Genomic DNA, 114,958 nt, shown 5'->3' with positions numbered 1-114,958 from the left:
ACGGTCGGGAACTGCCAGAAGTCAGGCATCAGCCATGGGTGCGGGTACGAAGACAGGCCGTTGCCGTCCACTTCCTGGCGGAAGTTGTTCATCTGGTCTTCGCTGATACGGCCTTCCATGAAGGCACGGGCGTAGACGCCTGGCGATGCGTGGCCCTGGAAGAAGATCAGGTCGCCGCCGTGTTCTTCGGTAGGGGCCTGGAAGAAGTAGTTGAAGCCGATGTCGTACAGGGTGGCACTGGAGGCGAAGCTAGAGATGTGTCCGCCCAGGTCCGAGTCTTTCAGGTTGGTACGCATGACCATGGCCAGCGCGTTCCAACGCACCATCGAGCGAATGCGGCGTTCCATGAACAGGTCGCCAGGCATGCGTGCTTCGTGGGTGACAGGGATGGTGTTGCGGTATGGCGTGGTGATCGCATATGGCAGCTGGGAGCCACTACGGGTGGCCAGCTCGCCCATACGGGTCATCAGGTAATGAGCGCGGTCTTCGCCTTCTTTGTCGAGGACCGACTCCAGGGCATCCAGCCATTCCTGGGTTTCGATTGGATCGAGGTCTTGCATGGCTTGCTCCAGGGCGGAAAGGCAACCAGAATCGATTGCCTGAGATTGCGACTGGCCTTATGGGCAGACGTCGTGAATTCTTGGATTACCGGGGTGTCTTCCGGCGCGTTGTAGTTTTACTACATTTGCTTTCGCATTTCATGCTTTTACACGACACGAGTAGTAGTAAAACTACATTTGTGCGACGTTTGGTCGCACCTTGGCTTGTGAGGAAAAACGTTCATGTTGGTTGGCATTGTGTCGCGAACGGGTGGTTCTTGATGTTTGTTGCCAATTTTTCGTTTTTTTTAGCTATTTCCAACTTTTGTACGACAGTCCAACCGTGGTCCGGCTTCCCCTTGGCCGCTTTTTCCCCTCTATTTCACGCCGATCAAGGATAGACCATGCGCCTACCTTTGCCCTCCGATCTGCCTGCCACCTTGCAGCCGCTGGTCACTCGCAACCAGCAGTTCATCAGCGATGCCGTGGCCGGCCACCCCGAACTCGACCTGCAGGCCTGGAGCCCGCTGCACCGGCAGCAGTTCGATCAGGTGGCTGCTGCCAGTGAATTCGTGCTCAGTTTGGCCCAGCGCGAGCCCGCCATGCTGTTCGCCCTGCTGGCCAGCGGCGAGCTGGAGCGGCGTTACGCCCCGGGTGAGCTGCGCGGGCAAATCGCCGCAACAGCCCAGGCGGCACAGAGCGAGGACGAGCTGGCGCGCAATCTGCGCCGCGCGCGCAACCGCCAGCAGCTGCGCATTATCTGGCGCGACATTACCCGTCAGGCGGAACTTGGCGAAACCTGCCGTGACCTGTCGGACCTTGCCGATGCGGCCATCGACGAAGCCTACCAATGGCTGTACCCGCGCCATTGCCAGCAATTCGGCACGCCCATCGGCAACCGCAGCGGCCAGCCGCAGCACATGGTGGTGCTGGGCATGGGCAAGCTGGGAGCGGTAGAGCTTAACCTGTCGTCGGACATCGACCTGATCTTCGGTTTCCCCGAGGGCGGTGAAACCGAAGGGGTGAAGCGCTCGCTGGACAACCAGGAGTTCTTCACGCGCCTGGGCCAAAGGCTGATCAAGGCACTGGACCCGGTTACCGTCGACGGCTTTGTGTTCCGCGTTGACATGCGCCTGCGTCCCTATGGTTCGGCGGGTGCCCTGGTGCTCAGCTTCAATGCACTGGAGCAGTACTACCAGGACCAGGGCCGTGACTGGGAACGTTACGCGATGATCAAGGCGCGGGTGGTGGCCGGCGACCAGGCGGCCGGCGCGCAGTTGCAGGAGATGCTGCGCCCGTTCGTGTACCGCCGCTACCTGGACTTTTCCGCAATCGAAGCGCTGCGCACCATGAAGCAGCTGATCCAGCAGGAAGTGCGGCGCAAGGGCATGGCCGAGAACATCAAGCTGGGTGCCGGTGGTATTCGCGAAGTAGAGTTCATCGCCCAAGCCTTCCAGCTGATCCACGGCGGGCGTGACCTCAGCCTGCAGCAGCGGCCGTTGCTCAAGGTGCTGGCCACCCTGGAAGGCCAAGGCTACCTGCCGCCAGCAGTGGTGGCCGAGTTGCGCGAGGGTTATGAGTTCCTGCGGTACACCGAGCACGCGATCCAGGCCATTGCCGACCGCCAGACGCAAATGTTGCCGGAAGGTGAGACCGATCAGGCACGCGTGGCCTACGTGCTCGGTTTTGCCGACTGGCAGAGCTTCCACGACCAGTTGATGTACTGGCGTGGCCGTATCGACTGGCATTTCCGCCAGGTCATTGCCGACCCGGATGATGAAGACGGCGAAGGCGAACTGGTGGTGGGTGGCGAGTGGTCGCCGTTGTGGGAGCAGGCGCAGGATGAAGAAGCCGCTGGCCGGCAATTGCAAGAGGCTGGCTTCAAGCAACCCGCCGAAGCCTTGAGGCGCCTGGCCGGGCTGCGTTCCAGCCCGCAGTTGCGCTCGATGCAGCGCATCGGCCGTGAGCGACTTGACGCATTCATCCCACGGCTGCTGGCCCAGGCGGTGGAGCATGACAACCCCGACCTGGTGCTGGAGCGGGTGTTGCCATTGGTCGAGGCTGTGGCAAGGCGTTCTGCCTACCTGGTACTGCTGACCGAAAACCCCGGTGCCTTGCGCCGTTTGCTGACGCTGTGCGCCGCCAGCCCGTGGATTGCCGAGCAGATTGCCCTTTACCCGCTGCTGCTCGACGAACTGCTCAATGAGGGCCGCTTGTTCAGCCCGCCCTTGGCGCCAGAACTGGCCAGCGAGCTGCGCGAGCGCCTGACGCGCATCCCCGAGGACGACCTGGAGCAGCAGATGGAGGCGCTGCGCCATTTCAAGCTGGCCCACAGCCTGCGCGTGGCCGCCTCGGAAATCAGCGGCAACCTGCCGTTGATGAAAGTCAGCGACTACCTGACCTGGCTGGCTGAAGCCATCCTCGACCAGGTGCTGGCCCTGGCCTGGCGCCAGACCGTGGCCCGCCACGGCCAACCCAAGCGCAGCGACGGCAGCCTGTGCGACCCGGGTTTCATCATCATCGGTTACGGCAAGATGGGCGGCCTGGAGCTAGGCCACGGTTCGGACCTGGACCTGGTCTTCATCCATGACGGCGATCCGCAGGCGGAAACCGACGGTGCGAAGCCTATCGACAGCGCGCAGTTCTTCACGCGTCTGGGGCAGCGCATCATCCACCTGCTGACCACCCAGACCAACTCGGGCCAACTGTACGACGTGGATATGCGCCTGCGCCCGTCCGGCGCCTCGGGCCTGCTGGTAAGCTCGCTGGGCGCCTTCGAGCGCTACCAGCAGAACGAAGCCTGGACCTGGGAACACCAGGCGCTGGTGCGGGCCCGTGTGCTGGTGGGTTGCAAGCAGGTGGGGGCGGCATTCGAAGGTGTGCGCGCCAAGGTACTGGGCCAGGCCCGCGACCTGGAAAAGCTGCGCGGCGAGGTGAGTGAAATGCGCGCCAAGATGCGTGACAACCTCGGTACCAAGGCGACGGCTGCCGGTACCGCGGCGAACGCCTTCGACGCCGGTGTACCCTTCGATATCAAGCAGGATGCCGGCGGTATCGTCGATATCGAATTTATGGTGCAATACGCCGCTTTGGCCTGGTCCCATGACCATCCGGCCATACTTCGATGGACCGATAACATCCGCATTCTGGAAGAGCTGGAGCAGGCGAACTTGATGCCGGCCAGTGACGCGGTGCTGTTGCGTGAAGTGTACAAAGCGTTCCGCTCGGCCTCCCACCGCCAGGCCCTGCAGAAGGAGGCCGGGGTGATCGATGCGGCACAGTTTGCCGATGAACGCCGTGAAGTGCGGCGGATCTGGGGTGAACTGGGGCTGACTTGAGATCGATGGGCTGCAAAGCAGCCCCAAAGGCTCATGCCTCACCACCGGTGTTACACTGTCGGCCACATAGCCTGAATATAAAGAGGGGAGGCCAGGCTGTACCGCAGCCTGTAGCCTCCCCGAGCGTTTCTGGACTAAGCATGAGAATACTGATCATTGGCCCCAGCTGGGTCGGCGACATGGTGATGGCGCAGACCCTGTTCCAGTGCCTGAAACAGCAGCACCCCGACTGCGTGATCGACGTGCTGGCCCCTGAATGGAGCCGGCCGATCCTCGAGCGCATGCCTGAAGTGCGCCAGGCCTTGAGCTTCCCGCTCGGCCACGGCGCGCTGGAGCTGGCCACGCGGCGGCGCATCGGCAAGTCCCTGGCCGGCCAGTACGACCAGGCCATCCTGCTGCCCAACTCGCTCAAGTCGGCGCTGGTGCCCTTTTTTGCCGGCATTCCCAAACGCACCGGCTGGCGCGGTGAAATGCGCTTCGGCCTGCTGAACGATGTGCGCAAGCTGGACAAGGCCCGCTACCCGCTGATGATCGAGCGCTTCATGGCCCTGGCTTACGCACCCGGCGCCGAGCTGCCGCAGCCATACCCGCGCCCCAACCTGCAGATCGAAGCGCAAAGCCGTGACGCCGCCCTGGCCAAGTTCGGCCTGGAACTGGACCGTCCGGTGCTGGCGCTGTGCCCTGGCGCCGAGTTTGGCGAAGCCAAGCGCTGGCCGGCAGAGCACTATGCCGCTGTGGCCGATGCGATGATTCGCCAAGGCTGGCAAGTGTGGCTGTTTGGCTCGAAGAACGATCATCCGGTCGGTGAGCAGATCCGCGACCGGCTGATCCCGGGGCTCCGTGAAGAATCGTCCAATCTGGCCGGTGAGACCTCGCTGGCCGAGGCCATCGACCTGATGTCCTGCGCCCATGCCGTGGTGTCCAACGACTCCGGCCTGATGCACGTGGCCGCTGCGCTGAACCGTCCGTTGGTGGCGGTGTACGGCTCGACTTCACCCGGCTTCACCCCGCCGCTGGCCGAACAGGTGGAAGTGGTGCGCACCGGTATCGAGTGCAGCCCGTGCTTTGACCGCACCTGTCGCTTCGGCCATTACAATTGCCTGCGTCTGCTGGAACCGGGCAAAGTGATCGCCGCCCTGCACAGCCTCAGCGGGCCGGACCTGATCGATACCGTGGCCGAGGTCGACTAAGTGCGGGTACTGATCATCAAGACCTCGTCGCTGGGGGATGTAATCCACACCCTGCCGGCGCTTACCGATGCCGCCCATGCCATTCCCGGCATCCGTTTCGATTGGGTGGTGGAAGAAGGCTTCGCCGAAATCCCCAGTTGGCACCCCGCGGTCGACCAGGTCATCCCGGTGGCGATCCGTCGCTGGCGCAAGAACCTTTGGCAAACCATCAAGAGTGGCGAGTGGAAGGCGTTCAAGCAGCGCGTGCGCGAGCGCAAGTACGACCTTGTGATCGACGCCCAGGGCCTGGTCAAGTCGGCCTGGTTGACCCGTTACGTGAAGGCACCCGTAGCCGGCCTGGACCGCTACTCGGCGCGCGAAGGCTGGGCCAGCCGCTTCTACGACCGGCCTCTGTCGGTTGCCACCGGCCAGCACGCGGTGGAGCGGGTACGCCAACTGTTTGCCATGGCCCTGGCCTATGACCTGCCAGAAGGCATCGGCAACTACGGCCTGGACCTCGACCGCCTGCAACTGCCGCCGGCTGCGCCCTATGTGGTGTTCCTGCATGGCACCACCTGGGCGACCAAGCATTGGCCCGAAGCCTACTGGCGCGAACTGGCCGAGCGCATGGGCCGGCGCAAGCTGGAAGTGCGCCTGCCTTGGGGTAATCCGGCTGAGAAGGCGCGGGCCGAGCGAATTGCCCAAGGCTTGAACAACTGTCAGGTACTCCCCAAATTGAACCTTGCCGGCGTCGCTCGTGTTCTGGCGGCGGCAAAGGCCTGCGTGGCGGTCGATACCGGCCTTGGCCACCTGGCGGCGGCACTCGATGTGCCCACCCTTTCGCTGTTTGGCCCTACCAACCCGGGCCTGACTGGCGCCTACGGACGGACCCAGATTCACCAGGCCAGTGACTGGCCTTGCGCTCCCTGCCTGCAGAAGAAGTGCACCTACAAACCGAGCGCCGATGACCTGGCCCGGTTCGATCTGAAACGCGAGTGGCCGCTGTGCTTCACTCGCCTGAATCCCGAGCATGTGGCGAGCCGCTTGAGCGCGTTGCTGCTGGCTGAGGATGTCCGTTGATGCAACTGGCTTTCGTGCTTTACAAATATTTCCCCTTCGGCGGGCTGCAGCGCGATTTCATGCGCATTGCCCTGGAATGCCAGAAGCGGGGCCACCAGATCCGTGTGTATACGCTGATCTGGGAGGGTGACATTCCGCCGGGCTTCGAAGTGCTGGTGGCGCCGGTGAAGGCGATTTTCAACCACCGCCGCAACGAGAAGCTCAGCGCCTGGATGGCCGCCGACCTGGCCAAGCGCCCGGTCGACCGCCTGATCGGCTTCAACAAGATGCCAGGGCTGGACGTGTACTACGCCGCCGACGGCTGCTTCGAAGACAAGGCGCAGACCCTGCGCGGTGGGCTGTACCGCCGCTGGGGCCGCTACCGGCACTTTGCCGAGTACGAGCGTGCGGTGTTTGCCAAGGACGCCCATACCGAAGTGCTGATGATTTCCGAAGTGCAGCAGCCGCTGTTCATCAAGCATTACGGCACCCCGGTAGAACGTTTCCACCTCCTGCCGCCAGGCATTTCCCAGGATCGCCGTGCGCCGGCCAATGCCGCCGAGATCCGCGCTGAGTTCCGCAAGGAATTCAACCTGGGGGATGACGACCTGCTGCTGGTGCAGATTGGCTCAGGCTTCAAGACCAAAGGCGTGGACCGCAGCCTCAAGGCACTGGCTGCGCTGCCGTCAGCCCTGCGCAAACGCACCAGGCTGATGGTGATCGGCCAGGACGACCCCAAGGTATTCCAGCTGCAAAGCGCTACCCTGGGCTTGGGCGACCAGGTGCAGTTTCTCAAGGGCCGCAGCGATATCCCGCGCTTCCTGCTGGGCGCCGACCTGCTGATTCACCCGGCGTACAACGAGAATACCGGTACGGTGCTGCTCGAAGCGTTGGTCGCCGGCTTGCCGGTGCTGGTGTCCAAGGTGTGCGGTTATGCCCACTACATTGCCGAGGCCGACAGCGGCCTGGTGCTGGACGAGCCGTTCGAACAAGAGCAGCTCAACGGCTATCTGCAGCGCATGCTCGAAGACCCGCAGGCGCGTGCCAGCTGGTCGCGCAATGGCCTGGCATTTGCTGATAGCGCCGATCTGTACAGCATGCCGCAGCATGCTGCTGACGTGATCCTGGGGCAAAAAACCGCATGAAGCTGATATTGGCCGAACCCTTCAAACGCCTGTGGGCCGGGCGTGATGCCTTCGACGCCGTGGAGGCGCTGCAAGGCGAGGTCTATCGCGAGCTGGAAGGGCGCCGCACGCTGCGCACCGAAGTGGCTGGCGAGGGCTTTTTCGTCAAGATCCACCGTGGCATCGGCTGGGGCGAGATCTTCAAGAACCTGTTCACCGCCAAGTTGCCGGTGCTCGGGGCTGGCCAGGAATGGCGGGCGATCCAACGCCTGCATGAAGTGGGTGTGCCGACCATGACCGCAGTCGCCTACGGCGAGCGTGGCAGCAACCCGGCCGCGCAGCACTCGTTCATCATCACCGAAGAGCTGGCGCCGACCATCAGCCTGGAAGACTTCAGCATCGACTGGGTCAAACAGCCGCCCGAGCCGCGCCTGAAGCGTGCACTTATCGCCGAGGTGGCGAAGATGACCGGCGGCATGCACCGCGCCGGGGTCAACCACCGCGATTGCTACATCTGCCATTTCCTGTTGCACACCGACCGACCGGTGACGGCGGATGACTTCAAGCTGTCGGTGATCGACCTGCACCGCGCGCAAACCCGTGCCAGAATCAGCCGCCGCTGGCGCGACAAGGACCTGGCTGCGCTGTACTTTTCGGCCCTGGACATCGGCCTGACCCAACGCGACAAGCTGCGCTTCCTGCGTGGTTACTTCCAGCGTCCGCTGCGGCAGGTGCTGAAGGACGAAGCCGCGCTGCTCGCCTGGCTGGAGCGCAAGGCCCAGAAACTCTACGATCGCAAGCAACGCTATGGGGATGCACTCTGATGGCGAGTTGGACACTGGCGCCGGGGTACGAACACCTGGCGGCGGACTTCGGCAGCCTCGACGCGGTGTTCGCCCTCCAGGGCGAACGGCTGACCCGCGACCCGCTCAGTGAAGTGGTACGCATCGAGCGTGACGGGATCAACTACTACGTCAAGCGCTACACCGGGGCCGGCAAGCACATGCGCCGGTACCTGGGGCGGCCACGCATCAAGGCCGAATGGCAAAACCTCAAGCAGTTCGCCAAATGGGGTATCCCCACTGCCGAAGTCGTGGCCTGGGGCCTGGAGCGCAACGGCCTGGCCTTTGGCCGTGGCGCGATGATCACCCGTGAACTGCCGCACACCGAAGACCTGTCGGCCCTGGCCGAACACAACGATGCGCGCTTGGCCGACCGCGCCTGGGTCGACCATGTCAGTCGTCAGCTGGCGCGCCATACCCGGGTCATGCACGAACACCGCTTTGCCCATAACGACCTGAAGTGGCGCAACCTGCTGGTCGATGACCAAGGCACGCTATTCTTCATTGACTGCCCCACCGGCGACTTCTGGCGCGGTTTCATGTGGCGCCATCGGATGATCAAGGACCTGGCATGCCTGGACAAAGTGGCCAAATACCACCTGTCAGCTACCCAGCGCTTGCGCTTCTACCTGCAATACCGTGGCCGCGACCGGCTGAATGTGCGTGACAAGAAGCGCATTCATCGGGTACTGGGCTTTTTCGAGGGAAGGGAATGACCGATTACCTGGCCAGCGCGGACCTCGCGCTGCTCAAGCGCCATGGCCTGGACAACTTCGAGGCGCTGTGGGCGCTGCAACTTGATGCTGTGGACGAGCCCAACACCGGCCGTGGTGGCTGGAGCAGCGTCTTCCGTCTGGAACTCGAAGGCAAGGGCTACTACCTCAAGCGCCAGAGCGACTACCTGACCCGTACCTTGCACCGGCCGTTCGGCGAGCCCACCTTCGCCCGCGAATTCCGCAACATCAGTCGCTACCAGAAGCTGCGCATTCCGGCATTGCAGGCGGTGTTCTACGGCGAGCGCAAGCAGGGCGGCAAGCACCGGGCCATCCTGATGACCCGCGCTCTGGACGAGTGGGCCGACCTCGACAGCCTGCTGGCGCAGTGGCCGCGGTTGGGTGAAGCCGAGCGCACTGGCATCCTGCAGGCCTGCGGTCAGCTGGCGCGTACCCTGCACAGCGCCGGCCAGGTGCATGGCTGCTTCTACCCCAAGCACATTTTCCTGCGTCAACGCCGCGAGGGTTGGGACGCGCAATTGATCGACCTGGAAAAGACCCGGCCGCTGCTGTTCGGCATGCGTGACCGCCTCAAGGACCTGGAACCGCTGCTGCGCCGCGCGCAGGCCTGGCGCGTGCAGGATGTACGTACTTTGCTGGCTACCTACCTGGGGCAGCCGGCTGACGGCGCGCTGGTCGACACCTGGCTGCAACGGCTGACGCAACGCCGTCGTGAAAAAGAGGCCCGCTGATGCGTTTGTCTGAACTGAAGGATGCCGGGCGCAGCCCGGCGCTGCCCCTGAGTATCACGTTGGTTGATGCCGCCGGCAGCGCCGACTTGCAATTGCTCAGCCTGCTGCGCGTGCTGCCGGGCCAGCGTTATGTGGGCGCTGGTGTCTGGCGTGGCACACCGGTGCTGGCGAAGTTGCTGGTCGGGGGTAACGCCGCGCGGCATTTCCAGCGCGAACTGCAGGGTGTGAAGTTGCTGGCCGAACAAGGCCTGACCACACCGACGCTATTGGCCGACGGCCTCAAGGAAGGCGAGGGCGGCTGGCTGCTGTTCGAGTTCCTTGACGGTGCCCAAAGCCTGGCCGATGCCTGGGCCGCAGTGGAAAACCTGCCAGTGTTGGCGGACGAGCAGCACCTGGTACTGGGCGAAGCGCTCACGGCTGTGGCGCACATGCACGCCCGAGGCCTTTGGCAGGAAGACCTGCACCTGGACAACCTGCTGCGCCATGCCGGCAAGCTGTACCTGATCGACGGTGCGGGCATAAAGGCGGAAACACCTGGTCAGCAGTTGTCGCGTCCACGCGTGCTGGAAAACCTCGGGGTGTTCTTCGCCCAGTTGCCCAAGCGCCTGGAGCCGTTCATCGAAGAGCTGCTGGTGCATTACCTGCTGGCCAATGCCGAGCATGCCTTGCCGCTGGAAGCGCTGCAGAAACAGGTGGACAAGGTGCGCAACTGGCGCCAGAGGGACTATCTGGACAAGGCTGGCCGCGAGTGCAGCCTGTTCAGCGTCCAGCGCACCCTCTCGGGCTTGCAGGCGATCCGCCGCAGTGAGGTCGAGGCCATGCAGCCTGTACTGGAGCAGGCCGATGCGCTGATCGACAAGGGCCATTTGTACAAGACCGGTGGCGCTGCCAGCGTGGCGCGCATCGAGGTCAATGGTCGCCAGTTGGTGATCAAGCGCTACAACATCAAGAACACCGCACATTGGTTCAAGCGCTTCTGGCGCCCGAGCCGGGCCTGGCATTCCTGGATTGAAGGCCACCGCCTGGAATTCCTCGACATCGCCACCCCACGCCCCCTCGCGGTGCTGGAACAGCGAGTGCTGGGCCTGCGCAGCCGTGCTTACCTGGTCACCGAGTATGTCGACGGCCCGGACCTGACGGCATGCTTCGCGCCCCACGTCGAAAGCGGCGATGCGCCCGAGGAGCAGGTGGATGCCTTGGTGCACGTGATGCAGCAGCTGATTCGCGAACGCATCAGCCACGGCGACTTCAAAGGCCATAACCTGTTCTGGCACAACGGCCAGTGGTCGCTGATCGACCTCGATGCCATGTGCCAGCACGCCACCCAGCTCAGCTTCGCCCCGGCCTATGCCCGTGACCGGGCACGGCTGCTGCGCAACTGGCCCACTGGCAGTGCCTTGCATCAGCGGCTGGACCGGCTGTTGCCAAAACTGGTCGACTGAGGCCGCCGGCTCCGCTGTCAGTGGGCCGGCGGTGGTTGATCTGGCAGTGTCAGCCAGTCACTGCTGCGCCCTGCCTGGCGAACGCGTATCAGCCACTGGCCGTTTTCGTGGCGCAGCACCGCCCACGGCACCACCCCGGCGTTGCTGGCAACGGCAATCTCCAAGTGGTAATGATCCGGTAGCAGGTGGCGGCGCACAGGCAACTGCCCGTTCTCGAGTGCCAGGTACAGCTGATCGTCAGCCTGAAAAAGCCCTTGTTCGATGTTTACCGGCAGGCCGGCCACAGGCGTTTGTAGATAGCAGTCCTGCAGTAATTGCTTCAGGTCGGGCAGCCCGTCGTACCAGAGCACCGGTGAGTCGATGACCCACTGCCCGTCGGCTTTGCGCTTGAGCGGTTGCTGCAGATAGGCATCTGGCTGGTCAGGGTCAATGGCTCGCCAGCGGTAGCCGTCGAAGCTGACCTGGTAGTAGCGGTTGTCGCTGTCCTTGACGAAATACAGCGACAGCCCACCAAACGCCGAGCTTTGCTCGTATACACCCTCACCGTAGATACCGTCTATGCGATACCGGAGGCTGCTGCTGTCCGGTTGCGCCTGGAAGCGTGCGGGCAGTGGCAGTGGCGGTTGTTTGGGTATTCCGCGCAGGGACCGGCGTAGCAATCTGGAACCGAGAAAACTGGTACCTGCATCGTTGAGGTGGCTAAGCGCCTGATAGGAATGCCGCATCACCCCTTCGACATCCTCTTGGTTGAAGGCCTCGATGCCGTCCAGGATATCGATTGCCATGCGGCCAATCGACAGCACCAGCAACGCGCGGTTGGGCAGCAGCAGGCTGATGAAATCCAGCAAACGCCAGCTCAGCGCCATGACCGACTCCGCATTCACTTCCCTGGTCGTCATGCTGTCGGCGTCGGCCTGGGCGATCAGCGCCCGGGCCTCGGCCATGTAGTAGTCGAAGAAAAGGTCGTCTTTGACCTCGGGCGTGGTCAAATGCGTGCTCAGGCGCCCCTTGTCCAGCAACCGCTGCACCGTGGCGACAGGCAGCAATGGCAGGCGCTGGGCTACGTACGCTCTCAACGTGGGCTGTTGGCGCAATGTGCGAAGCAGTTCGCGGGTTGTTCGAAAACGGCGCCAGGCCCTGCGGTCCGGGGCATCCGGGGTGTATAGCACGCATGCCGGAGACTTGTAGGGGAGGCTGTTGAGCAGAAGCACGCCCTGCAGGGTATGGCCCATGATGTTCAACTGCCGAACAGTGACCGGGTAGCCTGCTACTGGCGCACGCAAGGCATTGTGTGGTTGGTCCAACACTGCGCGCACCCAGTTGTAGCCATGTTCGAAAGGGTCTTCGCCAAAGTGTCCGGCGTAGCGCGCCTTGACTGCTTCAGCGTGCATGCGTGCACGGTTGACCTTGCTGTGCGCAGTCAGGCGCCATTTGCCTGCTCTGGAACTGATGAGTTGGGTGTGCAGGTACTTTGCGTAGCTGTCACCCACGTTCAGTTCCCGGACCATGTGCTTGACATACTGCGGCGTGAGCCCGGCGGGCATGGCTTTGCCGTGGGCATGGATCACCCGGGCAGTCAGCCAGTAGTCGGTATCGAACCACGGCAAGTTCTTGAGGGCGATCTCTTCGAGGGTGTTGATTTCCTCGACCATCTCCACCATCTCGTGGCCCACGCGTCGCATGCCTGCATAGGTGACATAGGATGAGAGGGCGAAGGGATGCATGATGGCGCCCGTGCGGCGGGCGCGTACGACCACGATCTTGATCTCGCGAGGATCTGTTTCGTACCCCAGGTCATGGCTCAGGCGCTCGCGAAGGCGTGCGTTGGCCCAGGCCAGCAGGCTATTGCGTTGCTTGAAGTCGTCAAGGCTCAGCACTCCCGGGGCAGCAGCCTGCTCGGCGATTGCCACCAGCGTTTGCATGGCCTGCATCATATGGCTCAGGCCTTGCGCAGATGTATTGCGCAGCCAGTTGGGCAGGTGCTTCTCAAGCAATTGGGAGTAGCGTGTTTGCAGGATGGGTTTGGCGCCGACTTCGTGCCATAGCGCCAGGGCTTTATGTATTTGGATGTGCTGGTCGGGTGAGGCGTTGCTCCACAAGCCGGTGTCACTCAAGCGTTGGCGTTGGGCTTCTATCGCACTGTCGATCTGGGCCTCCAGCAGGTTATCGGCGTACCAGTCATAGCGCAGACGCTTTGACCGGCGAGCGCGGTCCGCCTGCGTGTCAGTGTACAGATGCAGCAGCGGTCTGCTCTGGAGTGGGTCTTCCAGGCGTTCGCAAAGCTCCTGGTGCAGTGCGCCCAGTGAGTCGAAAGCCTCGATGCCTTGTGACAGGCTGCACAGCAAGGCAGCGCCTGCGGCATCCTGAGGCGTGAGCATAGGGCCTTCGGCGGTACCGGCAACGATGATCAGTGTGCCTGGCAGGTAGCTTCGCCAGTTGGGCCGTAGGCCTTCCAGCAGAACGCGGTAGACCTGTGGCCTTTTGGCCAGGGGCATATGCCTGCGCTGGGAGGGTAGTGGCAGGTGCAGGCAGGCCCATAGTTGATCGGCTGAGCGGTAGCCCAAGGTCTCGTCGCCCAGGCGCAGTTCAACCTCGGCCAGCATCAGCGCCTTGCGCAGTGCCAGCAGCTTTTGTCTGGGGGTTTCACCATGCTCATCGGCCGTGGTCCAGAAGCTGGCCAGTTCACCGTGCAGCCAGGTGCGTGTGTCGGGGTTGATGGGTTGTTGAAGGTCGAGGGTCGGAAGGCCGTCGAGCAGGTCACCGATCTGTCGGTCGATCTGTTCCAGTTGTTCGAGGGGGCGCATTGGGCGGGTCCTTGGTTGAGGAAAACCCCATGCTTGGCAATACCTGCGGTTGCGGGGTGGTAGCGGGCTAGCGCCCCCGACGCCAGAGCAGCCCGCGCAGGCTCAGCAGGGCCGGCAGGCCCAGGCCGGCCCAGGCCAGAACGTCCCAGCCACCGTCGCCGAGCAGCGCAGCGAACAGGCCCAGGAAGCCAAGCAGGGCAATCAACACTGGCCAGGCGAAGAGGCGCGCAGTGGGTTGCGACCTGTGGCTCATGCGCGTGCCTCCCTGGGTTTGCGCTGTTTGCTCCACCACAGGTAGAGGCCGCTGCCGAGCACGATGATTGTCAGCACGTCCAGTAACGCCCAGAGGATCTGCATCGGTCGCCCGCCGTAATCGCCGAAATGCAGTGGCTGCGACAGGCCCATGGCATCCATGTACCAGGGACGGTCGCCTACGGCAGTCACTTCAAGGGTGCGAGCATCGATCAGTACCGGCGTGAACAGGTGCGAACTCAGGTGTGTGGCACCGTTCATGAATACCGCATAGTGGTGCTCACTGGAGAAACGCGTGCCTGGAAACGCGATGAAGTCCGGGCGCATGCCCGGCGCGGCCTGTTCGGCAATGTCCAGCAGGCGAGTGGCTGGAGCGCGCTCGACGAGCGGCGGGGCGTCGCGGTAGGGGGCAACCATCGCAGCCAGGCTGTCGTTGCGCCAGGCCGCAATGACCAGGTCGGACAGGGCGCTGATTACCCCGGTCACGCTCACCGTCAATGCCCAGGCCAGGGTGACCACGCCGATCAGGTTGTGCAGGTCGAGCCAGCGCAGGCGGCGGGATTTCTTGTGGCGTACGGTGCCGAATTCCAGGCGGCGCATGAACGGCGCATAGAGCACGGTGCCGGAGACAATCGCGACAATGAACAATACGCCCATGAAGGCCAGCAGCAGCTTGCCCGGCAGGCCTGCGAACATGTCCACATGCAGGCGCAGCATCACCATCATGAATCCACCATTGGCGGCCGGCATGGCCACCGCCTCGCCGGTGCGTGCATCGAGCATGAAGGTGTGCGACAGGTTGGGGTCGGTGCCGGCGGTGGCGGCGGTAATGGCGACCACGCCGTTGGGGTCGTCTTCATCGTAGCCGAAGTACTGCATGACCTCGCCGGGGCGATGTTGTTCGGCCTTGAGCACCAGTTGCTGCAGGTCGAGGTGCGGGGTGCCTGCCGGCATTTCACGCAGTTCAGGGGCGTCGCCTAGCAGGTGTTCGAGTTCGTGGTGGAAGATAAGGGGCAGGCCGGTGACTGCCAGCAACAGCAGGAACAGGGTACAGACCAGGCTGCTCCAGGTGTGGATCAAGGACCAGCGGCGGATGGTGGGGCTCTTCATCACGGTACCGATTGTTGTCGGTTGGAACCCGGGGCCGCAAGGCGGCCCCAGCTCACTCAGAACTTGTAAGTGGCGCTGGCGACAACGCTGCGCTCATCGCCGTAGTAGCAGTAGTAGGAGTCACAAGTAGAGAGGTAATCCTTGTTCAGCAGGTTGGTGGCGGTGACCGCGACCGACGCGCCCTCCAGGCTGCCGTTCAGGCGACCCAGGTCGTAATGCACCGACCCATCGAAGACGGTGTAGGCCTTGGCCTTGCCCAGGTAGGTATTGCCTTGGTCGCCGTAGGTATTGCCGGTATAACGCGCGCCCAGGCCGATGCCGAAGCCGTCGAGTACGCCCGAGTGCCAGGTGTAGTCGCCCCAGATGGACGCTTGCTGGTTAGGCATCAGTTGCAGGCGGTTACCTTTGAAATCGCCGTCCTGCACCTCGGACTTGGCCAGGGTGTAGGCGGCAATCACCTTCAGGTTGTCGGTCACATCGGAAACCGCTTCCAGCTCTAGGCCGCGGACTTTCACTTCGCCGGTCTGGCTGGTGATGGTCACACCACCGACCGTGTTGGTGACCGAGACGTTTTTCTGAGTCAGGTCGTACACGGCTGCCGACAACAGGGTGTTGGACCCCGGCGGCTGATACTTCACGCCCAGCTCCCACTGTTTGCCTTCGGTGGGCTTGAACGAGTCCGAGGCCGACACACTGGCATTGCTGGACGGCTGGAACGACTCGGCATAGGACAGGTACGGCACGAAGCCCGAGTCGAACACGTAGCTGATGGCTGCGTTGCCGCTGAACTTCTTGTCCCGCTGGGTATTGGTGGCATCGCCCTGGTTGAAGAACTTGGTGCCGGTGTGCACCCAGTCTTCACGACCGCCCAGGGTCAGGCGCCAGTTACCAAGCGCCATCTGGTCCTGCACATACAGGCCGGTCTGACGGGTTTTCTGGTTGTAGTCGTAAAACGCGGTCGACCGATCAGGGCGAGTGATCGGCAGCCCGTAGACCGGGTTGTTGACGTTGCTGTCCGGCACGTTGAAGTCGAAGATCGACAGGTAGTTGGTGTTGATGCGCTGGTGGTCCAGGCCGATCAACAGCGTGTGGTCGATGTCCCCGGTAGCGAAGTCCGCCTGGAAGTTGTTGTCCACCGCGAACTGGCTGATGTCTTCATCGGTGTTGGTGGACATGCGGCTGACAGTGCCATCGTCCTGCACCGGCGGCGAGCTCTTGTTGTAGCTGCCAGGGGTGATGGTCTGGAACGACAGGTCCGACTTGGTGTAGCGCAGGTTCTGGCGGAACTGCCAGACGTCATTGATGCGGTGTTCGAAGGCGTAACCCAGCGCGTAGTAAGTGCGGTCGTAGAACTCGTAATCCGGGTCACCCAGGTTCTTGTGGTGCGAGATCTTGCCGAACGGCATGTCGATCTTGGTGCCCTGGATGGGCCGGAACTGGCTGGTGGCACCGGTATCGTCACGGGTGAACTGGGTGAGGAAGGTCAGCGTCGTGTCTTCGTCAATGTTCCAGGTCAGGCTTGGGGCAATGTTGTAGCGCTTGTTGTCGATGTGGTCGATTTGGGTGCCACTGTCACGAATAACGCCACTGACGCCATAGAGAAAGCGACCTTCATCGTCGATCTTGCCGGTGCTGGCGAAGTTGATCTGGCGATGGTTGTCGCTGCCGTATTGAAGCTCGATTTCGTGAGCGCTTTCGGCTTGCGGACGGCGGCTGACCATGTCCAGCAGGCCGCCAGGTGGAGTCTGGCCGTAAATCGAAGAGGCCGGGCCGCGCAGCAGGGCGAGGCGGTCGAGGTTCCAGGTTTCGGCTTTCGGGTTGGCATACACGCCGCGGGGCAGGGGTAGGCCATCGAGGAACTGCGTTGGCTCGAAGCCGCGCACGCGCATCCAGTCATACCGCGTATCGCTGCCGAAGCTGGCAGAGACGATGCCCGGCATATAGCGCACTGCATCATCCAGGCTGTGTACACCGCGGTCTTTCATTTGCTCGCGGGTGGCGACAGAGACGGAGCGGGGGACTTCCACAAGTGCCGTGTCAGTCTTGGTGCCAGCAGCGGTGCGCTTGGCCACGTAGCCTTCAACCGGGCCCCAGGCGCTTTCGCTGGCGCTGGTGGCATTCACGGTGGTTTCCGGCAAGGCCAGTGTGCCATCCGGCACGGCCACCAGGCTGTAGCTGCCCGCACTGCTCTGCTGCAACTGCAGGCCGGTACCGCTCAGGGCGGCTTGCAGGGCGCCCAGGCCGTCGTATTGGCCGCTGACCGGGGCCGAGGTGCGGCCGCTGACCAGTGCCGGGTCGATGGCCAAGGCAATGCCGGCCTGGCTGGCGATCTGGTTGAGGGTGGTGGCCAGTGGCGCGCTGGGCAGGTTGTAGGCGCGCGACGTGGATTGCTCGGCGGCGAACAAGGCAGGGCTGGTCAGCGGGGCAGCCAGGCCGATGGCCAGGGCCATCAGGCTGGGGCGCAGGATATGATCAACGGCACGGGACATGCGGCGGTTCCTCGACGGGTAAGTGCTTGCTGCTTCCTTGCCGAGCGAGATCTGAAAAGTGACAGGGTGAATCTGAAAAATATTGAGAATTATTTAATGGGATTTTGCCAGCACCGGCCTCTTCGCGGGTGAACCCGCTCCTACGACGACCCCGATGTGTGTCCACCACCGTGGTAGGAGCGGGTTTACCCGCGAATACGGTGGCGGCGGCAACGCTGAACGACTGGTGGAGATTGGCCAGCAAGCCCGGCCTATTTGGAAGTGACGTTCACCCACCACTGCGTATGCCGCTCGATCTTGACCGGCAACGCCGGCACCAGTGAGGCCAGCGCCAGGTCGGTGTTGGTCAGCGGGAAGCTGCCGGTCACGCGCAGGTCGGCGACCTTGGCATCCACCCCGAGGTAGCCGCTGCGGTACTGGCCCAATGTGGCGAGCAGGTCGCCCAAGCGTACGTTGTCGACCACCAGCATGCCGCGGGTCCAGGCATCGGCACCGGCAGGCACCGTGCCAACCTCGCCGAGGCCGTTGGCGTTCATCAACACCTGCTGGCCTTCGCGCAGCACCTGTTCGTCGCCGCTGTCATGCGGCATGGCGGCGACCGAGGCTTGCAGCACTTCCAGGCGCGTACCGCCGGCTTCGCGGCGCACCAGGAAGCGCGTGCCTAGTGGCCGCAAGCGACCGTCCTCAGTGCGTACCAGCAGCGGGCGCGGGTCCTGGTGGCCGGTTTCGACCGAGATTTCGCCCTGGTGCAGCACGATCACCCGTTGCGCGCCGGCGTAGTCGATGTCCACGGCGGTGTGGGTGTTCAGGCTCAGCAGTGTGCCGTCTTCCAGGCGCAAGGTGCGTAATTCACCCGTGGCGGTGCGCTGGTCGGCCAGCCAGTAGCTGGGTGCCAGCGACGGGGCGCCGACCCATGCCAGCAGCGCGCCGAGCAGAAACGTGCCGGCCAGCCCGCCGCCAACCTTGCCAATGCGTCGCCGCAGGCTGGCGCGCGATTGCAGCAGCGCCTGGCGTGCCGGGCCAGCTGCCGCGCTAACGCGTTGGTCCATGGCGCCGAGCTGGCGCCAGGCACGTGCGTGCTCTTCGCTGGCGGCATGCCAGCGCATGAATTCGTTGCGTTCATCAGGCGTGCCGCTGCTCTCGCCAAGGCTGAGTTTCCAGGCAATCGCGGCTTCCAGGACCCGGGACGAAACCGGGAGGTTGCTCACGTCGGCTCCCCGTACAAGGCCACGTAGCACTGGCGCATGCCTTGGGCGATGTACTGGCGCACCCGCGATACCGAAACGCCAAGGCGCTCGGCAATTTCGGCATGGCCCATGCCGTCCAGACGGCTGTGCAGAAACGCCGCGCGAGCCTTGCTCGACGGCTTGCCGAGCAGGCGGTCGATGGCTTTGAGGTCTTCAAGGATCAGGTGCTGTATTTCTGGCGAGGGCTGTTCGGCTTCAGGGATCAATGCCAGCTCGGCCAGGTAGGCCTGTTCCAGCGCGGCGCGGCGGAAGTGGTCGAACATCAGCCCCTTGGCCACGGCGGCCAGAAACGCGCGGGGTTCGCGGGGGGTGTCCAGTTGCTCACGACCAAGCAGGCGCACGAAGGTGTCCTGGCTCAGGTCTTCAGCACGCTGGCGACAGGCCATGCTGCGTTGCAGCCAGGCGAGCAGCCAGCCGCGGTGGTCGCGGTACAGCGCACCGACCAGATCGGCGTGTGGGCTTTGTGCAGAAGACAAGCAGCGTCCCCCCGGAACGAATGCATTAACTAACGATAATTATTCGCGATTGTTGCAGAGGGGAGGGGGTGGGTGCAATGGACGCTTATCGGATTGCCATCATGGGGCTTGGGTTGAGTTGTGTGGCGCCGGTGAGATCGAGCGCCGCCCGCGCGGCGCATCGCGAGCAAGCTCGCTCCTACATTTGTTTCGGGCCAGTTATGCCTGTGACAGGCGCGCGCGACCGCCTTGTTCGTACGACGCGGTATCGCGCCATGCGCCAAGGGGACGCACAACTCCCCCCAGGAATAATTGGCCCGAAACAAATGTAGGAGCGAGCTTGCTCGCGATGCGCCGCGCGGGCGGCGCTCGATCTCACCGACGCTGCAAATCCCACGCCCTACAAACCGTGGCTCTGCATCTTGCGCCGTCGCCACCCGCGCAACCGTTGCTCCAGCTGCAGCGGGCTGTCCAGCTGCTGGCGCCGGGCCTGGCTGAACAGGATCAGCGCCAGTTCTGCGGTCACCTGGGCATCGGCACTGGCATGATGGCGTTCTTCAACCTGCAAGCCAAACCGCGCTACCCAGTCATCCAGCCCGGCCTCGCGCAGCACGGTGTCGGGGTTGAGCATCGGCGCCAGCTCGGCGATATCGAGGAATGGCGACTGCAAGCGGTAACCCAGGCTCTCTTTCAGCGCACGCGCCAGCATGCGCTGGTCGAATGGCGCGTGAAACGCCAGCACCGGGCTGTTGCCAATGAAATCGAGCAAATCCAGCAGGGCCTCGGCCGGGTCGCAACCGGCAGCCAGGGCGCTGGGGCCCAAACCGTGGATCAGTACGCTGGCGTTGGTCTTCTGCAAAGGCCGGTGCAGTGTGCGTTCGAACTGCTGGGCAAAGTCGATGGCACCGTCTTCGATGGCCACCGCCCCGATCGACAGTACCTGATCACGGTTGGGGTTGAGCCCGCTGGTTTCCAGGTCCAGCACCACCCAGCGCTGCTCACGCAGGGTACATACCCCCAGCGGCACGGGCTTGGGCAACCGGGCCAGGCGCTGGCGTGTGGTGTGGTCCAGCTCGGGCGCGCTGGGGCGCAGCCAGGCGAACAGGCTCATAGCTGATACCGCAAGGCCAGGCTGCTTTGCAGGCGCTGAGCCTGGCGCAGGGATTCGCGCAGGATACGCCGGTCCAGGTGGTTGAGGCTGTCCGGGTCGAGCCGGTTGGAGTAAGGCAGGTTGTCGCGTATCTGGCGCTGGTGCTGCTGCATGCGGGTTTGCTGGATGAAGTGGTAGGCCTCTTCATAGGCGGCGCCGTCCAACGGTTCGATCACGCCCTTGGCTACCAGTTGGCGCAGGCGCTCCAGGGTATTGCAGGCAGCTATGCCATTGGCCAGGGCCAGCAAACGGGCACCATCCACGAAGGGCGTCAGGCCCTGGACCTTGAGGTCGAGGGTCGCCGCCTTGTCGTTGCCTTGGCGTGTCAGCACGAACTCGCGCAACCGGCCCACCGGCGGGCGTTGGCGCAGGGCGTTGTCAGCCATCATGCGCTGGAAGATGCGGTTGTCGGCTACCTGTGCCAGCAGGCCCTGGCGCAGCTGCTCGCAGCCTTGCTCGTCGCCCCACACCACACGCAGGTCGAAGTAGATGCTCGAGCCCAGCAGGTTCTCCGGGCTGGCTTCGCGGACAAACCCGGCAAAGCGCCGCGCCCACTCGCTGCGCGACAGGCACAGTTCGGGGTTGCCGGCCATGACGTTACCCATGCACAGGGTGAAACCGCACTGGGCCAGGCATTGGTTGATGTATTGCGCCAGCGGCAGCAGGCGAGCGCGGATGGCGTCGGCCTCGGCGCTGTCGACTGCTTCGAAGAGGATGCCGTTGTCCTGGTCGGTGTGCAGGGTCTGCTCACGTCGCCCTTCGCTGCCAAAGCACAGCCAGCTGAACGGCACGCCCGGGTCGCCACGTTCGGCCAGGGCCAGTTCGATGACCCGGCACACGGTATGGTCGTTGAGCAAGGTAATGATCTGGGTGATCTGCGTCGACGATGCGCCATGGGCCAGCATGCGTTCCACAAGCTGGCTGATTTCGCCGCGCAGCGAAACCAGCGTATCCAGGCGTGGTGCATGGCGTATGGTGCGCGCCAGGTGAACCAGATCGACCCGTTGCAGGGAGAACAGGTCGCGCTCGGAAACCACGCCGCACAAGCGTCCGTTTTCCACCAGGCAGACATGGGCAATATGCCGCTCGGTCATGGCCATGGCGGCATCGAAGGCGCTGGCCTGGGGTGGTAGGTAGAACGGTTTGGCGGTCATGTGCCGGTCGATGGCGGCGCCCAGGTCGGCATCTACTGTCGCCACCACCTGGCGCAGGTCGCGCAAGGTGAAGATACCGATGGGGTAGCGCTGCGGGTCGACCACCACGATGCTGCCCACCTGTTGCTCGTGCATCAGCCGCACGGCTTCGCGCAGGGGCGTATGGGCGCTGCACACCACCGGGTGACGCATGGCCAGTTCACCCAGGGGGGTGTTCAGCGAGTATTGGGTGCCGAGGGTTTCCACCGCGCGCTGGCGTACTTGCTGATTGACCTGATCAAGCAGGCTGCTGACACCGCGCAGGGCAAAATCCCGAAACACTTCAGACATCGAGAACACGCGGATGAATGCGGCCTTGTTCAGTTGCAGGCAGAAGGTGTCTTCCCCGGCCAGGTGCTCGGTGCGGGTTGCCCGCTCACCCAGCAGGGCTGCCAGCGGGAAGCACTCCCCGCTGGTGATCTCGAACGTGGTTTCGACACCCGGTTTGGCCAGGTGCTGGCGCTCGCCAACCACGCGGCCCTGCTTGACGATGTAGAAGTGCTCGACCGGCCCGTCGGCAGGTTTGACGATGCTTTCACCGCAGGCGTAGAAGCGCAGCTGGCACTGCTCGACCAAGAAGGCCAGGTGGCTGTGCTCCATCTGATTGAACGGCGGAAAGCGCTGCAGGAACTGCAATGTGCCTTGGATGTTTTGCAGTACCGCTGTCTTGCCCGCCTGGCTGTAGGCGTCCTTTTTGCTCATGAAACTGACCGTATCGCTATGCCGAACTATATATATCTATATATAGGTACCGGCCATGTTGTTCTCTGCCTCCATGGTCGGCTTGCGGCGGGGTGGTGCCCATTGGACGTAAGTCTATGAGCGCTATTGTCAAAGACCCGACGAAAGGCGAAACGGGTTACGCAAGTAATGCGGTCCTAATGCTGAAGCGGAATTTTTTTGACGAGATGAGTATGCCTGAGCACACCGATATCCTGAGCGACGCCGAGCGCGAGGCCTTGGCCGGGGTAAGTGCGCCTGTGGCGCCCAGGCCGTTGGTGTTGATCGTTGATGACAATCCAGTGAACAGCGAGGCTCTGGGCTATTTTCTGAAAAGCAGGGGTATCGACAGCATGCTCGCCGACGGTGCCCAAGAGGCATTATGGAAGCTGCACTGGGAGCCCAGGATCGCACTGATGATCACGGATCTGCGTATGGAGCCCTGGGACGGGATGGACTTGATCCGCCAGGTACGTGAGTCGAAGTGGGCGGCGTTGTCGATCATCGTGGTGTCGGGCGACACCGATGTGAAAGAGGCGGTGGACGTGATGCACCTGGGGGTGGTGGATTTTCTCCTCAAGCCAGTGGATTTGGACAAGTTGCTGGAGCTGGTGAAGAGAGAATTGAAAATGGGTTGATGCGTAAGGGGGCCGCAAAACGGCCCCCTGGCGCAGATGTTACTTACAACCCGTTACGCGCCTTGAACTCGCGGCGACGGCGGTGCAGTACCGGTTCGGTATAACCGTTCGGTTGCTTGCCACCTTCCACTACCAGTTCCACAGCCGCCTGGAACGCCACGTTGTCGTCGAAGTTCGGCGCCATCGGGCGGTACAGGGCGTCGCCAGCGTTCTGCTGATCGACCACCACGGCCATGCGCTTGAGGCTTTCCAGCACCTGCTCCTGGCTGACCACGCCGTGGCGCAGCCAGTTGGCCAGCAGCTGGGCAGAGATGCGCAGGGTGGCACGGTCTTCCATCAGGCCGACGTTGTTGATGTCCGGTACCTTCGAGCAACCCACGCCCTGGTCGATCCAACGCACCACGTAGCCGAGAATGCCCTGGGCGTTGTTGTCCAGCTCGTTGCGGATCTCTTCGGCCGACCAGTTGGTGTCGGCAGCCAGCGGAATGGCCAGAATGTCGTCCACCGACGCCGGGGTACGTGAAGCCAGTTCACGCTGGCGCGCCTGTACGTCCACCTTGTGGTAGTGCAGGGCGTGCAGGGTGGCGGCAGTTGGCGACGGTACCCAAGCGGTGTTGGCACCGGCCAGCGGGTGGGCGATCTTCTGCTCGAGCATGGCGGCCATCAGGTCAGGCATGGCCCACATGCCTTTGCCGATCTGCGCACGGCCTTGCAGGCCGGTGGCCAGGCCAACGTCGACGTTGTTGTTTTCGTAGGCGCCGATCCACTTCTCGTTCTTCATGGCACCTTTGCGCACCACGGCGCCGGCTTCCATCGAGGTGTGGATTTCATCGCCAGTGCGGTCAAGGAAGCCGGTGTTGATGAACGCCACGCGCTCGGCGGCTGCCTTGATGCAGGATTTGAGGTTGACCGTGGTACGGCGTTCCTCGTCCATGATGCCGACCTTGACGGTGTTGCGCGGCATGCCCAGCAGGTCTTCGACCTGGCTGAAGATCTCGGCGGCGAAGGCCACTTCCTCAGGGCCGTGCATCTTCGGCTTGACGATGTACACGCTGCCGCTGCGGGTATTCTTGCGGCTGGTGTTGCCGTTGAGGTTGTGCAGGGCGATCAGGTTGGTGAACAGCCCGTCCTGGATACCTTCGGGGATTTCGTTGCCTTGGGCATCGAGGATCGCCGGGTTGGTCATCAGGTGGCCAACGTTGCGCACGAACAGCAACGAACGACCGTGCAGGGTCACGCTGCCGCCGTTGGGCGCCGCGTACTCGCGGTCCGGGTTCATGGTGCGGGTGAAGGTTTTGCCACCCTTGCTCACGCTTTCGGCCAGGTCGCCTTTCATCAAGCCCAGCCAGTTGCGGTAGACGATGACTTTGTCGTCAGCGTCTACGGCTGCAACCGAGTCTTCGCAGTCCATGATGGTGGTCAGTGCCGACTCCATCAGGATGTCTTTGACGCCAGCGGCGTCGGTGCTGCCGACGGGGGTGCTGGCATCGACCTGGATTTCGAAGTGCAGGCCGTTGTGCTTGAGCAGCACGGCAGTCGGCGCGGCGGCGTCGCCGTGGAAGCCGATCAGTTGCGCATCGTCGCGCAGGCCGCTGTTGCTGCCGCCTTTCAAGGCAACAACCAGCTTGCCGCCTTCGATGCGGTAGCCCGTGGAGTCGACGTGCGAGCCGGCGGCCAGTGGCGCGGCTTCGTCGAGGAAGGCGCGGGCGAAGGCGATGACCTTGTCGCCGCGTACCTTGTTGTAACCCTGGCCTTTTTCGGCGCCGCCTTCATCGCTGATGGCGTCGGTGCCGTAAAGGGCGTCGTACAGCGAACCCCAGCGGGCGTTGGCGGCGTTCAGGGCGAAGCGGGCGTTCATCACCGGAACGACCAGCTGTGGGCCGGCCATGTGGGCGATTTCTTCGTCCACGTTCTGGGTGGTGGCCTGGAAATCGTCGGCTTGTGGCAGCAGGTAGCCGATTTCCTGGAGGAATGCTTTGTAGGCTGCGGCGTCGTGGGCCTGGCCTTTGCGTGCCTGGTGCCAGGCGTCGATCTTGGCTTGCAGCTCGTCGCGCTTGGCGAGCAGGGCTTTGTTCTTTGGAGCGAGGTCATTGATGATCTTCTCTGCACCCGCCCAGAACTGCTCGGCGACGATGCCGGTCCCGGGGATGGCTTCGTTGTTCACGAAGTCGTACAGGACCTTGGCGACCTGAAGGCCACCGACTTGAACGTATCCAGTCATTGCTTGCCTCACTCTGCTCAGCTATTTCGCTCTTCTGTATTAAGCCTGTAGCGCTTCTCTAAACACGGCACCAGTGCATGCCACCGGTTATGCTCGGGGGCGGCTGGGTGCGGCCTACCAGACAGGCTGGTGGGCAGTGTGCGTATTTTCACAGGCGCCTTGGCAGACATCCAAACGACGTTTTGTAGTCCGCGCCACGGGATACTACATGAAGCAGTAGGCGGGGCAAAATCAGACTAAAAGCGCCGTTATGCGACCCGATGGTCGCGTATGGTCACGCTGGGAGTAGGTATGTTCGCAAAAAACAGGTGGATTGTTCCAGATAAATCTTGAAACAGTACACGATTGGCTGTGCAGATTGCCCTGCGGCAGGTTGCCGCGCCTTGCCTATACTGACTCGATCCCCCGATTTTCTGCCGCCCGGCGCGGTCCGACACGAGGAAGGGCTTGTGGATCATCTTGTACTGACTGTAATTGCCCCTGACAAGGCCGGCCAGGTCGAACGTATTGCCCAGTGCATCGCCGACCACAGTGGTAACTGGTTGGAAAGCCGCATGTCGCGTATGGCCGGGCAGTTTGCTGGCATTCTGCGGGTGGCGGTGCCGGCAGAGAATTACGCCGAGCTTGTGGCCTCGCTGGAGGGGCTGGCCAGGTATGACATTCGCGTGCTGATTGCCGAGAGCGGGATCGAGCCGTCGTGCACCTGGAAGCCAATTGCCATGGAGCTGGTGGGTAACGACCGGCCGGGGATCGTGCGGGACATTACCCGCTTGCTGGCCGAGTTGCAGGTAAACGTCGAGCGGTTTTCCACAGACGTGCAGCCGGCGCCGATGAGCAGTGAGCCGTTGTTCCACGCCGACGCATTGCTGGCGTTGCCGTTGACCTTGCCGCTGGATGAACTGCAGCAGAAGCTAGAGAGCTTGGCGGATGACTTGATGGTGGAGTTGAAGCTGCGGGCAGAGAATTGATCAGCAAGCGGCCATCTGCGGTTATCCCGATATCACGGGGAAGGCCCTGTGGATAACCTGGGGGTGTACCTCTCCAGCCCAGGTATCACGTGCCTTGTACTGTTTTGCTCAAAAAATGCCCAATTATCAGCAGCTTGTGCACAAAGCGCGGGGACGAGGGTGTGGATAACCTATGGAGATGTCTCTGCAGGCCAGGCGCTACATGGCCTGCAGAGTTTTGATCGTTTTCTGATCAGCTACGTTTGCGCAAGTTCAGCCATGCATCGACGCTGTAAATCGCCAAACCTGCCCAGATGAACATGAAGGCCGCCAGGGTGCTCGACGACAAATGCTCATCGAACAGCACTACGGCCTGCAACAGCACCAAGGTCGGTGCCAGGTACTGCAGGAAGCCCAGCGTGGTGTACGGCAGGTGCCGTGCGGCGGCGTTGAAGCATACCAGCGGCACCAGCGTTACCGGCCCGGCCGCCATCAGCCACAGCGCTTCGCTGCTGGTATAGAACGCGCCCTGGGCACTCATCGCGGCCGGGTGCAGCAGCAGCCAGCCAAGGGCCAGCGGTACCAGCATCCAGGTTTCCACCACCAGGCCGGGCAGTGCCGCCACCGGCGCCTGCTTGCGGATCAGCCCATAGAAGCCAAAGCTCAACGCCAGCACCAGTGACACCCACGGCAGGCTGCCCACTTGCCACACCTGCTGCGCCACACCCACGGCCGCCATGCCCACCGCCAGCCATTGCAGGCGGCGCAGGCGCTCGCCAAGAATCAGCATGCCCAGCAGTACGTTGATTAGCGGGTTGATGTAATAGCCCAGGCTGGCCTCGAGCATACGGCCGTTGTTCACCGACCACACGTAGGTCAGCCAGTTACCGGCGATCAGTGCCCCGCTCAGTGCCAGGATGCCCAGCCGGCGCGGGTTGTTGCGCAGTTCCCGCCACCAGCCGGGGTGTTTCCACACCAGTAGCAGCAGCGAGCCGAACAGTGCTGACCAGAGCACCCGGTGGACAATGATCTCCACCGCCGGGACGCTCTGGATTGCCTTGAAGTAGAGGGGGAAAAGGCCCCAGATGATGTAGGCGCTCAAGCCCAGTATGTACCCGCGACGCGGGTTTGCGGCGTGCATGCAGAATCCTTGCTTAGGTTGCTAAATAAAGCGACGCCTATTGTAGACAGAGGCGGGCGTGCTTCTAGAACAATTTCAGCGGTGCTTCATCCAGCGCCGCCATCTGTTCGCGCAAGGCGAGAATCTGGTCGCCCCAGTAGCGTGGCTGGCCAAACCAAGGGAAGCTGGGCGGGAACGCGGGGTCGTCCCAGCGCCTTGCCAGCCAGGCGCTATAGTGCAACTGGCGCAGGGCGCGCAGGGGCTCGATCAGGGCCAGTTCGCGCGGGTCGAAGTCGTGGAACTCGTTGTAGCCGTCGATCAGCTCGGCCAGTTGTCCCAGGCGCTCCTCGCGGTTGCCGGCCAGCATCATCCACAAGTCTTGCACCGCTGGGCCCATGCGGCAATCGTCGAGGTCGACCACGTGGTACACGTCGTCACGGTGCATCAGGTTGCCCGGGTGCAGGTCGCCGTGCAGGCGAATGAGCTGGTGTGGTGTGCGAGCGTAGATGTCCTCCACCCGCTTGAGCAGATCGCGGGCCACGGACTCGAACGCCGGCAGCAGTTCACGCGGGACAAAATTACCCTCCAGCAAGGTGTTCAGCGAGGCGTGGCCAAAGTTGTCCACAGCCAGTGCCTCGCGGTGCTTGAACGGCTTGCTGGCGCCCACGGCATGCAGGCGGCCAAGTAACTGACCCAGGCGATACAACTGGTCGAGGTTGCCAGGCTCGGGGGCGTGGCCGCCGCGACGGGGGAACAGCGTGAAGCGGAAGCCCTTGTGTTCGAACAAGGTGCGGTCATCGTGCCGCAGGGGCACAACCACCGGGACTTCGCAGTCGGCGAGTTCGGCCGTGAAGGCGTGTTCTTCGAGGATGGCTGCATCGCTCCAGCGGCCTGGGCGGTAGAACTTGGCAATCAGCGGCTGCGCGTCTTCGATGCCCACCTGGTACACGCGGTTCTCGTAGCTGTTCAGCGCCAGCACCCGAGCGTCGCTGAGAAAGCCCAGGCTTTCCACTGCGTCCAGGACCAGGTCGGGGGTGAGGGTGTCGAAGGGGTGGGACATGGTGGCTCCGGAGGGTAAGCGGCGTGAGGACATGGTACCGCTTTATACCGGTGCCGGCCCCTTCGCGGGCGTGCCCGCACATTACGGCCCAGATGCATCGGGTGGTGCGTCCCTGTGGGAGCGGGCGAGCCCGCGAACCGCGCACCGCGCGGCCAGACTATGCGGGAACCCCGATCAACACATAAGACGGGTGAAACTGCACCCGCACCACACTGCCATCCACGACCTGCTGGGCAGCCAACCAGTGCGCATCAGCCATTGCACACAGGGTCTGCCCGTTGCCTAACGCCAGCCTGACTTCACTGGGCCCATCGACCTCTGCCAGCACTTCCTCCACCTTCGTGCAAAGGCAATTGCTCCCCGCTTGGGCTTCTTCCCCCTCCGCCAACAACCGCACCCACCCGGCCTTGAGCAGCGCCACCACCGTTGTTCCCACTGTCAGCTCCAGACGCGCCGTGCTGTCGTGGGTGATCAGCGCATCGATCTCCAACCCGCCGCTCAATGCCAGGCTGACGCGGTCATACCGGCCTTCAGGGCGCAGGGCGCTGACCTGGCCCTGCAACTGGTTGCGCGCACTGGTGCGCAGCATCAGGCGCCCGAGCAGGTCGAGGTCGCCGGATTCTTCGGCGGCTTCAAGGATTTGTGCCTGCAGGGCCTGCAGCCGTTGGTACAGGCGCAATACCCGCTCGCCTTCCGCCGACAAGTGCGCACCGCCACCGCCGCGGCCACCGGTGCTGCGCTTGACCAAGGGCTGGCTGGCCAGGTTGTTGAGCTCGTCGATGGCATCCCAGGCCGCCTTGTAGCTGATACCCGCGGCCTTGGCGGCGCGGGTGATCGAGCCTTGTTCGGCAATGTGCTGCAGCAGCGCGATGCGCTGTGGGCGGCGGGCGATGTGCTGGGTGAGAACGGGGGGTAGGGACATGGGTATTCCGTATACAAAGGTGCTTTACAAATGGGCAGGTCGCGCCTGGTCATACATACCCCGGTTTGGGCGTACGTGCCAGGCAATACACATCCACCCGCCGCGCACCTGCCTTGCGCAGTGCCTGGGCGATAGCCTGCGCAGTGGCACCGGTGGTCAACACATCATCGACGATGGCGACATGCTTGCCTTCCAGTTCGCCCTGTACCGCGAACGCCTGGCGCAAATTGCGCCGCCGTGCCTTGGCGCCCAGATGTTGCTGTGCCGGTGTCTCGCGGGTGCGGGCCAGCAAACGCTCGTTGCAGGTTACCCCGACGTGCGACGACAACCACCGCCCAAGCATCCCCGCCTGGTTGAACCCCCGCTCGCGCAGTCGACGCCTGGCCAGAGGCACAGGCAACAGCAGGTCAGGGCGAGGCAACCCTTCGGCATAGCGATACTGCAGCCCCTGCCCCAGCAGCTCAGCCATCAGGCGCCCCAAAGGCCATTGGCGATTGTGCTTGAAACGGCTGATCAACGTGTCCACCGGAAAGCCGAAATGCCACAGGGCAATGACCTGATCGAAGGCCGGCAAGCCGCGGCCACACGGGGCGCAGGTCAAGCCGGCCATGGGCAAGGGCAGGGCGCAATGCCGGCACTGATCACCCAGCCAGGGCAGCGCCTGTTCGCAGGTAACGCACAGCGGGTAATGCTGCTCGGCAGGCTCATCGCATAACAAGCACTTCTGGTTAATAAGTGAGCACTTGTAAACCAATCGCTTCCAGTACAGTTGACAGTTCATAGGCCTTCCATGACTATGCGAGCTATCCGTGATGCGCTGGCGGGCTTTCCTGTCCCGGCGCCAGCTACAGCCTAAACAAGGAAACGCCGATGAGCGCCAGCACAACTGCAACAACACGTCACGACTGGTCCCTGGCCGAGGTCAAGGCGCTGTTCCAGCAACCGTTCAATGACTTGCTGTTCCAGGCGCAGACCGTGCACCGCGCGCATTTCGACCCCAACCGCGTGCAGGTTTCGACCTTGCTGTCGATCAAGACCGGCGCCTGCCCGGAAGATTGCAAATATTGTCCGCAGTCCGGCCACTACAACACCGGGCTGGAGAAACAGAAGCTGATGGAAGTGCAGAAGGTGCTGGAAGAAGCTGCCCGCGCCAAAGCCATCGGTTCTACCCGTTTCTGCATGGGGGCGGCGTGGAAGCACCCGTCGGCCAAAGACATGCCCTACGTGCTGGAGATGGTCAAAGGCGTCAAGGCCATGGGCCTGGAAACCTGCATGACCCTCGGCAAACTCGATCAGGAGCAGACCAAGGCCCTGGCTCACGCGGGTCTGGACTACTACAACCACAACCTCGACACCTCGCCGGAGTTCTACGGCAGCATCATCACCACACGTACCTACAGCGAGCGCCTGCAGACCCTGGCCTACGTGCGCGATGCCGGGATGAAAATCTGCTCTGGTGGCATTCTGGGCATGGGTGAATCGCTGGATGACCGCGCCGGCCTGCTGATCCAGCTGGCCAACCTGCCGGAACACCCGGAGTCGGTGCCGATCAACATGCTGGTCAAGGTGGCCGGCACGCCGTTGGCTGAGGAAGAGGACGTCGACCCGTTCGACTTTATCCGTATGCTGGCCGTGGCCCGTATCCTCATGCCCAAGTCTCACGTGCGCCTGTCCGCCGGCCGCGAGCAGATGAACGAGCAGATGCAGGCCCTGGCCTTCATGGCGGGCGCCAACTCGATCTTCTACGGCGAAAAGCTGCTGACCACTGCCAACCCCCAGGCCGACAAGGACATGCAGCTGTTCGCACGCCTGGGCATCAAGCCCGAAGCGCGTGAAGAGCACGCCGACGAAGTGCACCAGGCAGCCATCGAGCAAGCGCTGGTCGAGCAGCGCAGCAGCGAGATGTTCTACGACGCCGCGACAGCCTGATATGGCTTTCGACCTGGCAGCGCGCCTGGCCGAACGGCGCGCCGCAGACCTGTATCGGCAGCGGCCATTGCTGGAAAGCCCGCAAGGGCCGGAAGTGGTGGTCGACGGCCAGCGGTTGCTGGCCTTCTGCAGCAATGACTACCTGGGCCTGGCCAACCACCCCGAGGTGATCGCCGCCTGGCAGGCCGGCGCCGAGCGCTGGGGTGTGGGGGGTGGTGCCTCGCACCTGGTGGTTGGCCACAGCACTCCGCACCATCAGGTTGAAGAGGCACTGGCTGAACTTACCGGCCGCCCGCGCGCACTGTTGTTCTCCACCGGTTATATGGCCAATCTGGGCGCCATCACGGCGCTGGTGGGGCAGGGCGACACGGTGCTGCAAGACCGCCTCAACCATGCCTCGCTGCTGGATGGCGGGCTGCTCAGTGGTGCCCGCTTCAACCGTTACCTGCATAACGACCCGGTCAGCCTGGCCAGCCGCCTGGACAAGGCAGTCGGCAATACCCTGGTGGTGACCGATGGCGTATTCAGCATGGACGGTGACCTCGCCAACCTGCCGGCGCTGGCCGATGTCGCCCGTGCCCGCGGAGCCTGGCTGATGGTTGACGATGCCCATGGCCTGGGTACCTTGGGCGCACAGGGCGGCGGCATCGTCGAGCACTTTGGCCTGGGCGTGGATGATGTACCGGTGCTGATCGGCACGCTGGGCAAGGCTTGCGGCACCGCGGGTGCCTTTGTTGCTGGCAGCGAAGCGCTGATCGAGGCGTTGGTACAGTTCGCCCGCCCCTACATCTACACCACCAGCCAGCCACCGGCGCTGGCCTGCGCCACACTCAAGAGCCTGGAGCTGCTGCGCCGCGAAACCTGGCGTCGTGAGCACCTGGCAGCCTTGATTCGCCAGTTCCGAGAAGGCGCGCAGCAGATGGGGCTGCAGTTGATGGACAGCCCGACGCCGATCCAGCCCATCGTCATCGGCGACAGTGCGCAGGCGTTGCGCCTGTCACGCCTGCTGCGTGAGCGCGGCTTGCTGGTGACGGCCATCCGCCCACCCACCGTGCCGGCTGGCAGCGCACGCCTGCGGGTAACCCTGAGCGCCGCACACAGCGAGGCGCAGGTGCAGCTATTGTTGAATGCATTGGCCGAGTGTTATCCACAGTTGGAGAACGCCGATGCGTAATCGACTTGTTCTATTGCCCGGCTGGGGCTTGGGAACTGCTGCGCTGGAGCCGCTGGCCGCTAGCCTGCGGGCCCAGGACGCCCGCCTGCAGGTAGAGCTGATGCCCCTGCCAGAACTGGCCCACAGCGATGTGCAGGCCTGGATCGACCATCTGGACCGCAAGCTGCCCAACAATGTCTGGCTGGGTGGCTGGTCACTGGGTGGCATGTTGGCCAGCGCGCTGGCGCACAAGCGTGGTGACCACTGCTGCGGGCTGCTGACCTTGGCCAGCAACCCCAGCTTCCTGGCCCGGCCAGATTGGCCCCATGGCATGGCCGAAGACACCTTCGGCACCTTCCTCGACGGCTGCCGCAACCATACCCAGGTCACCCTCAAGCGCTTCCGTACCTTGTGCAGCGACGGCGCCCTGCAGCCGCGCACCTTGTTGCGCCAGCTGGGTGTCGGCGTGCCGGATACCGACCCGTTGTACCTGGCCACTGGCCTTGAAGTGCTGGCCAAGCTGGACACCCGTGAAGCCTTGCAGGCCTATGGTGGCCCGCAACTGCACCTGTTCGCCGGCAGCGATGCGCTAGTGCCGGCAGAGGCGGCAAAGGCGTTGAGCGAGCTGTTGCCCGATGTAGAAGTGGGCCTGGTCGAAGACAGTTCCCACGCGTTCCTGCTGGAGTATCCGCAGGAGCTGGCGGCGGGCATCAAGAGTTTTCTGCATGAGAGTGGCGATGACTGACCTTTCCCGTCCGACCCTGCCCGGCGCATTGCCCGACAAGCGCCAGGTGGCGGCCTCGTTCTCCCGCGCCGCGGCCAGTTACGACAGCGTGGCGGCCCTTCAGCGCGCTGTAGGCCTGAGCCTGCTGGAGCAGTTGCCGGCAGGCCTGCAGCCGTCACACTGGCTGGACCTGGGCAGCGGCACCGGCCATTTCAGCCGCATGCTGGCCGAGCGTTTCGCCCAGGCCAGCGGCGTGGCGGTGGATATAGCCGAGGGCATGTTGCTTCATGCGCGTCATGTCAAGGGTGGGGCGCAGTATCACGTGGTTGGCGACGCCGAGCGTCTGCCGCTGCGCGATGGCAGTGTCGACCTGGTGTTTTCCAGCCTGGCGGTGCAGTGGTGCGATCAGTTCGCCAGTGTGCTGGCCGAGGCGCAGCGGGTGCTGCGCCCAGGCGGTGTACTGGCCTTCAGCAGCCTGTGCGTGGGCACTCTCGACGAACTGCGCGCCAGCTGGCAGGCGGTGGATGGCCTGGTGCATGTAAACCGCTTCCGCCGTTTCGAAGACTATCAGCGCCTGTGCGCAGCCAGCGGTTTTGAACAGCTTGAGCTGCAGCGGTGCCCGCATGTGCTGCACTACCCGGATGTGCGCAGCCTGACCCACGAATTGAAGGCGTTGGGGGCGCACAATCTGAACCCTGGGCGACCTTCCGGCCTCACCGGCCGGGCGCGAATGCAGGGCCTGTTGCAGGCCTATGAGGCATTTCGCCAGCCTGCGGGGCTGCCAGCCACCTATCAAGTGGTCTATGGTGTGTTGCGCAAGACACAGGCGTAAGGGGAGCACGATGAGCCAGGCCTTTTTCATTGCGGGTACCGATACCGATGTCGGTAAGACCACCATCGCCGCCGGCCTGTTGCATGCGGCGCGTTTGCAGGGCATGAGCACGCTGGGTGCCAAGCCGGTGGCCTCGGGCTGCACCATGACGGCGAAAGGTTTGCGCAATAGCGATGCCCTGGCGCTGATCGACGAAAGCACGGTCAAGCTGCCCTATGAGCAGGTCAATCCGTTTGCCTTCGAGCCTGCTATAGCCCCGCATGTGGCGGCGCGCGAGGCAGGGGTGACGCTGGCTGTGCCAGAACTGCTCGCGGCGATGCGCAATGTGCTGCAACAAAATGCCGACTTCACCTTGATAGAGGGGGCCGGCGGCTGGCGCGTACCGCTGTCGGGCCTGGAGAACCTGTCCGACCTTGCCATTGCCCTGCGGTTACCGGTGATTCTGGTGGTCGGCGTGCGGTTGGGTTGCATCAGCCATGCCTTGCTCAGCGCCGAAGCGATCGAGCGTGATGGGCTGCAGTTGGCGGGTTGGGTGGCAAACATCATCGAGCCGCGCACTTCACGCCTGGAAGAGAACCTGGCCAGCCTTGCAGAGCGCCTGCCGGCGCCTTGCCTGGGGCGGGTGCCCAAGCTCAAGCAGGCCAGTGCCGACATGGTGGCTGAGCATCTGCAGCTGGATTTGCTGGATTAGTGTGTTGCAGGCCAGTGCAGAAATACCCAAGGCCTATCAACTGGCATTGAGCCATTAGGGATTTAAACGGGCCTTTTCGCGCCCAGCCTGCTTTAATTGGGGCTGTTCGTCATCCAGCGTCAATGGAGTCCTGACATGGAAATCACCGGTAGCTCCGCCTACTACGCGGGCCTGAGCGCAATCCAGACCGGCCAGAACCGCGTCGATCAGGCCGCCAGCCAGATCGCCAACACCACTGCCGAACGTACCGCCACTAGCCAGTCCAGCGATTTTCAGGCAGAACGCCTGCGCGCGGTCGACCGCAGCCAGCAGATGGACATGGCCACCAGTGTCGTGCAACAGGCGGTGGGCAAGACCGAAGTCGAGCTCGGCGCAAAGGTCGTCAAGGCATCCGACGAAATGCTTGGCCGGATCATCGACACCTACGCCTGAATACTTGCGTCATCCCCTATTTCAGCGCCTGCCCTTGTAGGAGCGGGCTTGCCCGCGAATGCGTCCGATCAGACAACAATTTTGTCTGGTCGGGCCTCTTCGCGGGCAAGCCCGCTCCTACAAGGGTTTGTGGCATGGCATGACTGATTTGCCATTTTTCGTGGCGTAAATGGCACCATAGTCCATCCTTGACAGAAAGCTGAGCTAAACGTAAGTTTCAAACAACTGTTTGATCGGCTTCCGCCAAGCGCGGGTCACCCCACAGAACTCACCTAGAGGTTCATCGCAATGCCTGACTACAAAGCCCCCTTGCGTGATATCCGCTTCGTTCGCGACGAGCTGCTTGGCTATGAGGCGCACTATCAGAGCCTGCCGGGCTGCCAGGACGCCACGCCCGACATGGTCGACGCGATCCTTGAAGAAGGCGCGAAGTTCTGTGAGCAGGTGTTGTCGCCGCTGAACCGCGTGGGTGACCAGGAAGGCTGCACCTGGAGCGAATCGGGGGTGAAAACCCCAACCGGCTTTAAAGAAGCCTACCAGCAGTTCGTCGAAGGCGGCTGGCCGAGCCTGGCACATGACGTCGAACATGGCGGCCAAGGCCTGCCAGAGTCGCTGGGCCTGGCGCTGAGCGAAATGGTCGGTGGCTCGAACTGGTCGTGGGGTATGTACCCAGGCCTGTCGCATGGCGCGATGAACACTATTTCTGCGCATGGTACTGCCGAGCAGCAGCACACCTACCTGACCAAGCTGGTGTCCGGCGAGTGGACCGGCACCATGTGCCTGACCGAACCGCACTGCGGCACCGACCTGGGCATGCTGCGCACCAAGGCCGAGCCACAGGCCGACGGCAGCTACAAAGTGTCGGGCACCAAGATCTTCATTTCGGCCGGTGAGCACGACATGGCCGACAACATCGTCCATATCGTCCTGGCCCGCCTGCCGGACGCACCGGCCGGTACCAAGGGGATTTCGCTGTTCATCGTGCCGAAGTTCCTGCCCAACGCCGAGGGCGGCGTGGGCGAGCGCAACGGCGTGAGCTGCGGCTCGATCGAACACAAGATGGGCATCCACGGTAACGCTACCTGCGTCATGAACTTCGATGCTGCCACCGGCTACCTGATCGGCCCAGCCAACAAAGGCCTGAACTGCATGTTCACCTTCATGAACACTGCTCGTCTGGGGACCGCGCTGCAAGGCCTGGCCCACGCCGAGGTGGCGTTCCAGGGTGGCCTGAAGTACGCCCGTGAGCGCCTGCAGATGCGTTCCCTGACCGGCCCGAAAGCACCGGACAAGGCCGCTGACCCGATCATCGTCCACCCGGACGTGCGTCGCATGCTGCTGACCATGAAGGCCTTCGCCGAAGGCAACCGCGCGATGGTTTACTTCACCGCCAAGCAGGTGGACATCGTCAAGTACAGCCAGGACGAAGAAGAGCGCAAGAAGGCTGACGCCCTGCTGGCGTTCCTGACCCCGATCGCCAAGGCATTCATGACCGAAGTCGGTTTCGAAGCCGCCAACCACGGCGTACAGATCTACGGCGGCCATGGCTTCATCGCCGAATGGGGCATGGAGCAGAACGTGCGCGACAGCCGTATCTCCATGCTGTACGAAGGCACTACCGGTATTCAGGCCCTCGACCTGCTCGGTCGTAAAGTGCTGATGACTCAGGGCGAAGCACTGAAGGGCTTCACCAAGATCGTGCACAAGTTCTGCCAGGCGCAGGAAGGTAACGAAGCGGTCAAGGAGTTCGTCGAACCGCTGGCGGCCATCAACAAGGAGTGGGGCGAGCTGACCATGAAAGTGGGCATGGCTGCCATGAAGGACCGTGAAGAAGTGGGTGCGGCTTCGGTCGATTACCTGATGTACTCCGGCTATGCCTGCCTGGCCTACTTCTGGGCCGACATCGCCCGCCTGGCCGCCGAGAAACTGGCAGCCGGCACCAGCGAGGAGGCGTTCTACACCGCCAAGCTGCAGACTGCGCGCTTCTACTTCCAGCGCATCCTGCCACGTACCCGTACCCATGTGGCGACCATGCTGTCGGGCGCCAACAACCTGATGGCGATGGACGAAGAGCACTTCGGCCTGTCGTACTGATACTGGCGCTGTAGCCAAAACCCGCCTGCCCTGACCGGGAGGCGGGTTTTTTACGTCTTCAGGTTCAGCGTGGTCCCTCGTAGGAGCGGGTTTACCCGCGAAGTGGCCGGGGCTGCTGGCCAATCTCCATCAGCCGTTCACCGTTGCCAGCGCTACCGTATTCGCGGGTAAACCCGCTCCTACAAGGCTCGCGTGGCGGCCGGAAGTTCGTTCATCCAACCGCAAATTCAACTGTTCCAGTGCACTGCCGATGAAGTGAGGGCACAATGCCATTATTGATCTGCCGGGTTGGAGATTACCCTTGTTTCGTCTTAACGCTGTTCGCGCAAGCCACTTCCTGCCGTCGCTGTTCTTGTTGCTGGCAGGGCTCGCCGCAGCCTATGTGAGAGACCTCAGCGTCTTTTTCACATCGCTGTTCAATGTCCTGCCTACCTTGGTTCTGCTGCTGGGTGGCGCCTACTGCGCGGTATACCGCCGTCAGCGTGAGCTGTTCCTGATGCTGACGGTGTACATCGCCTACTTTCTGCTCGATACCCAGACCGACTTCTACCGTGACCATGGCCGCGTGCGTGAGGACGCCGCGGTGATCTTCCACCTTGTCTGCCTGTTGCTGCCGGCGCTGTTCGGGCTGTATGGCGCCTGGCAGGAGCGTACGCACCTGCTGCAGGACCTGGTCGCCCGCGGTGCGGTGCTGTTTGCCGTGGGCAGTGTGGCGGTGGCCCTCCAGCAAAGCTACCCCGAGGCGTTGCTGACCTGGTTGGCGGAGATCCGCTGGCCGGCTTTGCATGGCCACTGGATGAGCCTGATCCAGATGGTCTACCCACTGTTCCTGGGTGTGTTCATTCTGCTGGTGGTGCAGTACCTGCGTGCACCCCGGCCGCTGCACGCCGCGCAGTTGATCGGCCTGCTGGGCATTTTCTGGATGCTGCCGCAAACCTTCATCCTGCCGTTCACCTTGAACATCATGTGCAGCCAGGTGATGTTGATGATCGCCGCAGCAGTGGCGCACGAGGCTTATCAGATGGCCTTCCGTGACGAGCTGACTGGCCTGCCGGGGCGCCGTGCGCTGAACGAGCGCATGCAGCGCCTGGGGCGTAACTATGTGATCGCCATGACCGATGTCGACCACTTCAAGAAATTCAATGACACCCACGGCCACGATGTCGGTGACCAGGTGCTGCGGTTAGTCGCCAGCCGCTTGTCCAAGGTCACCGGCGGTGGCCGTGCCTACCGTTATGGCGGGGAGGAGTTCGCCCTGGTGTTCGCCGGCAAGACCGCCGCGGAATGCGTGCCGCATGTGGAAGCCGTGCGTGAAGTGATCGCCAATTACGTGATGCACCTGCGCGATCAGCACAACCGCCCGCAGGACGATACCGCCGGGCGCCAGCGCCGCGCTGGCAGCGGCGGCGGCACGGTTTCGGTCACCATCAGCATTGGTGTGGCCGAGCGCCAGGCGGATCATCGCAACCCCGAGGCGGTACTGAAATCCGCCGACCAGGCGCTTTACAGCGCCAAAGGTGCGGGGCGCAATTGTGTCATGGTGCATGGGCGACAATCACCGCGTGGGGCAGTGCGTACGGCGTGACCGAGTGAGACTATGCAGTCGATTGATGACCCTATGTCTCGCAAAAGTTGTTCGGTTACACTGCCAGTAACCCCAGTGTCGCGGTTCCCCGAGACCGCCCCGACCCGACTAGCGAGAGGTTGTCATGGCTGACTATAAAGCGCCGCTGCGCGACATGCGCTTCGTACTGAATGAAGTCTTCAACGTGGCCGAGCAGTGGACGCAGTTGCCCGGGCTGGCCGAGGTTGTCGATGCCGACACGGCCATGGCCGTGCTGGAAGAAGCCGGCAAGGTCACCGCCAGGACCATTGCGCCGCTCAGCCGCGCCGCCGACGAAGAGGGCTGCCACTGGGACAACGGCGCGGTGCGGACCCCAGCCGGTTTCATTGAAGCCTACAACACCTACGCCGAAGGCGGCTGGGTGGGCGTGGGCGGCGACCCGCTGTTCGGCGGTATGGGTATGCCCAAGGCCATCTCGGCCCAGGTCGAGGAAATGGTCAACGCGTCCAGCCTGGCCTTCGGCCTGTACCCGATGCTGACGGCCGGCGCCTGCCTGTCGATCAACGCCCACGCCAGCGAGGCCTTGAAGGAAAAATACCTTCCGAACATGTATGCCGGCGTTTGGGCCGGCTCCATGTGCCTGACCGAGCCGCATGCCGGCACCGACCTGGGCATCATCCGCACCAAGGCCGAGCCCCAGGCTGATGGCAGCTACAAGGTCAGCGGTACCAAGATTTTCATCACGGGTGGCGAACACGACCTGACCGAGAACATCATCCATCTGGTGCTGGCCAAGTTGCCGGATGCACCGGCGGGGCCGAAAGGGATTTCGCTGTTCCTGGTGCCGAAGTTCCTGGTCAATGAAGACGGCAGCCTCGGTGCGCGGAACCCGGCCACTTGCGGCTCGATCGAGCACAAAATGGGCATCCAGGCTTCGGCTACCTGTGTGATGAACTTCGACGAGGCTGTCGGCTACATCGTCGGTGAGCCGAACAAAGGCTTGGCGGCCATGTTCACCATGATGAACTACGAGCGCCTGGGCGTCGGCATTCAAGGTCTGGCGTCGGCCGAGCGCTCCTATCAGAACGCCGTGGAGTACGCCCGCGATCGCCTGCAAAGCCGTGCCCCGGCCGGCCCACAAGCCAAGGACAAGGCTGCCGACCCGATCATCGTCCACCCGGACGTGCGTCGCATGCTGTTGACCATGAAGGCGCTGATCGAAGGTGGCCGCGCATTCTCCACTTATGTGGCCATGCAACTGGACAGTGCCAAGTACAGCGAAGACGCCAGCGTGCGCAAACGCAGCGAAGAGCTGGTGGCACTGCTGACGCCGGTGGCCAAGGCCTTCCTCACCGACCTGGGCCTGGAGTGCGCAGTGCATGGCCAGCAGGTATTCGGCGGGCATGGTTACATTCGTGAGTGGGGGCAGGAGCAGTTGGTGCGCGATGTGCGCATTACCCAGATCTACGAAGGTACCAATGGCATCCAGGCCCTCGACCTGATGGGGCGTAAAGTGGTGGCCAGCGGCGGGGCATACTACAAGCTGTTCTCTGACGAGATTCGCCAGTTCATTACCGGTGCAGGCAGCGAACTGGACGAATTCGCCAAGCCACTGGGCGCTTCGCTCGATCAGCTCGACGGTTTGACCGAGTGGGTATTGCAGCAGGCCAAGGGCAACCCGAATGAAATTGGCGCGGCTTCGGTCGAGTACTTGCATGCCTTTGGCTATGTTGCCTATGGCTACATGTGGGCACTGATGGCGCGGGCGGCCCAGGCGGGCGAGGGGGATGCGCCGTTCTATTCGGGCAAGCTGGGTACGGCGCGGTTCTACTTTGCGCGGTTGCTGCCACGGGTGGATTCGCTGGTGGCTTCGGTGAAGGCGGGGAGTGAGTCGCTTTACCTGCTGGATGCCGAGCAGTTCTGATCGATTATTGGGGCTGCTGCGCAGCCCAATCGCGACGCAAGGCCGCTCCCACAGGTATCGCCTAAGTTTAGATAGGTGGAAGCGGCCTCAGCCATCGCATATCTGTGAATGAATCTCCTGTGTAAGCTTTTTCCTACACGACGTGGTGACTTTTCACCACTGTTCTAAGATTGGATCCACTGTTAATCTTTACCACATGGACGTTGCGCAGGAAGCGCAAAGGACAGATCAAGGACGACGACGAAGGACCACCTGCCAGGATGGCGGGGCGATACGGATGTCACAGGGAAACAGTCTGGAAAACCCCGCTTCGGCGGGGTTTTCTTTGCGTGCGTGTTTTTCAGGCCAGCACATCCAGCGGTGATGCTCCCATCAGGCGAGCGTCCGTCTCTTCCTCCAGCAACGTGCGCAGCAGCTCCACAGAGGCCTGCTGGCGCTGGGCATCGCGAAATACCAGTCCGACCTTCAACGGCACGCGCGGCTCGCTCAACGGCTTCCACAGCAGCCCTTGATCATCTTCGGCGGCCTCCTTGGCACGCCCCGGCAGAATGGTCGCCAGCGCCGTGTGCGCGAGGCTATCGAGAATCCCTGCCATATTGTTCATCTCTGCCTGCACCTGCGGCCGTCGGCCCTGACTGGCCAGCTGTGCCTGCCAGATCTGGCGGATCTGGAACTCTTCGCCCAGCATCAGCATGGGCAACTCGGCGGCCTGACGGATGGACACCTTCTTGAAGTCCTTCAGCGGGTGGGTATCGGGTATGACCAGTTGCAGCTCATCTTCGTACAACAGCAGGCCATGCAGCCCTGGCTGGCGCGGCGGCAAGTAGCTGATGCCGATGTCCAGGTTGCCATTGAGCAGGCGCCGTTCGATCTCTAACCCTGACAACTCGTAAATCTGCACGACCAGGTGAGGTTGAGCCTTGCGCAGCCGTTCAAGCAGCTGCGGTATCAGGCTTGGCCGCACCGTCTGCAGTACACCGATAGCCAAGGTGCGTAGCGACTGGCCCTTGAAGTTGCGCATGGCCTCGTGGGCCCGCTGCAGGCCGTCGAGCAACGGCAGGGCATGGTTGTACAAGGTGTGGGCGGCCAGGGTCGGCAGCAAGCGTTTGTTGCTGCGCTCGAACAGGCTCAGGTCGAGGCTGTGCTCCAACTGGCGGATCTGCTGGGAAAGCGCCGGCTGTGACAGCGACAGGCGTTCGGCGGCACGGCCTACGTGGCCTTCTTCGTACACCGCGACGAAATAACGCAGTTGGCGGAAATCCATAAGCAACACTTATCGAAAATGCTGGAAAAACGAAATGGTCGAAAACCCTGCTGAAGCCTAGTCTATCGCCGTATTCCAAAGGGTTACAGCGATGATTCGGTCGATTGTTACCCCGGATGAAAAACACTTTTGATAGGCAAGGCAAAATATCGAGTGCAGGCACCAAGACCGCACCGTGGCTGCCCTTTACCGTGATTGGTTGGAGCCCTGATGAACCTGTTCAACCTGCGCCGCTCGGCTCCTGCCGCCGCCGCCGAGCCCAAGCGTGCGCCGGTGATCGTGCCGCACGCGTCTGAGCTGTCGCCTGAGCGCCTGATGCCCGGCACCGAACGTGCAGCGCAGGTATTCGTGCGTGGCCAGGGCTCGTGGTTGTGGGACAACGAAGGGCATGCCTACCTGGACTTCACTCAGGGCGGTGCGGTCAACAGCTTGGGCCACAGCCCCAGCGTGCTGGTCAAAGCGTTGGGCAACCAGGCTCAGGCGTTGATCAACCCGGGCTCGGGCTTCCACAACCGTGGCCTGCTGGGGCTGGTCAACCGGCTGTGTCAGAGTACCGGCAGTGACCAGGCCTACCTGCTCAACAGCGGTGCCGAGGCCTGTGAAGGGGCGATCAAGCTGGCGCGTAAGTGGGGCCAGCTGCACCGCAATGGCGCCTATCACATCATTACTGCCAGCCAAGCCTGCCATGGCCGTAGCCTCGGCGCGCTGTCCGCGTCCGACCCGTTGCCGTGCAATCGCTGCGAACCTGGTCTGCCGGGTTTCAGCAAGGTGCCGTTCAATGACCTCGCGGCGCTGCACGCCGAGGTGGATTCACGCACCGTGGCAATCATGCTCGAGCCGATACAGGGTGAGGCGGGCGTTATTCCCGCTACTCAGGAATACCTCAAGGGCGTGGAAACGCTCTGCCGCGAACTGGGCATCCTGCTGATCCTTGATGAGGTGCAGACCGGTATTGGTCGCTGTGGTGCGCTGCTGGCCGAGGAGCTCTATGGCGTGCGTGCCGACATCATCACCTTGGGCAAGGGCCTGGGGGGCGGCGTGCCGCTGGCCGCCTTGTTGGCGAGGGGCAAGGCATGCTGCGCCGAGCCTGGTGAGCTGGAAGGCAGCCATCACGGCAACGCGCTGATGTGCGCCGCCGGCCTGGCGGTGCTGGACAGCGTGCTGGAACCTGGCTTTCTGGCCCAGGTACAGGACAACGGTCGTCACCTGCGTGAAGGCCTTAGCCGCCTGACCGGGCGCTATGGTCAGGGTGAGGTGCGCGGTCACGGGCTGCTATGGGCCCTGCAACTGAAAGAAAACCTGGCCCGCGAACTGGTGGCTGCGGCCCTGCACGAAGGCCTGCTGCTCAACGCGCCGCAAGCGGATGTAGTGCGCTTTTCACCGGCGCTGACTGTGAGCAAAGGCAACATCGACGAAATGCTGCTGCGCCTGGCGCGCGCTTTCGCCCGCCTGCATGCCCAGCAGCAGGCCCGTCGCGAAATGCCGGCGTAGCGGCCTGGCAAAGAATTCAACGAACCGTCTGGCGTTCCTGCGCATCGCCCCTGGCCTGTTTCATTCGGCCCGGGGCGTTTTTTTTTGCCTGTGGAACCTCTACGGCTGGGAGCTAGTCTTTGATGTAACCCTTCAGGAGAGACTCGCATGGACTTTATTCGCATCATCATCGCCATTCTTCTGCCACCGCTGGGCGTGTTTCTGCAGGTGGGGTTTGGCGGGGCGTTCTGGCTGAATATTCTGCTGACCTTGCTGGGATACATTCCGGGGATAGTGCATGCGGTGTATATCATCGCCAAGCGGTGAGGTGCCGGGGGGGAAGACATGCCAGTCTCCCACCCCCGCAATAGCCCTCAGTTTTGAAGCTCGCTATGCAATGCGTTTTACCATGAGTTTGTCGACGTAGTGTTTCAGCGCGTTCAGTGGGAACCCGGTATTGTAAACGCCCCATTTCAAGTAATGCCGGGCAGGGGAGAACGTCTGGCATACGAGGGTAAAAGGATCCCTTTCATCGGGTTCCCTAGGTTTTCCTTCCCGGTCGGCCGTGAATTTCTGGGGGGCATTATCCAGAAAGAGTTGAACAGTACCGATATCTTGGTCACTGGAGAGCAGAACCCGAATCCGGATGTCGTACCACTTGTCCGCTTCAATTCGCGTCCACCAGACCACCTTGTGTTTTTCACCATCAAGCCGGGTGTTGTAGTGCGTCATTTCAAACCGGCCGGCCTGCACCTTCATGAAGAAAGGGTAGACATTGCTGCCCTCGGACTTCCACTGAAAGATCACATAGTCGCCATACGGGTCGTTGTCGACTTCAGGGAATTTGCTGCTCCAGCAAAAGTCGTAAATCTGGTTTTCCTTCCAGCCTTCATAGACTTCGTAGGGTGCCACATTAACTTTGATGGAGTTTGACTCGCACCGGTAATTACTCGTGTGCGCAGGCTTATCAAACAACCAGACTTTGCCTCGTTCCGTATCTCGCACCACCTTGAGGCTCGCACCCGTTTCCGGCCCGCCTGTTTCTACCATTCTGAAGAGCTCATGGGTGGCTTTCTGTTCATCTTCCTGGTTGCGGTCGAGGGGTGTGGTTGACCCGACCCACATCAGAAAGTTTTCAGGGGCATTGGGTGGGCAGCTCTCCTCGTCATCATCTGGCAGGTTTTTCCCAAGGATTGCACTCTGAGTTTTATCCGGCGATAACCATTGAAGTAATAGCGCCCATACCCGCATGACGAAATGCGTATGGCCATTTTGTCGATCTTTGATTGGTGCTCCGTGCGCGTCTTTTTTCATCATGGCGGCCCGTTGTCAATTTACAATAGCCGCCGCCCTGATAGCGCATCCATACAGGTTCAAGGGCGGCGCGAATACCGCGACGTTAGGGCCAGAACCAAGACACGTCTACTGACAGAATTGCCAGGTAATTGTGGTTTTCCGAATGCAAAGCACACTTAGTTTTTATTGTGTTGATGGTTGATCACGTTGCAAAAGAACAGCCACTCCTGTTCCAGCGCATGCGCCAGGTTATTTGCCTGTCGGAAACCGTGCCGTTCGAGAGCATAGAAATGCGCCTCTGCTTGAACACCCTTGGCCTTGAGCGCTGCGAGCATTTTTCGGGTCTGCTCCGGTACCACTACAGCATCCAGTTCACCCTGGAAAAAAATCACTGGCGCCCTGATGCTATCTGCATGCAGCAGCGGCGTGCGCTGGCGATAGCGTTCAGCGTCCCGCTGCGGGTCGCCGATCAGCCAGTCCAGGTAATCCCCTTCGAACTTGTGCGTGGCACGGCCCAGGGCTAGCGGGTCGCTGACCCCATAGAGGCTGGCGCCGGCGCGGAACACGTCATGGAACGCCAAGGCGCACAAGGTGGTGTAGCCACCGGCGCTACCACCGCGGATAAACGCCTTGTGCTTGTCGACCAGGCCTTGAGCAGCCAGGTATTCGACCGCCGCGCAGGCATCGGCCACGTCACTTTCGCCCCAGCGCAGGTGCAGTGCCTGGCGGTATTCCCGACCATAGCCGGTGCTGCCCCGGTAGTTGAGGTCGGCCACGGCAAAGCCGCGCTGGGTCCAATACTGGATACGCGGGTCGAGCACGGGATAGCAGGCTGAGGTTGGCCCACCGTGGATGAACACCACCAGCGGTGCGGCGCCCTGCGAATGCACTGGCGGGTAGAAGAAACCATGGGCCTGCTCGCCGCCACTGTCGTAATGGATCGGCTGCGGCAGGCTGATTTGCCCTGCTGGCAGTATTTCGGCACCACCGGCCAGTACGCGTACTTCATGGTTGCCGCGGTCAATGGCAATGACTGCCGGGGGGCTGATGGGCGACGCGGCGATGGCATACAGCTGTTCGCTGTCCAAGGCCAGGCTGCGAAAGCGTGTGTAGGCACTGGCGAAACGCTCCATACGGCCATCTTCACCACGCAGCCCCAATTGCCCGAAGCCGTCTTCGAGCCAGCTGGCCACGTAGCTTTGCGGGCCCAGTGCCAACCAGGTACAGGTGCCCAATTGCCAAGGCGCAGCAGCATGGTCTGCCGGGGCGGCAGGCAACGCCTGCCATTGGCCATCGACCTCACCCCAGGGTTGCCAGAAACCATTGCGGTCGGACAGGCAGTAGAGCCGACCTTCGGCATCGAAGCGTGGTTGTTGCAGCGATTCTTCTGCGGCGGCTACACATTGCGCCGGCCCCCAGTGGCCGCTGGCATCGCGCGCGCGATACATCAGCCGGGTGACGGTCCAGGGCTGCGCCGGGCGGTCCCATTCGATCCACGCCAGGCGCTGGCCATCGGCACTGACAGCAGGCGAGGCATAGAAGTCGGCGCCCTCGGCGAGCACCTCGCGGCTGCTGTCACCCAAAGCGACCAGGCGGTGCTCTACCTGCTCGGCATGGCGCTCTTCGACGGCCAGCACCTGGCCGTCGTGCCACTGCACATCGCCATAGCGGCAGTGGGCATCCTGGGTCAGTGCACGTGGTAACAGATCGTCCAGCGGCTGGGTGTAGACCTGCTGGTCCTTTTCGTTGACGAACACCAGCCCGTCGCCCCCCAGGCAGAAGCTGCCACCGCCGTACTCATAGACCCGGCTGCGTACGCTGAAGCCGTCCGGGGTCAGGCAGCGGGCTTGGTGGTACAGCCAGTGCCAGATACGGCAAGCACCGTCAGCGGGGCGAAATTCGACCCAGAACAGCCCGTCGGCACTGACCTTGAGTTCGGCGAAGTCGGTGCCGGCGGCAACTGCCTGGGCCGCGCTGAATTCAGCCGCGGGCGATGACACGGGAGTTTCGATCATTGCGGAAGGTCATCTGTTCAATGGCGAGCTGGGCGGTTTCTGCCTCCTCGCGGGCCTTGAGGATGATGCCGTGCTCGGTCGATTTGGCGCACACCGGGTCTGCGTTGCTGGCATCGCCGGTCAGCATGAAGGCCTGGCAGCGACAGCCGCCGAAGTCCTTTTCTTTCTCGTCGCAGGAGCGGCAAGGTTCGCGCATCCACTCATAGCCACGGAAGCGGTTGAAACCGAACGACTCATACCAGATATGGTGCAAGTCGTGGTCGCGTACATTCGGAAACTGCACGGGCAGCTGGCGGGCGCCGTGGCAGGGCAAGGCGGTACCGTCCGGGGTGATGGTGAGGAACAGGTTGCCCCAGCCGTTCATGCAGGCCTTGGGGCGCTCTTCGTAGTAGTCAGGGGTAACGAAAATCAGCTTGCACGGGTTGCCCTCGGCCTTGAGCTTGTCCCGGTATTCGTTGGTGATACGTTCGGCCCGCTCGAGCTGCGCGCGGGTTGGCAGCAACCCCAGGCGGTTGAGGTGCGCCCAGCCATAGAACTGGCACGTGGCGAGCTCGACAAAGTCGGCCTCAAGGGCCATGCACAACTCGATGATGCGGTCGATCTTGTCGATGTTGTGCCGATGGGTGACGAAGTTGAGCACCATCGGGTAGCCATGGGCTTTTACCGCGCGGGCCATTTCCAGCTTCTGTGCAAAAGCCTTTTTCGAGCCGGCCAGCAGGTTGTTCACCTGCTCGTCGCTGGCCTGGAAGCTGATCTGGATATGGTCCAGGCCAGCCTTTTTGAAGTCGGCGATGCGCGCCTCGGTCAGGCCGATGCCCGAAGTGATCAGGTTGGTGTAGTAACCCAGGCGGCGGGCCTCTGCGATCAGCTGGGCAAGGTCCTGGCGTACCAGCGGTTCACCACCGGAAAAGCCGATTTGTGCGGCACCCATTTCCCGCGCTTCAGCCATGACCTTGAACCACTGTTCGGTGCTCAGCTCCTGGCCCTGGGCGGCGAAGTCCAGCGGGTTGGAGCAATACGGGCACTGCAGCGGGCAGCGGTAGGTCAGCTCGGCCAGCAGCCACAGCGGCAGGCCGACCTCGGGCGTAGGTGGCAACTCAGGCGAGGACGATCCAGTGTTCGGCACGGGCCACCTCCATGAACTGCTCGATGTCATCGGCCACTTCCGGGACATCGGGGAATTGCTGTTCGAGTTCGCTGATGATGGCTGCCACGTCACGCTGGCCGTCGATCAGGCCACCGATCAGGCTCGCGCTGTCGTTGAGCTTGATCATGCCTTCGGGGTACAGCAACACATGGCCCTTTTGCGCCGGCTCGTACTGGAAGCGGTAGCCGGGGCGCCAGTTCGGCACTTGGTTACGGTCGAAACTCATAGGGTGATTCCCTTGTGCCACACCCGTTCCTGGGTGACGGAGTGATAGGGTGGGCGGTTCAGTTCGTAGGCCATGCTCATGGCATCGAGCATACTCCAGAGGATATCCAGCTTGAACTGCAGTATCTCCAGCATACGCTCCTGGCCCGCACGGGTGGTGTAGTGCTGCAGGGTAATCGCCAGGCCGTGTTCCACATCGCGTCGAGCCTGGCCCAGGCGGGTACGGAAATACTCATAGCCGGCGGGGTCGATCCACGGGTAGTGCTGCGGCCAGCTGTCCAGGCGTGACTGGTGGATTTGCGGGGCGAACAGCTCGGTCAGCGAACTGCTGGCGGCTTCCTGCCAGCTGGCGCGGCGGGCAAAGTTGACGTAGGCGTCCACGGCAAAGCGCACGCCAGGCAATACCAGTTCTTGCGAGCGCAATTGGTCCGGGTCCAGCCCGACAGCCTGGCCCAGGCGCAGCCAGGCTTCGATGCCGCCATCCTCGCCGGGCGCACCATCGTGGTCGAGCAGGCGCTGGATCCACTCGCGGCGCACTTCGCGGTCCGGGCAGTTGGCCAGGATCGCGGCATCCTTCATCGGGATGTTGACCTGGTAGTAGAAGCGGTTGGCTACCCAGCCCTGGATCTGCTCGCGGGTGGCGCGCCCCTGGTACATCGCCACGTGGTACGGGTGATGGATGTGGTAATAGGCGCCCTTGGCGCGCAGGGCCTGCTCGAATTCGGCAGGGGACATTGGCAGTGCGTCGCTCATTCGGCTGGCTCCTGTAGAACGATTATCTGGCCTGGCACATCCCTCTCCCTTGTGGGAGCGGGCGTGCCCGCGAACACCGGCGAAGCCGGTGCCATGGACCGTGTTGGCTTTTTCGCGGGCATGCCCGCTCCCACAGGGTCTGGTGTCGCCTCACAGACTGTTTTACAACGCGATGCTCATGCCATCGAAGGCAACTTCGACGCCCCGGCGCAGGACTTCGGCGCGCTCGGGTGAGTCTTCGTCAAGAATCGGGTTGGTGTTGTTGATGTGGATAAGTACCTTGCGCTGGCGCGGGAAGCCGTCGAGCACTTCCAGCATGCCGCCAGGGCCGTTCTGGGCCAGGTGACCCATCTCGCGGCCGTTGCGGGTGCCCACGCCACGGCGTTGCATTTCGTCGTCTTCCCACAGGGTGCCGTCGACCAGCAGGCAGTCGGCACCGTGCATCATCGCCAGCAGCTTTTCGTCTACCTGGCCCAGGCCTGGGGCGTAGAACAGCTTGCCGCCGGTGCGGGTGTCTTCGACCATCAAACCCAGGTTATCGCCCGGGTGCGGGTCGAAGCGGTGCGGGGAGTAGGGCGGCGCGGCGCTGCGCAGGGGGAAGGGGGTAAACTTGAGGTTGGGGCAGGCGTCGATCACGAAGCTGCCTTCCAGCTCGATACGGTTCCACTGTAAGCCACCGTTCCAGTGGCTGAGCATGTTGAACAGCGGGAAACCGGTGGTCAGGTCCTGGTGGACCATGTCCGTGCACCACACCTGATGTGGGCAGCCTTCGCGCAGGCTGAGCAGGCCGGTGGTGTGGTCGATCTGGCTGTCCAGCAGGACGATGGCGTTGATACCAGTGTCGCGCAGTGCCCGTGCCGGCTGCATCGGCGCAAAGGCCTGCAGTTGAGCGCGGATGTCGGGCGAGGCATTGCACAATATCCAGTGCACACCGTCGTCGGACAGGGCGATGGATGACTGGGTGCGCGCGGTGGCTTTCAGGGTGCCATCACGGTAGCCCTTGCAGTTGACGCAGTTGCAGTTCCACTGCGGGAACCCGCCACCGGCGGCGGAGCCGAGAACCTGGATGTACATGGCCACTCTCTATGCAGAAACCGGATCTGAAAAACGAAAACGCCCCGGCAGGCCGAGGCGTGAAACCCTAAGCCCGGCTTAGCGGTTAGCGAAGTACATGGTGACTTCGAAGCCGATACGCAGGTCAGTGTATGCAGGTTTGGTCCACATGGAATTACTCCTTCCGAATGAGGGTTGGGTTGTTCAGCTACTACTTGGGTACCGCCATGCGTTGGCAGTTCCGTGAAAACGGGATTGCGCTATCTTACAAGAAAAATTTGAACCGGAAGGTTAATTATTCGAGAAGCGCCGTTGCAGTTCGCGTAATAATCATCGATTTTCAACCTGCCAGGAAGTGTCTGGCGCGGCAGCGTTGGCCAAACATAGCCAAGCGGAACCTGGGTCGAGCAGGTCGCTCAGCAGGTGGTCCAGATCCGTCTGCCGCGTAGTCAGGATAGACCTGCGCAGCACATCCAGCCGATCGGCTTGTGTGCCCAAGTGTGTCTGCCACGCCCATTCGGCGACATCGGCATTGGCCATGGCGGGTTCGTCGAATTGCCCGGCCAACGCCTGACGAGCGGCCGGGTCAAGGGTGACGCCATGGCGCAGCAGGCTGAGCAGGTGGTCGAGCACCTGTGCCTGACCGGTGTGGGGGGACTGCACACCGAACAGCAGCCCACCGACCCCCTCGACCTGACGAAAGGCGCTGAACACCGCGTAGCCGAGTTGCAAGTCTACCCGCAGGCGCTGGTAAACCGGCCCTTGCAGCAATTGGGCTAACAGGCGGCCTGCGGCCTCTTTTGCCGCCGGCAACGGGCAGAACAGCAGCAGGGCATGTTCGCTGCCTGGCACGTGGGCATGCTGCCAGCGGTGGTTGGCCCATGATGGCAGGGGCCCCGGCCGCGAGCCTTGCCCAGGGCACTGCAACAGCGCGGCGCCCAAGGCGTTTAGCGCGGTATCCTCGAAACCTGCAGCCATGCCATGCCACTCGGTGTGCAGCCACAGGCTGTCGAGCTGCTGCTGGGTCAGCGTGCAGGCAGGCACCGCTGCGGGCAGGCTACCCCGTACCGCGTCTGGCAGTTGCTTGAGCAGGGCCCTGATGGGGATCAGGGCCGGGGGCTGCGCCGTGTCGGGCAGCCAGCAACTGGCAGGTGGCTTGAGCATCAAGGCCAAGGCTTGTTCCACTGCCCGCAGCACTGCTGCTGGCAGGCCGGCGCAGCGCAACTGCCAGTATTCTCCGGCGCTGCTGTACTGCAGTTGCACGGAGGCGCGGTCACAGCGTTCCTGCAGTGGTGCCAGGGCCAGTTCCAGCACACGTTGTAGCTGCTGGCGCAACGGAGAAGGTACATGCCAGCGCAGGTACAGCGCAGCGTATTGGCGCGCCGGCGGGAGCTGGTCACTGATCTTCAGCGCTGCCGGCAGCGGCTGCGCCTTGGCATGGGGCAGGTCAGCCTTCAGCAATGGGTCGACTGGCAAAAGCTGCCAATCGCCATGGTCGCCACCTGGCAGGCTTTCCAGCAGGGCGCCAAGCGCCTGCAACCCTTGGGCATCCAGCTTGGCGAACGGCTGGCCTGTGCTGTCCCGGCGTGCCAGCTCGAGCGCGCTGGCACTGTGCGCACGGCTGTGCTGCAACAGGCCGAATTGGTGGTTCAACTGTTCGCGGTCGGCCTGGCGGATGAACCTGAACCAACCTTGCAGCAGGGCGCTGGCTTCGTCCGGGCAAGCGTCGGCACTGAGCTTCAGGTCAAGGTGCCACAGCAGCTGACCGGCGAACGCATACAACCTTTCGGCCGTGAAACGTTGTAACCAGCCACGCTCGCGAAGCGCGCCCAGCCAGGTACCTGGGCGGCTGTCCTCCAGGTAAGCGATCAGCAGTTCCAGGGCGTGCTCGGCACCGCTGGGGAGGCTTTGGTGCGTGAAGGTCAAAGCGCTAGCCATTGCTGGCAGTGGCGGCGGCAGTATTTGCGGCACGCGCTCACCTGCAGCGAACAGTTCGGCCTGCTGCCGGGCAAGGCGTTCAAGTTCATCCAGCGGCTGCGGACCGCAAAGGCTCAGGCAGATCTGGCCGCCTTGGTAGAAGCGTTGATGAAAGCCCGCAAGCGCTTGCTGGAAGGCCGCATCGTGCAAGGCCAGGGTGTATCGATTGCCAGCATGAAAAGCGCCCAGTGGATGCCTGGCTGACACTGACTGCAGCAAGGCGAACTGCTGTTGGGCCGTTGGATTGCGCGACCAGGCGATGAATTCGGCATGGATCACTTCGCGTTCACGGCGTTGGCGTTCGATGCCCAGATCCGGTTCTGCCAGCATTTGGCACAGGCGCTCGAGACCGCCACCGAGCGCGTTGGGTGGCACCTCGAAGAAAAAGTCGGTGGCGCGTTCGCGCGTGCTGGCGTTGACCTGGCCGCCCAGGGCTTGCACGTAGCGCATCAGGCCGTCTTCCAGCGGGAAGCGCGGGGTACCGAGGAAGAACAGGTGTTCGAGGAAGTGCGCCAGACCGGGCCATTTGGCAGGTGCGTCGTGGCTGCCCGCGTGCACCCGCAGTGCGGCGGCCGAGCGCTTGAGGCGCGGGGCGTGGCGCAGGGTCAGTTGCAAGCCGTTGGCGAGGGTGAGTTGGCGGATGGCGTCAGGCATGGGGGCTCCGGTGGCTGCTCTCCATGCTAACCGATTTGTTTGCAGGCCCGGCCTTTTCGCGGGTATGGCGCCGGTATGAAAGGCAGCGCAAATCCCGTGGGAGCGGGCGTGCCCGCGAATGGGCCGCATAGCGGCCCTTGTCAGCCTTTACGCAGGTGCAGCTCCTGGCGCAAATCGGTCAGGTAGGGAAACGCCCTGCGCCCCTGCACCACCCGCTCATGTTCAAGCTCTGCCAACAACTGGCACTCATCCCGCCCGGCCATGGCCAGCAAGCTGCCATCCGGGCCGATGATGCTGCTCTGCCCGCAATACTCGATCTCGTCTTCCGCGCCGCAGTAGTTGGCATATACCAGGTAGCACTGGTTTTCCTGCGCCCGTGCCCTCACGGTCACCTGGCAGGTAAAGTCGTACGGCGTCATGTTCGCCGTCGGCACCAGGATCAGCTCGGCGCCGTCCAGCGCCAGGCGTCGGGCGTTCTCCGGGAACTCGATGTCGTAGCAGATCAGCAGGCCAACCTTCCAGCCTTCCAGTTCCACCACCGGGAAGTGGTCCGCACCAGGGCTGAACATCGAGCGGTCCAGTTCACCGAACAGGTGGGTTTTGCGGTAATTGCTCAGGCTGCGGCCATGCGCATCGATCAGTTGCACGCTGTTGTAGATCGCCCCGTCATCGCCGCGCTCTGGGTAGCCATAGACAATGGCGATGCGGTGCGCCTGGGCGATCTCCACCACGGTCATGGCTGCCGGGCCATCGGCGGCCTCGGCCAGGCGCTCGACCTGGGCCAGGCCGATGTTGTAGCCGGACAGGAACATCTCCGGGCACACCAGCAACTGTGCGCCGCGGTCGGCTGCCAACTGCGCCTGGTGGCGCAGCCGTTGCAGGTTGCCGGGCACATCCAGTGGCTTGGGTGCGCCCTGGTACAGAGCGATGCGCATGGTGCCTCCTTGTCTCAATCCGCCAGGGCGATCGGGCCGATTTCGTTGAACACATCGCCCGGGCCGGGGTTGTCGGGGTGGGTGTGGCCACCAAAGTGGTTCATGATACCCCACACCGCATTCAGCGACGTCTGCACCGCGCCTTCAACCCAGGCGGGGGTCCATGACACGTCGTCACCGGCAATGAAGATGCCGCGCTGCTCCGCCGGCATGTCCTGCTGCATGAAGTGCGCGTACATGCGCTGGTTGTAGCGGTAATGGCCCGGAAGCGCGCCTTTGAAGGCGCCGAGGAAGTACGGGTCGGCCTCCCAGGAAACCGTGATCGGGTCGCCGATGATGTGCCCGGCGATATCGGTCTTCGGGTAGATCTTCTTCAGCGCATCCAGGGCCAGTTGTACGCGCTTTTCCACCGGGTGCGGCAGCATCTTCAGCGCGTCGCTCATCCACGAGTACGACAGGCAGATCACCCCGGGCTTGTCGTTGCCGTTGTCGAACAGGTAAGTGCCGCGGGTGAGGCGGTCGGTGAGGGTCATGCTCAGCAGGTCACGGCCGGTTTCCAGGTCCTTGTCCTTCCAGAACGGGCGGTCGACCATGACGAAGGTTTTCGACGACTGCATGTAGCGGGTACGGTCCAGGGCCATCCACATCTTTTGCGAGAACAGCGATTCCTCGCAGTCGATCTGGGTGGTCAGCAACCAGGTCTGGCAGGTGGCGAGTACTGCGCTGTAGTGGCGGGTATCGCCCCAGTTGTCGGTGACCGCCAGGCGGCCATCGGCGGCGCGGGCAATGCGCTTGACCCCGGTACGCGGTGCGCCGCCATGCAGCGTGCTCAGGCTGGTGCCCTCTGGCCAATGCACGCAGCGTTCCGGTACGTGGCGCCAGATGCCTTGTGGCACTTGTTCCACGCCCCCGACCACCAGGTGCTGGTGGTCGTCGCAGTTGGTCATCACCACGCGGAAGATTTCCAGCATCGAGTTGGGGAAGTCCGAGTCCCAACCGCCGGTGCCGAAACCGACCTGGCCGAACACTTCGCGGTGCTGGAAGCTCAGCTTGGCAAAAGAGCGCGAGGTGGCGACGAAGTCGTAGAAGGTGCGGTCGTCCCACAGTGGCACCAGCTTGTTCCAAAGTTCCTTCAGGCGCGGTACATCACGGTCGCGGATGGCCTGCTGGATATCGGCGAACTGCGCACCGCTCTCCAGAGCATCGGCCCAAGCGTCGGCTACCTCATGAAACAGTTGCGGCAGGTCGGTGGGCTTCTCGGCGTAGTAGGTCTGGCCTTCCAGGTCGATCACCGTGCTGCCCGAAGCCGGGGTCAGCGGGTTGGGGAAGGGCTTGGTTTCCAGGCCCAGCTTGTCGACGTAGTGGTAGAAGGCGGTGGACGACACCGGGAAGCGCATGCCACCCAGCTCGGCAACGATCCCGTCAGTGCCATTGAAGGCTTGCGAGCGCAGCCGGCCGCCCAGCTTGGAAGCCTCGTACACCACCGGCTTGAGGCCCAGCTTCATCAGCTCGTAGGCCGCTACCAGGCCGGCGATACCGGCACCGACAATGGCCACCTCTTCCCCATGGCGCTCAGCCGGAATGCTGCCCAGGCCTGCCGGGTGTTCCAGCCAGTCGTCGAAAGCAAAAGGGAAGTCCGGGCCGAAAATGGTGATCGGCTTCTTGCCGTCGGCGGGGTGGCGGTTCTTCTTGTTCATGAAATGACCTTGCCAGAGAGGCTGCGCGAGGAGCGGAGCCTGAGTATAGGAGATGCCCGGCTGTCATTTTAGGGAGTGGGGTGTTCGTAATTAAGGTGCAGAGTGTTGTCTGAATGTAGTTAGTTTCGTCGTAATGATTAAAATCATGCTCATTAAGACGAGGAGGCGGTCGAGGTAGTTCAAAAACCGCCCTGGCCCTTTGTAGGAGCGGGTTCACCCGCGAATGCGTCGGTAGATTCTCTGCCCCATTCGCGGGTAAACCCGCTCCTACAACAGGCCTCATCGATAACCCACCCGAGCGCCAGCCCGTTCAAAGCGGCTGTCCACGGTCCACCTTGCTGCTGAGAATGATCGACGTGGTGGTTTTCTCCACCCCGTCGACACTGCCAATCTGGTCGAGCAACTGATCCAGCTGCTCGGGCGAGTCCGTACGCAGCCAGGCGACATAGTCGAATTCGCCGCTTACCGCACACAGCTGCTGCACCTGGCCCATGGCACTCAGGCGCCGCACCACGTCCTTGCCGGAGCGTGGCTGCACCTTGATCCCGACATACGCTTGCAACCCGCCGCCTATCACACTCTGGCCCAGGCGTACGCCATAGCCAGAGATAACCTTGTTTTTCTCCAGCCGCTCCAGGCGCGAATTGACGGTGGTGCGGGCGATGCCCAACTGGCGGGCGAGGGTGGCGACGCTTTCGCGGGCGTTGATCTGCAGCAGGGCGATCAGCTGGCGATCGATTTCATCCAGCGTGATGGAGCGGGAATCCGACATGGCGAGTCTCTACGGTTGGCCCGCTAGCCTAGCCAGCCTGTGCCAATCAGGGCAAGGCCAGGTACAGTCGATCACCGTTGACGGCGTCGGCTTGGCACTTTGGGTTAGAACGGCCGTGCATGTCCGAAGGCTGCGTCTTCGGCACTAATTCGGCATGATGAAGCGCTAGTCCAACGGGAACCTCAGCGTGAACCTTGACCACCTGCTCGAATGCTGGCGACTGGAAGTCTCCAACAAGAAAAGGCCCGGACGCCCTATCAGCCTGCTGTTCAACGTGCTGCGCCGCGCACGCAAGGACAACAAACTGCGTTTCCTCTTCGCCTATCGCCTGGCCCAGTACCTCGACGCCCGCGGCGGCCTTGCCCGGCGTCACGCCCGGCGCATGCAACAGCGGCTCAACCTCAAGTATGGGGTGGACATCGACATCGGCGCCCAGATTGCCCCTGGCCTGCGCATCGCGCACCTGCCGGGGGTGGTGATTACCCGGTACGTCAGCATCGGGCGCAACTTCTTCATCCGGCAGAACTGCTCGATCGGCATCAAGACCCTGGGGATGCAGGAGTACGCACTGCGCATTGGTGACAACGTGAGCATGGGCGCCAACAGTTGCATCGTTGCTGATCGCATCGACATTGGCGATGACGTAGTGATCGGCGCGATGTCGTTGGTTACGCGGGATATTCCGCCTGGCATGACCTTCTACAACCCACGGCAGGTCGAGATGCGTCCGGGAGGGGATTAACCAACAGCGGTACATTTGCGGACGTTGGCAGAGGGGATGGTGGAGCAGGCTGGGAGGGTTCTTATGGGTTTGCCCATGGTTGATGGCCATCGCCCGATGGACTGGAACGTGCAGTGGTGCGGCCTCCTTCGTTTAGCCCAGGCGCCGCGTTAGTGATGAGCGCACCGAACGAATACGCAAAGGCTTGAGGCAGTTGGCTCTGTAGCCAGCTTCCTGGCGTCCGTTGTCACGGGGCAGGCCCAGGTTCATTCATGGGGCTTGCTCATCTGTGAGCCGATTAGCGAGCATATTCGGCTCATTTTGTGAGCTGATAATGGCGGCTATTCGGCTCATTGTCCGATCCTCAAGCTAGGGTGTTTGGCTTGAAGTATCGATAGGGCACCTTTCCGCGATTATCGGCGCGCTGGGTGACCGGCTTCTTGGTGGGGCTGATTTCGCTGAGATACCGTTTTAGCGCTACTTCCAAGGTCATGCGCTCGGCGCCGCTGCGCTGGATGTACGCGCCCCTGACCATTTATTTCTTGCGGGCATGAAAAAGCCGCGCAATCGCGCGGCTTTGTCGTATCTGGTGGGCCCACACGGACTCGAACCGTGGACCAAAGGATTATGAGTCCTCTGCTCTAACCAACTGAGCTATAGGCCCTCAGTAAGTGGGCGGATTATAACGAGGGTTTCGCACCTGTGCCATCTGAAAGATCCGATAGTGCTATGCGAAGAAACGCGGCCGCGAATTCCTCTGGTGGTAGCGGGAGGCTGACGATGTAGCCCTGGATCTGCTCGCAGCCCTCGGCCGCCAGAAAACGTTGCTGGGCCTGGTTCTCCACGCCTTCGGCAATGATGGTCAGCTGCATGCTGCGGCCCAGGGCAATGATCGCCCGGGCAATGGCGGCGTCATGTGGATCGTCGGGCAGGCCGCGGATGAACGACTTGTCGATCTTGAGGATGTCCAGCGGCAGGCGCTTGAGGTAGCTGAGCGAGGAATAGCCGGTGCCGAAGTCATCGATGGCCAGCTGTACGCCGAGTTTCTTCAGTTGGTACAGCACGGCCAGGGCCTCTTCTGCCTGGCTCATGATGAAGTTTTCGGTGATTTCCAACTGCAGGTCACCGGCCTTCAGCTGATGGTGCTTGAGCAGTTGTTCGATGCGCCGTGCCAGGTGCGGGTGGCGCAGCTGGGCGCCGGCAAGGTTGATCGACAGCGGGCCGAAGGGTTGGTAGTGCTGCTTCCAGGCCTGCATCTGCCGGCAGGCTTGCTCCAGTACCCAGTCGCCGAGCTGCAGGATGGTGCCGTTCTCTTCCGCCAAGTGGATGAAGTGTTCCGGCGGTACCTCGCCAAAGGTCGGGTGGCTCCAGCGGATCAGCGCTTCGGCACCCACCAGGCTCTGGGTCTTCAGGCTGAGCTTGGGCTGGAAGCACAGGCTCATTTCGTTGCGTTCGACGGCCCGGCGCAGCTCATGCTCCAGGGCGATGCGCTCGCTGGCCTGGGCGGTGAGGTCGCGGGTGTAGGCTTCGACGCGGTTGCGGCCTTTGGCTTTGGAGCGGTACATGGCGGCGTCGGCGTTGCGGATCAGTGTGGAGACGTCAGTGCCATCCTGTGGGTAAAGACTGATGCCGATGCTGGCGCTGGTGAAAAACTCATGCTCGCCGGCCTGGAACGGTGCGTTGAAGCAGGCCAGTAGTTTGTTGGCGATAGTGCTGGCGTCACTGGGCTTGTGCAAGCCGGGCAGCAGAATGATGAATTCGTCGCCACCCAGGCGGGCTACGGTGTCAACGTCGCGTACCTGCTCTTTCAGGCGCTGGGCGATGCCCTTGAGCAGCAGGTCGCCGACCGGGTGGCCAAGGCTGTCGTTGATGTGCTTGAAGCGGTCGAGGTCCAGGAACAGCACTGCGCCTTGGCGGTTGGACACCTGCGCGCAGGTGAGTACGCCCTGCAGCCGGTTTTCGAACAAGGTGCGATTGGGCAGGCCGGTCAGCGGGTCGTGGTGGGCCTGATAGTCGAGTTTGGCCTGGGCGTGCTTGATGCTGGAGATGTCTGCAAAAACCGCCACGAAGTGGGTGATCTCGCGGTCGCTGTTGCGCACGGCGCTGATGGTCAGCCAGCTTGGGTAAAGTTCGCCGTTCTTGCGCTTGTTGTAGATTTCGCCCTGCCAGTGGCCCTCGGCGGTAAGCTGGTGCCACATGGCCAGATAGAAAGCGCTGTCGTGCTGGCCAGAGGCGAGCAGGCGCGGGGTCTGGCCGAGGGCCTCGATCTCGCTGTAGCCGGTGATTTCGCTGAAGGCGCGGTTGACGGCACTGATGCGCTGGTCAATGTCGGTAATCAGCACCCCTTCGGCAGTGTTCTCGAACACAGTGGCGGCCAGCTGCAGTTTTTCTTGCATCAGGTGACGCTCGGTGATGTCGCGGGCGATGGTCAGCATGCAGTCGACGCCGGTAATCGGCAGGGGTCGGGCGGACAGCTCGCACAGTCGGATCTGCCCGTCGCTGCGGCGGATATGGCAGGTGAAGTCGCGCACGAAGCCGTCACGGTTGAGCTGGTCGACCAGGCGTTTGCGCTCGTTGAGGTCGACCCAGATACCCAGGTCCAGCGAGGTCTGGTCGATGGTTGGGTTGAGGTCGTAGCCGGTGAGGCGGCAGAAGCCTTCGTTCACCTCCAGCAGCAAACCGTCGCTCTGGCGCGACAGCAGCAGGCCGTCGGGCGAAGCGTGGAAGGCCTTTGCAAACTTTTCTTCAGAAGTTTGCAGCTGCTGCTGGGTCTCCTTGAGCTGGCTGATGTCACGTACCGCCACTACCAGTGCGGGTGTGCCGTCCAGTTCGAAGGTTTCAGCCGAAGTCAGGCCGGTGAACAGTTGGCCGTTGCTGCGGCGGAAGCTCATTTCCAGGTTACGGATACCCCCTTGGTGCAACCTTTGAAGCAGGAGCGGGCCACTGCCCTCTACGCCCCACAGGTCAAGGTCGGTGGCAGTGCGGCCTATGACCTGGTCTGGGGGCAGTCCGATCTGCTCTTCGAAAGCCTCGTTCACCTCCAGCAGGCAGCCATCGCTGTGGCGAGCGATCAGCAAGATATCGGGGCACTGCTGGAATACCGAGGCAAACTTCTGTTCGGACAGGCGCAGGGCATCCTCCGTGCGCTTGGTTTCGCTGATGTCGATCATCAGCCCGCGCATCACTGGCTGGTGGCCGTGCTCGATCATACTGACGATGTTGCGTACCCAGAGGGGCTGACCGTCAGCCCGGATCACCCGGTAGTCCAGGCTGTGGTCGCGCCCCGCTGCGGTCTCGCTGTCGCAGTAGGCCTGGGCCCAGAGCGCGTCCTCCGGGTGCAGGATACTGCGCCAGAAACCGGGCCTGAGCCAGTCACTCAATGGATAGCCGAGCAGATCTTCGGCATGGGGTGAAACGTAGCTGTAGGTGAAGTCGTTGGCATCGGCTTCCCAGGCGATGGCTGACAGGCTCTCGACCAGGCCGCGGTAGTGGTACTCGCTGCTGCGCAGTTCTTGCTCAAGGGCGATGCGCCGGGAAATTTCCGAGCTGAGCCGGCGGTTGATGCGAATGACCACTGCCAGCACAGCCATCAGCAACAGCACCGTTGGCAGGCCATACACCAGCAGGTCGGACCAGAACATCCGCTGGTCGACCACATTGCCCACCCAGTGCTGCTGGATCTGGCTGATTTCGCTGCTGCTCATGTCGGCCATCACTTTGTCGAGGATGCCGACCAGCACGCTCTTGTCGCGGGGAACGGCCATCGCCAACTGGTAGCGGTAGGGCGTTTCGCCGCTGACGTAGAGGCCGTCGAGCTTGAGTTGGCGCAGGCTCCAGATACTGGAAGCGAGGTCGCCGACCACGGCATCCACCTGGTCGGTGGCCAGGGCTTGCAGCGTGGAGCTGACGTTTGGCAGGGCAACCAGGTTGAGGTCCGGGTGGTGGGTACGCAGCAACTCGTGCGGGGCGTAGTTCTCGACCACGGCAATTTTCAGGCCGTACAGGTCAGCCAGCTTGCGCGGTTGTGCGCCGCCTTTGTGCGCGAGGATGACAATGGGGAAGTCGAGGTACGGGCGAGTGAAGGCCAGGAAGCCCTGGCGTTCGGGGGTGGACATGATGCCGGGCAGCAGGTCGATACGGCTTTCCCGCGCTTGCGCCAGCACCTCGGTCCAGCTGCTGGGTTCGACCGGTTTGAACGTCACGCCCAGGCGCTGCTGGATCATGGCGATGTAGTCGGCGGCCAATCCCTGGTACCGGCCCTCCTGGTCGCGAAACTCGAACGGTGGCCAAGAGGCGTCTACACCCAGCTTCAGCTGCGGGTGGGCAGCCAGCCAGGCGTTCTCCTCATCTGTCAGGGTCAGGGCGCCGGCCGTTGTGTTCCACAAAATCAGGATCAGCAACAGAATGGCCGGCTTCAAGGACATGGCAGCCTCGCACTCAGGTGGTCTGAAGTCGAGTGTAGACGGGCATTGCTGCAGGTGTGCAACGGAAGGCGGGCTTTATGTCTCGGGCCACTAAAGAAAAACCCCGGCCTGGGCCGGGGTTTTGTCATCACTCGTCGAGGAAGGAGCGCAGGTGCTCGCTGCGAGTCGGGTGGCGCAGCTTGCGCAACGCCTTCGCTTCGATCTGACGGATCCGCTCACGCGTTACGTCAAACTGCTTGCCCACCTCTTCGAGGGTGTGGTCGGTGTTCATGTCGATACCGAAACGCATGCGCAGCACCTTGGCTTCACGTGCGGTCAGGCCCGAGAGCACGTCACGGGTGGCTTCCTTGAGGCTTTCGACCGTGGCTACGTCGATCGGGGACTGCATGGTCGAGTCCTCGATGAAGTCGCCCAGGTGCGAATCTTCGTCGTCACCGATCGGGGTTTCCATGGAGATCGGCTCTTTGGCGATCTTCAGTACCTTGCGGATTTTGTCCTCAGGCATTTCCATGCGCTCGCCCAGCTCTTCCGGAGTCGGTTCGCGACCCATTTCCTGCAGCATTTGGCGGGAAATACGGTTGAGCTTGTTGATCGTCTCGATCATGTGCACCGGAATCCGGATGGTGCGTGCCTGGTCGGCGATCGAACGGGTGATCGCCTGACGGATCCACCAGGTGGCATAGGTCGAGAACTTGTAGCCGCGACGGTATTCGAACTTGTCCACCGCTTTCATCAGACCGATGTTGCCTTCCTGGATCAGGTCGAGGAACTGCAGGCCACGGTTGGTGTACTTCTTGGCGATGGAAATCACCAGACGCAGGTTCGCCTCGACCATTTCTTTCTTGGCGCGGCGGGCCTTGGCTTCACCGATCGACATGCGACGGTTGATTTCCTTGATCTCGGCAACGGTCAGGCCGGTTTCGGTCTCAAGGTCGATCAGCTTCTGTTGGCAAGCGACGATGGCAGCGTTCTTTTCACCCAGGGCGGCAGCCCACTTGGTGTTGCGCTTGGCCAGGTCACCGCTCCAGGTCTGGTCGGTTTCGTTGCTTGGGAACATGCGCAGGAAGTCGGCTCGCGGCATGCGGGCGTCACGTACGCAGAGCTGCATGATGGCGCGCTCTTGCTGCCGCAGACGGTTCAGGGCGTCACGGACACGCTCGACCAGTACCTCGAACTGCTTCGGTACCAGCTTGATCGGCATGAACAGGTCAGCCAGGGCCTGCAGGGCCTCGATGCTTTCCTTGTGGTTACGACCATTTTTCTTCAGGACCTTAGAGGTCGCCTGAAGCTGATCGGATACCGCACCGAAGCGTTGGGCTGCGACTACCGGGTCCGGGCCGCTCTCGGCCTCTTCCTCGTCGTCACCGCTTTCGGATTCTTCTTCGTCGTCGTCGGACTCTTCCTTCGCCGCTGCAGCCTTGGCGCCTGGGATCGGCACTTCTTCGGTTGGCGCGGCAATGTTGTCGTCAGGGTCGATGTAACCGCTGAGGACGTCCGACAGGCGGCCACCCTCGGTGGTGACGCGATCATATTCGCCGAGAATGTAGTCGACAGTGCCCGGGAAGTGGGCGATAGCGCCCATGACTTCACGAATGCCTTCCTCGATACGCTTGGCGATTTCGATCTCGCCTTCGCGGGTCAGCAGCTCGACAGTACCCATTTCGCGCATGTACATGCGCACCGGGTCGGTCGTGCGGCCGATATCGGTTTCAACTGCCGCCAATGCAGCAGCGGCTTCTTCGGCCGCGGCTTCATCGGTGTCGGCTTCCGCCAACAGAAGGGCATCCGCATCCGGAGCACTCTCGAATACGTTGATCCCCATGTCGTTGATCATGCGGATGATGTCTTCCACCTGTTCCGGATCTGAAATATCCTCAGGCAGGTGGTCGTTGACCTCCGCGTAAGTCAGGTAGCCCTGCTCACGACCGCGGGTGATCAACTCTTTGATACGAGACTGCTGTTGCGCTTTTCCGGACATAACACCCTATCCACTGAAGGTCTTGGCGGGCAAAAAACAAGCCGAGGATTATACCCGAGCATGGGCCTCACGCGCCAGATGAGGTCGGCGTTTGTGCGGGAACATTTCGGCTCAGCAGGGCGAGGAGCTGGGTTTTTTCCTCGCTGGTCAATTCGCTTTGACGTGATTTCCTGAGCAGTTGTTCCAGGCTGCGCTCGCGTTGGCGGGCGGACAAGCTAGTTATAGTGTCGAAAAACTGTTGTTCAAGGTTGTCGGCCACGATAAGCCATTCCTTTTCCGCCAGGGCGCGTAGCAGGCGGCCCTGTTCGGTGCCATGCCAACGTGCGATCAACTGCATTGAGCTTAGCCCAGGATTTTTCTGCGCGGCTTCGATCAATGCCACCAGCAGCTGGCTGTACAGGTGTTCTTCGTCGGCGAAGTGGCTGGCATCTTCCACCTTGCCGGCCAGCAGTGGGTGGTGCAGCAGGGTGCGCAGGGCGGCCAGCGTGGGCGGCTCGACCGGCGCTGGCACGCGGGGAGGCGCTTCGTCGCGTTGCTGCCAGGGCTTGCCGCCCTTGCGGTTCTTGTCCCAGGGTTTGTCGCTCCACGGCTTCTTGCTGCCCCCCTTGTTGGGTTTCCATGCCTGCTCCTGATGAACGGGGGCATAGTCGTGCTGCGGCATGTCGCCGTAGTCGGGGGTGTAGCTGGCCATGGCGTCGTAATCGTAGCCAGGGTCGTAGTCCGGCATGCTGCTGGTCGCCGGCGCTTGTTGCGCCAGCTGCTCGACCTGCTGCGGGTCGAGGCCGGTGATTTCCTTCAGGCGGTTGCGCATCAGCTGACGCAGGTTGGCGCCGGGGATCTTTTCGATCAACGGTGCGGCCAAGGTCGCCATATGCGCCTTGCCTTCCAGCGAGCGCGGGTCGGCTTCTACGCCAAGTTGCTCGAAGAAGTAGTCGGCCAGCGGTTGGGAATGCTGGTTGATACGGGCCATGAAGGCGTCGGTACCTTCGGCGCGCACCAGGCTGTCCGGGTCTTCGCCTTCGGGCAGGAACAGGAAGCGCGCGCGACGGCCGTCCTGCAGGTTCGACAATGTCGATTCCAGTGCGCGCCAGGCGGCCTTGCGCCCGGCCTGGTCGCCGTCAAAACAGAACAGCACGCTGGGCACCACGCGGAACAGGCGCTTGAGGTGCTCTTCGCTGGTGGCGGTGCCAAGGGTGGCCACGGCATTGCGCAGGCCTTGCTGGGCCAGGGCAATGACGTCCATGTAGCCCTCGACGACGATGATCTCGTCGAGGTTGCGGTTGTGCTTGCGCGCCTCGTACAGCCCGTACAGCTCCTGCCCCTTGTGGAAAACCGGGGTTTCCGGGGAGTTCAGGTACTTGGGCTTGTCGTCGCCGAGCACCCGGCCACCGAAGGCGATGATGCGCCCGCGGCTGTCACGTATCGGGAACATCACCCGGTCGCGGAAGCGGTCGTAGCGCTTGCCGCTCTCGGCGTTTTCGATCAGCAGGCCGGCATCGATCATCACCTTCTGCTGCAGGGTGTCGGCACCCAGGTGCTTGAGCAGGTTGTCCCAGCCGGGCGGGGCAAAGCCCAGGCCGAAGTCGCGGGCAATTTCCCCGGACAGGCCGCGGCCCTTGAGGTAGTCCACCGCTGCCTTGCGGGACGGGTGGCTGCGCAGGGCCTGGCGGTAGAACTCCGAGGCGGCGTCCAGTAGCGGGTAAAGTGGCGAGTCAGTGGGCTGGCGCGGCTTCTGGTCGCGGCGGCCTTGCTCGCGGGGCACTTCCATGCCGGCGGCGCGGGCCAGTTCCTCGACGGCCTGGGGGAAGTCCAGGTTGTCGTGGTCCATGACAAAGCCCAAGGCGTTGCCACCGGCGCCACAGCCGAAGCAGTAGTAGAACTGCTTGTCGGGGCTGACCGTGAAGGACGGGGTTTTTTCTTTGTGGAACGGGCAGCAGGCGGAGTAGTTCTTGCCGGTTTTTTTCAGCTGGACGCGCGAACTCACCACGTCGACGATGTCGAGGCGGTTGATCAGGTCGTCAATGAAACTCTGGGGAATCAGCCCGGCCATGGCAGTCTCGTTATCTGGCAACTGGCAAGTCTAATCGCTCACGCGCCGAAGGGGGCGAGTGCTGCTTGGGGAAGTGCGAGGGAATGTGTGCTCGTCGCCAGCCCCTAAGGGCTCGTCAGTCGGACGTGCACGTCTGGTCATACAGCAAGGAGGACCAGCTCTGACGTTTCAGGCAGGTTGCCCATGATGCAGTTCGCATGAAGCTTGTGCAGGGCCTTGAGCTAGCTGCTCAAGTTTGAAACGACCACTGCCATCGCCCGGGGGTTAGCCGGGCAGGGCAGAAGCTTTGCGTTGAACGCCTGTATTAGTACAGACGAACGGCGCGGCGCTGTTCGCGCTGAACTTTCTTGGCGTGACGCTTAACAGCAGCAGCTGCTTTGCGCTTACGCTCTGCGGTCGGCTTCTCGTAAAACTCGCGGCTACGAACTTCAGCCAGTACACCGGCTTTTTCGCAGGAGCGCTTGAAACGACGCAGAGCTACGTCGAAGGGTTCGTTCTCTTTAACTTTGACGGCTGGCATCCAGGGCTACCTTAATTCATTACCGGGGTAGACGTGCTCCTGGCAAAACAAAGGTGTGCTGGAGAACGTCGGTTTTCAAGGGTTGCGGATGTTAACCCTTAGCAAGCCGGAATGCAAAGCCTCTGATCGAAAACCGCTGGTCGGCACCCGACACGGGGACTATCATGCGCGGCTTCGAATTCAGCCCCCACAAGGGACGAGCCCATGCTAGTACTGGGATTGGAAACATCCTGCGACGAAACCGGCGTCGCATTATACGACAGTGAACGCGGTTTGTTGGCCGACGCACTGTTCAGCCAGATCGACCTGCACCGCGTCTTCGGCGGCGTGGTGCCCGAGCTTGCCTCGCGTGATCACGTCAAGCGCATGCTGCCGCTCATCCGCCAGGTGCTGGACGAGGCAGGTTGCGTTGCCACCGAAATCGACGCCATCGCCTACACCGCAGGCCCCGGCCTGGTCGGCGCCTTGCTGGTGGGCGCTTCCTGCGCCCAGGCGCTGGCCTTTGCCTGGGACATCCCGGCGATCGGTGTGCACCACATGGAGGGTCACCTGCTGGCACCCATGCTGGAAGAAAACCCGCCAGAGTTTCCGTTCGTCGCTTTGTTGGTTTCCGGTGGCCATACCCAGCTGGTTCGGGTCGATGGCATCGGTCAGTACGAACTGTTGGGCGAAAGCCTGGACGATGCTGCCGGTGAGGCGTTCGACAAGACCGCCAAGCTGATCGGCCTCAATTATCCTGGTGGTCCGGAAATCGCGCGTCTGGCCGAGCAAGGTGTGCCTGGGCGCTTCGTGTTCCCGCGGCCAATGACCGATCGGCCAGGCCTGGAATTCAGCTTCAGTGGCCTCAAGACCTTCGCCCTGAACACCTGGCAGCAATGCAAGAATGCTGGCGACGACAGTGAGCAAACCCGTTGCGACCTGTCCCTGGCATTCCAGCAGGCGGTGGTGGAGACTTTGACCATCAAGTGCAAGCGGGCGCTCAAGCAGACCGGCCTCAAGCGGCTGGTCATCGCGGGTGGCGTGAGTGCCAACAAGGCCCTGCGCGCGTCCCTGGAGGACATGCTCGGTAGCATCAAGGGCAACGTGTACTACGCGCGTCCGCAATTCTGTACCGACAATGGTGCGATGATCGCCTACGCCGGTTGCCAGCGCCTGCTGGCCGGGCAGCAGCAAGACCTGGCGATCAGCGTGCAGGCACGCTGGCCGATGGAACAGTTGCCGCCGCTGTAAGGTAGCGCGTCGAAGGTTCAGAAGTGCCGTTCGCGCCCTGCAAACAAGTCGCGCAGGTTGTTGCGGTGGCGCCACACGATCATCACTGTCAGTACGCTGATCGGTAGCAGGGCTTCGGGCTCGCGCCAGGCCAGCAATGGCAAGGTGAGTGGCGTGGCAATCAGCGCGGCCAGTGAGCTGGTGCGCGTGAGGTAGAAGGTCAGCAGCCAGGCGCCGATGGCCAGCAGCGCGGCCGGAAAGTACAGGGCCATGAGCATGCCGGCAGCCGTCGCCACGCCCTTGCCGCCCTTGAAACGGAAGTACAGGGGGAACAGGTGGCCCAGCACTGCGCATATGCCCACCCAGGCCTGCGCGTGCAGGTCCAGCCCGGCAGCGCGGGCGAGCAATACAGGCAAAAGGCCCTTGCACAGGTCGCCTAGCAGGGTCAGGATCGCCAGTTTACGGCCTGCCAGGCGTAGCATGTTGGTGGCGCCGGCATTGCCTGAGCCGCTGGAACGCGGGTCCGGGCTGCCCGAGAGGCGGCTGAGAACAATGGCGAAGGACAGCGAGCCGAGCAGGTAGGCGAGCAACGCCAGTAACCAAAACATGCTAACTATTCCGGGCGAGGACGCCCTGATTCTAACGGCGCCAGTCGCCCTTGTCGTGCTGTGGAGAGAAGTGCTTGGACAGAGTGTTCATCGAAGGCCTGGAAGTCGATACCGTCATCGGTGCCTATGACTGGGAGCGGGATATTCGCCAGTGCTTGCGCCTGGACCTGAGCTTTGCCTGGGACAACCGCCCGGCCGCCGCCGGAGACGACCTGAACCTGGCGCTGGATTACGCCAGTGTGTCGGCGCGCATCCAGGCGTTTGCCGAACAGGCCCGTTTCGAGCTGGTTGAGACATTTGCCGAGCGCCTGGTGGCAACCCTGATGGACGAGTTCCACATCCCCTGGGTGCGCTTGAAGCTGACCAAGCCGGGCGCGGTGCCGGCGGCCCGTGGTGGTGTTGGCGTGGAGATCGAGCGCGGATGTCTCTGAGCACGGTTTACCTGGGCCTGGGCAGCAACATCGACCGTGAGGCGCATTTGTGCGCCGGGCTCGATGCGTTGGCTGGCATCCTGACTGACATGCGCTGTTCGCCGGCCTTCGAAAGCCAGGCGGTGGGCATCAAGAGCGGGCCGTTCATCAACTTCGTGGTGACGGGGCAAACCGCGTTGCCGTTGATCGAGCTGGACCGCCGGCTGAAGTTCATCGAGGCCGACAATGGCCGCTATGCACCGGACCGCAAAGGGTTGCCGCTGGATATCGACGTGCTGATGTATGACGATTTGCACGGTACCTTCGATGGGCTGGTATTGCCCCGGGCCGAGATTCTGAAGAACGCTTTTGTGCTGTGGCCGCTGTCGTTGCTGGCGCCCGACCTGGTGCATCCGGGTGTGGGCAAGTGCATGGCGCAGCTGTGGCAGGAAGCGCAGATCGATCAGGTACTGGCCCCCGTGGCCTTTGAGTGGCGCGGGTTGCAGTTGACGCCCGCTTGAGCCTGTATCGGCCTCTTCGCGGGTAAACCCGCTCCTACGACGGGCTGAGCCCAACCTCTGATGTGTGCCCCCTGTAGGAGCGGGTTTACCCGCGAAGAGGCCGGTAGGTCTAACCGCGCTGGTAAGCCTCGAGCGCTTTCAGCCGTTCACCTTTGAGTGCTTCGCCCAGTGCCTGACCGGTCAGCCCGGCTTGCACCAACGGCTTCACATCCACCGCTCGCGCCGCCGCTGCTGCGCCTCGCAGGTAATCGGCCTGTGGGTAACCCTGCTCGCCATCGCCCCGCGCCGCCATCTCGCAAACGGTCAAAAAATCCTCAAATCGCTGCGGCCGTCGGTAAACATCGAACTTCTGCAACAGCTCCAGCAGTGCCGTGGCAGGCAGTTCGAGCGCCTGATTACCCTGCGCCAGGCATTCCCCGGTCAGCATGGCCAGTTCCTGGCACTCTCGCGGTGCCTTCAGGCGCTGGTTGACGGCTTTGATCGATGTCGGTGGCAACCCCCGCAACAGGCAGGCCCAGCGCACGTGCAGCGGTTGTTCGTGCGCCGCCGCCTGCTCCAGCGCCGCCAAAGTCCGGGAGCCGTCATCGAGCTCAGGCAGCAGCTCCTGCAGGGCCCCACACGCGCTCAGCACCTTGAAGAATACCTGCGGTTGCACTTCCATCAGCGCGCGCTCGATTTCCTTCCAGCTGCGCTCGGCAGTGAGTGCCTGCAGTTCGCCTGAGGCGCTGATCTGGCGCATCAGCGCCAAGGTTTCATCGGCAACCCGGAACCCCAGTGGTGCGTAACGGGCAGCAAAGCGTGCAACGCGCAGCACCCGCAAAGGATCTTCGGCGAATGCCGGGGAAACATGGCGTAGCAGGCGTTGATCCAGATCGTTCTTGCCTTGGTAGGGGTCGTAGACTGTGCCCGCCTCATCCTCGGCCATCGCATTGATGGTGAGGTCGCGGCGGATCAGGTCTTCTTCCAGGGTTACGTCGGGGCTGGCGTGAAAAGTGAACCCGCCGTAGCCTCGCCCACTCTTGCGCTCGGTGCGCGCCAGGGCGTATTCCTCACCGGTTTTCGGGTGCAGGAACACCGGGAAATCGGCTCCCACCGGCCGATAGCCATTTGCTAGCATTTCTTCGACGGTGGCGCCCACCACCAGCCAGTCGATATCGCTGACAGGGCGGCCGAGCAAACGGTCGCGCACGGCGCCGCCAACTTTGTAGATGTGCATGTGCAGCTCTCCATAACTGCCGACAGGATAACCCGTCGGCGGTCATGGGGTTGCATCAGAGGTGGTGGATAACAGCCAGGTCCATGCGGCCATAGTCGGCGCTTTCGCTATGCTCGCCGCGCGGCGGCATGTGGTGAGTACTCATCACTTGCTCGCCTTGCACGGTCTCCAGGTGGATATCGAAGCCCCACAGGCGATGCAGGTGCTTTAGCACTTCGTCGGTCGAGTCGCCCAGCGGTTTGCGGTTGTGTTGCTGGTGTCGCAGGGTCAGCGAGCGGTCTCCGCGGCGGTCGACGCTCCAGATCTGAACGTTCGGTTCACGGTTGCCCAGGTTGTACTGCGCTGCCAGCTGCTCCCGAATCACCCGGTAGCCGGCCTCATCATGGATGGCGGGCACCAGCAGGTCGTCGCGCTGGTCGTCATCGAGGATGCTGAACAGCTTGAGGTCGCGCATCACCTTGGGTGACAGGTACTGCAGGATGAAGCTCTCGTCCTTGAAGCTGCTCATGGCGAACTTGATGGTAGAAAGCCAGTCGCTGCCGGCAATTTCGGGGAACCAGTGGCGATCTTCCTCGGTGGGGTTTTCGCACATGCGGCGGATGTCGGTGTACATCGCAAAGCCCAGTGCGTAGGGGTTGATGCCGCTGTAGTACGGGCTGTCGAAGCCGGGCTGGAACACCACGCTGGTGTGCGACTGCAAGAACTCCATCATGAAGCCTTCGGTAATCAGCCCTTCGTCGTACAGGTCGTTCATCAGGGTGTAGTGCCAGAAGGTTGCCCAACCCTCGTTCATGACCTGGGTCTGGCGCTGCGGGTAGAAGTACTGGGCGATCTTGCGCACGATGCGCACTACTTCACGCTGCCAGGGTTCGAGCAGTGGGGCGTTCTTCTCGATGAAATACAGGATGTTTTCCTGCGGTTCGGCGGGGAAGCGCCCCTCATCGCGGTCGTTACCCTTTTCGGCGTTTTTCGGAATTGTCCGCCAAAGGTCGTTGATCTGACGCTGAAGATGCTCTTCGCGCTCCTGTTGCCGGCGCCGCTCTTCTTCCGCAGAAATAGGGTAAGGCCGCTTGTAGCGGTCGACACCGTAGTTCATCAGGGCATGGCAGGAGTCGATCAAGTCCTCCACAGCATCGATGCCGTGGCGCTCTTCGCACTGGGCGATGTACTGCTTGGCGAACACCAGGTAGTCGATGATCGAACTGGCGTCAGTCCAGGTACGGAACAGGTAATTGCCTTTGAAAAAACTGTTATGGCCGTAGCAGGCGTGCGCAATCACCAGTGCCTGCATGCACATGGTGTTTTCTTCCATCAGGTAGGCGATACAAGGGTCGGAGTTGATTACGATCTCGTAGGCCAGGCCCATCTGGCCGCGGCTGTAGGACTTTTCCGTACTGAGGAACTGCTTGCCGTAGGACCAGTGGTGGTAGCCCAGCGGCATGCCGACCGAGGCGTAGGCGTCCATCATCTGTTCGGCAGTGATGACCTCGATCTGGTTGGGGTAGGTGTCCAGGGCGTAACGCTCGGCCAAGCGGCTGATTTCCCGGTCGTAGGTCTGGATCAGCTCGAACGTCCACTCGGACCCAGTGGAAATGGGTTGGCGTCTCTGTGCTCTGGCGGTCATGTGGCTAACCTGCGCTGGAAGAGTTCACGGAAGACCGGGTAGATATCGCCGGCCGATACCAACTGCTGCTGGGCGAACGTGTCGGGGAAAGCATCTCCGATACGCTCGTATTCATACCACAGCGCCTGGTGTTCACGGGGGGTGATCTCAACGTAAGTGTAGTACTGCACATGCGGCATGATCTGTTTGGAGAGGATGTCGCGGCAGATGGGTGAGTCGTCGTTCCAGTTGTCGCCATCAGAAGCCTGCGCGGCATAGATGTTCCAGTCGCTGGCCGGGTAACGCTCGGCCATGATCTCCTGCATCAGCTTTAGGGCACTGGAGACGATGGTGCCGCCGGTTTCCCGCGAGTAGAAGAACTCTTCTTCATCGACTTCCCGGGCACTGGTGTGGTGGCGAATGAACACGACTTCGATGCGCTCGTAGTTACGCTTGAGGAACAGGTACAGCAGGATGAAGAAGCGCTTTGCGATGTCCTTGGTGGCTTGGGTCATCGAACCGGATACGTCCATCAGGCAGAACATCACTGCCTTCGAGCTGGGGTTGGGTTGCTTGACCAGCAGGTTGTACTTGAGGTCGAAGGTGTCGAGGAAGGGCAGGCGGTTGATACGTGCCTTCAGGCGCTCGATTTCCTGTTCGACTTCCTGGATATCGGTGAAATTGTCCGGCTCTTCGACCCGCAGGCGATCGAGTTCCTTTTGTGCTTCGCGCAGCAGGGCGCGGCTGCTGCCGGTCAGGGCGATACGCCGGGCATGGGCCGAGCGCAGGGTGCGCACGATATTGATGCGTGACGGGTTGCCTTCGTTGGCGATGCCGGCGCGAACAGTCTTGAAGGTGTCGGCGCCAGTCAGGTGACGTTTGACCAGGTTGGGTAGCTCAAGGTCTTCGAACATGAATTCGAGAAATTCTTCCTGGGTGATCTGGAAGACGAACTCGTCCATGCCCTCGCCGGAATTGCCGGCCTTGCCGCGACCGCCGCCACCTCCACCGCCTTGTGGCCGTGGGATGTGTTCACCGGCAGTGAATTCTTTGTTGCCAGGATGCACGATGGTCTGTTTGCCCCCACGACCATGATGCAAGACCGGTTCGTCGATGTCGCGCCCGGGAATACTGATCTGCTCGCCATGTTCCATATCCATGATGGAACGGCGGCTCACCGCCTCTTCGACGGCCTTCTTGATATGTTCGCGGTACCGCCGCAGGAAGCGCTGGCGGTTGACCGTGCTCTTGTTCTTGCCGTTCAGGCGTCGGTCTATAACGTAGCTCATGGTCCCTCCGGTGACTGGATGCAGCTGCAACCCACAAGCTGCAAGCCACAAGCTTCAAGCTGCAAGAAAGAGCAGCCACCGCCGCTGCAAGCTGTGACGCGGGCAGCAATGCCAACGCCAGGCAGCTTGCAGCTTTCGGCTCGTAGCTTGCCGCTTTATTGCGATTTCCTGACCCGCAGGTACCATTCCGACAGCAGGCGCACCTGTTTGTCGGTATAGCCACGCTCCACCATCCGGGTGACGAAGTCGTTGTGTTTCTTCTGGTCCTCTTTGCTGGCCTTGGCGTTGAAGCTGATGACCGGCAGCAGGTCTTCGGTGTTGGAGAACATTTTCTTCTCGATCACGACCCGCAGCTTTTCATAGCTCAGCCAGCTTGGATTCTTGCCATTGTTGTTGGCGCGTGCGCGCAGTACGAAGTTGACGATCTCGTTGCGGAAGTCTTTCGGGTTGCTGATGCCAGCCGGTTTCTCGATCTTCTCCAGTTCCTCGTTGAGCGCAATGCGGTTGAGAATTTCGCCGGTTTCCGGGTCGCGGTATTCCTGATCCTGGATCCAGAAATCTGCATACAGCACGTAGCGGTCGAAGATGTTCTGGCCGTATTCGCTGTAGGACTCCAGGTAGGCAGTCTGGATTTCCTTGCCGATAAACTCGATGTAGCGAGGTGCCAGGTATTCCTTCAGGTAGCGCAGATAGCGTTCGCGCACTTCAGCCGGGAATTGCTCCTGTTCGATCTGCTGTTCGAGGACATAGAGCAGGTGCACCGGGTTGGCGGCAATTTCGTGTGGGTCGAAGTTGAACACCTTGGACAGGATCTTGAAGGCGAAGCGAGTCGACAGGCCGTTCATGCCTTCGTCGACACCCGCAGAGTCCCGGTATTCCTGGATCGACTTGGCCTTTGGATCGGTGTCCTTGAGGTTTTCCCCGTCGTAAACGCGCATCTTGGAATAGATATTGGAGTTCTCGGGCTCTTTCAGGCGCGAAAGCACTGTGAACTGAGCCAGCATCTTGAGCGTATCTGGCGCACAGTGGGCCTTGGACAGCGAGCTGTTGACCAGCAGTTTGTCGTAGATCTTGATTTCATCGCTGACCCGCAGGCAGTACGGCACCTTGACGATATAGATCCTGTCGATGAACGCTTCGTTGTTCTTGTTGTTACGGAAGGTGTGCCACTCCGATTCGTTGGAGTGCGCCAGCAGAATGCCGGTATAGGGGATCGCCCCAAGGCCTTCGGTACTGTTGTAGTTGCCTTCCTGGGTGGCGGTGAGCAAGGGGTGCAGGACCTTGATCGGCGCCTTGAACATTTCGACGAATTCCATCAGGCCCTGGTTGGCCCGGCAAAGCGCGCCCGAGTAGCTATAGGCGTCGGCGTCGTTCTGTGGGTATTCCTCAAGTTTGCGGATATCGACCTTGCCGACCAGGGCCGAGATGTCCTGGTTGTTTTCATCGCCGGGTTCGGTCTTGGCAATGGCGATCTGGTTAAGAATCGACGGGTACAGCTTCACCACCTTGAACTTGGAGATGTCACCGCCAAACTCCTGCAGGCGCTTGGTGGCCCAAGGCGACATGATGGTGTTGAGGTAGCGCCGTGGGATGCCGAACTCTTCCTCGAGAATGGCCCCATCTTCGGTGGCATTGAACAAGCCCAGAGGTGACTCGAATACCGGCGAGCCCTTGATCGCGTAGAAGGGCACCTTTTCCATCAGCTGCTTGAGTTTTTCCGCCAGCGAGGACTTGCCGCCGCCTACCGGGCCCAGCAGATAGAGGATCTGTTTCTTCTCTTCCAGGCCTTGGGCGGCGTGGCGGAAGTACGACACGATCTGGTCGATGCACTCTTCCATGCCATGGAAGTCGGCAAAGGCCGGATAGCGGCGGATAACCTTGTTGGAGAAGATGCGCGACAGCCTGGAGTTGGTAGAGGTGTCGATCAGCTCTGGCTCACCGATGGCCAGCAACAGCCGTTCGGCCGCCGATGCGTAGGCACTGCGATCCTCTTTGCACAGCTCGAGGTACTCCTGCAGCGAGAGTTCTTCCTGGCGCGTAGACTCGAAACGTTGTTGGAAGTGGCTAAAAATACTCATGACGTCACCTCGCTCGATACGTGGAGACGACGCCGGATCAGTCAGCTGATGCTGGCATGCAACCGGGTTGGCCGATTGCTGTATACCCCCCAGAACACCCTGTAACGCTACCGATGACCCGCACGCCGGTGTACCGGCTCTCCCCTTTTTGGATGGCCTGAGCTTAAGCGTAGTTGGTTATCTGCAAGGTAAAGGGGTGAGAAAGGCAGAAGTTACGAACGACCGTTCGTCAGATAAGCCGCAAGCCCGCGCGGCGCACGGGCTGCAGGGGAAAATAAAAAATTATTCAGCGTTGCCCTGGGCGGTCTCGGCCGGGTAGGTCGCGCGCCACAGTTCGAAGCCGCCGTCCACGCTGTACACGTCGGAGAAACCCTGGCCTACCAGGTAGGCGGCGGCACTTTGGCTGGAATTGCCGTGATAGCAGACCACCAGGGTTGGCGCGTCGAGGTCGGCGTTGCGGATGAAATCAGCGACCGAGTGGTTATCCAGGTGCCGGGCGCCGGTGATGTGGCCGGCGGCGAAGGCCTGCGGGTCGCGAATGTCGACGACGACCGCACCTTCTTTCTTGCGAAGCTCCAAGGCCTGCTCAGGAGGGATGCGCTTGAATTCGCTCATGGGTACTACTTCCTTCAGGTGTGGTCGTTGAGTGTAGTGGGTTGTGCCGGCTGGCGCAGGGTGCCGTCGTCGGCGCAATCGCAGCGGTGGTATTCGCCGCTGTCGACGTTGTACAGGGTCATGGCGCCACCCCATACGCAGCCAGTGTCCAGGGCGATGACGTCGGGCTCGGTGACCTCACCCTGCAGAGCGGCCCAATGGCCAAAGATGATCTTCACGTGGCGTGAGCGGCGGTCCTTGTGCGCGTACCAGGCTTTGTAGCCTTTGGGCGCGCTACCCAGGCCTTCCTTGCTCTTGAGGTCGAGTTTGCCATCGGCCGTGCAGAAGCGCATGCGGGTGAAGTAGTTGGTGATGACCCGCAGGCGTTCGACGCCGGCGAGGTTCTTGCTCCACTTGTTCGGCTCGTTGCCATACATGCCGTCGAGGTACAGCTGCAGGCGGGTGTCGTCACGCAGCACTTCCTCGACCTCGGCGGCGAGTTCCAGGGCTTTGCCAAGGGTCCATTGTGGCGGTATGCCGGCGTGAACCAGGGCGATGCCGCGGGGCTCGTCGTAATGCAGCAGCTTTTGCTGGCGCAGCCAGTCGAACAGTTGGTCGGCGTCCGGCGCTTCGATGATCTCGCGCAGTGTGTCGCTTTTCTTGAGGCGCTCGACGTTGTGCCAGGCGGCCAGCAGGTGCAGGTCATGGTTGCCCAGCACGCAGACCAGTGAATGACGAATCGAGTACAGGAAGCGCAGGGTTTCCAGTGACTCGGGGCCGCGGTTGACCAGGTCGCCGACCAGCCACAGGCGGTCGACGGCGGGGTTGAAACTGACGCGATCGAGCAGGCATTTGAGCGGCTGCAGGCAGCCCTGCAGGTCACCGACGGCGTAGGTGGCCATCAGTGCAGCGCTCCGGGCACTGCCAGCCGGAAGGGGGCAATCTCGGCGTCGAAGCGCTTACCGTCCTCGGCGAACATCTGGTAGCTGCCCTGCATGGTGCCAACGCGGGTGCTGATGACGGCACCACTGCTGTAAGTGTGGCTCTGGCCAGGGTCGATGTTGGGTTGCTGGCCGACCACGCCGGCGCCGCGTACTTCCTCTACCTCGCCGTCACCGTTGGTGATCAGCCAGTGGCGCGACAGCAACTTGGCACTGAGCGAGCCGTTGTTCTGCACGGTAATGGTGTAGGCGAAAGCGAAGCGACTGTTTTCGGGGTCGGATTGTTCTTTCAGGTAGCGGGTCACGACGCTGACGTCGATTTGATAGCGGGGGTCGGACATGCAAGGGCCTTGGGCGAACTGACGCAATAATGCAGTCTAGGCCATTGGGAGGGGGGAGGGCCAGCGGTGATCGGGCTTGGGGGTGTGTTGTCTGTGCCGGCCTCTTCGCGGGTAAACCCGCTCCTACAAGGGGTCGCACAGGATTTGAGGGTTGTGCGATCCCTTGTGGCCCGCGAAGAGGCCGGTACGGGCTAAATCAGGCTTGTTGCTGATCCGCCAGTTGGTCAGCCAGGCGCACGAAGGCTGCCAGGTCGAGCTGTTCAGGGCGCAGGCTGCCATCAACGCCAGCAGCCTCGATGGCGGCGCTGTCCAGCAGGCCTTTCATGGTGTTGCGCAGGGTCTTGCGGCGCTGGTTGAACGCTTCGCGAACGACACGCTCCAGCAGCAGGTGGTCCTTGGCCGGGAACGGCAGCACTTCGTGCGGCACCAGGCGGACGATTGCCGAATCCACTTTCGGAGGTGGGTTGAAGGCACCAGGGCCGACATTGAACAGGTGCTCCACGCGGCAGTGGTACTGCACCATGATCGACAAGCGCCCCCAGTCACCGCCGCCAGGGCCGGCGGCCATGCGCTCGACCACTTCCTTCTGCAGCATGAAATGCATGTCGCGGATCAGCCCGGCGTGGCTGAGCAGGTGGAAGATCAGCGGGGTGGAGATGTTGTAGGGCAGGTTGCCAACCACCTTGAGGCTGCGTGGCGGCACACCCAACTGGTTGAAGTCGAACTTGAGGGCGTCACCCTGGTGCAGGCGGAAGTTGCTGCGATCGGCGAACTTGTGCTGCAGGATCGGCACCAGGTCTTTGTCCAGCTCCACCACGTCCAGCTGTGCGCCACTGCCCAGCAGGCCTTCGGTCAGGGCGCCCTGGCCCGGGCCGATTTCCAGCAGGTGTTCGCCGGCCTTGGCGTTGATGGCACGCAGGATGCGGTCGATGATACCGGCGTCGTGCAGGAAGTTCTGGCCGAAGCGCTTGCGCGCCCGGTGTTGGTATTGCTCGTTCATGGTCGGTTCTCGGCCATCTGGTAGGCGGTTTCCAGTGCGACGCGCAGGCTGCCGGTGTCGACTTTGCCAGTGCCGGCCAGGTCCAGGGCGGTGCCGTGGTCAACCGACGTGCGGATGATCGGCAGGCCCAGGGTCACGTTCACTGCTGCGCCGAAGCCTTTGTACTTGAGTACGGGAAGGCCCTGGTCGTGGTACATCGCCAGCACCGCATCGCAGTGCTCCAGATATTTGGGGGTAAACAGGGTATCGGCCGGCAGCGGCCCGCGCAGGTCCATGCCTTCGGTGCGCAGGCGGGCCAGGGTCGGCTCGATGATGTCGATTTCTTCGCGGCCCAGGTGGCCGCCTTCGCCCGCATGCGGGTTGAGGCCGCACACGAGGATACGCGGGTTGGCAATGCCAAACTTGTCGCGCATGTCGGCATGCAGGATACGGGTTACACGTTCGACGCGCTCTGCAGTGATAGCGTCGGCAACATCACGCAGTGGCAGGTGCGTGGTCACCAGGGCCACGCGCAGGCCGCGGGTGGCCAGCATCATTACCACTTGTGCGGTGCGGGTCAGTTCGGCAAGGAATTCGGTATGCCCGGAAAAGGCGATACCGCTTTCGTTGATCACACCCTTGTGCACCGGGGCCGTGATCATCCCGGCGAAGTGCCCGTCCAGGCAGCCTTGCCCGGCGCGGGTCAGGGTTTCCAGCACGAACGCTGCGTTGGCCTTGTCGAGCTGGCCTGGCACCACCGGGGCCGCCAAGGGGGTATCCCAGACGTACAGGCTACCTGCGGGTGCCGGGAGGTCAGGCCATTGGCCCGGGGCTACCGGCAGCAGGCTGACGGCCAGCCCCAGCTGCGTGGCCCGCTCGGCGAGCAGGTCACGGCTGGTGATGGCGATCAGGGGGTGGGGCTGGGCGTCTGCGGCGAGCAGCAGGCACAGGTCGGGGCCTATGCCGGCCGGCTCGCCGGGGGTGACGGCGAAGCGCAGGGGCTTCACTGGGCGGCCTGGTCAGCGCCAGGCAGCTTGATTTCAACGTAGGCTTCGTCGCGGATCTGGCGCAGCCAGGTTTGCAGCTCTTCGTCATACTTGCGGTTGCGCAGTACGCTCAGGGCCTGCTGTTCGCGAGCTTGCTCGGTGCTGTCGGTGGCGCGGCGGCCCAGCACTTCCAGAACGTGCCAGCCGTACTGGGTCTTGAACGGTTTGGTCACTACGCCTTGCTGGGCATTGGCCATCTGTTCACGGAACTCCGGTACCAGGCTGTTCGGATCGACCCAGTTGAGGTCGCCGCCGTTGAGTGCCGAACCCGGGTCTTCCGAGAAGCTCTTGGCCAGTTCGCCGAAGTCTTCGCCGTTCTTGATCCGATCATAAAGGCGCTCGGCCAGCTGCTCGGTGGCCGCCTCGCTGCGGATCTCGCTTGGCTTGATCAGGATGTGGCGTACATGCACTTCGTCGCGCAGCACGTTCTCGCTGCCGCCGCGCTTCTCCTCGAGCTTGAGGATGATGAAGCCGTTGGGGATGCGAATAGGCTGGGTAATTTCGCCCACTGGCATGCTGCTGAGCATCTTGGCGAAGTCGGGTGGCAGCTGACCGGCTTTACGCCAGCCCATCTCGCCGCCTTCCAGGGCGTTTTCGCTGGCCGAGTTGGCAATCGCCATCTGGCCGAAGTCGGCACCCTGGCGCAGTTGCTGGTACACGTCACCGACCTTGCGCGCAGCCTTCTGGATATCGTCCGAGTTGGCGGCTTCCGGGGTCGGGATGAGGATGTTGGCCAGGCGGTACTCTTCCGACATCTGCATCTTGCCCAGGTCCGAGGCCAGGAAGTTCTTCACTTCCTGCTCGGACACCTGAATGCGCTCGGCAACGCGGCGTTGGCGCACGCGGCTGATGATCATCTCGCGCTTGACCTGCTCGCGAGCGTCGTCGAACGACAGGCCGTCACGGGCCAGCGCCGCGCGGAACTGGTCCAGCGACATGCCATTGCGCTGGGCAATGGTGCCAATGGCCTGGTTCAGCTCTTCGTCGGTGATGCGGATACCAGAGCGCTCGCCGATCTGCAGCTGCAGGTTCTCGACGATCAGGCGTTCCAGGACCTGCTGTTCCAGGGCGCTGGTCGGCGGCACGCCGCCGCCGCGCTTGGCGATGGTTTGCTGGACCTCATGGACACGCTGGTCCAGCTGGCTTTGCATGACCACGTCGTTGTCGACGATAGCCACCACGCGATCAAGAGGTTGCACCGCGGCATGCACCGCGCCACTCAGCAAAGCGACGCCCAGCAACACTGGGCGCAGACGATCAATAAGCTTGGTCTTCACGTTCACGGTAACCTTGAATGCCTTGGTCGAGGAAAGACTCGACCTTGTTGCCAACTACGCCGCCGAGGCCTTTCAGGACGATCTGAAGGAAGACACCGTGGTCGCCTTTTTCGTTCTGTGGAAGGGCCTGGCTGAAATCGTCGTAGTCGATCCAGTAACGGTTGATCAGGCGCAGCTTCCAGCAGCAGTTGTCGTATTCGAAACCACCCATGGCTTCCAGGGTACGGTTGCGGTTGTAGTCATGCTGCCAGCGGGCGATTACGTTCCACTGCGGCACGATCGGCCAGATGACCGAGAAGTCGTGCTGCTGGATCTTGTAGTAATCCTTGATGTAGTTCGGATCGCCCGGGGTGCCATAGTCACCGCCGCCCACTTTCCAGGTACCCGTGGTCGAGTCGTAGGCAATGGTGTCGTTACGGTAGCGATAGCCGAGGTTGACGATCTTGTTCGGGTTGTCTTCAGGCTGGTAGTGGAACATCGCGCTGCCCGAGCGGGTGCTGCGGCTGTCCGGGTCCCAGTTGAAGTCCGAATTGAAGCGCCAGTCGCGGTTGAAGTAGTAGTTGTACACCAGAGCGTATGGCGATACATCGGACTGCGCGTCCTTGCGGGTGCGGTAGTCGATGCCTGGCAGCTGGACCTTGCGGTCCTTGAAGTAGTAAGCCTGGCCGATGCTGAAGTTCTGACGCTCGAAGCCGTTCTCCTCGATCCAGCGGGTGGTCACGCCCAGCGACAGCTTGTTCTCGTCGCCGATGCGGTCGGTACCGCTGAAACGGTTGTCACGGAACAGCGAGTCGTAGCTGAACAGGGTTTCACCCGTGTCGAACAGCGGGATGTCCATCTGGTCCTTGTACGGGACATAGAGGTAGAACATGCGCGGTTCGAGGGTCTGGCGGTAGTTGGTGCCGAACAACGAGGTGTTGCGGTCGAAATACAGGCCGCTGTCGACGCTGAAAATCGGGATATCGCGGTTCAGGTTGCTTTTGTAGTCGCCGAACACGTCCAGTGTGTCTGCGTTCGCGCCTGCAATGTCGCTCTTGCCCTTGCTATCCAGGTCAAGGTCGTAATGGGTATACATGTACTTCAGCTTCGGCGTGATGTAGCCGTAGCTGGCCTCCATCGGCAGGCTGATGGACGGGGCGACGTTCAGGCGGGTACCGTTGGCACGCGCTACACCGAAGATGTTTTCGTCAAGACGACGACCGGGTACGCCGGCGCTGGCGTCTGGATTGCCATCTTCGTCCAGAACGAAATCGTCCTTCAGGTCACGATCAAAGCGAACAGCTTCAGTCTCGTACCCAAGGTTCAAACCGCCAGGCTGGAACGGCAGCGTACCGTTCAGGGTCAGCTGCGGCAGGCGATCATACGGCGTGATCTGCGAGATGGTCGCCATCTCGTAGGCATGCACATTCAACCGCGCGGTGTAGCTGTCGCCTCGGTAGGTCAACGCACCCTGCTGGTTCAGCAGGTCGCGGCTTTCCACGCCAATCTGGTCGGATTCCAGGTCCTGGAAGTAGAACGGGTCGCTGATGTCGGTGTAGTCCACCTCGGTCATCAGGCGTTCATCCAGGCCACCCTTGTGCTGCCAGTTGACCATCCAGCGCTGATCTTTGTAATCAGTCTGATCTTTGCGGTCGTCGTTCTTGTCGTTCAAGTAGGCGCCGCCGAACTGGCCTTCGCTGGAAGGTGTCAGGTAGCGGAACTCGCCTTCCATCAGCAGGCCGCGCTTGGCCATGTAACGCGGGTACAACGTGGCGTCGTAGTTAGGCGCCAGGTTGAAGTAGTACGGCGTGACCAGCATGAAGCCGGTGTCGCTGCTGGTGCTGAACGAGGGCGGCAGGAAACCGGACTGGCGACGGTCGTCAATCGGGAAGTAGATGTACGGTGTATAGAACACCGGGAAATCCTTGACCCGAAGCGTAACGTTGGTCGCAGTACCGAAACCGGTGGCCGGGTTCAGGGTGATGTTGTTGCCCTTCAGCTGCCAGGCGTTGCTGCCCGGTTCGCAGGTGGTGTACGTACCGTCCTTGAGGCGGATGATGGCGTTTTCGCCACGCTTGGCGTAAAGGGCACTGCCGCGGATGTGCGACTTGTGCATCACGTATTCGGCGTTGTCGACCTGGGCTTCGCCAGTGTCGAGCTGGATCTGGGCCTCGTCACCGACCACCAGGGAACCGTTGTCACGGATCTTGACGTTGCCCTTGAGCTCGCCACGGTTTTCGGCCTGGTAGAGGTTGGCCTCGTCGGCTTCGGCCTGCATGCTGCCCTGGCGCATCACCACGTCACCGGCGAGGGTGGCGATCTGCTGCTCCTGCTGGTACTTGGATACCTTGGCATTGATGTAGGTCGGCGACTCGTCCTTCGGCGTGGTGTCGGCCATGCCCGGGCGGGTTGGCTCGATATACGCGCCACCGCAGTACGGGCCGGTTTCAGCCAGCTGCGCGGCGGTGAGCTTTTCACGCGGCACCCAGTCCAGGTGGCTGTAGTCTTCGCTGCGCGACTTCAGACCACGGCCCTTGGCCTCGGTAACCAGCACGGGCCGGTCCGCAGTTTCGGCTTCGCCCGCCGCTTCGGTGCCGGAGCTGACGGCTGCACCTTCGTGCACCGGGCGCGGTGGCAAGTTGTTGACTGGGGTTTTGGGCTTGCAGTCCCAACCACCGGCGGCGGACACTTGGCAGTCGAACTGTTCGGCTGCCACTACGTATGAGGTGGCCAGAGGTTGCAGGGCCAGCAGACCGCCGGTTACCAGCAACGGAAACTTTCTACGAAACGCGGGGGATTTCAATGCCATCTTATTAGTCCGGGCTTCCTGCGTGCCATCTGCCCGCGTGTGGGGCCGCACGCCTCTCGATGGTCTGAAAAAGATGCTGGATAATAAAGCATGACCCGCTTGACGGCTAGGGCCGTCGGAGACCCTTGCAATGCCTGAACACGATGTACGCCTGCAACAACTGACGGTCTGGCTCGATGAGCAGCTCAATGATCTTTTCCGTGACAACGCCTGGGGCGAGGTGCCTGCAGGCAGCCTGACCGCTGCCAGCAGCGACGCCAGCTTCCGCCGCTATTTCCGCTGGCAGGGCGCTGGCCACAGTTTCGTGATCATGGATGCGCCCCCCCCGCAGGAGAACTGCCGACCGTTCGTCGCCATCGACCACCTGCTGGCCAGCGCTGACGTACATGTGCCGCTGATCCACGGCCAGGACCTGGAACGCGGCTTTTTGCTGCTTGGGGATCTGGGCACTCAGACATACCTTGACATCATCAATGCCGACAACGCCGATGGCCTGTTCGCCGACGCCATCGATGCCCTTCTGAAGTTCCAGCGTTTGCCAATGGACGCGCCGCTGCCCAGCTACGACGACGCCCTGCTGCGCCGTGAAGTGGAACTGTTCCCCGAATGGTACGTGGGGCGTGAGCTGGGCCTGACCTTCACCGATGCACAGAAGGCCACCTGGCAGCGCGTCAGCCAGTTGCTGATCGACAGCGCCCTGGCGCAGCCCAAGGTGCTGGTACACCGTGACTACATGCCGCGCAACCTGATGCAGAGCACCCCCAACCCTGGTGTGCTGGACTTTCAGGATGCGGTATACGGCCCGGTCACCTACGACATTACCTGCCTGTTCAAGGACGCCTTTGTCAGCTGGCCGCAGGCGCGGGTCGAAGGTTGGCTGGGCGACTACTGGCAGCAGGCGCAGGCGGCTGGCATCCCGGTGCACGCCGAGTTCGAAGCCTTCCACCGCGCCAGTGACCTGATGGGCGTGCAGCGGCACCTGAAGGTGATCGGCATCTTTGCCCGCATCTGCCACCGCGACGGCAAGCCGCGTTACCTGGGCGACGTGCCGCGTTTCTTCGCCTATATAAATGAAGTGATCGGTCGCCGGCCCGAATTGGCGGAGCTGGGTGAACTGATTGCCGAGTTGCAGGCCGGAGCGCGTGCATGAAGGCCATGATCCTGGCTGCGGGGAAGGGCGAGCGCATGCGCCCGCTGACCCTGCACACCCCAAAACCGTTGGTCCCGGTCGCCGGCCAGCCGCTGATCGAGTACCACTTGCGCGCCCTGGCGGCAGCGGGCGTGACCGAAGTGGTGATCAACCATGCCTGGCTTGGCCAGCAGATCGAAGACCATCTGGGCGACGGTAGCCGCTTCGGCCTGAGCATTCGCTATTCACCTGAAGGTGAACCGCTGGAAACCGGCGGCGGCATCTTCAAGGCCCTGCCTTTGTTGGGTGATGCGCCGTTCCTGCTGGTGAATGGCGATGTGTGGACCGACTACGACTTCGCGCGTTTGCAGGCTCCCCTGCAAGGCCTGGCTCACCTGGTACTGGTCGACAACCCTGGCCATCACGGCCGTGGTGACTTCCGCCTGGTGGGCGAGCAGGTCGTTGACGGCGATGACGCGCCCGGCACGCTGACCTTCAGCGGCATTTCCGTGCTGCACCCGGCGCTGTTCGAAGGTTGCCAGGCGGGTGCCTTCAAACTGGCACCGTTGCTGCGCCAGGCGATGGCGGCCGGCAAGGTATCTGGCGAACACTACCGTGGGCACTGGGTGGATGTTGGCACGCTTGAACGCCTGGCCGAGGCTGAGTCTCTGATTGGCGAGCGCGCCTGACATGTGGTGGCCAGGCACGGTGATAGGCGTGGGTGCCGGCTTTGCCGTTGCGAGCATACCGGGTGCCTTGCTCGGTGCGTTGCTTGGGCAGGCCATCGACCGCCGGCTGCGCTTGCAAGGCTGGGAAGACATGCGCGAACGCCTGGGTGGGCGCCCTGCATTACGCGACGACGAGTTGTTGTTCGTGATGCTCGGGCGCCTGGCCAAGTGCGATGGCCGGGTAGCCGAGCAGCATATCCAGCAGGCGCGTCAGGAGATGGTGCGCCTGGACCTGGCCGAGGCAGCCCGGTTGCGCGCCATCAATGCGTTCAACCGTGGCAAGGCGGGCAAGGACCGGCTTGGCGGGCACCTGCGGCGCATCAGTCAGCAGCCCCACGCGGCGGAAGGTACCTTGCGGGCCTGTTGGCGCATGGTCTGGGCTGACGGCAAGATGGGCAACAAGGAGCGTGAGTTGCTGCTGGACTGGGGGCAGAAGCTGGGCATGAGCCGGCGCCAGGTGCAGGCCATGTCCCTGGAGTACGAGCCGCGCAAGGCCACGGGAGCAGAAAGCGTGCCCATGACCTACGCGGCAGCGTTGCGCTTGCTGGCGGTGGACGCAGACACCGACACCGATAAGGTCAAGCAGGCGTATCGTCGGCTTGTCAGCCGGCATCACCCGGACAAGCTGGCAGGTACCGGTGCCAGCGAGGCGCAGGTGCGTGAAGCAACCGCGCGTACCCGTGAGTTGCACCAGGCCTATGCCATGATCCGCAAGCGGCGCGGCCTTTGACGCCCCGCCACAGGGATCAAGCCTGACTCAGCCCTGAGGGCTCATCCACCCCCGCACCCGGCGGAACAATTGCTCTTGTTCCGCCGCTTTGTTTGCTGGCATGGCAATCAATGACAATTGTCGGTACTGGCTATCCTTCTGCCGTTTGCTGGCCTGCAGCCGTTGCTGGGCTGCGTTGCGGTCAGCGCTGCGGGTGGCGTAGTAGATATCGGCCGTGGGTACCTTCAAGGTTGGGGCCAGGCTTTCCAGGTCCTGCTCCACCCGTGCAGGGGTCTGTGCAGCGACCATCACCAGTTTTTGTACCTGTGGTGGCTGCTTCTCGCTCAGGTAGCGCGCCGCCCAATACGCACCGCTACCATGGCCGATCAGTACGATGCTGCGGGCGTTGTGTTGCTGGGCGAACGCCACGGCGGCATCCAGGCGGGCGAAGATGCGTTCGGCATCTGCCGGGTCGGCCTGCTCGCTGGCTTGTTCGGCATCGGTGCTTTCTGCTGTGTCGGCATCGGCTGCGGTGGCTTGGGCCACGTTGGCGTTGGCGTCGGCCGGCACGTCCTTGGCCGGTGCGCTTTCGCCTTTGTCTGGCGCAGGCGCTGCCGGTGGTGTGGCTTCGACCCGCGCTTGCGGGCTGTCTGCGAGCAGGTCGGGCAGGCTGACGCTCAGGCTGTGCCAGCCGATATCAGGGAATTTTTGCCGCAGTGGGCCGACTGCATTTGGCCAGTCGGCCGTTTCGCCTGCACCAGGGACAATGATCACCGCCCCTTGCGGATCGTTGTCGTTGGCCGGCTTCCACAGGGCCAGGAAGCTGTCGGCACCGGTCTGCAGGGTCTGCTGCTCAGCCTTGGGCAGCAGCCGTTCCAGCGCCAGTGCATCCTCCTGGCTGCGTTCCAGCAAGGGTGGGCGTGGGGCCTCGGCAGCCGGTGCCATGGCATTTGCAGGTGGTTTTTCGACATCGGCGGCCAGGGCGCCGAGTGGAAGGACCGAGGCCAGGCAGCACATTGCCAGCGTCGTGCGATAAAGTGTGGACATGAGTCAACCCAAGGCCAGAATGAAACCGGCAGCCTAATAGTATTTGCCCGTGACGGCCATGCTGCATGGCCGTCTTTGCCAAGTCGAGCGTATAGATGAAGCGAGTGCGTCGCCTGTTGGTTATCGGCTGCTTGTGGCTGCCCTTGATTGCCTGGGCCAAGCCCGAGGCGCTGCCCTCTGTGGTGCTGGAGCCTGACCAGCAGCAGTGGCTGGACACCCACCGCAGCCTGCGTGTCGGCCTGGTGTTGCAGGCGCCCTACGCCCAGTTCGACCGGCGTCTGCAGCAACTGTATGGGGCCAATGTGGAGCTGGTGAACAGCCTGGCGCAGGCGCTGCGGCTGGACCTCACCTGGCGTAACTTCACTGACCAGGCCAGTTTGGAACATGCCCTGCAGAGCGGCGAAATCGACTTCGCCCCTGGCCTTACCCAGACGCCGGCCAGCCTGCGCCTGTGGCTATTCAGCGACCCGTACATGCGCGTGCCACAGCTGGTGGTGGGGCCGCGCACCGGGGCCATGGCCGTGGAACTGGAAAAGCTTGAAGCCGAGCAACGCGTCGCGGTGCGCATGCCCAGCCCGCTGGCGGATTACCTGCGCGGCAACTACGGCAACCTCAACCTGCAGGGGGTGCCCGACGATCGTGAGGCCTTGCAACTGGTGGTAGGTGGCCAGGCCAGTTTCGCCGTGCTGGATGAAGCGCAGCTCAGCCGCCTGTCGCGCGAGAGCGAGTTCGGTGAGCTGGCGGTGGTCGGCGATATTGGCCTGCCGCAACTGTTGCGTATCGGTTCGCGGCGCGACTGGCCGATGCTGGCCGATGTACTTGAACGTGGCTTGCAGGCCGTGCCGGCCAAGGAGCTGGAGCAACTGCATCAGCGCTGGTTGCAGCCGAAATACCCGCGCCTGAGCGAGTCGCCGGGCTTCTGGCAGAACATGGCCTTGTTGTTCGGTCTGTTGCTGTTGTGTGCCTTGGCCACGCTGGTGTGGCAACGCCGTCAGCAGCGCCAGCTGGAGCGCAGCCTGCTGGCCGCGCGAGAAAGCCTTGTTGAACGCCAGGTGCGCGAAGAGGCGTTGCGTCTGAGCCAGTTCGCCATCGACCAGAGCACCGTGGGTATCCTCTGGGTCAACTGGGACAGCCATGTGCGTTACGCCAACCATGCCGCCGAGCGCATGTTGGGCTACAGCGAAGGGGCGTTGCTGGAGCGGCCGCTGAGCGACTTCGAGCCAAGCCTGAACATGGACCGTTGGCTAGAGCTGTGGAAGGGTGCGCGGACAGGGGCGGGGGGTGTCGGTCAGTTTGAGACGCAATGCCGGCGGGCTGATCAAAGCTTGCTACCCGTGGAGCTGTCGCTGAGCTTTCTGCGCTTTCGTGATTCCGAATATCTGGTGGTCTACCTCGCCGATGTCACCGAGCGCCACCGTGCCTTGGCGGCCCTTCGCGAAAGCGAGGCGCGGCTTAAGGGCATTGCTGGCAACGTACCAGGGTTGGTGTTTCGCCTGGAGCGTGACCCGGCCGAGGGCGATCTGGAGTTCCCCTATATCAGTGAGGGTAGCGAGGCTTTGGTGGGTTATGCACCCAGCGAGATCCAGCACCCGCAGATGGGCCTGCGCAACCTGGTGCACCCCGAGGACCGTGCTGATTATCACAGGGTGCAGGACCTGGCCCTGGCCAGCGACCAGGACTGGTCCTGGCAGGGGCGCATCCTCACCCGGCAGGGCGAACAGCGCTGGGCCGATATCAAGGCCAGCGCCCGGCATCTGGGCAACGGCCAGGTAGTGTGGGACGGTGTAGTCTGGGACATCACACAGGGCAAGCGGGCCGAGCTGGCGCTGGCGAAGTCCCAGGAGCAGCTGCGCGAACTCTCGGCCCACCTGGAGAGCGTGCGTGAAGAGGAAAAAGCCCGTATCGCCCGGGAAGTGCATGATGAACTGGGGCAGATGCTGACCGTGCTCAAGCTGGAAGTGTCGATGTGCGAGCTGGCCTATGCCGAGCTGGACCCTGGCCTGAATGATCGCCTGGCGAGCATGAAACGCCTGATCGCCCAGTTGTTCCAGTTGGTACGCGATGTCGCCACTGCCTTGCGTCCGCCGATCCTCGATGCCGGCATTGCCTCGGCCATCGAATGGCAGGCGCGGCGTTTCGAGGCACGTACGCAAATCCCCTGTCTGGTGCAAGTACCCGATAATCTGCCAGCATTGAGTGATGCCAAGGCCACCGGGCTGTTTCGTATCCTCCAGGAGGCGCTGACCAATGTGATGCGTCACGCCCAGGCGCACAGCGTAGAGATTGAGCTGGTACGTGAGGGCGGACAGTTGCGCATGACGGTCAGTGATGATGGCCAAGGCTTTTGCCGCGAGCAGACCCGGCCCACCTCATTTGGCCTGGTGGGTGTGCGCGAGCGGGTGCTGATGCTGGGGGGGAGCATGACGCTGGAAAGCGAGCCGGGCGAAGGCACCAGCCTGAGTGTGGCCATTCCGTTGGAGTAGGAGAGCAATCGTGATTCGAGTACTGGTGGCCGAAGACCACACCATTGTCCGTGAAGGCATCAAGCAGTTGATTGGCCTGGCCAAGGACATGCAAGTGGCGGGGGAGGCCGGTAATGGCGAGCAGTTGCTCGAAACCCTGCGCCACACACCGTGCGAGGTGGTACTGCTGGACATCTCGATGCCGGGTGTGAACGGCCTGGAGGCGATCCCGCGTATCCGTGCGCTGCACGATGCTCCAGCGATCCTGATGTTGTCGATGCACGATGAGGCACAGATGGCGGCGCGGGCGCTGAAGGCCGGTGCGGCGGGCTATGCCACCAAAGACAGTGATCCGGCGTTGTTGTTGACAGCGATTCGTCGGGTGGCCGGTGGCGGGCGTTATATTGACCCGTCGCTGGCCGACCGCATGGTGTTCGAAGTAGGCCTCACCGAATCCCGGCCGTTGCACACACTGCTCTCGGAGCGGGAGTTTTCGGTGTTCGAGCGCCTGGCCCAAGGCGCCAACGTCAACGACATCGCCCAACAGTTGGCGCTGTCGAGCAAGACCATCAGCACCCACAAGGCGCGCCTGATGCAGAAGTTGAAAGTGAACTCGCTGGCGGAGCTGGTGAAGTACGCCATGGAGCACAAGCTGATCTGATTGCGACATACGGGTGCCCGAAACTTGCCGAAGCCTATGTGGGAGCGGGCATGCCCGCGAACGGGCCTGGCCTGCTGATCTCTATGGCTGAGCCGGCCTCTTCGCGGGCATGCCCGCTCCCACAGGTTCGTGGTTGGCTCGCAAGGGCATTCCAATCCCGCCATCGTTGTAGGGCGATCCCTACAACAAATCTTCCATCCGGATGATGGCATTCTCTCAGTACCCCCGATTTTCGGGCGCTTGCGTCTCTTCTACTCTTTTGCCTACGCAGTCATCCAACAAGAAGGTGCAGGCATGAGCGAGGCGAAGTCGAACGCTGCAACCGGCGAAACGCTGGTCAGCTTCCGTGGTGTGCAGAAGAGCTACGACGGCGAGTCGCTGATCGTCAAAGACCTCAACCTGGATATCCGCAAGGGCGAGTTCCTCACCCTGCTTGGCCCGTCCGGCTCGGGCAAGACCACCAGCCTGATGATGCTGGCGGGCTTCGAAACGCCCACCGCCGGTGAAATCCAGCTTGGCGGGCGCTCGATCAACAACGTGCCGCCGCACAAGCGTGATATCGGCATGGTGTTCCAGAACTACGCGCTGTTTCCGCACATGACCGTGGCTGAGAACCTGGCCTTTCCGCTGACCGTGCGCAACCTGAGCAAGACCGACATCAGCGAGCGGGTCAAACGCGTGCTGAACATGGTGCAGCTCGACGCTTTCGCCAAACGCTACCCCGGCCAGCTGTCTGGCGGCCAGCAGCAGCGTGTGGCGCTGGCCCGGGCATTGGTGTTCGAGCCACAACTGGTACTGATGGACGAGCCACTTGGCGCGCTGGACAAGCAGCTGCGCGAACACATGCAGATGGAGATCAAGCACATTCACCAGCGTCTTGGTGTGACCGTGGTGTACGTGACCCACGACCAGGGCGAAGCGCTGACCATGTCCGACCGCGTGGCGGTGTTCCACCAGGGCGAAATCCAGCAGATCGCCGACCCGCGCACGCTGTACGAAGAGCCCTGCAACACCTTCGTCGCCAACTTCATCGGCGAGAACAACCGCATCAGCGGCACCCTGCTGGCCAGCGATGGCAAACGTTGCCAGGTGCAGTTGCCTCGCGGCGAGCGGGTCGAGGCGCTGGCGGTGAATGTCGGCCAGGCCGGCGAGCCGGTGACCCTGTCGATACGCCCGGAGCGCGTGCGCCTGAACGGCCACAGTGAAAGCTGCGTGAACCGGTTCTCTGGCCGGGTGGCCGAATTCATTTACCTGGGCGACCACGTGCGGGTGCGTCTGGAGGTTTGCGGCAAAGGCGACTTCTTCGTGAAGCAGCCGATTGCCGAGCTCGACCCGGCGTTGGCCGTGGGCGATGTAGTACCGCTGGGCTGGGAGGTGGAGCACGCCCGCGCGCTCGATCCGATTGCCGAAGCCCATTGATGGATTGCTTCACCAACCCTGTACTGTGGAGAGAATAATAATGCGCAAGCAGTTGAAACTGACCGCCCTGGCTTTGGGGCTGTTCACCGCTGGCCAGGCCATGGCCGCAGACCTCACCGTGATCTCGTTCGGCGGCGCCAACAAGGCTGCCCAGGTCAAAGCGTTCTACGAACCCTGGGAAAAAGCGGGTAATGGCAAGATTGTCGCGGGTGAGTACAACGGCGAAATGGCCAAGGTCAAGGCAATGGTCGACACCAAGAGTGTGTCGTGGAACCTGGTAGAGGTTGAGTCGCCAGAGCTGGCGCGCGGTTGCGACGAAGGCATGTTCGAAGAGCTCGACCCGGCCCTGTTCGGCAACGAGGAAGACTACGTGCCTGGTGCCATTCAGCCTTGCGGTGTGGGCTTCTTCGTCTGGTCCACGGTCATGGCCTACAACGCCGACAAGCTCAAGACCGCCCCCACCAGCTGGGCCGATTTCTGGGACACCAAGCAGTTCCCGGGCAAGCGCGGCCTGCGCAAGGGCGCCAAGTACACGATGGAATTTGCACTGATGGCCGACGGTGTTGCGCCCAAGGACGTCTACAAAGTGCTGGCAACCAAGGAAGGCCAGGACCGCGCCTTCAAGAAACTCGACGAACTCAAGCCCAGCATCCAGTGGTGGGAAGCGGGTGCACAGCCACCGCAGTTCCTGGCCTCTGGCGACGTGGTCATGAGCTCTGCCTACAACGGCCGTATCGCCGCTGTGCAGAAAGAGAGCAACCTCAAGGTGGTGTGGAACGGCGGCATCTACGACTTCGATGCATGGGCAATACCCAAAGGCGCCAAAAACGTCGAAGAGGCGAAGAAGTTCATCGCCTACAGCGTCAAGCCCGAGCAGCAGAAGATCTACTCCGAAAACATCGCCTATGGCCCGGCCAACTCCAAGGCCGTGAGCCTGCTGTCGGACGAAGTGAAGAAAGACATGCCGACCACGCCTGAGAACATTGCCAACCAGGTGCAGATCGACGTGGCGTTCTGGGCCGACAACAGCGAGCAGCTGGAGCAACGCTTCAACGCCTGGGCGGCGAAGAAGTAAACGTCCAGTGTGTGGGGCCGCAAAGCGGCCCCCAATTCAGCCTGTATTGCGGAGTTCGCCATGGCCATTGCAGTGCCCCTCAACGAAGGCGCAGGTCCAAGTCTCAAGCAGCGCCTCAAACACGCCGAGCGGGTCAACCGCTGGAAGGCGCAGGCGTTGATCGCGCCGCTGGCGCTGTTTCTTCTGCTGGTGTTCCTGGTGCCGATTGCGGCGCTGCTGTACAAGAGCGTCGGCAACCCTGAAGTGGTCGGCGGCCTGCCGCGCACGGTGGAAATCATCAGCCAGTGGGATGGCAAAAGCCTGCCAGGCGAGGACGTTTACAAGGCGTTGAGCCAGGATTTGGCCGAGTCGCGCAAGAACCAGACCCTTGGTGACCTTTCCAAACGCTTGAACATGGAGCTGGCCGGTTACCGCAGCTTGTTGACCAAGACTGCCCGTGCGCTGCCCTTCAAGGCTGAGCCTGCCTCTTATAAAGAGGCGTTGCAGGCTGTCGACGAGCGTTGGGGCGACCCGGCTTATTGGCAGGCGATACGCCGCAATACCAGCTCGGTGACTTCTTTCTACCTGCTGGCCTCGGTGGATCATCGCATCGATGACCTTGGTGAGCTGGCCAAGGCCACCCCGGACCAGGCCATTTACCTGGACATTTTTGTCCGTACCCTGTGGATGGGGGTGGTGATTACCACTATCTGCCTGGTACTGGCCTACCCACTGGCCTACTTGTTGGCGAACCTGCCGACCCGGCAGAGCAACCTGCTGATGATTCTGGTGCTGTTGCCCTTCTGGACATCGATCCTGGTACGAGTGGCGGCGTGGATCGTGCTGCTGCAGTCGGGCGGGCTGATCAACAGTGCGCTGATGGCCATGGGCATCATCGACCAGCCGCTGGAACTGGTGTTCAACCGCACAGGCGTCTACATCTCGATGGTGCACATCTTGCTGCCGTTCATGATCCTGCCGCTGTACAGCGTGATGAAGGGTATTTCCCCGAGCTACATGCGTGCGGCGATCTCGCTGGGCTGCCACCCGTTCGCCAGTTTCTGGCGGGTGTACTTCCCGCAGACTTACGCCGGTGTGGGCGCCGGTTGCCTGCTGGTGTTCATCCTTGCCATCGGTTACTACATCACCCCGGCGCTGCTGGGTAGTCCGAACGACCAGATGGTCAGCTACTTCGTCGCCTTCTACACCAACACCAGCATCAACTGGGGCATGGCCACCGCATTGGGCGGGCTGTTGCTGCTGGCGACCGTGCTGTTGTACCTGATCTATAGCTGGCTGGTCGGCGCCAGCCGTCTGCGCCTGAGCTGAGGAGCCTGTCATGCTGAGCCCATACATGTCGCCCGTGGAGCGGGTCTGGTTCTACAGCCTGCGTATTCTCTGCGGCTTGATCCTGCTGTTCCTGATCTTGCCAGTGCTGGTGATCGTGCCGCTGTCGTTCAACAGTGGCAGCTTCCTGGTGTACCCGCTGCAGGGCTTCTCGCTGCAGTGGTATCAGGACTTCTTCGGCTCGGCCGAATGGATGCGGGCGTTGAAAAACAGCATCATCGTTGCCCCAGCGGCCACGGTGCTGGCCATGGTGTTCGGCACCTTGGCGGCCATCGGCCTGACCCGGGGCGATTTCCCCGGCAAGTCGCTGGTGATGGCGCTGGTGATCTCGCCCATGGTGGTGCCGGTAGTGATCATCGGGGTGGCCAGTTACCTGTTCTTCGCCCCTCTGGGTATGGGCAACAGTTTCACCTCGCTGATTCTGGTGCATGCGGTGCTGGGGGTGCCGTTCGTCATCATTACCGTGTCGGCGACGCTGCAGGGGTTCAACTACAATCTGGTGCGTGCGGCGGCCAGCCTGGGCGCTTCACCTCTGCTGGCTTTCCGCCGGGTGACCCTGCCGCTGATTGCGCCCGGTGTCATCTCGGGAGCCCTGTTTGCCTTTGCCACCTCGTTTGACGAGGTGGTGGTGACGCTGTTCCTCGCCGGGCCGGAGCAGGCAACACTGCCGCGGCAGATGTTCAGCGGTATTCGCGAGAACCTGAGCCCGACCATTGCCGCGGCGGCGACCTTGCTGATTGCGTTCTCGGTGTTGTTGCTGCTGACCCTGGAGTGGTTGCGTGGGCGTAGCGAGAAGCTGAGGACTCAACAGCCGGCTTGATGATGGCTTGCCTGTACCGGCCTCTTCGCGGCTAAAGCCGGAAGAGGCCGGCACAGGTTGCGTTGGTCGACACCAATTGATACCAATCAGCCTTCATCGCTTTCCCTGAGTTACAATGCGCGCCACCGTGAATTTGCCAACAGGTGCGCCATGCAGCCCTACGCTATTGCCCCCTCCATTCTCTCTGCCGATTTTGCCCGCCTGGGTGAGGACGTCGACAAGGTATTGGCTGCGGGTGCAGACATCGTCCACTTCGATGTCATGGACAATCACTATGTCCCCAACCTGACCATCGGTCCGATGGTTTGCACCGCTCTGCGCAAGTACGGCGTTACTGCGCCGATCGACGTGCACCTGATGGTCAGCCCGGTTGACCGCATCATTGGCGACTTTATCGAAGCGGGTGCCACCTACATCACCTTCCACCCTGAAGCCACGCAGCACATCGACCGTTCGCTTCAGCTGATCAAGGATGGTGGTTGCAAGGCCGGCCTGGTGTTCAACCCGGCCACCAGCCTGGACGCCCTGAAGTACGTGATGGACAAGATCGACATGGTGCTGCTGATGAGCGTCAACCCAGGCTTCGGCGGGCAGAAGTTCATCCCCGGCACCCTCGACAAGCTGCGCGAAGCGCGTGCGCTGATCGACGCCAGTGGCCGTGATATCCGTCTGGAGATCGATGGTGGCGTGAACGTCAACAACATCCGCGAGATCGCTGCGGCTGGCGCCGACACCTTCGTGGCCGGCTCGGCGATCTTCAACGCCCCGGACTATCAGGAAGTGATCGCCAAGATGCGCGCCGAACTGGCCCTGGCCCGCCCATGAGTGGCTTCGAGCAGCTGTTCCCGGGGACGCTGCCAAGGCTGGTGATGTTCGATCTGGACGGTACCCTGATCGATTCCGTGCCTGACCTGGCCGCCGCCGTGGACCGCATGCTGCTCGAACTGGGGCGCCCGCCTGCTGGCCTTGAGGCCGTGCGCCACTGGGTTGGCAATGGCGCCCAGGTGCTGGTGCGCCGCGCGTTGGCGGGCGGCATCGACCATGCCGACGTGGACGATGCGCTGGCAGAACAGGCGCTGGCGCTGTTCATGGACGCTTATGCCGAAAGCCACGAACTTACCGTGGTCTACCCCGGTGTGCGCGACACCCTGCGCTGGCTGCGCAAGCAGGGCGTGGAGATGGCGCTGATCACCAACAAGCCTGAGCGCTTTGTTGGCCCGCTGCTGGACCAGATGAAGATCGGTAATTTCTTCCGCTGGATCATTGGTGGCGACACCTTGCCGCAGAAAAAGCCCGACCCGGCGGCGTTGCTGTTCGTCATGCAGATGGCCGGTGTCACCCCGCAGCAGTCCCTGTTTGTCGGTGATTCGCGCAGTGACGTGCAGGCGGCCAAGGCGGCTGGCGTGCAATGCGTGGGCCTGACCTACGGCTATAACCATGGCCGGCCGATCGACGCCGAATCCCCCAGCCTGGTAATCGACGACCTGCGCGCATTGCTGCCCGGTTGCGCAGACCCGGCCACTGGGATAACGTTGGCGGACCTTCAAGCCTCACAAGACAGAGAGTCCACCGTGGCGGTTACTGGCAAATTCTGGATGAAAGTCATCAAGGCCTTGGCCCGTTGGCGTTGGCGCGCCTGACTTCAGCCTGCCGGCGTGTGCCGGCCCGTCCGTTTGCCTGACCTATTGCTGCTTGCCACGAGACTACTCATGAACCGCGAAGAATTCCTGCGCCTGGCCGCTGCCGGCTACAACCGTATTCCCTTGGCCTGTGAAACCTTGGCCGACTTCGACACGCCGCTGTCGATCTACCTGAAACTGGCTGACCAGCCCAACTCGTATCTGCTCGAATCGGTGCAGGGCGGCGAGAAGTGGGGCCGTTACTCGATGATCGGCTTGCCATCGCGCACCGTGATGCGTGTGCATGGCTACCATGTCAGCATCCTGCACGATGGCGTCGAGGTGGAAAGCTGCGACGTCGAAGACCCGCTGGCATTCGTTGAAACCTTCAAGGACCGCTACAAAGTTGCCGATATCCCCGGCCTGCCGCGTTTCAATGGCGGCCTGGTTGGCTACTTTGGCTATGACTGCGTGCGTTATGTAGAAAAGCGCCTGGGCGCCAGCCCCAACCCAGACCCGTTGGGCGTACCGGATATCCTGCTGATGGTGTCCGACGCGGTGGTGGTGTTCGACAACCTGGCGGGCAAGATGCACGCCATCGTGTTGGTCGACCCCGCTGAAGATCAGGCCTTCGAACAGGGCCAGGCACGTCTGCAAGGTTTGCTGGAAACATTGCGCCAGCCAATCACCCCACGCCGCGGCCTGGACCTGAGCGGCCCGCCGGCGGCCGAGCCGGCGTTCCGCTCCAGCTATACCCGCGAGGATTACGAAAACGCCGTCGGTCGTATCAAGGAATACATCCTGGCCGGGGACTGTATGCAGGTGGTGCCGTCGCAGCGCATGTCGATCGACTTCAAGGCTGCGCCTATCGACCTGTACCGCGCGCTACGCTGCTTCAACCCGACGCCATACATGTACTTCTTCAACTTTGGTGACTTCCATGTGGTCGGCAGTTCGCCCGAAGTGCTGGTACGTGTCGAGGACAACCTGGTCACCGTACGCCCGATTGCCGGTACTCGCCCGCGTGGTGCGACCGAAGAGGCCGATCGTGCGCTGGAAGACGACCTGCTGTCGGACGACAAGGAAATTGCCGAGCACCTGATGCTGATCGATCTGGGCCGCAACGATGTCGGCCGTGTGTCTTCGACCGGCAGTGTGCGCCTGACCGAGAAGATGGTGATCGAGCGTTACTCCAACGTGATGCACATTGTTTCCAACGTTACCGGCCAGCTGCGGGAAGGCCTGACGGCGATGGATGCACTGCGGGCGATTCTTCCGGCTGGCACCTTGTCGGGTGCGCCCAAGATCCGCGCGATGGAGATCATCGACGAGCTGGAACCGGTCAAGCGTGGGGTTTACGGCGGAGCTGTCGGCTATTTTGCCTGGAACGGCAACATGGATACCGCAATTGCCATTCGTACTGCGGTGATCAAGGATGGCGAGCTGCATGTGCAGGCCGGTGGCGGCATCGTTGCCGACTCGGTGCCGGCGCTGGAATGGGAAGAAACCATCAACAAGCGCCGGGCGATGTTCCGTGCGGTGGCGTTGGCCGAGCAGACTTCCGCCAGATAAATTGATGGGGGCTGCTGCGCAGCCCATTCGCGGGTAAACCACGCTCCTACAAGGTTGTGTAGGAGCGGGTTCACCCGCGAAAGGGTCGGGCCTGCTGGCCAATTTCTACCTGCCGTTCACCGTTGCCGCCGCCACCGTATTCGCGGGTAAACCCGCTCCTACAAGGGATGCGCAAGCCTCAGGCATACGGGGCCTTCCTATTCGCGGGTTCACCCGCGAATGGGCCGCAAAGCGGCCCCCAGCAATTCAAAAGTCCACGCTAACCCCCACGCTAACGCCCTGCTGCGTCAACTCATCACTCTTGCGCCAATTGTAGTTTCCGCGCAAATGCACCCCTGCCACCAGTTCATGGCTCACACCCAGGCTCGCCCGGGTCAGGTCGCTATGCGGCGTATACCCGGTCAGGGTGAAATCATTCGCTGGCAAGCTGGTCAGGTGCATTGTCACATCCTGCTGGTCGTCCTCGAACTCATGCTCCTGCGCCACCTCGGCAAAAAGCCGGGTATTTGGCTGTACCTGCACACTGCCCAACAGCCCCACGCCCAGGCGACGTGACGTGCGCTCCTGGTCATCGAAGCCAAGCGCCGTCGAGCGCCCGCTCTTCTCTTCGTAGCCATCCACCTTCACCCGCGCATAGTCGGCACTGATGAAAGGTGCCAACTGCCAGTTGCTGGTGTCGGCCGCCAGGTTGTAGCCCAGCCGCCCGGACATTGCCCAGGCCTCGCCGTCGGTGTCGCCTTTTTCACTGCGGTCATTCACGCCCAGGGCGAAGGTACGCTTGAGGTCGCTGTAGTCCAGGTGCCCGGCGGTCAGCGCCGCGTCGGCCCACCAGCGGTCCTGGCGGTATTGGGCAAAGGCACTGGCCATATAGCTGTTCAGCTTGTAGTCCGAGTCCTGTTCACCAGCTTCCAGCTTCTGCCGGTACGCACCGCCGGCCAGGCCCAGGCGCCAGGCGTCGTTCAGGCGATAGCTGCCGCCCACGGTCAGGTTGTAGCCGCGGCCGTCACCGCTGGCCGCGCTGTGCTGGCCGTCGAAGTCCAGGTCCTGAGCGCCGCTGGCGACAAAGGCTTGCCATTGGCCAACGGCTTGCCAAGGCGTCTGCCACTGATTACGCAACTCATCCTGATGAGCCCGCAGGCTGGCGTGGGCCATTTCCGGTAGCAGGGTCAGTTCCCAGGGGGCCGCGAGGATCGAGTAGGCGTAATCGGCAATCAGCTGCTGACCGGCGATGGTCGGGTGGACCGAGTCGTTGAACAGCAGTTTGGTCGGGTCTGGCGTTGTGCCGTTGATCCCGTACACCGGGTTTTCCACGCAGCTATCGCCGCTGTAGCAGGTGCCGACCAGGTTCTGGTCGCTGGCCAGGCCGAACTGACTGGGGCTGGACAGCGCCTCGCTCATCAGCACAGGGATGTTCAGTGGAATGATCTGGGCGTCGATCTGCCCTAGCTGGCTGATCAGTGACTGGTTGAACGCAGCGGAGAGCAGGGACAGTGGGTTTTGCTGTGGCGTGCCACTGAAATTGGGCGTTTGGCCGAGGTCAGGTAGCAGCCAGACCATGATGTAGCGCGCGCCTCCTTGCTGAAGCGCTTGGGCGCTGGCAGCCAGGCGGGCGCCGGCGGCTACGGCGTCGGCCGGGCTATTCACCAGGCCCTGAAGGAAGTCGTTGCCGCCGCCTGTCAGGTAGTACAAGGCATTGGGGTCGGCGCGCAGGCCGTTGGCCAGGTAGCCGGGGCGCTCGCGCAGCACCAACCCGGCATTGGGGTTTCCTGGGGGGATGACGGTCTCGGACGTTGTCGTGATCGAGTCCAGGATCTGCTGGGTGGTGTACCCGCCGACTGCCCAGTTATTACCATCGGGCTGGATACCTACGGATGTCGACGGGTTAAGGTCGCCTGGCGCGACGCCCAGGCGGCCACCGAGGATCATCGGCGACACCGGGGCGAAGTTGCCGTCGGCGTCACGGTTGGTGAAACGCGCGCCTGGGGTACCGCCAACAAGATCGGGAAACTGCCCGGCATCGGCGAGGCTGTCGCCAAACACGATCAGGGTTGAATAGGGCGAAGGGCCGGCCAACGCCTGGCTGCAGGCCAGGGCCAGTGAAGCGAGGGTAAAGCGCAATAACGGGGCTTTTCGCATCGGGGAACATCCTTTTCTTTGTTTTTATCAGGGCAAGCCCATCGACCTTAGCAAATCGTCGTGCTTCGCTCCCAAGTCCATTCGTTTCCCCGTGTTTACAGGCATATTGCGCCCGTCGCCCCGGTAGGCTACTGTGCCGGGACGTATGAGCGAGACCTATCCTGTGTTGATCGTCAGCAAACTCTTGATGCGCGTAATCAAGGCCCACGCCCGTTGGCGTTGGCGCGCCTGACTTTATCTCCTGCCGGCCCGCCCGGCCCGTCCCCGTTTGCCTTCTCGTTTACCGCCCGTTGTGGCAAAGCCGCGCCTGTGGCTGGTGCCGGAAGGTTCGAATCATGAAGTCAGTAGATTCAAGAGGTTTAACACCATGTTACTGATGATCGACAATTACGACTCATTCACTTACAACGTTGTTCAGTACCTTGGCGAGCTGGGTGCCGAGGTCAAGGTCATTCGCAATGACGAAATGACCATCGCCCAGATTGAGGCCCTCAACCCTGAGCGCATCGTCGTATCTCCGGGCCCGTGCACCCCAAGCGAGGCAGGCGTGTCCATCGAGGCCATCCTGCATTTCGCCGGGAAGTTGCCAATCCTTGGTGTATGCCTGGGCCACCAGTCAATCGGGCAGGCTTTTGGCGGCGACGTTGTACGTGCACGTCAGGTCATGCACGGCAAGACCAGCCCGGTATATCACCGCGACCTGGGCGTGTTCGCCAGCCTTAACAACCCGCTGACCGTGACCCGTTACCACTCTCTGGTGGTAAAGCGTGAAACCTTGCCCGACTGCCTGGAAGTTACCGCCTGGACCTCCCATGCTGACGGCTCGGTCGATGAGATCATGGGCCTGCGCCACAAGACGCTGAATATCGAAGGGGTGCAATTCCACCCTGAGTCGATCCTGACCGAGCAGGGCCACGAACTGTTCGCCAACTTCCTCAAGCAGACCGGCGGCCGCCGTTAAGGATCGAACATGGATATCAAGAGTGCGTTGAGCCGTATCGTCGGGCAGTTGGACCTGACTACCGAAGAAATGCGCGAGGTCATGCGCCAGATCATGACCGGTCAGTGCAGCGAGGCGCAGATAGGCGCTTTCCTGATGGGCATGCGCATGAAAAGCGAAAGCATCGACGAAATCGTCGGTGCGGTGTCGGTGATGCGTGAGCTGGCCGAAAAGGTCGAGCTGCAAAGCCTCGATGGTGTCGTCGATATTGTCGGGACCGGTGGTGATGGCGCCAACATCTTCAACGTGTCCACCGCTTCGTCCTTCGTCCTGGCGGCGGCGGGTTGCCCGGTGGCCAAGCATGGTAACCGCGCAGTCTCGGGCAAGAGCGGCAGTGCCGACCTGCTGGAAGCTGCCGGCATCTACCTGAACCTGACGCCAACTCAAGTGGCACGCTGCATCGACAGCCTGGGCATCGGCTTCATGTTCGCGCAAAGTCACCACTCGGCCATGAAACATGCCGCTGGCCCACGTCGAGAACTGGGGTTGCGCACCCTGTTCAATATGCTCGGCCCGCTTACGAATCCGGCCGGAGTGAAGCACCAGGTGGTCGGTGTGTTCGCGCAAACCCTTTGCCGCCCGCTGGCTGAGGTGCTGCAGCGCCTGGGGAGCAAGCATGTGCTGGTCGTGCACTCGAAGGATGGTCTGGACGAGTTCAGCCTGGCTGCACCCACCTTCGTCGCCGAACTGAAAAATGACGAAATCACTGAATATTGGGTCGAGCCGGAAGACCTCGGCATGAAGAGTCAGAGCCTTCATGGCCTGGCTGTCGAGAGCCCGCAGGCTTCGCTGGAGTTGATCCGCGATGCGCTGGGCCGGCGCAAGACCGAGAACGGTCAGAAGGCCGCCGAGATGATCGTGCTTAATGCTGGCGCGGCACTGTATGCAGCCGACCATGCCATGAGCCTGAAAGCCGGTGTAGAACTGGCCCATGATGTACTGCACACCGGCCTGGCCTGGGAAAAGCTGCAGGAATTGGGTGCCTTTACTGCAGTATTCAAGGTGGAGAACGAAGCATGAGTGTGCCGACGGTGCTGGAAAGGATCATTGCCCGCAAGTTTCAGGAAGTGGCCGAGCGCAGTGCGCACGTCAGCCTCGCCGAACTGGAGGGCCTGGCCAAGGCCGCTGACGCCCCGCGAGGCTTCGCCAACGCGCTGATCGAGCAGGCCAAGCGCAAGCAGCCCGCGGTGATTGCCGAAATCAAGAAAGCTTCGCCAAGCAAGGGCGTGATCCGCGAGCACTTCGTGCCAGCGGAGATCGCGGTCAGCTACGAGAAGGGCGGGGCCACCTGCCTGTCGGTGTTGACCGATGTCGATTATTTCCAGGGTGCCGATGAGTACTTGCAGCAGGCCCGCGCGGCGGTTTCGCTGCCGGTGATCCGCAAGGACTTCATGGTCGACCCTTACCAGATCGTCGAAGCCCGGGCCCTGGGGGCAGATTGCGTACTGCTGATCGTGTCGGCGCTGGATGACGTGAAGATGGCTGAACTGGCCGCCACTGCCAAGGACGTCGGCCTCGACGTGCTGGTGGAAGTGCACGATGGCGATGAACTGGAGCGCGCGCTGAAAACCCTGGATACGCCGCTGGTGGGGGTGAACAACCGCAACCTGCACACCTTCGAGGTCAGCCTGGAAACCACCCTTGACCTGCTGCCGCGCATTCCGCGTGACCGTCTGGCGATCACCGAAAGCGGTATTCTCAACCGGGCCGATGTGGAGCTGATGGCAATCAACGAGGTTTACTCGTTCCTGGTGGGTGAGGCGTTCATGCGCGCCGAGCAGCCTGGCCTGGAATTACAGCGGCTGTTCTTCCCCGAGCAGGTGAAGAAGACTGTTCAGCAACTGGACTGATCAAATGAAGCCGGCGTTTTTGCCGGCTTTTTTGTACCTGTAATGGCCTCTTCGCGGGCAAGCCCGCCCCTACACGGGTACGCGCCCTGTCGTAGGAGCGGGTTTACCCGCGAAGAGGCCAGTGAAATCAACATCATAGGTGGATCAATGACCGATCAACCCCTGGCCCTGAGCGTCGAACAAGGCCTGCACGCCGAGCAGGAACTGCTGGCCGCCGTCTGCCGCGGCGAACGCGAGAATGGTGTGCTGTTCTGGCGCCCCACCGACCACGCGCTGGTCATGCCTCGGCGCATGAGCCGGCTGGGCAACTTCGAGGTCGCCTGCGCGGAATTGGCTATTGCTGGCTGGCCGGTGCTGCTGCGAGAAACCGGCGGCGAACCGGTGCCTCAGTCGCATTCGACGGTGAACGTTGCACTGGTCTACGCCGCACCGCGCAGTGAAGGCGACCACGGCCGTATCGAAAATGCCTACGAGCGCCTGTGTCTGCCGCTGTGTGATGTGCTGCGCGAGTGGGGCGGCGTAGCGTCAGTCGGGGAAATCGACGGGGCCTTCTGCGATGGCCGCTACAACGTCAACCTCAATGGCCGCAAATTGGTGGGTACCGCCCAGCGCTGGCGTCAGGGCCTGGGTGGCAAGCGTCCGGTGGTGCTGGTGCACGGTGCGCTGCTGCTGGACAACGAGCGTGAGTCGATGGTGGCGGCGGTCAACCGCTTCAACGAGTGCTGTGAGCTGGAGCAACGCTGTCGCGCCGATGCGCACATCGCCTTGCACGAAGTGGCGCCGGCAGCACCTTGGTTCGAGCGCCTTTCGCAGGCCTACGCCAAGGTACTGGCCGAGTTGCCCAAGGACTAGCGGGTACCGTGGACCACCATGGTCTTGCCTTTGACCTGCACCAGGCTGCGTTCCTCGAGATCCTTGAGAACGCGGCCGACCATTTCCCGAGAGCAACCGACGATTCGGCCGATTTCCTGACGGGTAATCTTGATTTGCATGCCATCGGGGTGGGTCATGGCGTCGGGCTGCTTGCACAGTTCCAGCAGGCAACGGGCAACTCGCCCGGTCACGTCGAAAAATGCCAAATCGCCAACCTTGCGCGTAGTGTTGCGCAGGCGCTGGGCCATCTGGCTACCCAGGGCATAGAGGATTTCCGGGTCCTGGCGCGCCAGCTCGCGAAACTTCTCGTAGCTGATTTCGGCCACTTCGCATTCTGTCTTGGCGCGTACCCAGGCACTGCGCTGCTGCTCGCCATCAACGGGCTCGAACAGGCCTAGCTCGCCAAAGAAATCGCCATGGTTGAGGTAGGCGATGATCATTTCATGGCCGTCGTCGTCCTCGATGAGGATGGTGACCGAACCCTTGATGATGAACGACAGTGTCTCGGCCCGGTCGCCGGCGCAGATGATATTGCTTTTGGCGGTGTAGCGGCGGCGCTGGCAGTGTACCAGCAGCTTGTCGATGTTCTTTATCTTGGCGGGTAGGGCGGAGGCAACCATCACGAAATCCTGTTCGATATGACGCATAGGCTTTTTTAGAGGTTGGCTGACGGAGAGCGCCAGTCATTTGGCGCCAGCTTATCAGACACTACGAGATGTTTCGGTACTAAACCGACACATCTCGTGCTTTTCCCACAGCCGCACAAGGTCTAAGCTGACACCCTTTTCCGAAAATCAGGAGTCCGGGTAGATGAAGGCACGTATCCAGTGGGCCGGTGAGGCAATGTTCCTCGGCGAATCGGGGAGCGGCCATGTCGTCGTAATGGACGGCCCGCCCGAGGCCGGCGGCCGCAACCTGGGCGTGCGACCGATGGAAATGCTGTTGCTGGGCCTGGGTGGCTGCAGCAGCTTTGACGTGGTGAGCATTCTGAAGAAGTCGCGCCAGGCAGTGGAAAGCTGCGAGGCATTTCTGGAGGCGGAGCGCGCCAGCGAAGACCCTAAGGTGTTCACCAAAATTCACATGAACTTCGTGGTGAAAGGGCGTGGGCTGAAAGAAGCGCAGGTCAAGCGGGCGGTGGAGCTGTCGGCGGAAAAGTATTGCTCGGCTTCGATCATGCTCGAGCGTGCCGGGGTTGAGATTACCCATGGGTATGAAATCGTAGAGCTGGGTTAAGGCTGAGATTCCGGGGCCGCTTTGCAGCCCTTGTGGAAGCGGGTGAACCCGCTCCCACCCGCGGCCCGGGCGAGTTTCAGTTGCGCAGGGCCGGAAGGGCCATCCGCAACCATTGCGGAAGACGGCTTCTTAGCGCCTGGCTCAACCGCTCCCGGCGCTTTTGGTAAACCAGGCCAAGCCAGATAACCCCCAGCCCGATCATAGTCAGCACCACCGGGAACAGCAACGACTGGGCAAACACCTCGTACGACAGATATCCCAGATAAGCCGCCACCCCCAGCGCACCAAACACCATGAACACCGGCCGACGCAGCAGCACCGCCATGCCCATCAGCGCAATGTTGATCAGGCAGTACATGGCCTTGCCCAACTCACTGCCGCTGTCCAGTAGCGTCAACCCGCCCCAGAACGCTGCCAGCCCGGCGAGGTAACCCCAACGGGCGTAGTCCTCACGTGTGCGGCCGTCTATCACGAGGAAAACCACCAGCAAGCCCAGCCCAAACCACAGGGAGACGTGGCGACGCTGCTCCCAACTGAACGGTGAGCCGAAGAACCACTCGCTAAGGTCCATCGACATGAACCACAAGGCCACGGCCATTGGCATGACGACGAACGGGTAGGGGATCAGTCGCAGCATTAGCAGCCCGGCAAGCACCGTGGCTGCTTCCATCGCCAGCCAGCCGCCTTGCACGTAGGTGTAGTACTGGTGGTAGTCAGCCTGCGCATCGTCCAGTGGCCACCAGCCGAGCATGCGTTCGATAGCGAATACCGCCAGCGGCACGATGCTGACGGCTACTGCTGCCAGCACGCCAGCAGCGACGGGCTGGACGCGGCGTTGCAGATTGAGGGCGAACAAGGTGATCAGCAGGATATAGAGGCTGGCGATGATCAACAGCGCGCCGTCACCGAGGCTCATCCATGCCTCGGTGAGCAACCAGCCCATTGCCGCCATGATCAGCATGGCGCCAAAGTAGAAGGCAACATGGGCCAGCTGAAAGCTGCCACGTGGTGCGGGTTGCTGGCGCAGGAATGCCAACAGGCTTTGGTCCTGGCCTGGTTGGAGAATGCCTGCTTGCACGGCGCGCGCCAGGTCCTTGGCGTCGAATCGATCCGTCATGGCGATGCCTTCAGATGCGGTATGTGCTCTTGGTCATGACCTTGGCCAGCAAGCTCATGCCAAAGCGGACGGGGGCCGGGAAGCGATAACCACCGGCTTCCAGTGCAGACTCGGCGTGCTGTTCTTCGTCGATGCGCATCTGCTCGAGAATGGCCCGGGATTTTTCATCTTCGTGCGGGAGCTGCTCCAGGTGCTCGTCGAGGTGCTTGCACACCTGATGTTCGGTAGCGGCGACGAAGCCCAGGCTGACCTTGTCGCTGACCAGCCCGGCCAGTGCGCCAATGCCGAACGACATGCCGTAGAACAGAGGGTTGAGCACGCTCGGGTGGCTGTTCAGCTGGCGAATGCGCTGTTCGCACCAGGCCAGGTGATCCACTTCTTCCTCGGCGGCATGCTCCATGGCCTTGCGCACTTCGGGCAGCTTGGCGGTCAGGGCCTGGCCTTGGTACAACGCCTGGGCGCAGACTTCACCGGTATGGTTGATGCGCATCAGCCCGGCAATATGACGGGCCTGCTGCTCGTCCAGGTCAGCGTCTGGCTGGACGATGGCCGGCGATGGCCGGGTGGGTTGGCCGCTGAAGGGCAGCAAGGTGCGCATGGCGGTATCGGCCTGCAGCAACAAGCGGTCGAGCGGCGAGTAGTGACGTTCGGTAGCCATCGGGCACCTCCGCAAGAATGTGCCCGACAGTTTACCGCAATAGCGGCGGGGTCGCTTGCCGTGGGTCAGCCCGGAGGCCAGTTCATCTGGCGCTGGCCAAGCACGTGCATATGGATGTGGTAGACGGTCTGGCCGCCTTTGGGGTTGCAGTTCATGACCACACGGAAACCTTCCTCGCAGCCTTGTTCGACAGCCAGGCGCTGGGCGGTGAACAGGATGTGGCCAGCCAGGGCCTTGTCTTCTTCGGTCAGGTCATTGAGGGTGCGAATGTGCTTTTTCGGGATGACCAGAAAATGTACCGGTGCCGCGGGTGCAATGTCCTTGAAGGCCAGGATCTGGTCGTCTTCATAGATGATATCTGCCGGGATTTCCCGGTTGATGATTTTGAGGAATAGATCGTCCACAGCACTTGCTCCATGGTGAGGGTCGGGCCGAGTGTACTCAGCCGTGAGCCGCTCGCCCAGTGGCTATTCCATGCCTGAGGGGCAATAGCGGCGGTGGATGGCCCCGGCCAGCTTGCGCACCAGCCAGCGCGGCAGCAGCCGCGGTGCGAACGCCAGCCAGCGGTTGCGCCGGCCGGGCATGATCAGTGCGCGGTTCTTGTCCAGTGCCCGCACGGTGTACAGCGCCACTTCCTCGGGGCTGAGGCAGCGCGGCTTGCCATCGAGCCGCGCAATGCGCCGGCGTGCGGAACGTACCGGGCCAGGGCACAGTACCGAGACCTTGATGCCGGTGCGCTTGAGTTCTTCGCGCAGGGCCTGGGAAAAGCTCAACACGTAGGCCTTGCTGGCGGCATAGGCGGCCATCCATGGGCCAGGCGCCACCCCGGCCAGGCCGGCGACGTTGAGAATCTGCCCGCCACCCTGTACAGCCATCAGGTTACCGATGGCATGGCACAGGCGGCTCAGGGCCAGCACGTTGACTTCCAGCAGATCCTGTTCGTCGGCCCATTCATGGGCCAGGAACGGCCCATAGGTGCGCAAGCCCGCGCAGTTGACCAGCAAATCGATACGCCGCTCGCCTTCTTCCAGCTCTAGCACGAAGCCTGAAAGGCGCAGCGGCTGGCTGAGGTCGCAGGCGCGGAACAGCACCTCGACGCCGAAACGCTGGGTCAGCTCGATGGCAACAGGCTCCAGCGTTTCTCGTTGGCGTGCCACCAGGATCAGATTGCGCCCGCGCCGTGCCAGCGCTTCCGCCAAGGCCAGGCCCAGGCCGCTGGAAGCACCAGTGATCATGGCGTAACGGGTCATGCAAGGCTCCTGGGGGCGGAAGAGGGCGCCTAGTGTACAACTTGCCCGTGCAAGGTGTTGCCTTTTGCTACAAGGCGCGGGCGCGCAGAACCTGGCAGTGCTCCAGGGCTTGCCGGTACTCGCCATGCAGGCGCTCGATCAATGCGCTGGCGCTGGGCAGGTCATGGATGGCACCGACGCCCTGGCCCGCTGACCATACGGTCTTCCAGGCCTTGGCTTCGTCATCGATCGGCTTGAGCTTGCCTTGCACCTGCCCCGCTTTGAGGGCGTTCATGTCGTAGCCGGCCTGCTCCAGGCTCTGGCGCAGGAAGCTGGCGGGGATGCCGGACACCACGGGTGTGTGGATGATGTCGGCGGCATGGGCATCCAGCAGCATCTGTTTGTAGGCGCCCTGAGCCTGGCTTTCTGTGGTGGCGATGAAGCGCGTGCCCATGTACGCCAGGTCCGCCCCCAGCAGTTGTGCGGCCAGGATTTCGTGGCCGTGGTTAATGCAACCAGCCAGCAGCAGGGTCTTGTCGAAGAACTGGCGAATTTCTGCGGCCAGGGCGAACGGGCTCCAGGTGCCGGCATGGCCGCCCGCGCCTGCGGCGACGGCGATAAGGCCATCGACACCGGCTTCGGCGGCCTTTTCGGCATGCCGGCGGGTGGTGACATCGTGGAGCACCAGGCCGCCGTAGCCGTGTACGGCATCGACCACTTCCTTTACCGCCCCCAGGCTGGTGATAACGATTGGTACACGGTGTTCGACGCACAAGGCCAAGTCGGCCTGCAGGCGCGGGTTGGTCGGGTGGACGATCAGGTTGACGGCGTAGGGCGCTGGCGCCTGCAGTTGAGCCAGGCCAGCCTCGATCTCTTCCAGCCAGGCCTTGAAGCCAGCGCTGTCGCGTTGGTTCAGGGCCGGGAAACTGCCAACCACGCCGCTGGCGCAGCAGGCCAGCACCAGTTGGGGGTTGGAGATGAGGAACATCGGCGCGGCAACCACGGGCAGCCGCAGGCGTTGTTCGAGCGAGGCAGGTAGCGACATGGCAAGGCTCCTTGAGCGGGTGGCTATGTCAGAACGGTTTCACCACCACCAGAATGACGATAGCCAGCAGAATCAGCACGGGCACTTCGTTGAACCAGCGATAGTAAACGTGGCTGCGGGTGTTGGTGCCGTTGGCGAAGCGTTTGCGCTGGGCACCGCACACGTGATGGTAGCCGGTCAGCAGGATGACCAGGGTGAGCTTGGCATGCAGCCACCCCTGGCTCAGCCAGCCGGGGGTGAGGTACAGCATCCAGGCGCCAAACACGTAGGTGGCGATCATCGCCGGGTTCATGATGCCGCGGTACAGCTTGCGCTCCATGGTCACGAAGCGTTCCTGGCTGATGCTGTCCTGGCTCTGGGCGTGGTAGACGAACAGCCTGGGCAGGTAGAACAGGCCGGCGAACCAGCAGACCACGCTGACGATATGCAGCGCTTTGATCCATAGGTAAAGCATGGAGGGAGTTCCTTCAGATAGTCACGGTCGTCAGATAGTAGTGGTCAGGCGCCCGAAGGGTCACCCGAAGAGTTGTTACAGGCGCCCTGCGCCCCTATTATCGTGCGCTTTCCAGACGGCTCGTTGATAAGGGGCAAGCGTTATGATCAAGGTCGGTATCGTCGGCGGCACGGGTTACACCGGCGTCGAACTGTTGCGTCTGCTGGCACAGCATCCACAGGCCGAAGTGGCGGTCATCACTTCGCGCTCCGAGGCGGGCGTGGCGGTGGCGGACATGTACCCGAACCTGCGCGGCCACTATGACGGGTTGGCGTTCAGCGTGCCGGACAGCAAGGCTCTGGGGGCCTGCGATGTGGTGTTCTTCGCCACTCCGCATGGTGTTGCACACGCCCTGGCCGGTGAGCTGCTGGCGGCTGGCACCAAGGTGATCGACCTGTCGGCCGACTTCCGTCTGCAGGATGCCACTGAGTGGGGCAAGTGGTACGGTCAGCCCCATGGCGCGCCAGAGCTGCTCAAGGACGCAGTCTATGGCCTGCCCGAAGTCAACCGCGAGAAGATCCGCCAGGCACGCCTCATCGCTGTGCCGGGTTGCTACCCGACTGCAACCCAGCTGGGCTTCCTTCCGCTGCTGGAGGCGGGCCTGGCTGACCCGTCGCGCCTGATCGCCGACTGCAAGTCGGGTGTCAGCGGCGCTGGTCGTGGTGCGGCAGTGGGCTCGCTGTTCTGCGAGGCCGGCGAAAGCATGAAAGCCTACGCGGTAAAGGGCCATCGCCACTTGCCGGAGATCAGCCAGGGCCTGCGCCTGGCCGCGGGCAAGGACATCGGCCTGACTTTCGTGCCGCACCTGACGCCGATGATCCGTGGCATCCACGCCACCCTGTACGCGAACGTGGTCGATACCTCGGTCGACCTGCAGGCGCTGTTCGAGAAACGCTACGCCGATGAACCGTTCGTCGACGTGATGCCAGCAGGCAGCCATCCGGAAACCCGTAGCGTGCGTGGTGCCAACGTCTGCCGCATTGCCGTTCATCGTCCGCAGGGTGGTGATCTGGTGGTGGTGCTTTCGGTGATCGACAACCTGGTCAAGGGTGCCTCCGGCCAGGCGGTGCAGAACCTCAACATTCTGTTCGGTCTGGATGAGCGCATGGGCCTGTCCCATGCCGGCTTGCTGCCGTAAAGCCGCCAGCATTGGAAAAGGCCCGCGTCGTGCGGGCCTTTTTGCAGGTCGCGACTAAAGCCGCACAATTCTTGACCGATTTTCTCGGGAAAGCGGATAATGCGCGTCATCGAGTTTTATGGCGGCTACCGCGCCGGGAGAATCAACATGAGCGTCGAAACCTTCACCCCTACCGGTCTGGAGTTCACCCATGGGGCAGCCCAGAAGGTGAAAAACCTGGTCAATGAGGAAGGCAATGAACGTCTGAAACTGCGGGTGTTCGTGACCGGTGGTGGTTGCTCGGGCTTCCAGTATGGCTTCACCTTCGATGAAGACGTGGCCGAAGATGACACCATTGTCGAGCGCGAGGGCGTTTCCCTGGTGGTCGACCCGATGAGCTTCCAGTACCTGGCGGGTGCCGAAGTGGACTACCAGGAAGGCCTGGAAGGCTCGCGCTTCGTGATCAAGAACCCGAATGCCGCGACCACCTGCGGTTGCGGGTCGTCGTTCTCGATCTAAGGGCTGGGCATACGAAAACGCCGCGCAATTGCGCGGCGTTTTGCTTTCTGGCGTAGTGGCTATGCCGGGTAGATTGCGCCCAGTACGCGCAGGCCCTTGGCGGCAGTGACGCTGGGGCGGTTGGCGGCGATACCCTCCAGGCAGCAGTGAGCCAGCCAGGCGAAGGCCATGGCTTCGACCCAGTCCGGGTCTACGCCATAGGCGCCAGTGCTTGCGACACGGGCCGCAGGTAGCAGCTGGCCAAGACGGGCCATCAGCGCGCCGTTGCGGGCGCCTCCACCACAGACCAACAGCGCCTCGGTGCCTTGCTGGGCTTTGCCAAGCGAATCGATGATGCTGCGTGCGGTCAGTTCCAGCAGTGTCGCCTGCACGTCCTGGGCCCGGTATGCCGGCAGGTTGGCCAGGTGGCGATCCAGCCAAGGCAGGTTGAACACCTCGCGGCCGGTACTCTTCGGGCCGCTGCCGGCAAAGAACGGGTCAGCCATCAGTGCGCTGAGCAACCCGGGCTGAGCCACACCCGAGGCAGCCCAGGCGCCATCTGCATCATAGGGGTGGCCGTGCTCGCGCTCGATCCAGGCATCCAGCAACACGTTCCCCGGGCCGCAATCGAACCCATGAACCGGCTTGTCCTGCTCGATCAGGCTGAGGTTGCTGAAACCGCCTACGTTAAGGATTGCCAGGCGTCGGCCAAGCTGGCTGAACAGGGTTTCGTGGAAGGCCGGTACCAGTGGCGCGCCTTGGCCGCCGGCAGCCACATCGCGACGGCGGAAGTCGGCGACCACGCTGATGCCGGTCAGTTCGGCGAGCAGTGCGGGGTTACCGATCTGCACAGTAAAGCCGCGGGCCGGTTCATGGCGAATGGTCTGGCCGTGGCTGCCGATGGCGCGAACGGCTTCGGGCTTCAGTCCCTGGCGAGCCAGCAGTTGGCGGATACCTTCGCCGGCCAGGCTGGCCCAGCGGTTTTCCGCCAGTGCTGCACGGGCAATCTCGTCAGGGCCGCTGCTGCACAGGGCCAGCAGGTCCTGGCGCAGGTCCGGGGGCATGGGCAGGTAGTGGGTGGCGAGCAGTTCAAGCTGCTCGCCTTGTTCGACCAGGGCGATATCCAGGCCATCGAGACTGGTGCCGGACATCACCCCCAAGTAGAGCGCCATGGCTTAGCGCTTGTTCGCTGCGAGCAGGGTGGCCTTTTCCTGATCCATACGGGCAATCAGCGGCTGGCTCTGCTGCAGGAAGCGCTGACGCTCGTTCTTGGCAATCGGGTCAGCCATTGGCACTTTCTGGCTCAGCGGGTCGACGTGCACGCCGTTGACCTGGAACTCGTAGTGCAGGTGTGGGCCGGTGGACAGGCCGGTAGTGCCGATGTAGCCAATGATCTGGCCCTGTTTGACCGTGCTGCCGGTCTTGATGCCTTTGGCAAAGCCCTGCATGTGGCCATACAGCGTCTTGTAGCGGTTGCCATGCTGAATGATCACGGTATTGCCGTAGCCACCACGGCGCCCGGCCAGTTCGATGCGACCGTCACCGGCTGCCTTGATCGGCGTACCGCGGGGGGCCGCGTAGTCGACGCCTTTGTGGGCGCGGATCTTGTTCAGGATGGGGTGCTTGCGACCGGCGGAAAAGCGCGAGCTGATGCGGGCGAAGTCCACCGGGGTACGGATGAATGCCTTGCGCAGGCTGTTGCCGTCGGCGGTGTAGTAGGCAGTGTTGCCCTGCTTATTGGTATATCGCACGGCGGTGTAGGTCTTGCCGCGATTGGTGAAGCGGGCGGACAGGATATTGCCGGTGCCGACGACCTTGCCATCCATCACCTTCTGTTCGTAGACCACGTCGAACTCGTCCCCAGGGCGAATATCCTGTGCGAAGTCGATGTCGTAACCCAGCACGCGGGCCATGTCCATGGTCATGCTGTGGGACAGGCCGGCGCGCTGGGCGGAAGCAGACAGCGAGCTCTTGATCACCCCGTGGGCATAGGCGGTGCGTATCACCGGCTTGCTGATTTCACGGTTGAAGGTGTAGCCCTTGGCGGTTTTGGTCAGGCGAATGGTTTCGAGATTGCTGACTTTGCTGTGCAGACTGGCCAGCTGGCCATCCTTGTCGAGCTCAAATTGCAAGACCTGGCCGTGCTTGAGCTGGCTGAACTGCTTGGCCTGCTTGTTGCTGGCCAGCAAATCATGCACAGCATTGGCTGGCAGGCCGACCTTGGCGAACAGGGTGGACAGAGTATCGCCGCGGGCCACGGTGACTTCGCGGTGGCCAGGCTCCTTGGCGGCCTCGGCAACCGGCTCAGCGGCCGGGGCCTGTTGATCGGCCTTCTGGGTTTCGGGGGTAGCCTCTTCGATCTGGGCGAAAGGCGAGCCTTGCTCACCTTCGCTTTGCACCAGGGGTGCGGCGCGGGATTCGTCTTTCAGCTGCTCGGCAGGGCTTTCGAGCTCGAGGTTGAGGGTAGTTTTCTTGGCTTCCACTTCGCTGGAAGGAAATACCAGCAAAGCCAGGCTGAGCAGGGCGGCGATGCCGCTGGCGGCCAACAGATGGCTCTTCGGATAAAGCGGGGGCGCTTTAGGCGGTTCGTTGGTCATGGGCAAGGTGACTTTGAAAAAGGTGAAATGGAAAAGATGAATGACATGATGAAGATGAAATAACTGTATAAAATATAACCAAATCCATTTTCACGCAAGGGCGCGTAGACGCCGCAAGCCTGTGTTCGGGTCACATTCCTTTGCGAAACTTGTATTTGACGGCCGATCTTGTATGGTTGGCTCCCCCTGAATCTGAGCCTTGCGGGTTTGTCTATGAAGTCGGTTGAAGAGCAGCTCGCGCTTATCAAGCGCGGTGCGGAAGAAGTACTGGTCGAGTCGGAACTGGTGGAGAAGCTCAAGCGCGGCCAACCTCTGCGCATCAAGGCCGGCTTCGACCCGACCGCTCCGGACCTGCACCTGGGCCACACGGTGCTGATCAACAAGCTGCGCCAGTTCCAGGATCTGGGCCACCAGGTCATCTTCCTGATCGGTGACTTCACCGGCATGATCGGCGACCCGAGTGGCAAGAGCGCCACGCGCCCGCCGCTGACCCGCGAGCAGGTGCTGGAGAACGCCGAGACGTACAAGCAGCAGGTGTTCAAAATTCTTGATCCGGCCAAGACAGAAGTCGCGTTCAACTCCACGTGGATGGACAAGCTGACCCCTGCCGACTTCATTCGCCTGGCTTCGCAGTACACCGTCGCGCGCATGCTGGAGCGTGATGACTTCGACAAGCGTTACACCACCAATCAGCCGATTGCCATTCACGAGTTCCTCTATCCGCTGGTGCAGGGGTACGACTCGGTAGCGCTGAAAGCGGACGTCGAGCTGGGCGGTACCGACCAGAAGTTCAACCTGCTGATGGGGCGCGAACTGCAGCGGTCTTATGGCCAGGAAGCGCAGAACATCGTGACCATGCCACTGCTCGAAGGGCTCGACGGCGTGAAGAAGATGTCGAAGTCGCTGGGCAACTATGTCGGCATCCAGGAAGCGCCAGGGGTGATGTACAGCAAGCTGGTGTCGATCCCGGATACCCTGATGTGGCGTTACTTCGAGCTGCTGAGCTTCCGTTCGATGGAAGAAATCGAGCAGTTCCGTGCCGACGTCGCCAACGGTGCCAACCCGCGTGACATCAAGATCAAGTTGGCAGAAGAGATCGTCGCGCGCTTCCATGGAGAAGAGGCTGCGGCCAATGCTCACCGTGCTGCCGGTAACCGTATGAAGGAAGGCGAGCTGCCGGAAGACTTGCCGGAGATCGAAGTGGCTGCGGCGGAAGACCTGCCAATTGCTGCGGTGCTGAACCGGGCTGGTCTGGTCAAGAACTCGGCACAGGCGCGAGACTTGCTGAATAGCGGCGCGGTGAAAGTTGATGGTGCAGTGGTCGACAAGGACTTCATGTTTGTCCTTGGTGCTACCCATGTGTGCCAAGCGGGCAAGAAGTCGTTTGGCCGGGTTACCCTCAAGGCTGAGTGATTGCCTGGATGGTGTAGCTATATAGAAGCGGGGAGGCCGGTAGGCCTCCCCGCTTTGTTTTTGGGGTTTGGTGGTTGCTGTTGTAGGGGGAGGGGGCTGTTTTGAGAGGGTGTTGGCGGTGAGATGTGTCCGCCACAACCCTTGCAGCGCCTGTGAGATCGAGCGCCGCCCGCGTCCGGCTTGAGACATTCAGCGCCTATGAAACCGAACGCCGCGCGGGCGGCGCTCGGTCTCATAGGCGCTGAAACTGTCGTGGCGAACACTTGGCAGCCTCGATACGGTCTTTTCCCCTTATATTTCACTTTCTTGAAATTAAAGGTTGACGCCCTCTCGAATCCCCTTATAATGCGCCCCACTTCCAGCGACGTCGGAACGAAAAACTCCTTGAGATTCAATGAGTTAAGTAGTTAAGGCAAAAGCTGAAAGGGCTACGATCGAATGATCGAAAGCGGTTGAGATGATGGTTGACAGCGCTTCCAAGTGCTGTATGATTCGCCTCCCGCTACGAGAGATCGCAGCGAGCCAAGTGTTTGAAGTTAAACGAGTTTCTCGCAAAAAACTTCAAAATAAACGCTTGACAGGCTCTGAGGAAAGCGTAGAATGCGCGCCTCGGTTGAGACGAAAAGCTCTTA

Annotated in this window: 98 protein-coding genes, 1 tRNA gene and 1 pseudogene (1 of these 100 cut by a window edge); 45 read left to right on the top strand and 55 right to left on the bottom strand. The window is 62.3% G+C overall.

What is annotated here, in order from left to right; translation table 11 throughout:
- Positions 1-560: the beginning of a pyruvate dehydrogenase (acetyl-transferring), homodimeric type gene (aceE, locus tag ACF8FB_RS24000; protein WP_392512187.1), read on the bottom strand. Its footprint begins 2,086 nt before the window's first position; 560 of the gene's 2,646 nt are visible here — the first part of the coding sequence; its start codon is at positions 558-560; its stop codon lies beyond the left edge, outside the window.
- A gap of 383 nt (positions 561-943) precedes the next feature.
- Between aceE and glnE the strand changes: the two genes are divergently transcribed.
- From glnE to ACF8FB_RS23960, 8 genes are all read left to right on the top strand, one after another.
- The gene (gene glnE / locus ACF8FB_RS23995; RefSeq protein WP_350298363.1) at positions 944-3,877 is read left to right on the top strand and encodes a bifunctional [glutamate--ammonia ligase]-adenylyl-L-tyrosine phosphorylase/[glutamate--ammonia-ligase] adenylyltransferase; all 2,934 of its coding nucleotides are present in this window, start codon (positions 944-946) and stop codon (positions 3,875-3,877) included.
- Positions 3,878-4,017: 140 nt separating this feature from the next.
- Positions 4,018-5,067, top strand: a complete 1,050-nt coding sequence (gene waaF / locus ACF8FB_RS23990; protein WP_010951695.1) for a lipopolysaccharide heptosyltransferase II — start codon at positions 4,018-4,020, stop codon at positions 5,065-5,067.
- Positions 5,068-6,126 (top strand): lipopolysaccharide heptosyltransferase I, encoded by a 1,059-nt coding sequence (gene waaC, locus ACF8FB_RS23985; protein ID WP_003255648.1) that lies wholly within the window; start codon positions 5,068-5,070, stop codon positions 6,124-6,126.
- A complete protein-coding gene (locus tag ACF8FB_RS23980) occupies positions 6,126-7,250 on the top strand; it encodes a glycosyltransferase family 4 protein (protein ID WP_010951696.1) in 1,125 nt (374 codons plus the stop codon). Before waaC ends, ACF8FB_RS23980 begins: the two co-directional genes overlap by 1 nt.
- Positions 7,247-8,053 carry a lipopolysaccharide core heptose(I) kinase RfaP gene (gene rfaP, locus ACF8FB_RS23975; RefSeq protein ID WP_010951697.1) on the top strand — a complete coding sequence of 269 codons (807 nt, stop codon included), beginning with the start codon at positions 7,247-7,249 and terminating at the stop codon, positions 8,051-8,053. Before ACF8FB_RS23980 ends, rfaP begins: the two co-directional genes overlap by 4 nt.
- Positions 8,053-8,787, top strand: a complete 735-nt coding sequence (locus ACF8FB_RS23970; protein WP_010951698.1) for a lipopolysaccharide kinase InaA family protein — start codon at positions 8,053-8,055, stop codon at positions 8,785-8,787. The genes rfaP and ACF8FB_RS23970 overlap by 1 nt, the downstream gene beginning before the upstream one ends.
- On the top strand, positions 8,784-9,536 hold the full coding sequence (locus tag ACF8FB_RS23965; RefSeq protein ID WP_003255640.1) for a lipopolysaccharide kinase InaA family protein: 753 nt from the start codon (positions 8,784-8,786) through the stop codon (positions 9,534-9,536). Before ACF8FB_RS23970 ends, ACF8FB_RS23965 begins: the two co-directional genes overlap by 4 nt.
- Complete coding sequence (locus ACF8FB_RS23960; protein WP_392509594.1) at positions 9,536-10,978, top strand: lipopolysaccharide kinase InaA family protein; 1,443 nt, start codon at positions 9,536-9,538, stop codon at positions 10,976-10,978. Before ACF8FB_RS23965 ends, ACF8FB_RS23960 begins: the two co-directional genes overlap by 1 nt.
- Before the next feature lie 17 nt (positions 10,979-10,995).
- Here the strand turns inward: ACF8FB_RS23960 and ACF8FB_RS23955 are convergent, their stop codons facing one another.
- The 8 genes from ACF8FB_RS23955 to ACF8FB_RS23920 form a co-directional block, all read right to left on the bottom strand.
- Positions 10,996-13,782 carry a dermonecrotic toxin domain-containing protein gene (locus tag ACF8FB_RS23955; protein WP_060489129.1) on the bottom strand — a complete coding sequence of 929 codons (2,787 nt, stop codon included), beginning with the start codon at positions 13,780-13,782 and terminating at the stop codon, positions 10,996-10,998.
- Positions 13,783-13,849: 67 nt separating this feature from the next.
- Entirely contained in the window at positions 13,850-14,035 is a 186-nt protein-coding gene (locus tag ACF8FB_RS23950) for a hypothetical protein (RefSeq protein ID WP_019750253.1), read from the bottom strand.
- Entirely contained in the window at positions 14,032-15,144 is a 1,113-nt protein-coding gene (locus tag ACF8FB_RS23945; protein ID WP_392509593.1) for a PepSY-associated TM helix domain-containing protein, read from the bottom strand. Before ACF8FB_RS23945 ends, ACF8FB_RS23950 begins: the two co-directional genes overlap by 4 nt.
- Positions 15,145-15,200: 56 nt before the next feature.
- Positions 15,201-17,633 carry a TonB-dependent siderophore receptor gene (locus ACF8FB_RS23940; protein WP_010951702.1) on the bottom strand — a complete coding sequence of 811 codons (2,433 nt, stop codon included), beginning with the start codon at positions 17,631-17,633 and terminating at the stop codon, positions 15,201-15,203.
- Positions 17,634-17,884: 251 nt separating this feature from the next.
- Positions 17,885-18,841, bottom strand: coding sequence for a FecR domain-containing protein (locus tag ACF8FB_RS23935; RefSeq protein ID WP_392512183.1), 957 nt, complete (start codon positions 18,839-18,841; stop codon positions 17,885-17,887).
- Entirely contained in the window at positions 18,838-19,356 is a 519-nt protein-coding gene (locus ACF8FB_RS23930; protein WP_392512181.1) for an RNA polymerase sigma factor, read from the bottom strand. Before ACF8FB_RS23930 ends, ACF8FB_RS23935 begins: the two co-directional genes overlap by 4 nt.
- A 379-nt stretch (positions 19,357-19,735) precedes the next feature.
- On the bottom strand, positions 19,736-20,446 hold the full coding sequence (locus ACF8FB_RS23925) for a PolC-type DNA polymerase III (RefSeq protein ID WP_010951705.1): 711 nt from the start codon (positions 20,444-20,446) through the stop codon (positions 19,736-19,738).
- Positions 20,443-22,380 carry a putative nucleotidyltransferase substrate binding domain-containing protein gene (locus tag ACF8FB_RS23920; RefSeq protein ID WP_182375487.1) on the bottom strand — a complete coding sequence of 646 codons (1,938 nt, stop codon included), beginning with the start codon at positions 22,378-22,380 and terminating at the stop codon, positions 20,443-20,445. The genes ACF8FB_RS23925 and ACF8FB_RS23920 overlap by 4 nt, the downstream gene beginning before the upstream one ends.
- 116 nt (positions 22,381-22,496) lie before the next feature.
- On the opposite strand from ACF8FB_RS23920, the gene ACF8FB_RS23915 reads away from it, so the two are divergent.
- Entirely contained in the window at positions 22,497-23,036 is a 540-nt protein-coding gene (locus ACF8FB_RS23915; protein ID WP_392512178.1) for a response regulator, read from the top strand.
- A 43-nt stretch (positions 23,037-23,079) separates the two neighbouring features.
- Here the strand turns inward: ACF8FB_RS23915 and ACF8FB_RS23910 are convergent, their stop codons facing one another.
- Entirely contained in the window at positions 23,080-25,257 is a 2,178-nt protein-coding gene (locus ACF8FB_RS23910; protein WP_003255621.1) for a malate synthase G, read from the bottom strand.
- 449 nt (positions 25,258-25,706) lie between these two features.
- Here ACF8FB_RS23910 and ACF8FB_RS23905 point away from each other — a divergent pair, with 449 nt between their 5' ends.
- Positions 25,707-26,225 (top strand): glycine cleavage system protein R, encoded by a 519-nt coding sequence (locus tag ACF8FB_RS23905; protein WP_392512176.1) that lies wholly within the window; start codon positions 25,707-25,709, stop codon positions 26,223-26,225.
- A 232-nt stretch (positions 26,226-26,457) separates the two neighbouring features.
- Here ACF8FB_RS23905 and rarD read toward each other — a convergent pair whose 3' ends face one another.
- From rarD to ACF8FB_RS23885, 4 genes are all read right to left on the bottom strand, one after another.
- Positions 26,458-27,345 (bottom strand): EamA family transporter RarD, encoded by an 888-nt coding sequence (rarD, locus tag ACF8FB_RS23900; protein ID WP_003255619.1) that lies wholly within the window; start codon positions 27,343-27,345, stop codon positions 26,458-26,460.
- A gap of 64 nt (positions 27,346-27,409) precedes the next feature.
- The gene (locus ACF8FB_RS23895) at positions 27,410-28,384 is read right to left on the bottom strand and encodes a serine/threonine protein kinase (RefSeq protein ID WP_392512174.1); all 975 of its coding nucleotides are present in this window, start codon (positions 28,382-28,384) and stop codon (positions 27,410-27,412) included.
- A 157-nt stretch (positions 28,385-28,541) separates the two neighbouring features.
- Positions 28,542-29,306 (bottom strand): TOBE domain-containing protein, encoded by a 765-nt coding sequence (locus ACF8FB_RS23890; protein ID WP_392512172.1) that lies wholly within the window; start codon positions 29,304-29,306, stop codon positions 28,542-28,544.
- Between the two features lie 49 nt (positions 29,307-29,355).
- On the bottom strand, positions 29,356-30,087 hold the full coding sequence (locus ACF8FB_RS23885) for a phosphoribosyltransferase family protein (protein ID WP_392512170.1): 732 nt from the start codon (positions 30,085-30,087) through the stop codon (positions 29,356-29,358).
- An 89-nt stretch (positions 30,088-30,176) separates the two neighbouring features.
- On the opposite strand from ACF8FB_RS23885, the gene bioB reads away from it, so the two are divergent.
- The 9 genes from bioB (at position 30,177) to ACF8FB_RS23840 (ending at position 40,649) form a co-directional block, all read left to right on the top strand.
- Positions 30,177-31,235, top strand: a complete 1,059-nt coding sequence (gene bioB, locus ACF8FB_RS23880) for a biotin synthase BioB (protein ID WP_064490767.1) — start codon at positions 30,177-30,179, stop codon at positions 31,233-31,235.
- 1 nt (position 31,236) lies between these two features.
- Positions 31,237-32,409: an 8-amino-7-oxononanoate synthase gene (gene bioF, locus ACF8FB_RS23875; RefSeq protein WP_392512168.1), complete on the top strand. Its 1,173-nt coding sequence runs from the start codon at positions 31,237-31,239 to the stop codon at positions 32,407-32,409.
- Positions 32,402-33,133 carry an alpha/beta fold hydrolase gene (locus ACF8FB_RS23870; protein WP_004577121.1) on the top strand — a complete coding sequence of 244 codons (732 nt, stop codon included), beginning with the start codon at positions 32,402-32,404 and terminating at the stop codon, positions 33,131-33,133. The genes bioF and ACF8FB_RS23870 overlap by 8 nt, the downstream gene beginning before the upstream one ends.
- Positions 33,126-33,944, top strand: coding sequence for a malonyl-ACP O-methyltransferase BioC (gene bioC, locus ACF8FB_RS23865; RefSeq protein WP_392512165.1), 819 nt, complete (start codon positions 33,126-33,128; stop codon positions 33,942-33,944). Before ACF8FB_RS23870 ends, bioC begins: the two co-directional genes overlap by 8 nt.
- Positions 33,945-33,954: 10 nt before the next feature.
- Entirely contained in the window at positions 33,955-34,635 is a 681-nt protein-coding gene (gene bioD / locus ACF8FB_RS23860; protein WP_392512164.1) for a dethiobiotin synthase, read from the top strand.
- A gap of 135 nt (positions 34,636-34,770) precedes the next feature.
- Entirely contained in the window at positions 34,771-35,067 is a 297-nt protein-coding gene (locus tag ACF8FB_RS23855) for a hypothetical protein (protein ID WP_049587144.1), read from the top strand.
- Between the two features lie 288 nt (positions 35,068-35,355).
- Positions 35,356-37,161, top strand: a complete 1,806-nt coding sequence (locus tag ACF8FB_RS23850; protein WP_010951720.1) for a phenylacyl-CoA dehydrogenase — start codon at positions 35,356-35,358, stop codon at positions 37,159-37,161.
- A gap of 301 nt (positions 37,162-37,462) precedes the next feature.
- A complete protein-coding gene (locus tag ACF8FB_RS23845) occupies positions 37,463-38,746 on the top strand; it encodes a diguanylate cyclase (RefSeq protein WP_392512163.1) in 1,284 nt (427 codons plus the stop codon).
- A 124-nt stretch (positions 38,747-38,870) separates the two neighbouring features.
- Positions 38,871-40,649, top strand: a complete 1,779-nt coding sequence (locus tag ACF8FB_RS23840) for an acyl-CoA dehydrogenase C-terminal domain-containing protein (protein WP_234546305.1) — start codon at positions 38,871-38,873, stop codon at positions 40,647-40,649.
- Positions 40,650-40,989: 340 nt separating this feature from the next.
- Here the strand turns inward: ACF8FB_RS23840 and ACF8FB_RS23835 are convergent, their stop codons facing one another.
- Positions 40,990-41,913 (bottom strand): LysR family transcriptional regulator, encoded by a 924-nt coding sequence (locus ACF8FB_RS23835; protein ID WP_010951723.1) that lies wholly within the window; start codon positions 41,911-41,913, stop codon positions 40,990-40,992.
- A 210-nt stretch (positions 41,914-42,123) separates the two neighbouring features.
- Between ACF8FB_RS23835 and ACF8FB_RS23830 the strand changes: the two genes are divergently transcribed.
- Both ACF8FB_RS23830 and ACF8FB_RS23825 read left to right on the top strand, forming a co-directional pair.
- On the top strand, positions 42,124-43,404 hold the full coding sequence (locus ACF8FB_RS23830; protein ID WP_392512162.1) for an aspartate aminotransferase family protein: 1,281 nt from the start codon (positions 42,124-42,126) through the stop codon (positions 43,402-43,404).
- Between the two features lie 147 nt (positions 43,405-43,551).
- Positions 43,552-43,710 carry a YqaE/Pmp3 family membrane protein gene (locus tag ACF8FB_RS23825; protein WP_003177654.1) on the top strand — a complete coding sequence of 53 codons (159 nt, stop codon included), beginning with the start codon at positions 43,552-43,554 and terminating at the stop codon, positions 43,708-43,710.
- Positions 43,711-43,773: 63 nt separating this feature from the next.
- Here the strand turns inward: ACF8FB_RS23825 and ACF8FB_RS23820 are convergent, their stop codons facing one another.
- From ACF8FB_RS23820 to ACF8FB_RS23770, 11 genes are all read right to left on the bottom strand, one after another.
- On the bottom strand, positions 43,774-44,700 hold the full coding sequence (locus ACF8FB_RS23820) for a heparin lyase I family protein (protein WP_061405558.1): 927 nt from the start codon (positions 44,698-44,700) through the stop codon (positions 43,774-43,776).
- A gap of 155 nt (positions 44,701-44,855) precedes the next feature.
- Positions 44,856-46,694 carry a prolyl oligopeptidase family serine peptidase gene (locus ACF8FB_RS23815; protein WP_392512160.1) on the bottom strand — a complete coding sequence of 613 codons (1,839 nt, stop codon included), beginning with the start codon at positions 46,692-46,694 and terminating at the stop codon, positions 44,856-44,858.
- Positions 46,660-47,820, bottom strand: coding sequence for a pyrroloquinoline quinone biosynthesis protein PqqE (gene pqqE / locus ACF8FB_RS23810; RefSeq protein WP_392512158.1), 1,161 nt, complete (start codon positions 47,818-47,820; stop codon positions 46,660-46,662). Before pqqE ends, ACF8FB_RS23815 begins: the two co-directional genes overlap by 35 nt.
- Positions 47,792-48,067 carry a pyrroloquinoline quinone biosynthesis peptide chaperone PqqD gene (gene pqqD / locus ACF8FB_RS23805; RefSeq protein WP_003255595.1) on the bottom strand — a complete coding sequence of 92 codons (276 nt, stop codon included), beginning with the start codon at positions 48,065-48,067 and terminating at the stop codon, positions 47,792-47,794. The genes pqqE and pqqD overlap by 29 nt, the downstream gene beginning before the upstream one ends.
- Complete coding sequence (gene pqqC, locus ACF8FB_RS23800) at positions 48,064-48,819, bottom strand: pyrroloquinoline-quinone synthase PqqC (protein WP_003255592.1); 756 nt, start codon at positions 48,817-48,819, stop codon at positions 48,064-48,066. The genes pqqD and pqqC overlap by 4 nt, the downstream gene beginning before the upstream one ends.
- 162 nt (positions 48,820-48,981) lie before the next feature.
- Positions 48,982-49,893: a pyrroloquinoline quinone biosynthesis protein PqqB gene (pqqB, locus tag ACF8FB_RS23795; protein ID WP_392512156.1), complete on the bottom strand. Its 912-nt coding sequence runs from the start codon at positions 49,891-49,893 to the stop codon at positions 48,982-48,984.
- A gap of 78 nt (positions 49,894-49,971) precedes the next feature.
- Positions 49,972-50,043, bottom strand: coding sequence for a pyrroloquinoline quinone precursor peptide PqqA (gene pqqA, locus ACF8FB_RS23790; RefSeq protein ID WP_003243383.1), 72 nt, complete (start codon positions 50,041-50,043; stop codon positions 49,972-49,974).
- A 159-nt stretch (positions 50,044-50,202) separates the two neighbouring features.
- A complete protein-coding gene (pqqF, locus tag ACF8FB_RS23785; protein WP_392512154.1) occupies positions 50,203-52,503 on the bottom strand; it encodes a pyrroloquinoline quinone biosynthesis protein PqqF in 2,301 nt (766 codons plus the stop codon).
- Positions 52,504-52,643: 140 nt separating this feature from the next.
- Positions 52,644-53,438 carry a carbon-nitrogen hydrolase family protein gene (locus ACF8FB_RS23780; RefSeq protein WP_010951731.1) on the bottom strand — a complete coding sequence of 265 codons (795 nt, stop codon included), beginning with the start codon at positions 53,436-53,438 and terminating at the stop codon, positions 52,644-52,646.
- 14 nt (positions 53,439-53,452) lie between these two features.
- Positions 53,453-55,135, bottom strand: a complete 1,683-nt coding sequence (locus ACF8FB_RS23775) for a flavin monoamine oxidase family protein (protein WP_392512153.1) — start codon at positions 55,133-55,135, stop codon at positions 53,453-53,455.
- 310 nt (positions 55,136-55,445) lie between these two features.
- The gene (locus ACF8FB_RS23770; protein ID WP_003255583.1) at positions 55,446-55,907 is read right to left on the bottom strand and encodes an Lrp/AsnC family transcriptional regulator; all 462 of its coding nucleotides are present in this window, start codon (positions 55,905-55,907) and stop codon (positions 55,446-55,448) included.
- A 187-nt stretch (positions 55,908-56,094) separates the two neighbouring features.
- Between ACF8FB_RS23770 and ACF8FB_RS23765 the strand changes: the two genes are divergently transcribed.
- The gene (locus ACF8FB_RS23765; RefSeq protein ID WP_144179845.1) at positions 56,095-56,649 is read left to right on the top strand and encodes a serine acetyltransferase; all 555 of its coding nucleotides are present in this window, start codon (positions 56,095-56,097) and stop codon (positions 56,647-56,649) included.
- 394 nt (positions 56,650-57,043) lie between these two features.
- Here ACF8FB_RS23765 and ACF8FB_RS23760 read toward each other — a convergent pair.
- The 6 genes and pseudogenes from ACF8FB_RS23760 to rpsU all read right to left on the bottom strand — a co-directional run.
- Positions 57,044-57,163: pseudogene (locus ACF8FB_RS23760) on the bottom strand (site-specific integrase); the annotation flags it as partial.
- A 52-nt stretch (positions 57,164-57,215) separates the two neighbouring features.
- Positions 57,216-57,292: transfer RNA gene (locus ACF8FB_RS23755), tRNA-Ile, on the bottom strand.
- A gap of 16 nt (positions 57,293-57,308) precedes the next feature.
- Positions 57,309-61,052 (bottom strand): EAL domain-containing protein, encoded by a 3,744-nt coding sequence (locus ACF8FB_RS23750; RefSeq protein WP_392512151.1) that lies wholly within the window; start codon positions 61,050-61,052, stop codon positions 57,309-57,311.
- A 127-nt stretch (positions 61,053-61,179) separates the two neighbouring features.
- Complete coding sequence (gene rpoD, locus ACF8FB_RS23745) at positions 61,180-63,030, bottom strand: RNA polymerase sigma factor RpoD (RefSeq protein WP_003255578.1); 1,851 nt, start codon at positions 63,028-63,030, stop codon at positions 61,180-61,182.
- Positions 63,031-63,097: 67 nt separating this feature from the next.
- Positions 63,098-65,080: a DNA primase gene (dnaG, locus tag ACF8FB_RS23740; protein WP_010951735.1), complete on the bottom strand. Its 1,983-nt coding sequence runs from the start codon at positions 65,078-65,080 to the stop codon at positions 63,098-63,100.
- A 304-nt stretch (positions 65,081-65,384) separates the two neighbouring features.
- Positions 65,385-65,600 (bottom strand): 30S ribosomal protein S21, encoded by a 216-nt coding sequence (rpsU, locus tag ACF8FB_RS23735; RefSeq protein ID WP_003255575.1) that lies wholly within the window; start codon positions 65,598-65,600, stop codon positions 65,385-65,387.
- 204 nt (positions 65,601-65,804) lie between these two features.
- Between rpsU and tsaD the strand changes: the two genes are divergently transcribed.
- Positions 65,805-66,830, top strand: a complete 1,026-nt coding sequence (gene tsaD / locus ACF8FB_RS23730; RefSeq protein WP_010951736.1) for a tRNA (adenosine(37)-N6)-threonylcarbamoyltransferase complex transferase subunit TsaD — start codon at positions 65,805-65,807, stop codon at positions 66,828-66,830.
- A 17-nt stretch (positions 66,831-66,847) separates the two neighbouring features.
- On the opposite strand, the gene plsY is transcribed toward tsaD, so the two are convergent.
- Positions 66,848-67,417: a glycerol-3-phosphate 1-O-acyltransferase PlsY gene (plsY, locus tag ACF8FB_RS23725; RefSeq protein ID WP_010951737.1), complete on the bottom strand. Its 570-nt coding sequence runs from the start codon at positions 67,415-67,417 to the stop codon at positions 66,848-66,850.
- 74 nt (positions 67,418-67,491) lie between these two features.
- Between plsY and folB the strand changes: the two genes are divergently transcribed.
- Positions 67,492-67,848, top strand: a complete 357-nt coding sequence (gene folB, locus ACF8FB_RS23720; RefSeq protein WP_004576188.1) for a dihydroneopterin aldolase — start codon at positions 67,492-67,494, stop codon at positions 67,846-67,848.
- Complete coding sequence (gene folK / locus ACF8FB_RS23715; RefSeq protein WP_010951738.1) at positions 67,839-68,348, top strand: 2-amino-4-hydroxy-6-hydroxymethyldihydropteridine diphosphokinase; 510 nt, start codon at positions 67,839-67,841, stop codon at positions 68,346-68,348. The genes folB and folK overlap by 10 nt, the downstream gene beginning before the upstream one ends.
- 109 nt (positions 68,349-68,457) lie before the next feature.
- On the opposite strand, the gene ACF8FB_RS23710 is transcribed toward folK, so the two are convergent.
- The 11 genes from ACF8FB_RS23710 to ACF8FB_RS23660 all read right to left on the bottom strand — a co-directional run bounded on the left by ACF8FB_RS23710 (position 68,458) and on the right by ACF8FB_RS23660 (position 82,500).
- The gene (locus tag ACF8FB_RS23710; protein ID WP_392512149.1) at positions 68,458-69,564 is read right to left on the bottom strand and encodes a multifunctional CCA addition/repair protein; all 1,107 of its coding nucleotides are present in this window, start codon (positions 69,562-69,564) and stop codon (positions 68,458-68,460) included.
- A 55-nt stretch (positions 69,565-69,619) separates the two neighbouring features.
- The gene (locus ACF8FB_RS23705) at positions 69,620-71,188 is read right to left on the bottom strand and encodes a SpoVR family protein (protein WP_010951740.1); all 1,569 of its coding nucleotides are present in this window, start codon (positions 71,186-71,188) and stop codon (positions 69,620-69,622) included.
- Positions 71,185-72,456 (bottom strand): YeaH/YhbH family protein, encoded by a 1,272-nt coding sequence (locus tag ACF8FB_RS23700; protein ID WP_003255564.1) that lies wholly within the window; start codon positions 72,454-72,456, stop codon positions 71,185-71,187. The genes ACF8FB_RS23705 and ACF8FB_RS23700 overlap by 4 nt, the downstream gene beginning before the upstream one ends.
- Before the next feature lie 155 nt (positions 72,457-72,611).
- On the bottom strand, positions 72,612-74,534 hold the full coding sequence (locus tag ACF8FB_RS23695; RefSeq protein WP_003255563.1) for a PrkA family serine protein kinase: 1,923 nt from the start codon (positions 74,532-74,534) through the stop codon (positions 72,612-72,614).
- Between the two features lie 282 nt (positions 74,535-74,816).
- Positions 74,817-75,149 carry a thiosulfate sulfurtransferase GlpE gene (gene glpE, locus ACF8FB_RS23690; protein WP_010951742.1) on the bottom strand — a complete coding sequence of 111 codons (333 nt, stop codon included), beginning with the start codon at positions 75,147-75,149 and terminating at the stop codon, positions 74,817-74,819.
- A gap of 14 nt (positions 75,150-75,163) precedes the next feature.
- Positions 75,164-76,030: a symmetrical bis(5'-nucleosyl)-tetraphosphatase gene (locus ACF8FB_RS23685; protein WP_004576191.1), complete on the bottom strand. Its 867-nt coding sequence runs from the start codon at positions 76,028-76,030 to the stop codon at positions 75,164-75,166.
- Positions 76,030-76,410 carry a Co2+/Mg2+ efflux protein ApaG gene (gene apaG / locus ACF8FB_RS23680; protein ID WP_003255559.1) on the bottom strand — a complete coding sequence of 127 codons (381 nt, stop codon included), beginning with the start codon at positions 76,408-76,410 and terminating at the stop codon, positions 76,030-76,032. Before apaG ends, ACF8FB_RS23685 begins: the two co-directional genes overlap by 1 nt.
- A gap of 196 nt (positions 76,411-76,606) precedes the next feature.
- On the bottom strand, positions 76,607-77,410 hold the full coding sequence (rsmA, locus tag ACF8FB_RS23675) for a 16S rRNA (adenine(1518)-N(6)/adenine(1519)-N(6))-dimethyltransferase RsmA (RefSeq protein ID WP_003255558.1): 804 nt from the start codon (positions 77,408-77,410) through the stop codon (positions 76,607-76,609).
- Entirely contained in the window at positions 77,407-78,396 is a 990-nt protein-coding gene (gene pdxA / locus ACF8FB_RS23670) for a 4-hydroxythreonine-4-phosphate dehydrogenase PdxA (protein WP_003255557.1), read from the bottom strand. Before pdxA ends, rsmA begins: the two co-directional genes overlap by 4 nt.
- Positions 78,393-79,712, bottom strand: coding sequence for a peptidylprolyl isomerase SurA (gene surA, locus ACF8FB_RS23665; protein ID WP_010951743.1), 1,320 nt, complete (start codon positions 79,710-79,712; stop codon positions 78,393-78,395). The genes pdxA and surA overlap by 4 nt, the downstream gene beginning before the upstream one ends.
- Positions 79,693-82,500 carry an LPS-assembly protein LptD gene (locus tag ACF8FB_RS23660; protein ID WP_350298355.1) on the bottom strand — a complete coding sequence of 936 codons (2,808 nt, stop codon included), beginning with the start codon at positions 82,498-82,500 and terminating at the stop codon, positions 79,693-79,695. The genes surA and ACF8FB_RS23660 overlap by 20 nt, the downstream gene beginning before the upstream one ends.
- 130 nt (positions 82,501-82,630) lie before the next feature.
- Here ACF8FB_RS23660 and ACF8FB_RS23655 point away from each other — a divergent pair, with 130 nt between their 5' ends.
- Genes ACF8FB_RS23655 through ACF8FB_RS23645 form a run of 3 tightly spaced genes read left to right on the top strand, consistent with a single transcriptional unit; the run spans position 82,631 to position 85,087 of the window.
- Entirely contained in the window at positions 82,631-83,650 is a 1,020-nt protein-coding gene (locus tag ACF8FB_RS23655) for an aminoglycoside phosphotransferase family protein (protein WP_392509577.1), read from the top strand.
- Positions 83,647-84,318 (top strand): N-acetylmuramate alpha-1-phosphate uridylyltransferase MurU, encoded by a 672-nt coding sequence (gene murU / locus ACF8FB_RS23650; RefSeq protein ID WP_010951745.1) that lies wholly within the window; start codon positions 83,647-83,649, stop codon positions 84,316-84,318. The genes ACF8FB_RS23655 and murU overlap by 4 nt, the downstream gene beginning before the upstream one ends.
- Before the next feature lies 1 nt (position 84,319).
- Positions 84,320-85,087, top strand: a complete 768-nt coding sequence (locus tag ACF8FB_RS23645; protein WP_010951746.1) for a TerB family tellurite resistance protein — start codon at positions 84,320-84,322, stop codon at positions 85,085-85,087.
- Between the two features lie 27 nt (positions 85,088-85,114).
- Here ACF8FB_RS23645 and ACF8FB_RS23640 read toward each other — a convergent pair whose 3' ends face one another.
- Complete coding sequence (locus ACF8FB_RS23640) at positions 85,115-86,113, bottom strand: alpha/beta hydrolase family protein (protein ID WP_392512145.1); 999 nt, start codon at positions 86,111-86,113, stop codon at positions 85,115-85,117.
- A 95-nt stretch (positions 86,114-86,208) separates the two neighbouring features.
- Between ACF8FB_RS23640 and ACF8FB_RS23635 the strand changes: the two genes are divergently transcribed.
- From ACF8FB_RS23635 to trpE, 9 genes are all read left to right on the top strand, one after another.
- Positions 86,209-88,596, top strand: coding sequence for a PAS domain S-box protein (locus tag ACF8FB_RS23635; protein WP_392512143.1), 2,388 nt, complete (start codon positions 86,209-86,211; stop codon positions 88,594-88,596).
- 7 nt (positions 88,597-88,603) lie between these two features.
- On the top strand, positions 88,604-89,236 hold the full coding sequence (locus tag ACF8FB_RS23630) for a response regulator transcription factor (RefSeq protein WP_172830947.1): 633 nt from the start codon (positions 88,604-88,606) through the stop codon (positions 89,234-89,236).
- Between the two features lie 294 nt (positions 89,237-89,530).
- Entirely contained in the window at positions 89,531-90,655 is a 1,125-nt protein-coding gene (locus tag ACF8FB_RS23625; protein ID WP_003255547.1) for an ABC transporter ATP-binding protein, read from the top strand.
- A gap of 40 nt (positions 90,656-90,695) precedes the next feature.
- Positions 90,696-91,730, top strand: coding sequence for an ABC transporter substrate-binding protein (locus ACF8FB_RS23620; protein ID WP_064491038.1), 1,035 nt, complete (start codon positions 90,696-90,698; stop codon positions 91,728-91,730).
- Between the two features lie 60 nt (positions 91,731-91,790).
- Positions 91,791-93,038: an ABC transporter permease gene (locus ACF8FB_RS23615; RefSeq protein ID WP_010951751.1), complete on the top strand. Its 1,248-nt coding sequence runs from the start codon at positions 91,791-91,793 to the stop codon at positions 93,036-93,038.
- Between the two features lie 10 nt (positions 93,039-93,048).
- Positions 93,049-93,876 (top strand): ABC transporter permease, encoded by an 828-nt coding sequence (locus ACF8FB_RS23610; protein WP_003255542.1) that lies wholly within the window; start codon positions 93,049-93,051, stop codon positions 93,874-93,876.
- 150 nt (positions 93,877-94,026) lie between these two features.
- Complete coding sequence (gene rpe / locus ACF8FB_RS23605) at positions 94,027-94,701, top strand: ribulose-phosphate 3-epimerase (RefSeq protein ID WP_003255539.1); 675 nt, start codon at positions 94,027-94,029, stop codon at positions 94,699-94,701.
- The gene (locus ACF8FB_RS23600) at positions 94,698-95,516 is read left to right on the top strand and encodes a phosphoglycolate phosphatase (protein ID WP_010951753.1); all 819 of its coding nucleotides are present in this window, start codon (positions 94,698-94,700) and stop codon (positions 95,514-95,516) included. Before rpe ends, ACF8FB_RS23600 begins: the two co-directional genes overlap by 4 nt.
- Positions 95,517-95,585: 69 nt before the next feature.
- Positions 95,586-97,067, top strand: coding sequence for an anthranilate synthase component I (gene trpE / locus ACF8FB_RS23595; RefSeq protein WP_392512140.1), 1,482 nt, complete (start codon positions 95,586-95,588; stop codon positions 97,065-97,067).
- Between the two features lie 246 nt (positions 97,068-97,313).
- On the opposite strand, the gene estP is transcribed toward trpE, so the two are convergent.
- Complete coding sequence (gene estP, locus ACF8FB_RS23590; RefSeq protein ID WP_392512138.1) at positions 97,314-99,203, bottom strand: esterase EstP; 1,890 nt, start codon at positions 99,201-99,203, stop codon at positions 97,314-97,316.
- A 367-nt stretch (positions 99,204-99,570) separates the two neighbouring features.
- On the opposite strand from estP, the gene ACF8FB_RS23585 reads away from it, so the two are divergent.
- The 4 genes from ACF8FB_RS23585 to ACF8FB_RS23570 all read left to right on the top strand — a co-directional run bounded on the left by ACF8FB_RS23585 (position 99,571) and on the right by ACF8FB_RS23570 (position 102,905).
- Entirely contained in the window at positions 99,571-100,164 is a 594-nt protein-coding gene (locus ACF8FB_RS23585) for an aminodeoxychorismate/anthranilate synthase component II (RefSeq protein ID WP_003255531.1), read from the top strand.
- A gap of 9 nt (positions 100,165-100,173) precedes the next feature.
- Positions 100,174-101,223 carry an anthranilate phosphoribosyltransferase gene (gene trpD, locus ACF8FB_RS23580; RefSeq protein ID WP_010951756.1) on the top strand — a complete coding sequence of 350 codons (1,050 nt, stop codon included), beginning with the start codon at positions 100,174-100,176 and terminating at the stop codon, positions 101,221-101,223.
- The gene (trpC, locus tag ACF8FB_RS23575) at positions 101,220-102,053 is read left to right on the top strand and encodes an indole-3-glycerol phosphate synthase TrpC (protein ID WP_010951757.1); all 834 of its coding nucleotides are present in this window, start codon (positions 101,220-101,222) and stop codon (positions 102,051-102,053) included. The genes trpD and trpC overlap by 4 nt, the downstream gene beginning before the upstream one ends.
- Positions 102,054-102,200: 147 nt before the next feature.
- On the top strand, positions 102,201-102,905 hold the full coding sequence (locus ACF8FB_RS23570; protein ID WP_003255526.1) for a lipoate--protein ligase family protein: 705 nt from the start codon (positions 102,201-102,203) through the stop codon (positions 102,903-102,905).
- On the opposite strand, the gene crp is transcribed toward ACF8FB_RS23570, so the two are convergent.
- Positions 102,902-103,546, bottom strand: coding sequence for a cAMP-activated global transcriptional regulator CRP (gene crp, locus ACF8FB_RS23565; RefSeq protein ID WP_010951759.1), 645 nt, complete (start codon positions 103,544-103,546; stop codon positions 102,902-102,904). The genes ACF8FB_RS23570 and crp overlap by 4 nt on opposite strands.
- Before the next feature lie 190 nt (positions 103,547-103,736).
- Between crp and ACF8FB_RS23560 the strand changes: the two genes are divergently transcribed.
- Positions 103,737-104,159: an OsmC family protein gene (locus ACF8FB_RS23560; protein WP_004376171.1), complete on the top strand. Its 423-nt coding sequence runs from the start codon at positions 103,737-103,739 to the stop codon at positions 104,157-104,159.
- A 76-nt stretch (positions 104,160-104,235) separates the two neighbouring features.
- Here ACF8FB_RS23560 and ACF8FB_RS23555 read toward each other — a convergent pair whose 3' ends face one another.
- The 6 genes from ACF8FB_RS23555 to hemJ form a co-directional block, all read right to left on the bottom strand.
- On the bottom strand, positions 104,236-105,276 hold the full coding sequence (locus ACF8FB_RS23555) for a DUF2157 domain-containing protein (RefSeq protein WP_350298351.1): 1,041 nt from the start codon (positions 105,274-105,276) through the stop codon (positions 104,236-104,238).
- A gap of 10 nt (positions 105,277-105,286) precedes the next feature.
- The gene (coq7, locus tag ACF8FB_RS23550; protein WP_010951761.1) at positions 105,287-105,934 is read right to left on the bottom strand and encodes a 2-polyprenyl-3-methyl-6-methoxy-1,4-benzoquinone monooxygenase; all 648 of its coding nucleotides are present in this window, start codon (positions 105,932-105,934) and stop codon (positions 105,287-105,289) included.
- 65 nt (positions 105,935-105,999) lie between these two features.
- Positions 106,000-106,338 (bottom strand): histidine triad nucleotide-binding protein, encoded by a 339-nt coding sequence (locus tag ACF8FB_RS23545; protein WP_003255518.1) that lies wholly within the window; start codon positions 106,336-106,338, stop codon positions 106,000-106,002.
- Between the two features lie 63 nt (positions 106,339-106,401).
- A complete protein-coding gene (locus ACF8FB_RS23540; protein WP_010951762.1) occupies positions 106,402-107,184 on the bottom strand; it encodes an SDR family oxidoreductase in 783 nt (260 codons plus the stop codon).
- Positions 107,185-107,251: 67 nt separating this feature from the next.
- Positions 107,252-108,208 (bottom strand): nitronate monooxygenase family protein, encoded by a 957-nt coding sequence (locus ACF8FB_RS23535; RefSeq protein ID WP_010951763.1) that lies wholly within the window; start codon positions 108,206-108,208, stop codon positions 107,252-107,254.
- A 28-nt stretch (positions 108,209-108,236) separates the two neighbouring features.
- On the bottom strand, positions 108,237-108,662 hold the full coding sequence (hemJ, locus tag ACF8FB_RS23530; RefSeq protein WP_010951764.1) for a protoporphyrinogen oxidase HemJ: 426 nt from the start codon (positions 108,660-108,662) through the stop codon (positions 108,237-108,239).
- A 142-nt stretch (positions 108,663-108,804) separates the two neighbouring features.
- Here hemJ and argC point away from each other — a divergent pair, with 142 nt between their 5' ends.
- Positions 108,805-109,839, top strand: coding sequence for an N-acetyl-gamma-glutamyl-phosphate reductase (argC, locus tag ACF8FB_RS23525; protein ID WP_010951765.1), 1,035 nt, complete (start codon positions 108,805-108,807; stop codon positions 109,837-109,839).
- A 147-nt stretch (positions 109,840-109,986) separates the two neighbouring features.
- Positions 109,987-110,337 (top strand): iron-sulfur cluster insertion protein ErpA, encoded by a 351-nt coding sequence (gene erpA / locus ACF8FB_RS23520; protein ID WP_003255511.1) that lies wholly within the window; start codon positions 109,987-109,989, stop codon positions 110,335-110,337.
- A 59-nt stretch (positions 110,338-110,396) separates the two neighbouring features.
- Here erpA and ACF8FB_RS23515 read toward each other — a convergent pair whose 3' ends face one another.
- Positions 110,397-111,488, bottom strand: a complete 1,092-nt coding sequence (locus tag ACF8FB_RS23515; protein ID WP_010951767.1) for an anhydro-N-acetylmuramic acid kinase — start codon at positions 111,486-111,488, stop codon at positions 110,397-110,399.
- A gap of 3 nt (positions 111,489-111,491) precedes the next feature.
- The gene (locus ACF8FB_RS23510) at positions 111,492-112,913 is read right to left on the bottom strand and encodes a peptidoglycan DD-metalloendopeptidase family protein (RefSeq protein ID WP_392512133.1); all 1,422 of its coding nucleotides are present in this window, start codon (positions 112,911-112,913) and stop codon (positions 111,492-111,494) included.
- Positions 112,914-113,126: 213 nt separating this feature from the next.
- On the opposite strand from ACF8FB_RS23510, the gene tyrS reads away from it, so the two are divergent.
- Positions 113,127-114,326 (top strand): tyrosine--tRNA ligase, encoded by a 1,200-nt coding sequence (gene tyrS, locus ACF8FB_RS23505; RefSeq protein WP_010951769.1) that lies wholly within the window; start codon positions 113,127-113,129, stop codon positions 114,324-114,326.
- The last annotated feature ends 632 nt before the right edge of the window (positions 114,327-114,958 follow it).

Source organism: Pseudomonas sp. yb_2 (assembly GCF_043103905.1).
Classification (GTDB): domain Bacteria; phylum Pseudomonadota; class Gammaproteobacteria; order Pseudomonadales; family Pseudomonadaceae; genus Aquipseudomonas; species Aquipseudomonas alloputida.
This window is presented reverse-complemented; position numbering and strand designations above follow the sequence as displayed.

Coding starts and splice junctions, on each gene's coding strand:
- ACF8FB_RS23585 (WP_003255531.1), top strand. CDS start 99,571: ATGTTACTGATGATCGACAATTACGACTCATTCACTTACAACGTTGTT.
- ACF8FB_RS23965 (WP_003255640.1), top strand. CDS start 8,784: ATGACCGATTACCTGGCCAGCGCGGACCTCGCGCTGCTCAAGCGCCAT.
- folK (WP_010951738.1), top strand. CDS start 67,839: ATGTCTCTGAGCACGGTTTACCTGGGCCTGGGCAGCAACATCGACCGT.
- rpoD (WP_003255578.1), bottom strand. CDS start 63,030: ATGTCCGGAAAAGCGCAACAGCAGTCTCGTATCAAAGAGTTGATCACC.
- ACF8FB_RS23705 (WP_010951740.1), bottom strand. CDS start 71,188: ATGACCGCCAGAGCACAGAGACGCCAACCCATTTCCACTGGGTCCGAG.
- tyrS (WP_010951769.1), top strand. CDS start 113,127: ATGAAGTCGGTTGAAGAGCAGCTCGCGCTTATCAAGCGCGGTGCGGAA.
- ACF8FB_RS23615 (WP_010951751.1), top strand. CDS start 91,791: ATGGCCATTGCAGTGCCCCTCAACGAAGGCGCAGGTCCAAGTCTCAAG.
- glnE (WP_350298363.1), top strand. CDS start 944: ATGCGCCTACCTTTGCCCTCCGATCTGCCTGCCACCTTGCAGCCGCTG.
- ACF8FB_RS23960 (WP_392509594.1), top strand. CDS start 9,536: ATGCGTTTGTCTGAACTGAAGGATGCCGGGCGCAGCCCGGCGCTGCCC.
- ACF8FB_RS23885 (WP_392512170.1), bottom strand. CDS start 30,087: ATGAACTGTCAACTGTACTGGAAGCGATTGGTTTACAAGTGCTCACTT.
- glpE (WP_010951742.1), bottom strand. CDS start 75,149: ATGAGCGAATTCAAGCGCATCCCTCCTGAGCAGGCCTTGGAGCTTCGC.
- ACF8FB_RS23820 (WP_061405558.1), bottom strand. CDS start 44,700: ATGATGAAAAAAGACGCGCACGGAGCACCAATCAAAGATCGACAAAAT.
- ACF8FB_RS23635 (WP_392512143.1), top strand. CDS start 86,209: ATGAAGCGAGTGCGTCGCCTGTTGGTTATCGGCTGCTTGTGGCTGCCC.
- ACF8FB_RS23950 (WP_019750253.1), bottom strand. CDS start 14,035: ATGAGCCACAGGTCGCAACCCACTGCGCGCCTCTTCGCCTGGCCAGTG.
- apaG (WP_003255559.1), bottom strand. CDS start 76,410: ATGTCCGACCCCCGCTATCAAATCGACGTCAGCGTCGTGACCCGCTAC.
- ACF8FB_RS23955 (WP_060489129.1), bottom strand. CDS start 13,782: ATGCGCCCCCTCGAACAACTGGAACAGATCGACCGACAGATCGGTGAC.
- ACF8FB_RS23610 (WP_003255542.1), top strand. CDS start 93,049: ATGCTGAGCCCATACATGTCGCCCGTGGAGCGGGTCTGGTTCTACAGC.
- ACF8FB_RS23640 (WP_392512145.1), bottom strand. CDS start 86,113: ATGTCCACACTTTATCGCACGACGCTGGCAATGTGCTGCCTGGCCTCG.
- trpE (WP_392512140.1), top strand. CDS start 95,586: ATGAACCGCGAAGAATTCCTGCGCCTGGCCGCTGCCGGCTACAACCGT.
- ACF8FB_RS23645 (WP_010951746.1), top strand. CDS start 84,320: ATGTGGTGGCCAGGCACGGTGATAGGCGTGGGTGCCGGCTTTGCCGTT.
- ACF8FB_RS23890 (WP_392512172.1), bottom strand. CDS start 29,306: ATGTCCCTACCCCCCGTTCTCACCCAGCACATCGCCCGCCGCCCACAG.
- ACF8FB_RS23515 (WP_010951767.1), bottom strand. CDS start 111,488: ATGGCGCTCTACTTGGGGGTGATGTCCGGCACCAGTCTCGATGGCCTG.
- rpe (WP_003255539.1), top strand. CDS start 94,027: ATGCAGCCCTACGCTATTGCCCCCTCCATTCTCTCTGCCGATTTTGCC.
- ACF8FB_RS23940 (WP_010951702.1), bottom strand. CDS start 17,633: ATGTCCCGTGCCGTTGATCATATCCTGCGCCCCAGCCTGATGGCCCTG.
- ACF8FB_RS23915 (WP_392512178.1), top strand. CDS start 22,497: ATGAGCGCTATTGTCAAAGACCCGACGAAAGGCGAAACGGGTTACGCA.
- pqqF (WP_392512154.1), bottom strand. CDS start 52,503: ATGCCTGACGCCATCCGCCAACTCACCCTCGCCAACGGCTTGCAACTG.
- ACF8FB_RS23625 (WP_003255547.1), top strand. CDS start 89,531: ATGAGCGAGGCGAAGTCGAACGCTGCAACCGGCGAAACGCTGGTCAGC.
- ACF8FB_RS23570 (WP_003255526.1), top strand. CDS start 102,201: ATGACCGATCAACCCCTGGCCCTGAGCGTCGAACAAGGCCTGCACGCC.
- ACF8FB_RS23970 (WP_010951698.1), top strand. CDS start 8,053: ATGGCGAGTTGGACACTGGCGCCGGGGTACGAACACCTGGCGGCGGAC.
- ACF8FB_RS23685 (WP_004576191.1), bottom strand. CDS start 76,030: ATGGCCACCTACGCCGTCGGTGACCTGCAGGGCTGCCTGCAGCCGCTC.
- ACF8FB_RS23540 (WP_010951762.1), bottom strand. CDS start 107,184: ATGACCCGTTACGCCATGATCACTGGTGCTTCCAGCGGCCTGGGCCTG.
- rfaP (WP_010951697.1), top strand. CDS start 7,247: ATGAAGCTGATATTGGCCGAACCCTTCAAACGCCTGTGGGCCGGGCGT.
- ACF8FB_RS23600 (WP_010951753.1), top strand. CDS start 94,698: ATGAGTGGCTTCGAGCAGCTGTTCCCGGGGACGCTGCCAAGGCTGGTG.
- ACF8FB_RS23830 (WP_392512162.1), top strand. CDS start 42,124: ATGAACCTGTTCAACCTGCGCCGCTCGGCTCCTGCCGCCGCCGCCGAG.
- ACF8FB_RS23855 (WP_049587144.1), top strand. CDS start 34,771: ATGGAAATCACCGGTAGCTCCGCCTACTACGCGGGCCTGAGCGCAATC.
- ACF8FB_RS23620 (WP_064491038.1), top strand. CDS start 90,696: ATGCGCAAGCAGTTGAAACTGACCGCCCTGGCTTTGGGGCTGTTCACC.
- ACF8FB_RS23945 (WP_392509593.1), bottom strand. CDS start 15,144: ATGAAGAGCCCCACCATCCGCCGCTGGTCCTTGATCCACACCTGGAGC.
- ACF8FB_RS23815 (WP_392512160.1), bottom strand. CDS start 46,694: ATGATCGAAACTCCCGTGTCATCGCCCGCGGCTGAATTCAGCGCGGCC.
- pqqC (WP_003255592.1), bottom strand. CDS start 48,819: ATGAGCGACGCACTGCCAATGTCCCCTGCCGAATTCGAGCAGGCCCTG.
- trpC (WP_010951757.1), top strand. CDS start 101,220: ATGAGTGTGCCGACGGTGCTGGAAAGGATCATTGCCCGCAAGTTTCAG.
- ACF8FB_RS23750 (WP_392512151.1), bottom strand. CDS start 61,052: ATGTCCTTGAAGCCGGCCATTCTGTTGCTGATCCTGATTTTGTGGAAC.
- pqqD (WP_003255595.1), bottom strand. CDS start 48,067: ATGAGTTTCGACCGTAACCAAGTGCCGAACTGGCGCCCCGGCTACCGC.
- murU (WP_010951745.1), top strand. CDS start 83,647: ATGAAGGCCATGATCCTGGCTGCGGGGAAGGGCGAGCGCATGCGCCCG.
- trpD (WP_010951756.1), top strand. CDS start 100,174: ATGGATATCAAGAGTGCGTTGAGCCGTATCGTCGGGCAGTTGGACCTG.
- tsaD (WP_010951736.1), top strand. CDS start 65,805: ATGCTAGTACTGGGATTGGAAACATCCTGCGACGAAACCGGCGTCGCA.
- ACF8FB_RS23920 (WP_182375487.1), bottom strand. CDS start 22,380: ATGAGCAAAAAGGACGCCTACAGCCAGGCGGGCAAGACAGCGGTACTG.
- ACF8FB_RS23870 (WP_004577121.1), top strand. CDS start 32,402: ATGCGTAATCGACTTGTTCTATTGCCCGGCTGGGGCTTGGGAACTGCT.
- ACF8FB_RS23510 (WP_392512133.1), bottom strand. CDS start 112,913: ATGACCAACGAACCGCCTAAAGCGCCCCCGCTTTATCCGAAGAGCCAT.
- ACF8FB_RS23695 (WP_003255563.1), bottom strand. CDS start 74,534: ATGAGTATTTTTAGCCACTTCCAACAACGTTTCGAGTCTACGCGCCAG.
- ACF8FB_RS23840 (WP_234546305.1), top strand. CDS start 38,871: ATGGCTGACTATAAAGCGCCGCTGCGCGACATGCGCTTCGTACTGAAT.
- ACF8FB_RS23775 (WP_392512153.1), bottom strand. CDS start 55,135: ATGAACAAGAAGAACCGCCACCCCGCCGACGGCAAGAAGCCGATCACC.
- ACF8FB_RS23700 (WP_003255564.1), bottom strand. CDS start 72,456: ATGAGCTACGTTATAGACCGACGCCTGAACGGCAAGAACAAGAGCACG.
- rsmA (WP_003255558.1), bottom strand. CDS start 77,410: ATGAACGAGCAATACCAACACCGGGCGCGCAAGCGCTTCGGCCAGAAC.
- ACF8FB_RS23655 (WP_392509577.1), top strand. CDS start 82,631: ATGCCTGAACACGATGTACGCCTGCAACAACTGACGGTCTGGCTCGAT.
- ACF8FB_RS23555 (WP_350298351.1), bottom strand. CDS start 105,276: ATGACGGATCGATTCGACGCCAAGGACCTGGCGCGCGCCGTGCAAGCA.
- estP (WP_392512138.1), bottom strand. CDS start 99,203: ATGCGAAAAGCCCCGTTATTGCGCTTTACCCTCGCTTCACTGGCCCTG.
- argC (WP_010951765.1), top strand. CDS start 108,805: ATGATCAAGGTCGGTATCGTCGGCGGCACGGGTTACACCGGCGTCGAA.
- bioD (WP_392512164.1), top strand. CDS start 33,955: ATGAGCCAGGCCTTTTTCATTGCGGGTACCGATACCGATGTCGGTAAG.
- waaF (WP_010951695.1), top strand. CDS start 4,018: ATGAGAATACTGATCATTGGCCCCAGCTGGGTCGGCGACATGGTGATG.
- crp (WP_010951759.1), bottom strand. CDS start 103,546: ATGGTTGCCTCCGCCCTACCCGCCAAGATAAAGAACATCGACAAGCTG.
- ACF8FB_RS23925 (WP_010951705.1), bottom strand. CDS start 20,446: ATGAGCCTGTTCGCCTGGCTGCGCCCCAGCGCGCCCGAGCTGGACCAC.
- dnaG (WP_010951735.1), bottom strand. CDS start 65,080: ATGGCCGGGCTGATTCCCCAGAGTTTCATTGACGACCTGATCAACCGC.
- ACF8FB_RS23980 (WP_010951696.1), top strand. CDS start 6,126: ATGCAACTGGCTTTCGTGCTTTACAAATATTTCCCCTTCGGCGGGCTG.
- erpA (WP_003255511.1), top strand. CDS start 109,987: ATGAGCGTCGAAACCTTCACCCCTACCGGTCTGGAGTTCACCCATGGG.
- ACF8FB_RS23560 (WP_004376171.1), top strand. CDS start 103,737: ATGAAGGCACGTATCCAGTGGGCCGGTGAGGCAATGTTCCTCGGCGAA.
- bioB (WP_064490767.1), top strand. CDS start 30,177: ATGAGCGCCAGCACAACTGCAACAACACGTCACGACTGGTCCCTGGCC.
- ACF8FB_RS23780 (WP_010951731.1), bottom strand. CDS start 53,438: ATGCGCATCGCTCTGTACCAGGGCGCACCCAAGCCACTGGATGTGCCC.
- plsY (WP_010951737.1), bottom strand. CDS start 67,417: ATGTTTTGGTTACTGGCGTTGCTCGCCTACCTGCTCGGCTCGCTGTCC.
- ACF8FB_RS23825 (WP_003177654.1), top strand. CDS start 43,552: ATGGACTTTATTCGCATCATCATCGCCATTCTTCTGCCACCGCTGGGC.
- ACF8FB_RS23535 (WP_010951763.1), bottom strand. CDS start 108,208: ATGTCGCTACCTGCCTCGCTCGAACAACGCCTGCGGCTGCCCGTGGTT.
- hemJ (WP_010951764.1), bottom strand. CDS start 108,662: ATGCTTTACCTATGGATCAAAGCGCTGCATATCGTCAGCGTGGTCTGC.
- ACF8FB_RS23770 (WP_003255583.1), bottom strand. CDS start 55,907: ATGTCGGATTCCCGCTCCATCACGCTGGATGAAATCGATCGCCAGCTG.
- ACF8FB_RS23850 (WP_010951720.1), top strand. CDS start 35,356: ATGCCTGACTACAAAGCCCCCTTGCGTGATATCCGCTTCGTTCGCGAC.
- bioF (WP_392512168.1), top strand. CDS start 31,237: ATGGCTTTCGACCTGGCAGCGCGCCTGGCCGAACGGCGCGCCGCAGAC.
- ACF8FB_RS23895 (WP_392512174.1), bottom strand. CDS start 28,384: ATGTCCCACCCCTTCGACACCCTCACCCCCGACCTGGTCCTGGACGCA.
- ACF8FB_RS23910 (WP_003255621.1), bottom strand. CDS start 25,257: ATGACTGGATACGTTCAAGTCGGTGGCCTTCAGGTCGCCAAGGTCCTG.
- ACF8FB_RS23710 (WP_392512149.1), bottom strand. CDS start 69,564: ATGCACATCTACAAAGTTGGCGGCGCCGTGCGCGACCGTTTGCTCGGC.
- rarD (WP_003255619.1), bottom strand. CDS start 27,345: ATGCACGCCGCAAACCCGCGTCGCGGGTACATACTGGGCTTGAGCGCC.
- ACF8FB_RS23835 (WP_010951723.1), bottom strand. CDS start 41,913: ATGGATTTCCGCCAACTGCGTTATTTCGTCGCGGTGTACGAAGAAGGC.
- coq7 (WP_010951761.1), bottom strand. CDS start 105,934: ATGGCTACCGAACGTCACTACTCGCCGCTCGACCGCTTGTTGCTGCAG.
- ACF8FB_RS23660 (WP_350298355.1), bottom strand. CDS start 82,500: ATGGCATTGAAATCCCCCGCGTTTCGTAGAAAGTTTCCGTTGCTGGTA.
- pqqB (WP_392512156.1), bottom strand. CDS start 49,893: ATGTACATCCAGGTTCTCGGCTCCGCCGCCGGTGGCGGGTTCCCGCAG.
- rpsU (WP_003255575.1), bottom strand. CDS start 65,600: ATGCCAGCCGTCAAAGTTAAAGAGAACGAACCCTTCGACGTAGCTCTG.
- bioC (WP_392512165.1), top strand. CDS start 33,126: ATGACTGACCTTTCCCGTCCGACCCTGCCCGGCGCATTGCCCGACAAG.